The organism is Bacteroidota bacterium (assembly GCA_016713765.1).
In the GTDB taxonomy this organism is placed as follows: domain Bacteria; phylum Bacteroidota; class Bacteroidia; order AKYH767-A; family 2013-40CM-41-45; genus Pollutiaquabacter; species Pollutiaquabacter aromativorans.
This window is the reverse complement of the sequence record JADJON010000001.1, coordinates 2364526-2479868: the sequence shown is the minus strand read 5'-3', so window position 1 is coordinate 2479868 and position 115343 is coordinate 2364526. Positions and strand designations below refer to the sequence as shown.

Genomic DNA, 115343 nt, shown 5'->3' with positions numbered 1-115343 from the left:
GTAGAGTGCCTCGAAAAAGAGGCTGCTGCGATTGCGAAGCCCGTCTCCCGATGTGCTTTTAGCAGGTGCCTCTCTCAAGCCCAAGTGATTCAGCTTACCGCCCATACCGCGCAGTCCCTCACAAACTTCCCCCATAGAATCGCATCGGCTCAAGACCCCAAAGAGCATCGTCACCAGGTGAGTCCAACTATGAAACCGTTTGTAGTAACGATCCGAATCGAACTCATTTACCAGTTTGAAGAAAGCAGGTTTGTCTATTAGTCCCAGCAATTGAGACAAAATCGGCTGACCGACTAAATTTCTTTCCGTACTTTTGATCATGTCGTTATTTGTGGGCAAAACAAATGTACGACTTCAAAGTGGTGTGCCTTCGGGCACCCACTTTCACTGTTTTAGTCGGTTAGTAGTGATTTTTATTATACATTTCCTTTTACTTGGGCAACGGAGAATGGTTCACGCATTTTTCCGGTAGACACTGAAGACTTACTGTGTGATTCCGGTTGTTTCTTTAGGGATAGTTTGATTATTTACCCTCAGGCTGGCTATAACATCCAAACAAGTTCCGGATTTATCCTGTTGCGAATCGGCCCATGGACCAATGGTCTGCATCTCGGCGTGCCGGAGCTTGATGTTGATCTAAAGCAAAGCGTGATTGAAGATGAATTGTTCTTACAAGCCGGCAAGCCGATCCGCACGGTCAGTATTTACCAGGTAACCGGCGCGTTGGTGGTTAACCGAAGCAGGGTGGATGCGCCGGAATTCAGAACCAGCCTGCCTGCTGCAGGAGTCTGGTTTGTACAAGTTGCCGGAGATGATTGGGTGCGGACGCTCAAGGTGATACGGCAGTAAAGTTTACCCATACCACTTAACCGCCCTTTGCGATCCGCAGACGAGTGGGGGATTACTGGTGACGATCGAGCCGGGTTATGCGATTTCCGGCGACTTTGGCAGTGATTTATGGGAGATCGGCTTGGTCGTTGATCGCGCTGAAATGCTCGTCGAAATACATTGAAGTGGCGAGAAGTTTAGTACCTTCCATGGCGAATCCGGTACTCATACGATGGTAATGTTTTTCCGCACATTGTTATTGTTGGTTTTTGCTTCCGGGCTTGGGCAGCAGTGCAAGGCTCAGCCATATTCCATCCCCGGCGCTCAAATCCAACCCCAAATTGTTTTTCCAATATTTTTTGAAGACCGATTTGGTGGACGTGATACCATATATACAGGCTGGGATCCAACTGTGTTAAGTTCATTTGATTCGGCTACGACTTGGAAGTTTGGTGTTCAGCCTGTAATGCTCGATTCAAGCGGCTTATCTGGTTATTGGGAAGCGGGCGGAAAATACTTCAAGGTCAATGTTGGAAATATGGGATTCGGTAATCGTTTCCCTGCTGGGCCAGGAGTCATAGTATATAATTCTTTATTACCACTAACAATTAGTTGGGATACGCGGGTATTGCATGATCTGAACATGCCCTATCCGGATGTTTCACCTGCCCCACTTGCACAAATTCATTTTTCTTATTCCTATTCTTATTCATCTGCTACCGAGAATGGCACTTACTACCTGCAGTCGGGGTATGAAGAGTTATGTTGTGATTCCGGATGTATGTTTCGCGATAGCATTGTCATATCACCGGTTTTGGGTCATACCATACCCACTGAGAGCGGATACCTGATCATCACCATCGGCCCCTGGACCAACGGTGTACTTCCCGGCGTGCCGGAGCTTGATGTTGATCTAAAGCAAAGCGTGATTGAAGATGAATTGTTCTTACAAGCCGGCAAGCCGATCCGTACGGTCAGTATTTACCAGGTAACCGGCGCGTTGGTGGTTAACCGAAGCAGGGTGGATGCGCCGGAATTCAGAACCAGCCTGCCTGCTGCAGGAGTCTGGTTTGTACAAGTTGCCGGAGATGATTGGGTGCGGACGCTCAAGGTGATACGGCAGTAAACCTTGCCGATACCACTTTATCCGGTTGAAGGAGTAGCCGTTTCCGGCCGCCTGGTCGGCAAACAAGCGTACAGGCGAAAGATTTGAATTACTCCCGGATCCTCGCGAAACGACTCACCCGGTGTTCGTATGAGCTTTGCAAATGCAGGATGTACCAACCATCCGGCAAATCTCCCAGGTTGAGATGATACAATCCATCGCCTTTTCTTCGGATAGCGTTTGATAACAGCATTCGTCCGGAGAGATCGGTTACGGAAAGGATTCCGGTGAAAACTTGTTCGGGTAGTTGAACAAACAGCACATCCCGGGCAGGATTAGGAAATACTGTTAACAATTGTGCCGTGGCGGTCGGGTGAAGACGCGTCGGGTCTTCCAACGTCAGCGTGTAATCTTCGGTTTCACCACTGGCCATCTGCGTACAGGCGTCGATGGCGGAGTTCGGTGCGCTGGCCAGGCGGTTGCGCACCCGCATTTTGGTACGGCCGGGGATGATCCAGCCGGGCACGGTGATGGTCACCGAGTCGGCTACGTTGGGCGTGGCGCTGCGGCTGAGGTCGTACCATTCCGTTACATCGAACGTCCCGTTGCGGTCCCAGTCGATCCAAACCGATTCGTTCGCGTTGAAGCTGGATCGCACGGTCAGGGTGTAACTGGAGCCGGCCAGCAGGGTGGCCGTGTAGTTTCCGGTATCGGGATAATCGGTGTAGTACAAGCCGATGGTTCCCGTACAGCCGGAATTGTCGTTGATCAGCGGCGTTCCGGTGATCTTCACCAGGTCGATAAAGCCGTAGGAGCCAGGATCACAGTTGCCGCCCAGGTTGGTGGTACAATAGCAGAGCGTGGGTTCGTTCAGCTCGACCATCGCAGCCGTGGAGGCCGCGCTCTGTCCGTCGCAGGTGAGTACACAACGGAACCAGGTCGTCGCCAACAGGGTTTGGTTCCAGGCCGTGGAGATAGCGCCAACGATCGGACTCCAGTTGAGGTTGTCGGTGCTCGATTCCCATTGATAGGACTGACCGGGACCTGAACTGAAATTCTGCAGGGTCACTGTCACGAAATTGTTCGGGCAAACGGACACGGCGGAAGCGCTCGCGTTGCCGGCCACCGGCGGCGCGGTGCAGGGAGGCGGTGCGCCGAAACGGAACACCAGCCCGTCGGGGGGCAGTTCGCTCTGGTTGAGCGTCACGGTCGCGGAGTTCAGCACGCCGGAAACGGTGCCGGTCCAACCGCCCCCGCCCAGGCTCGCCCGGACGTTGAAGTCGTTGCTGTTCCCGCCGATCATGCCGACCTGCACGAAGGAGGAGTTGATGTTACAACTGTTCTGGCCGTATACGAACTCGATGTTGTTAGATCCTTCGTACAACCGGATCTGGAAGTTGAACACGTCGCCGACATTGCCGCGTTTGCGATAGTTGGTCCATTGCACAACCAGTACACGATCGGGCGCAGTTCCCAGCGTGGCGTATTCCAGTCGCGAGCCGTCCTGCGCCGCGAGGTTGCGCGCAAAGCCGGCGATGATGTTGCCGCCCGCGGTAGTCGAGAGAGGAAAGTAAGGGGCCGTATTGGACAAGTTCACCGAACCCGACCCGATGCCGATCCAGCCGTTCGCGCTGATCCCGAACACATCGCAATTACCTGCCGCGTAACCGAAGGTGAACCCGATCGGGATTCCCGGGCCACTGGTCAACGGACCACCCAGTGGTGAGGCGGTATCAACGAAGTATTGGTCATCGGTCAGTGAATCGCCGATCACCGTCCCGTTGATCGGGCTGTAGGTGGTGGAATCCTGAACGAACAGATAGGTCGAGACCTGAGCGCCGGCCTGCAGACCGGTCAGCAGCAACACGGCCAGTAACAGCCGCAAACGGGAAGTGATCATGTTGGGTGGGTGGTGGTTCCCACAAGTTGGCGAAAAGTTCCGGTCCCGGCAAGCCTTTTAGCGAGCTACGACCAGCTTTCCAGCTCCGCGCTTGGTGTTTCCATCGAGGATGCGGTAGAAATACATGCCTGCAGGTAAGGACTCCGTACGGACCAGCATGGGCCATTGGAGTATTGCGGTCGAAAGCACGATTCGGCCTTGCTGATCCAGCAATTCCAACCTGGAGGAAGGCGTTCTCTGATACGAACCGGAAAGGGTAACACATTCGGATGCCGGCTGGGGATATGCCGTCAGCTGTACGTGATCGAGTACGTCCGGAACGCCCACCGTGGAATCGGGCGTGTACACAAACCAACGCGGAAGGCTGCTGCCCGCGGAGTCGCGCCCGAGTCCCATATAAGCCTTGCGGTCGTCGGTGAAGACAACGGCATTGGAAACCGGTCCTCCGCCGAAGCTGGCTACAGCGGTCCAGTTATTCAGGTTGGGATCGTAGCGCCACATGTCGGACTGTGTGGTACCGTTCGTGCCGCCGACGAAGTAGCCTTTGTCATACAGGCTGAAGCCGCAGAGGTTCGATCGACCTCCGCCGCTGAAATCGGCAACCTGGGTCCAGGCATCGATCAGATAGTTGTACGACCATACATCCTGTCGGTAATCCTGAGAAAAGGAAAAGCCGCAACCATAATAGACTTTGTTGTCGATTGAGAACCCGGCGCCCCAGCGACGGCCGAAGAGGGTACTCTCGGTGACATTGGCCAGGTTGCGTTTCAGTGTCCAGATAGTATCCCGGCGCGGGTTGATCTGCCAGTTCTGTTTCAACCAGGAAGAGCCGCCATCGTAACCGCAAAGGATGAACGCCAGGCTGTCGGTTTCAATCGCCGTGGCATCGGCCCGGCCCACGGAGCTGCTGGTACTGAATTGCCCCAGGCTTTGTTCCGCTGACCAAGTGTTGGATGTGGGATCATAGCTCCAGCAGTCGTTCAACAAGCCGGAGGTATCCTGTCCGCTTACCACATAGCCCTTCCCGCTCAGTGCAAAAGCGACCGCCGACTTTCGTGCACTGCCGCTGAAATCGGCGACCTGGGTCCAACTGTCGGACGATGGGTCATACGCCCAGAAGTCGTTGTAATAATTCCCCAGGCTGTCGGTACCCAGTCCGCTGTAGCCCCTGCCATCGACATAGAAAGCGACAGCGAGCTGACGACCGCCGATGGGCTGATCGGCGATGGCCTGCCAGGTGTCGACCTGGGCGGACAGTGAGCAACTTAGCAGAAGCAGGAATAGGAGGGAACGCAGCAGCATGTTCAGTGAAGCAGGCCGTCACGCATGTGCAACTTCCGATCGGCCATGTTGGCCAGTTCTTCGTTGTGAGTGACGATGATAAAGGTTTGTTGAAGGTCCCGGCGCAACTGAAAGAAGAGTTCATGCAGCGAACGCGCGGATGCGGAATCGAGATTGCCCGAAGGCTCGTCGGCGAGGATGGCGTCGGGTCGGTTCATGAGGGCGCGGGCTACGGCGACGCGTTGCTGTTCACCACCGCTCATCTCCGACGGACGATGTTCCGCACGATCGGCCAGACCGAGTTGCGCGAGCAGTTCCTGCGCTCGTTTCTCTGCGGCAGTGCGGCTTTCACCGGCAATCAAGGCGGGGACGAGGATGTTTTCCAAAGCGGAAAATTCCCCGAGCAAGTGATGGGATTGAAACACGAACCCGAGATGCCGGTTACGGAAAGCGGACAATCGGGCGCTCTTCAGGCGACTGACTTCTTCTCCGGCAATCGTCAGGGTTCCGGCATCCGGAACATCCAACGTGCCAAGGATATGCAGGAGGGTGGATTTCCCCGCACCCGAAGCGCCGACAATACTCACCACCTCGCCCCGAGCCACCTCCAGGTCAATGCCCTTAAGGATCTCCAACTGCTCGAACCGTTTCGTGATACCCTTCGCGCTGATCATCGATTGCGAAGATAGCGAAAGGATGGGGTATCTTGTTCCGGGTTTCGAGTTCCGAGTTCGTTAAAACGTTCGAACGTTTAAACGTTTTAACGTTAACCAACCGGAAACCGGAAACCCGAAACCCTCTAACTCTTGTGCCTCTTCAAATACTCCCAATCCAAAAAGTAAAGCACCTTCACCGAGATCGAATTGGTTTGCGGTTCTTCGATGGTGTTGGAGAGGTTGCGGAAGTAGCCGGGTAGGATGGCCGAGTCTTCGTGAGCGATCTGATTCTTGTAGGTAATGATCAGCGAACTGCCGGGAGAGAACACCCAGTTATAGACCAGGTCCACGTTGAAGTAGTTGGCGCGGAAATCGGTCGAGAGCATTTCCACCGACGGGTTGAGGTACCCATCATTCTGGACAAGTTCTCCTGCGTTGCCGAGATCATAGTACCGGTCGTAGTCACCTTGCGAGAAGTAATGCCGCATGATGAGCGAGAGCGACATGTCGGTCTTGAACAGGTAACGAGTGGTAACCGAATTGGTGATCGTCAGTACGTCACGTCTGCCGAACACCGGATTGCCGACACTGTTGAAGGTCGAAAAGCCCCGGTCGTTCAGGGTATAATCCCAGTTGTGGTTCACTTTGAAGGACCAGCGATCGCTGAACCGGATCATCGGAACGATATAATAACCGTAGCTGGAAGCGCCAAAGGAAGGAGCCTGCCAGGTTCGGGTTCCGAAGTCGAACGCCAGCTTCTTGTTGTAATCGGTCGTGAAATTGATGCTGCCCCAATGGTTCATCGGGGTCACATAGTAACGTCCGTCGTAGGTGCGGGGCTCGAAATAGTCACGCCCCTCGGCGAAAGTGCTGCCACCATCGGCATAAACCGACCAGTTGTTATTGAAGAGTAGCCAGAAATTCAAGCCGCCCTGAAACTGCGTCATCAGGTTGTTCACGCTCCAGCGACCACCCCGGTAAATCCAGGCGTTCAGGTTGCCCTGACGGAAATGTTTCCAGAACGGGTTGAATTTGTTGTAACTGCCGTACAGGTTGATGTCGCTGTAATCGTTTACGAAGATGTACGACAGGTCGTTCTTGTCGAATTTCTTATCGCCGAATTCGAACACGCCGCCATACTGCCAGGTTCCGCTGATCTTGTCGGCAACGAAGCTGAACTGGCTGCCGTCCTTCTTATCCTTCGTTCGTCCGCCTTCCGGATTGTCCACCCACTGCCTGACTTCACTGCGCGAATAACGGCTCGAGATGCGTACGGTGTGCTTCTTGTTTTCGAAGGTGTAGGAACCGGTCGATACGTCGGCATCCCGGGAAGCGCCGTCGCGCATCACGCTGGTGTTGATGAAGTAGGAGCTCGAGTTGTTGGGCAGTTGCTGGTCGAAGACCAGGATGTTGTAATTGGTGAGGGGAGAGGTGAGGATCTTCCGTTTCCCGCCGTCAGCCGTCCGGATCGTAGCATAGGTATTGGCGGTAACCGCGTTGAACAACCCGATGCCGAGTCCTTTGTTCGTGCGACCGCTGACTTTTACGGCATTCACCAGGCGGGCTTTGTCCGGATTTTCTTCTATCGACTCACCCGGGTTCAGCAGGTAAGGTACATCGTAATAACCCGAGGGTGTACCACCGACCCGGCGAGAATAAAACAGTCGCCCGCGCGAGAACAGTTCGATCCCTTCCTTGAAGAACGGCCGTCGCTCATCGTAGATGACTTCGAAAGCGCCGATGTTCTTGATCTTGTTGTCGCTTTGTACCTGCGAAAAGTCGGGAAGCAGGGTCAGGTCGAGGGTGAAGCGCTCGTCGATCCCGTACTTGAGGTCCGCACCGCCGGAGTAACTGTAGCTGTTATCGTGGGTGCGTTGTCCGTTCTCGCCCAGGCTCGTCTGGTTCTCGCCGTAGATGGACAGATAGGGTGTAAGGGAAAGTCGCAGGGGAGGTTTGATATCGGTCAGTCCGATCAGGGTGCCCCAATACACCATACCGTTCCGCTGGTCTTTCTTGGTCAGCGACCATTGATCATATTCCCGGTTGCGCCGGATCAAACGGGCAAATTGCAATGCCCATTCCTGTTTGTCGGCCGCCGGGAAACGCAGCGCGGAATAAGGAATCCTGACTTCCACCGTCCAGCCTTTGTCATGCAGTTGAACCGCGCTCTGCCAGACCGCATCAAAGGTGAAATCATTCGCATACGATTCCGACTGTACACCGGAGGCCGTCACTTCAAACACGTAGCCTTCCTGCCGCTGGTTGTAGGGGTCCAGGCCGATCCTGAACGCATCGGTATTCAGGTTATACCCTTCATCGCGATTACCCAACTCATGCAGGATGCTGTCGGGTGAAGTATCGTAGAGGTGGGCAAGGATGTAAATCGAGGTGTTATCATACAGCAACTTGACCCGGGTCTCCTGGCTGATGACGGCGCCTTCCTGCGGTTCCAGTTGCGTGAATCCCTCGGCAATGGCAGCGGTCCTCCAGGTGTCTTCTTCTTTGCCATCGATTCGGATAGAACCTGTAAACCGGCGGGCTTCATACGTCTTGGTCGCGTCTGCAAAGAGCCTGGGGCCGGACGCGAAAAGAAGAAAGACAAAAAAAAGCTTGCGCAGCAGCATAGGGGGCGGGGATTTCCAAACGTACATCCGTTCCGCTCTTCCCGGGGTTAATGCAATGTTAAAGTTAGAATTGTCCGCAAAAAGCTTTGAAGGCAACGGTTCAGTGCTCGCAGCTATTGTGCGGAAGGATGGATTAGGAGTGGTGAGCTTATGTTAACTTTGAAGACCCAATCCCACGAACATGAAAAAGCTACTCTTTACCATCGGCTGCACCATCGTGTTGCTCGGCAAGCTCTACGGACAGGACTGCGAAGGCTTCTACCCGATGAATAAGGGCAATGTGATGGAGCTGACCTCCTACAACGAAAAGGACAAGCTGCAGTCGGTCTCCACCACCACCATCACCGACCGCGCTTCCGGTCCCGACGGAATCACCCTGCAGATGCACAGCAGTTCACGAGACGAGAAAGGTAAAAGCATGGCTGAAGTGGATTTTGATGCACGTTGCTCGGAGGGCGTTTTCTACATGAGCATGAAAAACATGGTTTCGTCCGAACAACTGGCTGCCTGGAAGGACATGGACATGAAAATGAGCGGAACCGATTTGCAGATCCCACTCAATGCGGCTCCCGGTCAGACATTACCGGATGGTTCCTTCATGATCGAGGTAAGCATGAACGGGATGAAGATGCCGGGTATGTCGATCGAAGTGACCGACCGCAAGGTGGTCGCCGAGGAAACCATAACCACCGCTGCCGGCACGTTCACCTGCCTGAAGATCACCTCGAAGGTGAAGTCCAAAACGATCTTCACCATGGAAATGAATAGCGTTGAGTGGTATTCCAAAGGGAATGGGATGGTGCGGTCGGAGTCTTATAAAGGCGACAAACTGAAGGGATATACCGTGCTGACAAAGCTGGTTAAGTGACTTCATTTTTTATTTGCACCAGACTCTTAACTTATTATTTTACAAATCTTTATGATAGATAAAGTAAAGCCCCCGGTCAAGGCGGACCTGTCCGAATACTACCAGAGTTATTGGGACTATCTCCAGTCGGATGACCTGCTATTGGAAATGAAGAATCAGTTTCGGGAAAGCCTGGAAGCGTTCGGAGCATTCCGGGCGACCGACGGTGGCCCTGCCTATGCTCCCGGTAAATGGTCGGTCAAACAACTGTTGGGTCACCTGATCGATTGCGAACGGATTTTCCAATTCAGGGCGCTGTCTTGTGCAAGAGGGGAGCGCGCGGCATTACCGGCCTTCGACGAGGATCTCTATGCTCAGACCAGTCGCTCGGATGATCGCAGCCTGGATGAAATGCTGGAAGAATGGTCGGTCGTTCGGAGAGCCTACGAATGCCTGATAGAGCCCTTTGATGAAGCAGAATGGGATCGGGCAGGGGTCGCAAACGGCAGGGAAGTCTCCAACCGCATTTTACTCTATTTCGTGATCGTCCATGCCCGGCACCACACCCGGATCCTGCACGAACGATACGGGAAATGATCGATTTTTTCGGTCGTAATTTCCCCGAATCTGCTACTTTTGCGCGGCTTCCGGGGTGGAACAGACCATTGCCGGAACAGCCAGCAACAGCATGAACATTCACGAATACCAGGGTAAAGAGATCCTCAAGACGTTTGGCGTCGGAATCCAGGAAGGCATCGTGGCCGATACGGCCGATGCAGCCGTAGCCGCCGCGAAAAAACTCAGCGAACAAACCGGTACCCAATGGTGGGTGGTGAAAGCCCAGATCCATGCCGGTGGTCGTGGAAAAGGTGGCGGCGTTAAGCTGGCCAAATCCCTGGACGAAGTGAAAGAGAAAGCCGGACAGATCATCGGTATGAACCTGGTGACTCCGCAAACCGGTGCTCAGGGAAAGAAGGTCCACCAGGTACTGATCGCGCAGGATGTTTACTATCCCGGCGCTTCGCCGACCAAGGAATTCTACATGAGCGTGCTGCTCGACCGTTCGAAAGGCCGGAACATCATCATGTATTCCACCGAAGGCGGCATGGACATCGAGGAAGTTGCCGCTACCAAACCCGAGAAGATTTTTAAAGAAGAAGTTGACCCCAAAACCGGTCTGCTGCCCTTCCAGGCACGCAAGGTGGCCTTCAACCTCGGGTTGAGTGGTGAAGCGTTCAAGCAGATGACGAAATTCGTCACCGCGCTTTATAAGGCGTACGATGCTATTGACGCCTCTTTGTTCGAGATCAACCCGGTCCTCAAGACCAGCGATGACAAGATCATCGCTGTGGACGCCAAGGTGAATTTCGACGAGAACGGCTTGTTCCGTCATCCCGACTACGAAAAGCTCCGCGACGTACGCGAAGAAGATCCCACCGAAGTGGAAGCGGGCGAGCACAGCCTCAACTATGTGAAACTCGATGGTAACGTCGGTTGCATGGTGAACGGCGCCGGCCTGGCCATGGCGACCATGGACATGATCAAATTGTCGGGTGGCGATCCGGCCAACTTCCTCGACGTAGGCGGCACCGCCAACGCGGCCCGGGTGGAACAGGCATTCCGGATCATCCTGAAAGACACCAACGTGAAGGCCATTCTGGTGAACATCTTCGGCGGCATCGTGCGTTGCGACCGCGTAGCCCAGGGGATCGTCGATGCCTACAACAACATCGGCTCAATACCAGTTCCGATCATCGTGCGCCTGCAGGGAACCAACGCCGCGGAAGCCAAGAAGATCATCGACGAGTCCGGACTCAAGGTGTTCTCCGCGATCGAGTTGAAGGAAGCCGCCGACCTGGTCAATCAGGTGTTGAGTAAAAACTGATCCCATCCATGAACGTACTCTCCAACGAGCACGCCTTTCTGGCCGTGCCCGAGCCCGAATTTTGCCAATACGAGAAAGCCCGCTTCGTCATCCAGCAGGTTCCGTATGAACATACTTCGTCCTACCTGGAAGGCTCGTCCAAAGGACCTGAAGCCATGGTGGCCGCTTCCCATTTCGTCGAGTTCTACGACGAGGAATTGGACCTGGAGACCTACAAGCAATGTGGTATCGCCACGCTCGCGCCCATGGATTTTACCGGCAAGTTCGATAAGGCTGCCGTTGATCACATCCAGTCGGAAACATCCAGGCACGTACGTAACGGCAAGTATGTCGTTAGCCTCGGAGCCGAGCATACCGTGACGCTTGGATTTGTGAAAGCCTACCTGGAGCAGTATCCGGATCTGGCCGTTCTACAGATTGATGCCCACTCCGACCTGCGTGCGGCTTACCACGATAATCCGTACTCGCATGCCAGTGTCATGGCCCGAATTCATGATCTGAACGTTCCGCTGGTGCAGATCGGAATCCGCGCCCAGTGCAAAGAGGAAGCCGATCTGATCAAAGCGAGCGCCAACATCCATACGTTCTACGCCCATACGATCCGGTCGCAAGCCGACTGGATGGACAAGGCCATCGCTGCCCTTCCGAAGAACGTGTACCTGACGATCGATGCGGATGGTTTCGATCCTGCTGTTATTCCGGCAGTCGGTACGGCTGAGCCCAATGGTCTTTTCTGGGTGGAAACGCTGCAGTTTCTTCGCCGTGTCTTCCGTGAACGGAATGTTGTCGGTTTCGATGTCGTCGAATGTGCTCCCATCGAAGGCAGTATCCTGTCTGAGTATACCCTGGCGAAGCTCGTGTACCGCCTGATCGGCTACCAGGTTACCCGTTGATATTTCGGTTTTTTAATCCTTAATTTTGTAATGCACCCAGCGTTACAATCATGAAGGATTTCAAGATTGACAACAAAGGATCGGGTCGCCTTTTTTCCAGTTCATTCCTCGAGCGACTCACCAGAACGCACTTTTTGTTTCCGGTCATCTTGTACTATCTGGCCGCGATCTCCTGTGTGGGTTATGCGATCTACGAAACATCCATCTCGTTTCTTCGATTTTGGTGGTTGTTTGTTCCCGGCATGTTGCTCTTCTCCCTGGTCGAGTACCTCATCCATCGCTTCCTTTTTCATTTTAACGCAAAGTCGCCGGCTGAACTTCAACTCCAGTATAACATTCACGGGATCCATCATGAATTCCCGCGCGACAAGGACCGACTCGTCATGCCGCCGGTTGTTTCTATAGTTGTAGCATCGCTCTTCGGCTACTGCTTTTACTTCCTGATGGGAGGAAACGGGTGGATACTCTTCGGAGGATTTCTGGCCGGTTATTCCACTTACCTGATCATCCATTATTCCGTGCATGCCCGGCGTCCTCCCGACAATTTCCTGCGGTACTGGTGGAAGCATCACAGCCGTCACCACTATGCCTCGGTGCATTCGGCCTTTGCGGTCTCGATGCCCTTGTGGGACTTCGTCTTCGGTACGATGCCACCGAAATCGGATACGGGAAGGTCCGGTGCGACCGATGATCAGCATTCCTGATTACTTCATTGTATTGAGGGAATCCCCTTTCAACGGATTCCGTACCTTTCGAAGGCCAATAACCTGTTATGAAGAAGATATTGATCGCCAACCGGGGCGAGATCGCGATCCGGGTCATGCGCTCTGCCCGTGAAATGGGTATCGCTACCGTTGCGGTGTTTTCTGAAGCCGATCGGAATGCCCTGCACGTGCGCTATGCCGACGAAGCAGTTTGCATTGGACCGGCTGCTTCCAGCCAGAGTTATCTGGTCATGGAGCGCATCATCGAGGCTGCCCGTCAAACCGGCGCCGATGCCATCCATCCGGGTTATGGGTTCCTGTCGGAGAACGCGGCGTTCGCGGACCTGGTGAAAGCTTCCGGTATCATCTTCATCGGACCGAGCGGCGATTCCATGCGTAAGATGGGCAGCAAACTGGCCGCGAAGGCGACCGCCGAAGCGCATAATATTCCCCTGGTACCCGGCACGGCCAAGGCACTTGAATCGGTAGAAGAGGGTATGCGGGTAGCCGAGAAGATCGGGTTTCCGGTGCTGATTAAGGCATCCGCGGGCGGTGGAGGAAAAGGCATGCGCATCGTACATGCAGCCGTTGAGTTCGAAGAGCAAATGCGCCTGGCGGTCAGCGAAGCGACTTCCTCCTTCGGTGACGGAGCTGTATTCATCGAACGATACGTCGGTTCCCCTCGTCACATTGAGATCCAGGTACTCGGCGATACGCACGGCAATGTGGTTCACCTGTTCGAACGGGAGTGCAGTGTCCAGCGCAGGCATCAGAAGGTCGTAGAGGAAGCGCCATCATCCGTGTTGACACCTCAACTACGGGCGGAAATGGGTCGTTGCGCGGTGGAAGTCGCGAAGGCTTGTAACTACGTAGGAGCAGGCACCGTGGAATTTCTACTCGACGAACGCCTTAACTTCTACTTTTTGGAAATGAATACGCGTCTCCAGGTAGAACACCCGGTAACAGAGTATATCACCGGCCTCGACCTAGTGAAAGAGCAAATAAAGGTCGCCCGAGGCGAACGTCTTTCATTCCGTCAGGAAGACCTGAAGATTCTCGGTCACGCCATCGAGATCCGGGTGTATGCGGAAGACCCGGCGGATAATTTCCTGCCGGACATCGGTCGACTCTCGACCTACCGGATCCCGCAGGGACCTGGCATACGGGTGGATGATGCCTATGAGGAGGGCATGGATATTCCGATCTATTACGATCCGATGATTGCCAAGCTGATCGCCTACGGAAGCGATCGTTCGGAAGCCATCGAACGCATGAAGCGGGCGATCGAGGACTACCACATCACCGGGGTAAAGACCACACTACCGTTCTGCCATTTCGTGATGCAGCATGAAGCATTCGTTTCGGGGAAGTTCGATACCCATTTCGTCAAGAACCACTATACTCCGGATATGTTGCACCGTGCGGAGCCTGATGAGGAGATGATCGCGGCCTTGCTGGCTGTTCGGAGTATTCGGAATAATTCCATACCCCGAAATTCCACTTCCGGAGAGCAGGGGCAGGTTTCACGCTGGAAATCAAACAGGTTAAGGTCTGCTGACTGACTTTAATTCGGCACGTGCTTTGTAATCAAGGACGGGATGAAAACGCTTTTGCTGTTGTGCTGTTGTCTGCTTTCCCTTGGCGCTGTCGCACAAAAAGGTGACCCGCAGGGTCCCTACAAACTCCCCTACATACTCGAAGGAGACGATACCATTCCGGTCGTCAACCTTCCGATTGTCGATATCGTCGAAAGCGGCGCGGACTACCAGAAGAACCTCAAAGAGTACTACCGGCTTCGATACAATGTGATCAAAGTCTATCCCTATGCGCGTCTTGCAGCCATGAAGGTTAGGGAGATGAATGCAAGAATGGAGCAGATGGACAGCGAGCGGGAAAAACGCCGGTACCGGAAGGCGGTAGAAGACCAAATTAGAAAGGACTTCGAGGAGCAGATCAAAAAGCTCAGCATCAACCAGGGCAATGTCCTGATCAAACTGATCGACCGGGAAACCGGACAATCTTCCTATAGCCTGATTAAAGAACTAAAGGGGTCCCTCAACGCCTTTTTTGCGCAAAGCCTGGCCAGGTTATTCGGCCACGACTTAAAGGACCGTTACGATCCCACCGGGGCCGACAAAACGATCGAGAGCATCGTGCGTCAGATCGAGACGGGGCAGATAGCGTTTTGAGAGTGGGAGGAAGGCGGGTAACTCGTAACTAGAAACTAGTAACTAGAAACTGATAACCAGATATTGGTAATGCTAAAATAATCAGCTCAAGCTACTAATCACTAATTACTAATTACCAGTTACTAGTTTCTAGTTACCATCTTCAAATCCCCAATCACTATTTCCCCTTTCACCGCCTGAACTCCGGTGCTACCACCAATTCCTTACTGCCCGCGGAGTAGCTGTAAAATCCCTTTCCGCTTTTGACGCCCAGGTTTCCGGCGGTAACCATGTTGACCAGCAGGGGACAGGGAGCGTATTTCGGATTACCGAAGCCGTTTTGTAACACACGCAGGATGCTCAGGCAGGTGTCCAGCCCGATGAAGTCGGCAAGTTGCAGCGGACCCATCGGATGAGCCATCCCGAGTTTCATGACCGTGTCGATTTCTTCTACGCCGGCTACACCCTGGAAAAGCGTTTCGATGGCTTCGTTGATCATGGGCATGAGGATGCGGTTGGAAACGAATCCGGGATAGTCGTTCACTTCTACCGGCACCTTGCCGAGTTTGCGTGAAAGTTCCAGAATGGTTCCGGTCACTTCATCCGACGTGGCGTAACCGCGTATGACTTCCACCAGTTTCATGATCGGAACCGGATTCATGAAGTGCATGCCGATCACTTTTTCGGGTCGCTTCGTCTGCGCCGCCATCAGCGTGATGGAAATCGACGAGGTGTTGGTGGCCAGGATCGCGCCGGCAGGAGCGTGCTGGTCCATGTCGCGGAAGATCCTGCATTTGAGGTCGACGTTCTCTGTCGCGGCTTCAACCACGAGGTCTGCACCGGCAACACCTTCCTGCAAAGACGTAAAGGTCCGGATATGCTTCAGGGTGCTTTCCTTGTCCTGCACACTGATCTTTTCCTTGGCGACCATCCGATCCAGGTTCTTGGAAATCGTATCCACTGCGCGCTTCAAAGCGTCTTCAGATACGTCGATCATCGCGACCTGATAACCCGACTGGGCAAACACATGCGCGATACCATTTCCCATGGTCCCCGCCCCGATAACACTGATGTTTTTCATAGAAAGAATGGATGATCAGATGATGGTGGTGACTTGAAATTACATGTACTAGTTAGTATTTAATCTGACAGATAAGGGTTATCTTTAGGATACGAAACATAACAATAACCCCTAAACTGTCAGACAATGAATACAGAAGCTAAGTTAATCAAAACCAAGTTAGGCTTGTTGAAGTTAGCCGAACAATTGGGTAATGTATCCCAGGCGTGCAAAGTGATGGGCTATTCACGGGATAGTTTCTATCGGATCAAAGAGTTGTACGATACCGGTGGGGAGACGGCTCTGCAGGAGATCAGTCGGAAGAAGCCGATACTGGCCAATCGGATGGATATAGCCTGGGAGAACGCCATCGTACAGATGGCCACCGACTATCCGGCCTACGGTCAGCTTCGTGCATCGAACGAGTTGCGTAAGAAGGGGATTTCTGTTTCACCGGCCGGGGTACGGTATATCTGGATGCGGCATGATCTGGAGACCTTTGCCAAGCGTCTGAGCGCTTTGGAGGCGAAAGTGGCTCAAGACGGACTGATTCTCACCGAAGCGCAACTGGTTGCCATGGAAAAGAAACGGGAACAGCAGGAAGCCATTGGCGAGATTGAAACCGAACACCCCGGTTACCTTGGAGCCCAGGACACGTATTATGTGGGCAATATCAAGGGTGTAGGCCGGATTTACCAGCAAACCTTCATCGACACCTACAGCAAAGTAGCCTTTGCCAAATTGTATGACCGTAAGAACGCCTTGACGGCAGCCGATATGCTCAACGACAAGGTGCTACCATTCTTTGAGGAGCATGGCTTGCCGCTGCTTCGGGTACTCACAGACCGGGGTACAGAGTACAACGGCAAGCGGGAGAGTCATGAGTACAGTCTTTATCTGACACTGGAGGATATCGATCATAGCCGTACCAAGGCCCGGCATCCTCAAACCAACGGCATCTGCGAACGCTTCCATCGGACAATCCAGAACGAGTTTTATGCGGTTGCCTTCCGAAACAAGGTCTTTGGATCGCTGGAGGAATTACAGAAGGATCTGGATCAGTGGATAGAAGAGTACAACTGTGAAAGGACACACACCGGAAAATACTGCTTTGGTAAAACACCAATGGAGACATTCCTGGACAGCATACCCTTGGCGCAAAGTAAAATGCTCGATAAATTAGCAACCGGTTAAAAGTTATTCCGGGCGACGGATCCTTAAAAATCCGTCAGACCGGAAATAACTTTTAACCAACCCTGTCTGTCAGGTGAAGTTCTAACTATTACAAATTACAATTAGTAACTAGTAATTAGTAACTAGTAATTAGTAACTAGTAATTAGTAATTGGGTATTAACTCCGAACGTACTATTCACTCCTGCCTACGCTAAAGCTTCGGCAGGTAAAATTCACTATTCACTATTCACTATTCGCTATTCGCTATTCGCTATTCGCTGTTTACTGTTCACTGTTCACTGTTCACTGTTCACTATTCACTGTTCACTCTCCACTACTTCCCCTTATGCTTCAAAATAATCAACACCGTATACGTCATAATCTTGAAGTCAAGAGCGAGCGACATGTTTTCGATATAGATCAGGTCGTACTTGAGTCGTTCGACCATCTGTTCGACGTTTTCCGCGTAGCCGAATTTCACCTGTCCCCAGGAGGTAATGCCGGGCCTTACTTTTTGGAGGTGCCGGTAGTGGGGTGCTACCTGCATGATCTGGTCGATGAAGAACTGCCGCTCCGGGCGTGGACCAACGATCGACATATCGCCTTTGAGGACATTCCAAAACTGGGGAATCTCATCCAGGCGGATCTTGCGCATCCAGCGTCCGAAGGGCGTCATGCGCGGATCGTTGTGACTCGAGAGCTGCGGCCGGCCAGTCTTTTCCGCATCGGTGTACATCGAGCGGAACTTATAGATGCGGAAAGGTTTCCCGTGAAGGCCGATACGCTCATGACTGTAAAAGATAGGTCCACGGGAAGAAAGCAACACGCCGATGGCTGTGAACAGGTAGAGCGGGAAGAAGAAGGTCAGGACAAAAACGGAAATGATGATATCAAAGATCCGCTTGACCGCCAGTTGCCAGGTGGGCATCAGGTCCGGCGAGATCTCGATCAGCGGCGCCCCGAAGATCGCGTTCATCTTTACAGAGCCCGAGAGAATATCGTACATGTCCGGAATGATCCGGACGATGACCGGCGTGTCTTCCAGTTCATTGATGACCTTGCCGATATTCTCGTGTTCTGAAGATTCCAGTGCAATGATCGCTTCTTCCACCTGGTGACGGGTAATGATCTCCCGCAAATCGAGGATACCCCCCAGGTTCTGCAGGTGTCTTCCCAATAAGTGGTCGTTGTTTCCATCGACATGAACGAACCCGACAAACGTATGGCCTTCGCTCCGGAATTCCGTTTCCATCTGCCGGAGGAGTTCCAGGGCCTTCTGGTTCGACCCGATCATGATCGTATTGAAACCGATCCGCTTATTGTATATATCCCGGATAATGCGGGTTGAAATGAAAAGACGAAGCGCCGCCGTGATAACAAAGTGCAAGAGGAAAAGCGTCAGAAAGGTCAGGTAATAGGTTTTGTATGAAATGACGGTATCGTCGAGCAGCAGGGAAAAAAAGATGACCAGTACGCCGATCAGGGAGATGCCCAGCGTCTGACCGAACTCTTTCAGGCGGCTTTTGCGCAGGACATTTCGGTAGGTTCCGGTCACCCAATATAATAGCAGCCAGAAGGAAGGGATGACCAGTATCCCGAGGTAGAATTTCTGATCGAGCATGAAGACGTCATATCCGAACTTCTCGGTTTCGATCACACTCTTGCGGTATACGAAAAATAACGCCCAGGCTGCAGCGGCGGCGATGGCGTCGAAGCAGATGGAGAGGATCGTATACCCGCGTCTACTCATCAGTAAAGAACCTTGATGTTGTCGAAGTACAAGGATGCCTGTGACACCGAACTTGGTTTTGTTCCGCTCAGCCACAATTTGTAACCGGTGGCATCTGTTTGGACGCCGCCCAGGTCGGCGACGTTCACGTAAACTTTTTTCCAGGTGGTCGTCGGTCGTAAGGTTACAAGGGAATTGAACGAAACGGTTCCGCCGGTTGAACTGACAATGACTCCGACGGTGAATTCCACATCACAACGGTAATTCATTTCGATGTACGAGGATACCGATGTCGGTAACAGGAATGTATCGCTCGTGGCAAGTTGGAAACTGGGTTGCGTAGCGTCAAGGTCCACCACGCCGGCGGCACCATCGAGGACATTGGGATCGCCGGCTATGCTGATCCGGATCGGCGCTCCATTCGTCTGGATGCTTTCCAGACTTACGGATCCTCCGTCGAAATTTTCCAATTGTACGAATTGCGCACTGTTCAGATAGCGGACCCTGGGTTGGAAGGCCGAGGTGCGATTTGGTAAAAGTGAAATAGTAGTGTCGAACGGGACAAGTTTGGGGTAAGCGGAGCGAAGGGCGTCAATACCGTTCTCGACGATGCCTGCCCGGATGCTGATCTTGTGCGTCGCGGCATCCAGCACCGGCACGGTGGCCGGTAGCGGGAAAACTCCCAGGGGTTCATTGTCCACGAATACCCAGGCATCGGTAAAAGCAGCGCGGTTGTTGCCCTGGCTGATCTCGTCGGTTGTCAGATGGATTGTGTCGATGTAGAGATAGCCGGGAACCGAAGACTCAAGGTCCTCCTTCGAACACCCCCAGAATGAAAATGCAACGGCTGCAAGCAGGATGCCGATCAGATGGCTTCGGTTGTTTTGCTCCGGGTACTTCATGCTACGACAGACAGGGATGCCTGTATCTTTTCGTTCACCTGATGAGCGACGGAGAGCGCGGCAAAGCCGTCTTCAACCGGAACCGGAGTGGGCAGGTCTTCGCGGATCGCTTTCGCGAACAGGTCGAGTTCCATGGCAATGGCATTCACCTCTTCCACTTTCGGTTGGTCGAAGTAAATCAGCTTGGATCCTTTTTCACCCAGATCGATCGTGATGTCGAGCGGTCCGGGTTCGCCAACAAGTCCCTTCAAGCGAACAACTTCGGTTTTCTTCTTGTAGAAGTCGACGGAGATGTAGGCATCGCGCTGAAAGAAGCGACTCTTCCGCATGTTCTTCAGGGATATCCTGCTGGAGGTAAGGTTGGCGACGCAACCGTTTTCAAACTCGATGCGCGCATTGGCGATATCCGGGGTATCACTGACCACGGCTACGCCGCTGGCGCTGATCTTCTTCACGTTGGAACGCACGACACTCAGGACGATGTCGATGTCGTGGATCATCAGATCGTGAACGACCGACACGTCCGTACCCCGCGGATTGAATTCGGCAAGGCGGTGCGTTTCGATGAACATCGGTTGCCCGAAGTACTCCCTGGCCGCCAGAAAAGCCGGGTTGAAACGTTCCACATGTCCAACCTGGGCCTTGACGCCGGCTTCCATCACCAGGTCAACGAGTTTTTTACCTTCCTTGACGGTATGGGTCAGCGGTTTCTCGATGAAGATGTGACGGGATGCCCGTATGGCTCTTGATGCATAGTCGAAGTGGGACAGGGTAGGCGTTACAATGTCCAGCGCTTCGGAATCCTGAATGAGTTGATCGGCATTTTCATAACGCCGGACGCCGAAATCAGCTTCGATCTTGCGCGCGAGCTCGTCGTTGTGGTCGTAGATCCCAACCAGGTGGAGGTAGGGATTTTCCAGGATCAGCCGGAGGTGGATCTTACCCAGGTGACCTACGCCAATTAGCCCGATGCCCAGCTTTTTATGCATAATTCAGGAGAGGCGCGAAGGTAGGAATTTCAGAGGGGTGGGGAAAGGGAGGATCAACGCCAGAGTGTTGAAATTCGTTCAAATGTGGGCAAAATGGGAGGTTCATTCATCGTTTCTTTGTCAGACTTTATGAAATCCTCCATTCAGCGCCCGGAAGACAGTTTTAAGCACCAGGGCATGCGTCGTAAGATGATTGCCGACCTGCAGGCCAAAGAGATCGGCAATACCCGTGTCTGGGAAGCCATGTTGAAAGTTCCCCGGCATTTCTTCCTCGATAAAGCCTTTTTGAATCAGGCATACTCCGATATGGCTTTCAGGATCGGAGCAGGCCAGACCATCTCTCAGCCTTCCACGGTTGCCTATCAATCAGCCATTCTGGACGTAGTGAAAGGGGAGAAAGTGCTGGAGATCGGAACCGGTTCGGGCTATCAGACCTGTGTTTTGCTGGAGTTGGGTGCCAAGGTATTTTCTATCGAGCGACAGAAAGAGTTGTTCGATAAAACAGGGCCATTCCTACAGTCGCTCGGTTATAGTCCGAAATTGTTCTACGGCGATGGCTACAAAGGCTTACCTGCTTACGGACCATTTGACAAGATCCTCGTTACGTGCGGAGCCCCGTTCGTTCCCCAGGAGTTGGTAGATCAACTGAAGCCCGGAGGACTACTGGTCATTCCGGTTGGTGCCGGCGAAGTACAGCAGATGCAACGGATCCGAAAGCTGCAGGATGGCTCGATCGAACAGCAGACGCTGCGGGATTTTCGCTTCGTTCCGATGTTGGAGAATAAAAACTGGGGCGATTAGTGCGAGCTTCCTTGGGCCATTATTTTACATAATAATGCGCCAACAAGAATATTCAATCAACAAAAAAGGCTTCCGGTAGGGAAGCCTTTTTTGTTGATAACCAGTAAGATCAATTGTCCCACCAAACACGGTCGGTCAGATCCGCACCACCTTGAGCCGAGATCGCGGCATTGAGGCTGGCGGAGTTGTTTTCCGCTTCTGACTGCGGGTACAGGAATCGACGTGGAATCTCGTTGATCGCTGCATCAGTAGGTACGGAAAGTGCCGGGATGCCTGTACGGCGCCAGTCGGTCCATGCTTCGGGCGACTGATAAAGCGCGATGTACTTCTGCGACATGATCGTATTCAGTTTGTCGGCGGACGTACCCGACAGGGTGCAATGATCCCGGAGGAAGGGATTGACAAGTCCGGTATCGGTTACACCCAGTTTAGACATGTTGGCCAGAACCGCTTCGGTGAGCGCGAGTTGCGCGTTCGCGTCATCGTTGAGGTAGAGGTAAGCCTCGGCTTCAATGAACTTCAATTCAGCGTAGGACATGAAAATGACCGGTGAATTGATGCTGTTATAGAAGGCCCCGGGACCGCCACTGCCATCGGAGTACAAAGACGAGCGGGGATCATTCAAAGCCGGCATCAGGGTGTCGATCAGATAACCCGCGTAGGAGATATCGCCACGCTGGCCGTCGAATTGATACCAGGGGTTTGCGGAAGTCTCCACATCGCCGAAGACAAGCTGTGCGTCATCGTCGTTGGAGGTGAATCCCTCGGCGGAATGGCTCAGCGCTTCCGTAGCGGCCGCAGCATTGCCGTTTCGCTTGGTCAGGTGGATCGCGTGACGGGCTTCGAGCGAATGTGCGAAACGCGTCCACAAGTCGTAATCGCCGCCAAACATGAGGTCTTCGCCATGGACTTCAACGCCACTGGCGTCGCTTGCCGAGATTTCCGCGATGCCTTCATTGATCAGTCGGCTGACCTCCGAATAGAGAGCTTCCTGACGATCATAAGCCGGCGAAATATTGGCGGTACCCTGGAAAGCCTGTGAATACGGAATGTCACCGAATACGTCGGTCGTGAGCATGAGGCTGTAAGCCATCATGATCTTCGCTACGGCGCCGTAATGGATGTAGTTGTTGTCCTTACACAGTTTGATGAGCGTGTAGTTGTCCATCAGCGGACCTGCATAAAGATTCAACCGCCACAGGTTGTCGAAATCGGATTCCGTGAAGTTGAGGTTATTGTAAACTGCGAACTGGCGGGCGTTACCGGTGATCTGCTGCGTAAACAGCGAGGTGTAACGGGCCATATCGCCACCTTGCGCGTAAGCAAGGGAAGCCTGGATGGTCGGCAACAATACCTTCGGTGGTACGGCTGTCGGGTTGTTCGGGTCGTTGTTGATGTCTTCGAAGTAAGTCTTCTCGCAACTGCTCATGGAGAAGACCGCCAGGAAGGCCACCAACAGTTTGGTATGTTGAAGGATGTTCTTTTTCATAGGTTGGTTTTTTCTCTGGTTCGATAGGTTAGAAAGTCACACGCAGACGAACGCCATAGCTCTTCGTGCCGGGGTTGTTGAAATAATCGAGGCCCTGTGAGTTGTTGGCGCCGGTGAGGCTGGTCTCCGGATCAACACCTTCATAGTCGGTGATGAGCAGCAGGTTGGTACCGATGACGGAGAGATCGATGCTGGAGAAGGGAGTACCCTTGATCAGCTTAGGATCCACGCTGTAGGTCAGGGATGCCTGACGGAGGCGGGTGTATGAGCCGTCTTCAATGAACTGTTCGGTAACTGCGCCGAAACCACCGCCGTTGTCCGTGTACCAGTCTTCACCCAGGGTTACCGAGATATCGTTCGGAGTACCGTCAGATGCTTTCACACCTTCGAAAACCTGGGTGGTACCGCGGTTTTCCGTGAGTTCGCTCATACCGAAGAAGGTAAGGGCGCCTTTCGTACCGTTCCAGATATCACCGCCCTGACGACGCTCAATCAGGACGTTGAGCGACCAACGCTTATAGCTGAAGGTGTTGGAAATAGAACCGATCCAATCCGGGTTCGGGTCGCCGATGACTTTCAGGTCAGCACTGGCGAGCGGGAAGCCATAATAGAAGGAGGTAGGATCATCTTCGATGATGATGTTGCCGCTGCCGTCACGCTCCCAAACGCCTCCGTAGAGTACGCCATAGGGCTGACCGACGAAAGCGCGGGCGTCCGAACCTTCAAAGCCGCCGATGTAAAGGCTTTCTACGCCTTCATACAGCGAGATGACCTTGCTCCGGTTGCGGCTCCAGTTCAGGGTGAGGTCCCAGGTGAAATTCTTGGATTTCACGGGGGTGGCATTCAACATGAGTTCGATACCCTTGTTTTCCAACTCACCGGAGTTCAGGATAGCACCTGCGAAACCGGACGAGCCCGGAATGGTGACCGGAATGATCTGGTCAACGGAGTTCGACTGATACACCGTGAAATCAACGCCGAGGCGATTGTCCAGGAAGCGCAGATCGACACCGAATTCTTTCGACGTGGTTTTTTCAGGCTTGATGGTCGGGTTGCCTGCGACATCGGCTACCGTGAAACCACCAACACCGTTGAAGGGGAAGGTGACACCGTTTGTCCAGCCATCGGCTGCGAATCCGCCGTTGAAGACGTTGTTGAGCGAATACTCGGAAGCGTCGTTACCGACCGTCGCGATGCTCGCGCGCAGCTTACCGAACGGAAGCACTTTGTTGTTGTTCATGCCGAGCGCCTCGGTGAAGACGAATCCGATACTGGCCGAGGGTAGAAGTAAACGTTCTCATCTTTCGGCAGAGTCGAGCTCTTTTCAAAGCGTCCGGTAGCATTCAGGAAGAGCATGTCTTTGAAATCAATCTTCCAGTCCGCGAATACAGACGCTGTACGGTAACGATAGGTGAATTCCTTGGTGAGTACCGACTGCGCATTCGACATGTTGTAGAAGTCGGGCAGGTTAAGTCCGTCACCCTGGGTATAAACACGTTGCGTCCTGCGGCTGAAGAGGTTGTTACCAACCAGGAAAGTTCCGTTCCAACTGTCGTTCAACTTGTACTTGAAGTTGAACATAAGGTCGGAGTACACGTGACGGTAGAAGTTCTGGTCTTCGAAGATCTGACCTGCAGGATTTTGACGGGAGTTGATATCGAAGGCCTGCTTGCGACGATCGGAATAGAAATCGGTACCGATGCGATGCGTAATGTCGAACCAGTCGGTCACATTGTAGACGTTGGTCAACGTACCGAATACACGGTTTACATCATCGTTGAACGGGTTCTTGTTGATGGTCCAGTACGGGTTGTCATAACCGGCACCGCCACGATAAGTACGCTGTGTTCCGTCCGGGAACATGTAAGCTTCCGGATTGCTCGGATCGGAAACGCCGTTCGAGTTGTCGAAGGTGGGAGGGGTGCGCAAAAGGCCCAGCATGATACCGGACAAGTTCGAACCCTGTTGCACGCGGCGACCACCGGAATTGCTATACGTGACGGTTCCGCTGGTCAACAATTTTTGAGACACTTTCGCTTCACCGGCGAATTTGACGGAAGTCCTCGCCCAGTCGCTCAGGGGGAACGATACCGGTCTGTTTCAGATGGCCGACCGAAGCACGGAAGGAGGCGAGATCGTTACCGCCTGAAATGGCGATCGAGTTGTCATAGGTGACACCGGTACGGAAGAAGTCATAGGGATCATACGGGGTTACCTTTTTCTTCGCGTTCGGGTCGGATGCTCCGACGATGCGTCCGTTTTTGTCCCACTTATAGTCGGAGCCATCCCAATACAGGGTATCGATCATGGCACCCCAGGAAACCTGACGCGGGTAACCGCCAAGGCCAGCCTGGCTAACATAATCGGGACCGTACCAGCTCGGAGTACCGGTTTCCCAGGAAGTCCCTTGTGAGAACTTATCCTGAAGCTCCGGTAGTTTGTTGACCTGATCCCACTGGATGGAAGAATTGAAGGTGACGCTTACGCCTTTCTTTCCGGCCGGCGCTTTTCCTTTTTTGGTGGTAATGATAATGGCGCCGTTGGCCGCGCTACCACCGTAGAGGGCGGATGCAGCCGGGCCTTTCAGTACAGTGACCGATTCAATGTCATCCGGGTTGATGTCGAGGGCACGGTTGGAGTTAGAGACGCTCTCCAGACCGTTGTTCGTACCATCGTCGGGGTTACCGGACAGGTTGTACGAGTTGTCCATGGGAACACCGTCAACGACGAAGAGGGGAGAATTGGAACCCAAAATGGAGTTCCATCCGCGCAAACGGATGAAGGACGAACCGCCCGGGGTACCGGTGGAGTTGATGACTGTCATACCCGAGACCTTGGCGGACATACCATTGATTACGTCACGCGAACCGGCCTTGGTGAGAGCATCGCCGCCGACATCCTGCACGGAATATCCGACTGCCTTCTTTTCTTGTTTGATGCCAAGCGCGGTTACAACAACCTCGTCCAGTTTCATCACATCGGCATCCAGCACCACGTCCAGGACATTCGAAGCTCCGAGAGCAACTTCCTTGGTTCGCATGCCAATGCCTGAGTACCGCAACGTCTTGGCGGTTTTCGGGACATTCAGCTTGTAATTCCCGTCGATGTCGGTCGACGTTCCGATGGTAGTGCCTACCACGACTACACTCACGCCGGGGATAGTCTGGTTATCCTGCGAAGAGGACACCTTCCCGGAAATGGTGCGGTCTTGCGCGCTGACCTGCAAAGAGCAGAATGCAAGCAGCAACGCCAGAAGCGTTAGCGTTTTTCTCATAGAAGTGGTTTTTGGTTAGTCTGTAGTTTCAGGGAAACAGCCGTCAAGCTAGCAAATAATGCTGCATCATTAACAAATATTAACTCAAAATTTAGCTAAAAACGGTACAATGGATTGAATTTTAACGTAATCGAATGTTAACAGGCTGTTGATATCCTGACCGCTCGGATGGGGCAGATGGAAAAGGACATAAAAGTTGATTTTCGTACAATTTTTCGGTGCACACATACGACATACAGAGTATTACCAGCCAATCGGATGGTTTTAATACGTTAAAGTTTCTAAATCTTCATTCGTAAAGCGCTTAAGTATCAAGCAAATGAACACTTGCTGGTGGATAACTCCAAGAAAACCTTGACTGATGTTTTCCGACCCGCTTAAATTTGCACGCAGGAAACCAATCTAACCTAAAACCCCAAAAAATGAAAAAACTGTTTCTTACAGTAGCGCTGGCTGCAGCTGTAGCCGGTGTCAATGCTCAGGACATGAATTCGAAGCGCGGCACCCCGATTCTTCCGGAATCTGGTGACTGGTCTATCGGCTTCGATGCTGCTCCGTGGCTGCAATATTTCGGCAACCTCATGAGCAACTCCGGTAACAACAGCGCGAACGCAGCTTACCAGCAGACCCAGACCATCGTGGGCAAAATGATGAAGGACGAGAACACCGCTTACCGTGTTAAAGTTCGCCTCGGTTTCGGTTCCAACACCTTCAACAACATCATCGACCAGGACGGCAGCACTTCCAATCCTCCTGCAACCGTAACGGACGAACTCAAGACCAGCGGTATGAACATCACCCTCGGCGGTGGTATTCAGAAATACCGTGGCAAAGGCCGTCTGCGTGGTTTCTATGGTGCTGAAGCTGGTATCATGCTCGGCTCTTCAAAAGAGACCTACTCTTATGGCAACGCTTTCTCCACCACGAACAACAGCCCGACCTCGACCGATTGGTCTTCCGGCCAGGCAGTTCCGGCTACCAGCCGTCCTACCGAGTGGAAAGCTGGTTCTACCTTCGGTTTCAACCTGCGTGGCTTCATCGGTGCTGAATACTTCTTCGCTCCGAAAATGTCCATCGGCGCTGAATACGGTTGGGGCCTCGGCCTTTCTTCGACCGGCGAAGGCGAATCTACCGTTGAGTTCTGGAATGGTACCGGTACCACCAGCCAGACTGGCAAGACCGGCAAATCCAGCTCTTTCGCAGTTGACGTAGACAACGCTAGCGGCGCTATCGTTCTCTCCCTCTACTTCTAAGAGAACCTGCCCATAAAAAAAACGCCCCGGATCCCGGGGCGTTTTTTTTTATTCCTAAAATCAATCACCAATCACCAATCACCAATCACCAATTACTAATTACCAGTTACTAGTTACCCTTTTTCCAATTACCCCTCTTTCCGCTCCCTATCCATATCCTTCTTCTTCAAATCCTCCCGTTTGTCGTACAGCTTTTTACCCTTGGCAAGCGCAATATCCATTTTCACGAGTCCTTTCTCTGAGAAGTAGACTTGCACGGGAATGATGGTAATGCCTTTCTCCTTCAGGCGGACCGTGATCTTTCGTATCTCCTGACGATTCAGGAGCAATTTTCGCAACCGCCTGGGGTCATGGTTATAATAGGAGCCCCGCTCAAATTCGGCGATGTGCATGTTCTTCACCCACACTTCGTCGTCCTGGACGATGCAAAACGCTTCTGCAATGCTGGCTTTGCCGGCACGCAGGGATTTGACTTCCGTTCCGGTCAATACCATCCCGGCCGTGAACTGCTGCAACAGGTGGTATTCGAATCCCGCTTTGCGGTTCTTGATGACGGAAGTGTAGTCGGTCATGGGTTGGCGAAGATACAGAGTCCGGCCGCAAGCTGCGGCCTTGATCATTCTTCCATCACATTCTTTGCCTTACCCAAGAGGGCGTAGGCACTCCGGATAACCAGCCATTTAACGGCCAGATCATCTTCCTCAGTAAGCAGTTCGATCCATCCATCCTCCCGAACTCCGGTCTTGACCGCATGCATCCGGAACGTGGAATCATTGATGGCTTCGAATACGAACTGTTCCGTCCCGTAGCGCACGACCGCTTCCTCGGGAACAACCGTTGCCGTTCTACCCGCAAGCCGGATACCGGCCCGCATGAACATACCGGGCAATAATCGGCCTTTGGTCTCCAGCAAATGGCAATGCACAAGCCCTTTGCGCTGCGCGTCCAGGTTGTGACTGACCAGGATCACTTCGGCTTGAAGTGTATCCGCCGGGGCGTCGTTTCGTACCGCCCAGACCCGCTGGCCGACTTCGATGCGGTCGATGTCCTTTTCGAAGACTGTCAGTGTCAGATGCAGGTCCTTGGGGTCCACAAGTTCAAAAAGTACGTCGGTAGGTTGTACGGCTTTACCGGTGTTGACGTTGACGGAAGCCACGTATCCGTCGATCGGCGAATGCAGACTGACCTGACGGGACACCTGGCTGGCATCGAAGGAGGCAGGATCCAATCCGAGCAGGCGCAGCTTTTCCGAAGCCGCAGCTACCTCGGCCTGCTGCATGTCAAATTCATTTCGGATCTGTTGGTACGTCTTCTCGCTCACGGCATCCTCGGTTCGCAATTTTTCCTGGCGTTCCTTGTCCAGGCGAAGGTATTCCAGCCGGGAGCGGGCAACGAGGAAATCACGCTGCAAGCCGACATAAGCGGCATCTTCCAGGACAGCGATCGACTCACCTTTCTGAACATGCATGCCAGGAAGGAGGGATAGTTTCCGCACAAAACCACCATATGGAAAGCTGAGTGAAACCAGGTTTTGAGGAGGCACGTCGATCATTCCGTTCAACGTGATCTCCTGGCTCATGGTGCGGCGGTCAGGTAGCGCGATCTGAATATTTGCCTGCCGTAATTGCGCGGCTGTCAGCGATACGATCTGATCGGCGGAGTACTCGGGGGCACTTTCTTTTCTTCCTTCAGTAGGTTGACCGCATGCGGAAAGGAATAGGGCGATGTATAAGAGGTGCAATTTGGTGCTCATGGTCTTGTTCAGTTTTGTTCAGATAACTCGTTCCAGTCGATGATTGCGTGCAGATAGGCGCGATAGGATTCTAATGCAGCGTGACGGGTCCGCAGGCATTGTTCCACAATACTCAGCCATTCAAAATACCGGATATCGCCACTGCTGAGCCGCAGCGCCGCTTTGCGCTCTAGTTCGGAGATCAACGGCAGTGTCTGATCGCGGTAGATCGAATATTGCTCGCCGGCAGCCTGTAGGCGTTCCTGCCGCTCGAGTCGTTCACGCCGGAGCCTGATCTGTTCTGCTTCCTGCAGGAATCCGGCTTGCGCCCAATTGGCTTTGGCACTTTTGACACGGGCACGTGCGCCCCAGTAAAACAAGGGTATACCTATGCCGATCTGAACCGATTGATAACGGTCGTTCTTTCCCAGCAGGACCTCTCCTTCGGGTAATCGTTGAAAGCCCGAGAAGGACTGGCTCACGACCCCCAGCGTGAAGTCGGGCCCCATGCTTGCCTGCTCGAGCTTCCAGCGGGCCCAGGCCGATCGTTCGCGCCAAGAGGCTAATTGGAGTAAACTGTGTGTACCGTGTGCTTGGGCGTCGGTGTCAGGTAGTCCAAGATCAGCTTCCCACCCGGCAGCATCGGAAGGCAACAAGTTGGTAGTCGTTCCCAATAATTCGCGGAACCTGGCTGCAAGGATGGTAAGGTCGCGTTCTGATTTCAGGACTTCACCGCGCAATTCTTCCCGGCGTGATCGAACACTCAACACCTGCAAGGGATCATTGTCACCGGAGCGGTGCCGCAATTCTTCCAGCGCCGCGGCTTTAGCGAACAGGCTGTCGGTTCTCTTTAGCAGCGCCAGGGTAGCTTCTGCCATTCGATAGTCTGTGAAAACCTGACGGACCTCTTTGCGTAACCGCAACGCGTACAGGTTGGTCTCCTGTTCCGCAACCGATACCTGGTACCGGAAGTAGCGACGTTTATTGGCATAATAGACCGGCGAAGAAAACCGCTGTTGAACGCCAAAGCGCCGGTCTTCGTAAGGACTATTGATCTTGCCACTTTCGTATCCGAATTCGGTTGGTGAAAACTCATACGCGTTGCCACTCAGTTCATCGGCTGCTTCCAGGTTCTTCCGCTGGGCTTGTATTCCACTGTTATTTTTCAACGCGGAATCGATGGCAGCCTTTAATCCTATGGGTGTAGCAGGTTCCGTCTGCTGAGCCGTCAGATTTGTTGCGCCCAGGCAGAACAGGAGCAGCAGAACCGTCGGTAGTGCTTTGCGCAAACGTCGGTTCTCGAGATGCTCTTCGGAGAATTGATAGAGAACGGGCAGCACCAGCAGCGTCAGTAAGGTTGCGCTGACCAGTCCGCCGATCACCACAGTGGCGAGCGGGCGTTGCACCTCGGCCCCGGCACCCTTACTGAGCGCCATCGGCAGAAAGCCCAGCGAAGCCACGGCAGCGGTCATCAACACAGGACGCAAACGGATCCGGGTACCTTTCACGATTCTCTCTTTAATGGAATTTACCCCGGACTTTTTCAGGAGGTTGAACTCGGTCACCAAAACGATTCCGTTCAGTACGGCTACACCGAAGAGGGCGATAAAGCCGATCCCGGCCGAAATGCTGAAAGGCATCCCGCGTAGCCAGAGGGCGACAATGCCGCCGATCGCTGATAAGGGGATGGCGCTAAAGACCAAAACACTTTGCCGGATCGATCCGAAGGCGAAGTAGAGGAGCAGCAGGATCAGGCCCAGTGCTATCGGAACCGCAATGGCGAGTCTGGCCTTGGCGGCGATCAGATTTTCGAACTGGCCGCCGTAAGTGATCGAATAGCCGGAAGGAAGATACAGTTTTGTTCGCACACGTTCTTTGAGTTCTTCCACGATGCTTTGTACATCCCGCCCGCGAACATTGAATCCTACCGTTATGCGTCGTCGGGCATTCTCCCGCTGGATCTGATTGGGACCGACCTCCAGGTTGACATCCGCCAATTGCGAGAGCGGGATCGGACTTCCGTCATGCAACAGGACCGGTAATTCCCGGAGGTCCTGAAGGTCGGTCCTGGCGTTATCGTTCAGTCGAACCACCAGGTCGAACCGGCGGTCATCTTCGAACAACATCCCGGCCGAGGCACCCGCAAATGCGGTCTGCACGGCCTGGTTCACTTCATCCACCCGAAGACCATACGAAAGCAAGGCTTCGCGCCGGTACCGGACAACCAGTTGCGGCAACCCGGTAACGGCTTCGACATACAGGTCCACTGCACCGGGAACTTGTCGTACTTCTTCTCCAAGTAGTGTTGCGTAACGGGCCAGCGAGTCCAGGTTGTCGCCGAAGATCTTACACACCACATCCTGCCTTCCACCGGTCATCAGTTCGTTGAATCGCATCTGTACCGGGAACTGAAAGCCGACCGAAATGCCTGGAATCTCTTGCAGGGTAGTACTCATCTTCTCTGCCAGTTCATCGAACGATTTTGCGCTTGTCCAGTGTTGCTTGTCTTTCAGGATTACCATCATGTCCGATGCCTCGATCGGCATCGGGTCGGTTGGAATTTCTCCGCTACCGGTTTTGGTCACGACTTTTTCCACTTCGGGATATCGCTGCTTCAAGAGTCCGGCGGCTTGTTGAACCGCGGCCACCGAGGTGGACAGGGAACTTCCGGTAAGGACGCGCGTGTCAACGGCAAAATCTCCCTCTTCCAGTTCCGGTATGAATTCACCTCCAAGACTTGCCAGCACGGAAATCGATCCGCCAAAGAGCAGAATGGCAAGCAGGAGGACGCTGATGGGTTTTTTCAGCACCCTGTTCATTGCGGTTTCGTGCCAATGTTCCAACCGGCGCAAAATCCGATCCGCCAAATTGGGTTTTGTCCTGATCTTCCTGCTCAGGATCAGCGAGCTCATCATCGGGATATAGGTCAATGACAGCAGGAATGCCCCAAGAATGGCAAACGCGACCGTTTGTGCCATCGGCTTGAACATCTTGCCTTCGATACTTTCAAGCGAAAGGATGGGTAGGTAAACTACGAGGATGATGATCTGCCCGAATACCGCGGCGTTCATCAATTTGCCGGCGGCGGTTCCGACTTCTTCGTTCATCTCAGAACGGGTGACCATTCCATGTCCCCGGAAATGTTTTCCATGATGCAGACGGTGCAAGACCGCTTCGACGATGATCACGGCTCCATCGACGATCAATCCGAAGTCCAACGCGCCAAGGCTCATCAAATTTCCACTGACACCGAAGGCATTCATCAGGATGATGGCGAACAAGAGTGAAAGCGGTATTACCGATGCCACGAGAAGCCCTGCCCGAAGATTGCCCAGGAAGATCACGAGGATAAAAAGGACAATGAGCGCGCCTTCGAGGAGGTTCCGTTCCACCGTGGAAATGGCGTTGTTGACCATTTTGGTCCGGTCGAGAAATGGCTCGATGGTGACGCCCTCCGGCAAGGTCGTTTCGATTTCGCGGATGCGGTCTTTCACAGCCTTGATGACGGCTGAGCTGTTTTCTCCTTTGAGCATCATGACGACCGCGCCGGCAACTTCACCTTCATCATTATAGGAAAGCGCGCCGAACCGGGTGGCATGACCCAGCCGAACTTCCCCAAGGTCTCCGATCTTTAGCGAACTCCCGTCCGACAGGCGCTTGACCGGAATCCCCGCGATCTGGGTTTTCGATTGGACGAGGCCTTCCGTACGGATGAAAAGCGCATTCGGTCCTTTCTCGATGTAGCTGCCTCCTGCGTTCTGGTTGTTGGCGTGGAGTGCTTCAAATACGGTTTCCAGCGACACGCCATAGGAGCGAAGTCGGTTGGGGTCAATCGCCACTTCGTATTGTTTCACTTTTCCGCCAAAGGAGGAAACATCCGCCACTCCGGGCGTACCCAGTAGTTGCCTCCGGATGATCCAATCCTGGATGGTCCTCAGGTCCAGTTCGGAATACCGGCCCTCATAGCCGGGCTTTGCCCTGACGACATATTGAAAGATCTCACCCAGTCCCGTGGTCACGGGGGCCAGTTCCGGATTGCCGCTGCCATCCGGTATTTCATTGCGAACGGTTTGCAGCCGCTCATTCACCTGTTGACGTGCCCAATAGACGTCGGTCGCGTCATCAAAGACGATCGTAACCAGTGAAAGCCCAAAGCGGGAGAAGGACCGTTGCTCGATGATCCCCGGGATGTTACGGGTAGCCTGTTCGATCGGAAACGTGATCAGTCGTTCAATATCACCGGCTCCAAGCGCGGGCGATACCGTGATGATCTGGACCTGGTTGTTGGTGATGTCGGGAACCGCGTCGATCGGTAATCGGCTGGCGGAGTAGGCTCCCCATACGACGAGACCGAGGACCAGGAGTCCAATAATGAGTTTGTTCTCGATGGAGAATCGAATGATGCGTTGTAGCATGATGTGAAAGCTTCCGGATCATGTGCAAAAGGTCCATTGACCTGATGCGGATCCGGTGGGTTGGAAATAAAATGAAAAGAAAAAAAGATCAGCCGAGACGAGGGGGCTGCCAAACGCCATTCCCGTCGGCATGACGGATCTTTACATCCAGTGGGATATGTATCCGGTTAATGACCGGAGAAAAAAGCCGGATGCTGAACTCCCGAACCTCGCCGGACGAAGCGACCAGTTGCGAGCAGGCCGTGGAATGTTCGTGGGATTTGAACGGAAGATTCTCATCATGCTCCGGTTGATCGGCGTGCCGGGTGTTATAATGCAATGCCAGATAATCGTCGACACCCATACCCGGTTGTTCCATCCGATGCTCCAGATAATGGGAGATCAGACCCGGAAGTTTGAACAATTCAATTCCGTCCGCCCCGGTGAGCAGAAAACTCAATGACAGAAAAAAGCTGGTGGCACGAAGCACGATGAACAAATATAACCGGACTTTTCGAATGCAAACTGAATTTCCGGGTTAATTTCCCTTAACGAAAGGTTCATGGGCGTACGACCAAAACCGGTATTTGGACGCGATGCCGGACTTTATCGACAGTGGTACCGAAAAGCAGATCCTTGAAGCCCATGTGGCCGTGAGCGCCCATGACCAGCAAATCAGGTTGAAAATCCTTGACCAGATCCGGGATAGCCTTACGCGTGGTGCCAAAACCGATACGGTACTCGACCTTGAACCCTTTGGCACTCAGGTCCTCCTGGTACTTTTCCAGGTTCTTGCGGTCACTCAGCATTTCCATATCCCGGATATCCTGTCGCATGACCATTGCACCGGCGGATTCTACAACATGGATCAGACAATACGTCGCGTCCTTTCCTCCTTGTCCTAAGGCGGAAGCAATGGAAGCTTCGTCGGACTGGGAGAAGTCGACGGTAATAGCGATTCGACTGTACCGGATGCTTTCTACTTGGCCAAGTGTTCTGGGTCCACCGTGCGGCGCGCGTGCACTGGGGCGAACAATGCGCGGAAACAGTGGTTTGATGGTTACGTAAAGCAACAGCGCACCCACAGACAAGGCCAATGGGATGACCGTCCAGGCCAGCAGCGTGGGATCCGCACTGGCAGACAACCAGGCGCTGATCTCATCGATGACCAGGCGCACATTCAAGCCTACGATGATCGTCGCGGACAGCCAGGCGAGTGACTTCACCCACCAGGAAATCCGGAAGTCCCCCATTTTTTCTTTATCCGAAGTGAAATGGATCAGGGGAATGATCGCGAATCCCAATTGCAGGCTGAGAATCACTTGTGACAATACCAGCAACTCGCCGGTCGCGGACTCGCCGAAATAGTGGATGGTAAGCAGTGCGGGAATGATCGCCACCAGGCGCGTGATGATTCTGCGGATCCAGGGCGATAATCGGAGATGGAGGTAACCTTCCATTACGATTTGTCCGGCCAGGGTTCCGGTGACGGTAGAACTTTGACCGGCGGCGATCAGGGCAACCGCGAACAGGACAGGCGCGAGTTTGCTGCCGAGCAGCGGCTCCAGGAAATGGTGCGCGTCCTGGATCTCACTGACCGTAAACATGCCGTTTCTAAAAAAGGTAGAGGCGGCCAGTACCAGGATGGCGGCATTGACAAAGAAGGCGAGATTGAGGGCGATGACGGAGTCGATAAAATTGAACCGGATCGCGCGTCGAATTCCGGAGTTGCTGCGGTCGATCCGCCGGGTCTGGACCAGTGATGAGTGCAGGTAGAGGTTGTGTGGCATCACGGTCGCCCCGATGATGCCGATCGCGATATACAAGGCGGCTTCGTTCGGCAGGGAGGGAACGAAGCCGGTAACGACCTCGCTCAGGTCCGGTTTTGCCAGGATCATCTCCGTCAGAAAACTGAGTCCGATGATGGAGATCAGCGACAGAATGAACGCCTCGATCTTCCGGATGCCGAAGTTCAACAGGAAAAGGAGCAGAAAAGTGTCCAGCACCGTGAGGAGAACGCCATAGATCAGCGGTAGACCGAACAGTAACTGAATGCCGATGGCCATTCCCAGCACTTCGGCGAGATCGGTGGCAGCGATGGCGATCTCGGCCAGGAACCAGAGAAACAGGTTCACGGGTCGGGAATAGGTTTCGCGCGACGCTTGAGCAAGATCCCGTCCCCGGACAATCCCTAATCGAGCCGAAAGACTCTGGAGGAGTACGGCCATCAGGTTCGACATCAGCAACACCCAGATCAACGCGTACCCGAAACGGCTGCCTCCGGCGATATCGGTTGCCCAGTTGCCGGGATCCATATACCCCACGGATACCAGGTAGGCGGGACCTAGAAAGGACAGCAGCTTTCGGAATCTTCCCTTATGTACAGTGGTATCGACGGATCCGTGAACCTCTGAAAGGGAGTCGTTGGAAGAAGTGGTCATCGTGAAAATTTATTTGCCGGTTCGCGTGAATTGCCGCTTCGTCGAAGCGCGTTTTCCTGCCTGTGCGGGTCGCTGGATGAATAGATGGCGCATCAGCGGTTCCGCAAGATAGAGTTGGCGCCTGCCGGGCCGGATCCGGATCCGCGCAGAGCCGTCGAAGGCATACCGGTCCTCCAACTGGATCCGGGTTCCCAGCCCGATACCCAGCTCGTCCAGTTGACGCAGGAATTCGGGATCGTCCGTTCCTACGCTGCACAGAATGCCCGATTCACCGGGTGAAAGTTCCACCAATCTGAGCTCGCGACGGTCCGGCATCCGTCCGCGGCTGTCCGGTATCGGGTCGCCATGCGGATCGAAAGCAGGATGCCCCAGGAACGCTTCCAACCGGTCGGTCAAGAGATCCGACTGGATATGTTCCAACTGTTCGGCGATGTCATGCACCTGGTCCCAACCAAAGCCCAGGGATTTTACGAGAAACATTTCCCACAGCCTGTGCTTGCGGATCGTTGCCAACGCGGCCTTCCTGCCGGCCAGGGTCAACGAAACGCCGTGGTACGGCCGGTAGTCGACGAGCCGCTTTCCCGAAAGCCGCTTCAGCATCTCGGTGACGGAAGCGGCGGTGGTGTTCAGATCCGCAGCCAGCACATTGGTGCCGATCGATCCGCCTTCCGACTTGGACAGGTGATAGATGGATTTCAGGTAGTTCTCCTCAGAGGTGGAATGCGCCATGGGATAAATTTAGGCAAATATATAAATTAAATTTAGGTTAGCCTAAAAAAGTTTAACCGCCCCGATTGCTCGGATTCATGGCCGGTCGGAGACCCCGGATGTTTGAGCTTTAGCCGGGCAACGCATTCCGATTATCTTTGCGGCCGATGTCGCTGTACCGTTCCTTCCTGAAACCACTCCTGTTCCTGTTCGACCCGGAGCAGGTGCATCATGCGGTCTTTGGTATCCTGCGAAACGGGATGCGTATCCCGATCGTGCGGCCGCTGGTACGGTCGATGTACCGGGTGGACGATCCCGGCCTGAAACGTACCGTAGCCGGATTGGAATTTCCCAACCCGGTTGGCCTGGCAGCCGGCTTCGATAAGGATGCCCGGCTGTACCGGGAACTGGGTGATCTCGGTTTCGGCTTTGTCGAGATCGGTACGGTGACCCCGCGACCACAAGCCGGAAATCCCCGGCCTCGGTTGTTTAGGCTGCCCCTAGATGAAGCCCTGATCAACCGCATGGGTTTCAACAATGCCGGCGCAACCGCCGCGGCGGAACGATTGCGAAAGCGACGCCCCGGATTGATCATCGGCGGGAACATCGGAAAGAACAAGGATACACCCAACGAACAGGCGGTGAATGACTACCTGCTGTGTCTGGAGGCTTTGTATCCGGTGGTCGATTACTTCGTCGTGAATGTCAGTTCCCCGAACACGCCCGGTCTCCGCGCGCTGCAGGAGAAAGAACCCTTGTTGGCGATTCTACGGCAACTGATGAAACGGTGCAGTGATTTGGCTAAGGGAGGGAAAGCCAGACCGGTTTTCCTGAAGATAGCGCCGGATCTCAGCACGGAACAACTGGACGATATTGTCGCGGTTGTCCTCGAGGCGGGCTTGGCCGGTGTGATCGCTTCGAATACGACGCTGGACCGGAGCGGATTGAAGACCGCTTCGGAACAGGTGGAGGCCATCGGAGCCGGTGGACTAAGCGGACGCCCCCTGACCCGTAAATCAACCGCAGTCATCCGCCACATCGCCGGGCGCGCGCAAAAGCGCTTCGCCATCATCGGCGTGGGTGGAATTCATTCACCGGAAGAAGCTCAGGAAAAGCTGGACGCAGGAGCCGATCTGGTGCAACTGTACACTGGCTTCATCTACGAAGGGCCCGGACTCGTGAAGCGGATTCTGCGCAGCCTCGTACGATGAGCAGGTTTGGGCCTCAGTCTTCGATTACCTTACCGCTGCCGTGTTTCAGCACCTTGGCTTCGAGGTAGAAGATGATCTCCTCAGCAATGTTCTTGACCTGGTCCCCCGTACGTTCGAGCTTGCGGATGGTGGAGATGATGTGAAGGGCGGGAGCAATGTGTTCCGCTTCCTTGCGGATCAGGGCTTCCACGACACGGTTGGCGCTCCCGTTGATATCGTCCAGCACATCGTCCTTTTTGAAAACACCTCGGGCCAGCCGGGTGTCTTCTTCATTGAAGCATTTCCGTACATCCTCCAGCATTTCAATGGCGAGGGTATACATCTCGTCCAGACGGGTCACTTTCAGTAAGTCGCCGTGAAACGGTGCATCGGCTTCGATCACATAGCGTGCGATGCCGTCGGCGATGTCTCCGATCCGTTCAAGATTGGAATTGATCTTCAACACCGCCAGCACAAAGCGCAGGTCGATCGCAACGGGGTTGAACAAGGCAAAGATGTTCTCGCAGTCCTTGTCGATTTTCAACTCCAGTGCATTGACGCGCTTTTCGTTGAAATTGACTTCGCGCGCCAGGTCCTTGTCGAAATCCAGCAGTGCGATCCTGCCTTTTCGGAGCTGGGAAATGACCAGTTCGAACAGTTCGACGGATTCGTCTTTGAGTCGTTTGAGTTCGACGTCCAGGTGCGTCATGATGAAGGAAGTTGATACAGTTTTTAATGATAATCGTACGGCAACTATGAGCCAACAGCGCTCAGCCGAATCGGCCGGTTACGTAATCCTGGGTGCGTTTGTCCCGGGGATTGGTAAAGATGGTCGGTGTGGTGTCGTATTCGATCAGTTCCCCAAGATAGAAGAAGGCCGTCTTATCCGAAACACGACCGGCCTGTTGCATGTTGTGGGTGACAATGATGATGGTGTACTTGCTCTTGAGTTCGTAGATGAGTTCCTCGATCTTGGCTGTGGAGATCGGATCGAGCGCGGATGCAGGTTCGTCCATCAATAAGACGGAAGGTTCGATCGCCAGCGCACGCGCGATACAGAGTCGCTGCTGTTGTCCGCCGGAGAGCTCGAAGGCGGATTTTTTCAACTTGTCCTTGACTTCCTCCCAGAGTGCCGCCTGGCGCAGAGAAGTTTCCACGCGTTCTTCGATGAATGATTCGTTTCCGATACCGTTGACACGCAAACCGTAGGCGACATTTTCAAAGATGGACTTCGGGAAGGGGTTCGGCTTTTGGAAAACCATACCGACCCGCTTACGCAGTTCATCCATCCGCATGCCGATGTCCTTCTTGTAAACATCGCGCCCATCGAGCAATACATCTCCTTCTATCCGGACATTATCGATGAGGTCATTCATTCGGTTGAAGAGTCGCAGATACGTGGACTTCCCGCAGCCGGAAGGACCGATGAGCGCCGTCACCGTATTGGCTTCTATGGCGATGTCAATACCCTTCAGGGCGTGGAAATCTCCGTAGTAGAGGTGGACGTTCCGGGTTTCGATCTTATTCATGGAGCATCAATTCATTTTGACTTTGTTGCCAAAGTAACGACGGAGCGCATTGGCGGCCAGGTTCAGCAGGAGAACGATCATGACCAGCACGAGAGCCGTGCCGTAAGCCATGTCGCGCGATGCCTGGATATCGGTTCCGCTGGTGGAAATAACGTACAAGTGATAGGGAAGCGCCATGACCTGGTCAAAGATGCTGGAAGGCAATTTAGGCAGGAAGTAGGCTGCTACGGTAAAAAGGATCGGAGCCGTTTCGCCCGAAACCCTGCCGACGGAAAGGATAAGACCGGTAATGATATTCGGTGTTGCGATCGGAAGTACCACCCGGCGGATGGTTTGCAGTTTGGTCGCGCCAAGTGCCAGGCTTCCCTGCCGGAACGATTGATCGACCGCCAGCAAGGCTTCCTCCGTTACCCGGATCACGACAGGCAATGCCAGCAGGCTGAGGGTAAGGGAGCCGGCCAGGATGGAATCGCCGAACTCCAGTGTATTCACGAAAAGCGACATGCCGAAGAGTCCGAAGACGATCGAAGGTACACCGGCCAGGTTGTTGGTCATCATCTTGACAAATCGCTTGAACCAGGAATCCTTCATGTATTCATTCAGATAGATGCCGGCCATGATACCGATGGGGAACGAAAAGAGCATGCTGCCGACCATGAGGCAAAGCGTTCCGATGATGGCCGGATAAATCCCACCGGCGGTCATGCCATCTTCCGGCATGCTGGTAAGGAACTCCCAGGATATCGTCTTCCAGCCTCTGATGAAGATGAAGTAGAGTATCCAGAAGAGCACCCCGACCACGAACAGGCTTAAGATCCTGAACGTCCAGAAGGCCAGTTTTTCTTTAAGTTGTTTGGTCATACTCAACGATGGCGTTTCTGTTTTCGGGAAATGGATTCTACCCACAGGTTGATCAGCATGGTGAGTAGAAAGAGTATGCAACCAAGTGCAAACAGCGCTTTATAGTGGACACCGCCTTGCGGCGCTTCTCCGAGTTCTGCTGCGATCGTTGCCGGTATGGTTCGTACCGGTTGGAGCAGGGAATGAGGCATGACGGCTGCGTTGCCGGTAACCATCAGCACGGCCATGGTCTCACCGATGGCACGCCCGATACCCAGAATGGCCGCGGCAGAGATGCCGGAAATGGAATAGGGGATCACGACCCGGTGAATGGTCTGCCAGCGGTTCGCGCCCAGTGCAAGCGAAGCTTCCTTCATGGCACGCGGCGTATTGCGGATCGCGTCTTCCGATACCGTAATGATGGTGGGAAGCGCCATGATGGCGAGTACGATCGATCCCGCCAGCGCGGTTTCGCCGACGGGTAACTGGAACACATCGTGAATCATGGGCACGATGACGATCAAGCCGAAGAACCCATATACGACAGACGGGATGCCTGCCAGCAGTTCGATGACCGGTTTCAGGACTTTGCGTACACGCTCGTCGGCGACTTCTGCCAGATAGATGGCCGTAGCCAGACCGATTGGAAGCGCGAAGAGGATGGCGAATATGGAGACCATCAGGGTGCCCAGAATGAGTGGGAGCACTCCAAGCTGTACGACCGGCTCGGCGGTAGGAAACCACTCTTTACCGCCAAGAAAATCGGGAAGATTGTTCTTGTCAATTTCAATTACCTTTCCGGGGAAGGAGGCGTTCCGGTACTTGGCATTGATTACCGCCAGGATGTCGGGAAAACTGTCGACCAATTGATTGATCCGGTCCGGCAGGAACTCGAATTCGGCCCCCAGTTCTTCTTCGGAAAAATAATTGGTCAGTTCATTGATCGTCACGATGCGGATCGAATCCGGCTTTCCACCGATTTCATTCCAATGGGTGATCTTCTGATCAAAAATGTCTTTACACTGCGTCGCGCTGAGGTGGCTGACGGGATTACCCGCATGCACGACCAGGAGGTTATTGTTCTCGACCGGTGAGGTGGAAAAGAGTGAAGCGCCTTCCCGGAACAGGAAAAGAACGATCAGCAGCACCGTAAACGTGGTTACGGTACCGCTGATCGTCAGGAGGCCTTCGACGAGGCTTTCCAGGAATCGTTTAAATCGTGTATTCACAACCTTTTTCTGAGGGTTGTCGCAGTTTTATTTAAGCCGGATGTAACCGACTTCGTCTACGATCTGCTGACCTTCGGAGGACAAGATGAAGTCCACAAACGGTTTCACCAGCTTTTCTTTGGAAGTCTGATAGTAATAATAGAGCGGACGAACGACCGGATAGGTCTTGTTGATGGCGTTCTCCTTGGTGGCCAGGACATAGTTCTTGCCCCCATCGTAGGAAACTGCAACGTCTTTCACTTCTTTCGTTACGTAAGCCAGGCCGACATACCCGATCGCACCCTTGGTCTGACTGACGGACTGGATGATGGCGCCGGTCGCCGGCATGTTCAGAACGGTGGAAGCATAGTTCTTCCGATTCAACACATGCTCTTTGAAGAACTCATACGTGCCCGAACTGGTTTCGCGGGAGTAAGCCACGATCGTGAGATCCGCTCCGCCGACTTCTTTCCAGTTCTTGATCTTACCGGTGAAGATCCCTTCGATCTGTTCGCGGGTAAGCTTTGTTACTTTATTGGCAGGATGTACGATAACGGAAAGCGCGTCATTGGCGACTACCACTTCCTTAAACGGCTTCCCGGCCTCCTGAAGTTTGAGACGCTCGTCCATCTTCAGTCGTCGGGATGACATGGCGATATCCGTAGTGCCATCCATGAGGGCGGCAATTCCTACGCCCGAACCGCCACCGACGACCGTGACTGAATTTCCGGACATCTTTTTCATGTACCGTTCCGCTTCTTTTTGTGTAAGCGGAAGCACAGTGTCGCTGCCTTTTACGACAATTTTCTGACCCAGGGCCTGAAAGGCGGTAGCCAGGATCGACAGGATAATCAGTGTCTTTTTCATTTTCTTATCTGCTGATAGTTGTATCTCGGTTATCGAATGTTAGAATCGTGTCTGTACACGAAGCGTGAACACGTTGTCGTGCTGATCGACCGTGTAGAGGTTAAGGTTCTTGCTGGTTTCATTTTTGACCAGGTCGAAATAGGCGCTGATGCGGGTGTTGGCATCCATACGCCAGGCTGCTCCGAATCCCCAGGTGTCGAACCGGAGGTCCGTTGCATTGGTGGTCTTCAAACCATTTGCCGTAGCTTTTCCGATTTCATCACCTTTCACGTCCGTATTCGGATCGTACCAGTCATATTTGATGACGGCGGAGAAGGGAGTATGGCCGATCCCCTGGCAGAGATAGAAGTAGGCGCCGTTAAATGCGCGGTTGTAGATCGGTTTGAGAACAGGGCTGTTGGTATTGGGACTCTTCGTATCGGAACCGAGTCCGGGTTGGTCGCCCTGAATGTATTCGCCACGAAGTACCGTGATGCCGGCTTTCCAGTCGAGGCTGAGTTGAAGATCGGCCCCGTAGTATTCGCGGTGGGTGAAGTCCCGGTTGACCAACGCGGTTGGGATGTCGGTCATGGCGTTGGACTGACGGAAACCTTTTACTCCGAGGCTGTCTGTTGACATGGCATACATCAGCGTATCGATCCGGTAACCGCCGTTGTAGTAGGAGATGCCACCGCTATACTTGAAGGTCTCTGCTGTATTGGTACGCGCGAAGGTGATGTGTCCGATAAAGTCCTTCTTTTTATCGAAGTCGGTTACATCGAGGTTCGGATTGGGGGCGCCTGTACCGTTGAAGAGTCCGGCTTCGAGTTTCAACCAGTTCCAGTTCGACAATTTCGGACCCTGGATCGTCAGCATGGCGCCGAGGTCCCGTTCGTTCGGGAAGATCAGTTGGGACATGCGGCCACGTTCGGGTGATTCGCGAAGCGAGGAAGAATAGATCACTTCGTAGCCGAATGGCCGGTTTTGCAATCCGGTGGTGAGTGAGAACCAACCGGTATAGGGATCCGTGATCTTGATATAACCATCCATGAGGCGCAGCCCGCGCTCGGAGAGATCGAATTGAATCACTACCTGCGTGGTTGACCAGCCCTTGTCGTTCAGAACGCCATCATATTGAGCTTTGATTCGCCCACGGCGGATCTGGAATCGTTTATCAACGCCGGAAGGGAAATTTCCGCCTTCAAAGGAACTCTCACCCGCGGAATCCGCTACCTGGAATTGAGCCTGAACATATCCGCTTAGCTTAAGCCGCTTCAGTACATCGAGTTCCTGACGTATTCCGGCTACGTGACTGGTCAGCGTATCCAAGGGGTTCAATTCCGTTTCTTGGGCCGAGAGGGAGCCGATTCCCAGCAGGAGTCCCAGTAACAAGGTGATGGATCGTTTCATTGCGTGTGGTGTGGTTTGAATGCAAAAGAATTCACACCATGTTAACGCAGTGGCCGGCCTATATTAAGTTAAGGTTAAATGTGAACGACAAGTGAACTAATTGTTATGTATGTCGCTGAAATTCAATCTCCTAGATTACAGCTTGTAACTCAGCGTAAGGTTGATGTTGGTGCCGAAACGGACCGATGAAATTCCGGTATCGATGTCGGCGGCGTAGCGTCCGTTCTTGTTCTGGTCCTGATAGAAGTGCCCTGCCTGGTTCAAGAGGTCACCGATCGTCAGGCGCACTTCACCTTTCGTGAAGACCCGCTTACTGATCTGGAGATCGATAAGGTCACGGGGCGTTTCTTCGATGCTCAGATAGCCCTGGTTGCCAACCTGGAAGATCCTTCTGCCGATACGGTTGTAGACCACATTCACCCCAAGTCCGCTACGCGGATTCTGGTATTGCAAGCCCCCGTTGAGCACATAGGGCGATTGCCCTTGCAGTGGTCTCGGACCAGTAGCCCTGGGATCGTTGGAGACATCCACCCGCGAACGAATCAGCGAAACGTTACCGTACAAGCTGAAGTTTTCCCACTGGTTCCACGACAGCAGTCCGTCGACGAATTCCAGTTTCTTTCTCCATTCCAGCTCCAGGCCATACGCGTAAGCGCTGCCCGCATTCCAGAAACTGACCCGACGGGAACCGGCACCTGAACTTTCTACAACGGGCTCGATCGGATTCGTGAAGTCCTTATAAAAGACCGATGCGCTGAGAATTTCACCCGGTGCAGGGTAGTACTCGTAGCGCAGGTCGAAATTCTTGATGCGGGTGCGCACCAGCGTGTCATTTCCCTGGATCGTACTGGCGGTGGAGAAATCATAGAAGCTAAAAGGCGCCAGCTCCCGGAATTCCGGACGTGCCACCGTTTGTGAAGCTGCAATTCGCAGATTGGTCTTCTCGGAAAGGGACCAGGATACGTTGATGGAAGGCAGCAGGTCGGTGTAATTTTCGCGTACCCGAATGGTATCATTACTGTATCCGAAGGAGTTCAGCTTCTGGATGAAGTTTTCGACCCGAACGCCCCACACGAGCCGGATGTTCTTGTGCACTAGATTGTCGAACTGGATGAATCCGGCATGCAGATTCGTGCTGGCGGTATACGCGTCGGAAGGATTGGTGATTTCATCGATCCGGAAACCCCGGGGACCCATATTCTCCGGATTGAACAGTGTTTCGATGGGTGACTGCAACAGGTTCCAGTTGAATTGACCGGCATTGGTGATGACATAACCGAGTACGCGGGCATCGAAGGAGCGGGATTTGTATTGTTCAAAGAAGCCGAACTTGACGGTCTGGTTTTCTCCGAGGAATTTGAGAGGTGTCTGCAGACTGAAGTCGCCGTTGTAAACCTTTTCGCCCAGATCCGAATAGAACTTTCCGGCATAGTTGGGGGATGCCGTTCCGAATGGGACATAGGCATAGAGGGTTGTATCCTCGAGTGACGGATCGAGATTCCGGTAGTAGTACATTCGACGCAGGTCGGGAACGTCCTGTCGTATCTCGGTATAGCTGCCGTTCCACTTCAGTCGGGTTCCACCTGCGGAGAGCGCATGTTCACCGGACAGGATCGAATTCAGGAAGCGTGTCGATGAATACCGAAGCGCGAACGCGTTGATGTATTGTTGGTTCTCGATATCGATTCCTTCACGCTGGATGGTCATGTCTTCCGCGTTGTCGGAGTAGAGATTCTTGAAGCTGATCTTATGACGATCGCCGATCTTATACGAGGCATTCAGCAAGGCGCCCCAGAAAACATTCTCCCGGTATTGCTGATCCTGGAAATCGAAATTCTGCGAACCATCGAAATCGTAGTCAGCACGCTCGAATTCCTGTGTTCTCCGGCCGTTGCTGTAGCTGATGGAAGCGATGAGACCAAAGTCGTTCCGAAGAAGTTTCCCGGTACGCCCGATGGATGCCTGATAGGTCTGGGTAAGCGGAGTGGAAGCTTTTTCCTCGGTCGCCCAATCGTTGGGCAGGAGTTTACTGTACTTGATTTTGTCGGCCTGGGAGGCGCGCTGTAGCGTTTCGGCCTGGGGAAATTCCGAAGGCAACGCGCGAGTGCCGTCATCAAAGCCCAACCAGTCGGTTTTGCCGCCTTGATACGAACGATACTTCTTGAACGTCGAGATCGTGTTCAGGCCGGTGCCCGCGGAGAAGCTGAAGAAATTCTGATCCGGAATATCGCGGGTATTGAGTTGTAAGAGACCGCCGGAGAATTCACCCGGAAGTTCCGGCGATGCTGTTTTGACGATAATGAGATTATCCAGCATGTTGGCCGGGAAAAGATCGAACGAGAATGCCTTCCGGTCAGGCTCGGAACTTGCCAGTGGCACAACGTTCAACAAGGCCCCATTGTAACGCTCATTCAATCCGCGGATGATCACGAAACGGCCTTCCTGGATGCTGGCGCCACTGATGCGACGAACGACTTCGCCGGTATTCTTATCCGGTGTTTTCCGGATGGTTTCTGCGGATATGCCGTCCTGCACCGTCGCGCTCTTCTTCTGCATCAGGATGATCGATCCCACGCTTTCCCGTTTCATATCAGCCGTGACGACCACTTCGTTGAGCTGTTGGCTGGAGTTCTCCAGGCTGACGTCAAGATTTACCGGAGATCCCTCCTGGACCGCTACGTTACGGATGATCTTCGTGGTATAGCCGATATAGCGAAACACGATGTTATAGGTGCCATTGGGAATGTTGGTGATCAGGTAACGTCCGTCCAGGTCCGTAACAGCGCCCAGCGTCGTGCCTTCGATCATGACCGGGACACCGATCAGCGTTTCTCCGTTCGCTTTGTCAATCACGACACCGGTCACACGTCCACTCAAACCATCGTCGTTGCCGAGTGCGAGCAGATTCAGGCCGAATGTCAATAGTAGGAGGCAATAGAGGTGTTTCATGTGCTTTGCTATCGGTTGTAAACGTACAATGGCAGTGTAACGGAAACCTTACGACCTGTTTAAGCCTATGTTAATGCAACATGAAGCATGCAAGGATTTGTGAACGTATCGTAAACACCATATAAACAGACAGGCCGGCTGATGGGCCGGCCTGTCTGTTTTGCCTTTATGTGCGGATCAATTGACCGCAAGGCGCAGCGTCGTGATCGCTGATTCGTTGCGCATGACGAGGGTGTAGATGCCCCGGGCAAGCGCTTCCACGTTCAATTCGATGCGATGTTCTCCTGCTAAATAGCGTTCCGGTTGCAGGGAAATTACCTCACGGCCTTCCAGATCGATAACGGATACCGAAAGATCGGAAGCCTGCTCGAGTGAAAAGGAAACGACTGCAAAGCGATGAGCCGGATTCGGGTAGGCGGAGATGGAGCGAATCGAGTTGATCTCGCTGATTCCAACCGTGTAGTTGGTATTCTCGCAGTCGTAGTTGGCCCAACCGTTTGTCCAATCGCTGTTTCCAAACGCGCCCCGGTAGCTGACACTCTCGAAGAACGGATCGTTCAGGTAGTTCGAGGAGAAGTCCGCTCCCGAAAGCAGGGGAGAGCCGGCAGAAGGCATGAAGTCGGGATTGGCATAGTTGTTCGGATCCATCAATTGCAGGTCGGAACTGTTGGTGAGTTGTTCATTACCATATGCGGGAGTAGTGAACCAGGCACTGATGTCCCAGGAAGAACCACTGGCGACGGCAAGCGGCGTTGCACAACCGGCCAGTACGTTATGTTGGTATTGGAGCTCATTATTGGTAGCGTTGGCTTCGCAGTTGGCACCGTCAACCAGGAGCCCCGTCGGGAAACCCGCGATGGCGCTGTTGAAGATGCTCGTCTTGCAGGAACGGCGAAGGTGGGAGCCGCGTTTGAAGTTGCTGTTGATTTGCGTGGAAGCCGTAGTCATCGGTCCGATGATCGTTACATTGGAATAGATGGGCTGCGTCAGCGGGTTGTTGGTGGACCCCGTCGCATCATTGTCGGACTCGAAGCCGTTCGAACCGGAAACGTCCGCTACATTGCTGTCACGCAAGGCTACCAGGAATTGCATCTTTCCACGGAAGCCGAAGTCCGTGTCGAAATCATCATCCAGTGTACGGTAGGAGATCAGGTGCTTCGCGTTCACCGTACCACCAAAGCATTCGAATGCATCGTCGCCGGAGAAGCTGACCATGACATAATCGATGGTAGTTCCGTTGCCAACGCCTCCGAGTGTAAGTCCGTTGATCTCGTTGTTCGGCTGAAAGGCGATTCCCGGAAATTCAATCCGGACATATCGCAGGGTTCCAGAATTATCGGCGTCATCTGTTCCGCCATAGAGTCCTTTGACGGGATCCACACCGCCTTCGATGACTTTCTCGCCGGCAGGATCATTGATAGACGCTTTCCCAAGGATGATCAGTCCGCCCCAATCACCATAGGTGCGGGTGCCGACCGGCTCGTTGGACGTGAAAACGATCGGTGCGGATGAGGTGCCGTCGGCCCAGATCTTCGAGCCGCGGGTAATGATGAGACTTCCTTTGGTGGCTTTATCGCCCTTGATGACGGTACCCGGTTCGATCGTCAGTTCCGCGTTGTTCGTTACATAGACGAATCCGCTGAGCAGGTAGATGTTGTTGCTCGTCCAGGTCGTGTTGGCGCTGATGTCGCCGCTCACGGTGATCACACTTTGTGCACGTACGCCCAGGTTGAGTCCCAGGAGAAGAGCCGCGAGAATGTAGAGTTGTTTCATGTCTTGGTTTTTGATTGGTTCTTGACTGCAAAAAAAGAACGACCGGTTTACCCGGTCGTTAATGCTGTCTGAATCCTTGTTTATGAAATCGTGAACGTCGTGTGAACAACGCCGATTCACCACCCTCAGGCTTGCATGAAACGGTAGCCGATTCCCTTCTGGGTGGTAATGAAATCAGATCCCAGTTTTCTGCGTAAACGGAGAATGTGGACATCAATGGTCCGGTCATTTTGGGAAGGCTTGCGCTTCCAGACCTTTTCGAAGATCTCTTCCCGGGTAAATACTTTACCCGGTTGTGCCGCCATCAGGTGCAACAGCTCGAATTCCTTACGCGAAACCGGTACAGGTTGCTGGTTGAGATACACGGCATACGCCTCACGGTCAATGATCAGATTGTCTTTGCTATTGGCAAACTGCGCCCGTCCGTTTGCCGGATAGTCAAGTCGGGCACGCAGCCGTTTGAATACGATCTCCGGCTCCAGCGGCCTGCGGATAAAGTCGTCGGCCCCTGCATCAAAGGCCGCGATCTCTTCCCGGCTTTCATTGGTATGACCCAGGATGATGACACGAAGATTGCGGTGATGATGAGCCGATTTGATGGAAAAGCATAGTTCCAGGCTTGCCAGAAGATTGTTTCCGGAGTCAAGGATGACAGCGCCGGTATCCAGGTTAGCCAGTACGGGAAGGGCATCGGAACTGCGATGCACCCAGGTGAGCGAACAACCGGCATCACTCAGGAATTCTGCAAGCTGGCGGTGTTCGGCGGTGGATTCGGCTACGAGAAGTAAAGGTGCTGCGGGTGCGTAGGACATGAACATCATGGTCATCGAATTAGTTCCGCGATCATGCCCATCAGTATCTGTGGACGAATCGGTTTGGTGATAAAGTGGTCACCACCGGCCTCGATGGCGTTCATGGTGGTGTATTCATCCGCATCGGCCGTGAGAAATAGTACGGGAATGGTCTTGGTTTCATCGTCCTGCTTCATCTGACGGCAGGCTTCAATGCCATTGATTCCCGGCATCCGGATATCCATGATCACGAGGTCGGGATGAACTTCGTGAGCGACACGAACCCCATCACTGCCATTGTAGGCCTTATAGACCAGGTAGTTCTCCCTGGAAAGATTGTAGCTCAGGATTTCGACTACATCCGGTTCATCATCTACCACCAGGACTTTTAAGGGCTTGTTCATTTGTTCGGTTTATCGATTCAAAGATGTCCACCCAACGTAAACCCGCGATTAATCCGGGGTGAATTAATTGTTAAGACCATTGGCTCAAAAACCGGATGCAAACGCATAATCGGCTTCTGTTAGCCGAAATTCGGGATGACGGATTACGGCGGGCTGGATGGCAAACAAAAAATGTTCGATGAATTCCGTTTCCCCATCCGGATCAAACCGGATGGTCCCGAATACATTCGATCGCTGTCCGCTGAGGACCAGCACTTGAATTCCATCCGGCTCTTTTTTTATCCGGATATCAAGCAGACTCGAACAGGCCCCTGCGGGCTCCTCACGCACGGCTCGCAGGATACAGTTGAGTGGATCCTCTTCGATTAGCTGGTAGCCGAGGGTGACAAAGACCGATTTGCAACGGGAATGCAGGGCTGCTCTTTCCAGGTGATAGATTCGGAGGTTCATGGTCATATGAATTTGATGGTGAAATAAGGCTGGTCGTGTTGAGAAAAAATTAACGGACTGTTACGCTTCCGATAAGCCTCCTGGCTACCTTAGCTAGAGCAAGATGAGTACTAAGAGAAGAAGGACCATACTCCGCTGGATGTGGGCAGGGGTATTCGTGTTATTGTTGGTGATCGGTGGAATCGGCTATGTGGCCTACGAAAGGATCTATCAGCCCAATGTTGAAGTGGCCGACCCCAACCGGAATTTCCTGTTGATCCCTACGGGAGCCGATTTCGATGATGTGATCAACCTACTGCACGAGAAAAAGGCGCTGAAAGACGAAGCTTCATTCCGGTGGACCGCCGGGAGGATGAAATACGGATCAGACGTAAAGCCCGGACGATATAAACTCCGGTCAGGGATGAGTAACCGGGAACTGGTTCAACTCCTTCGATCCGGACGGCAGACACCGGTCAAGTTGGTTTTCAACAACATCCGGACTACGCGCGAGTTGGCGGATCGGATCGGGCAGCAATTGGAACTGGAACCGGATGCGCTGCTGCATCTGCTGGAAGATAATGACTACCTCCAGCCACTGGGTTTCAATGCAGGGAATGTGCTGGCCATGTTCCTGCCGGATACCTACGAGTTTTATTGGAATACTTCGGCGGATCAGTTTCTCCAACGCATGAAAAAGGAGTATGCGAAGTTCTGGAACGCTTCGCGGCAGCAGAAGGCGAAGCGGATCGGACTACAACAAGTGGAAGTCTCCATCCTTGCCAGTATCGTTCAACAGGAAACGAATCGCAACGACGAGAAACCCATAATAGCCGGGGTCTATCTGAACCGCCTGAAAAAGGGGATGCGCCTGGATGCCGACCCCACGCTTGTTTACGCGCTTGGGGATTTTACCATTACCCGGGTGCTCAATATTCACAAGACCATCGACTCACCCTACAATACCTACCTGTATGCCGGTCTGCCTCCCGGACCGATCTGCCTTCCAACATCCGCCTCGATTGACGCGGTCCTCAATTATCAGGCGCATAACTACTATTATTTCTGCGCGCGCGATGACTTCTCGGGCTATCACGCGTTCGCGGCCACCTATGTACAACACCTTGTCAATGCGCGAAGATTTCAAAAGGCGCTGGATCGGCGAGGTATCCGTAACTGATCATGAGATACACCACTGTTTTTTTGGTCTTCCTGCTACTGGGTTGTTTTTCCAAGCTCGCCGCGCGGGAGACGCCGGTATTACTTTTTGTCAGCAAGGCGGATCAACCGGATAGCCTGGGTTTTAACCTCGTCGAGCAGTTGCCCGCATTGATTGAACCCTGGATCAGAGAGGGAAAGGTGACGTTGTGGGATGGTCCAAAGAAGAATTTTGCCATCACACCGGAAGCGCTCGCCCGGGTGGAGCGTAGTTCGGGTACCTTGATCCGTGACCTGCCCCAACTGTTTATCTACGAATACTGGAACCTTGACCAGAAAAAAGGGCGGCTCCGGACGTTGGGATATTTTCTCTCTTCCCGTACAACGTCCGGGGAAGAAGTTTCTTTTGGTTATGTCGATCATGCTCCCCTGGACAGTTTATTCCGCGCCTCGCTGCTCAAACTCAACGCCAATGGCGATTGCAAACTTGACTTTGGAACCGTCTTGCTGAACAAGTATTACCTGTACACCATCCTTCAATTTGGCAACAAGCAGGTGAAAGATGTTGTCGATGCCCTCCGGTTGCGCGAATCGGTCCGTCAGTTCGTTACCGGAAAGACCGGTGCTCCGGAGCATACCTGCAAGCGCATCACCTGGATGGTGGAAGATTCCATGACGGTACGGGATGAACCAACGGCCGCAGCGGCAAGGCTGCTGGGTTCTATACAACAATACCTGAATGAAAATCGGGAAGTGTATTTCAACCTGGGCGGTGATGCTTTAAGCGATTTTACTGTAGAGAAACCGCTCCGGCTCTCCGCGATAGAAGTCGAAGAGGAGTGGCACCGGAACGGCGAAATCATCGAATCCCGGCTTAAGGCCGTCCGCTTTTGGGTGGACGGAAAACCATTGAGATCCACCTCGCTGGAAGACCTTGCGAGGATGGAATTAGTAGTCGGTTTCAGGCAGTTTTTAGACCTTTTGAACGAAAAAGAGTTTTATTTTCGCATCCTGCAATTGAACGACGAAACCATTGCGCCGGATCGTTCGAGTGGGCTGAAAAAAGCCCTTCAGACCTGGGAATGGAACCGGCTTTCCGAGTTCGTTCCCTGAAGACTTAGGGCGTCACAGAAGATATCGAATGAGCAAGATCAAGTTTGGAACCGATGGCTGGCGTGCCATCATCGCGAAGGATTTCACCGTTGCCAATGTGGCACGCGTCGCAGAGGCTACGGCAGCCTGGTTGAAGAAGCAAAAGAAACAGCCTCATATTGTATTAGGTCACGACTGTCGCTTTGCCGGCGAGCTGTTTGCCGAGACAGTCGCCAAGGTGCTCTGTGAACGCGGCGTCAAGGTTTCCCTGGCCAGGGGATTCGTTTCGACTCCGATGATTTCCCTCGGCGCGGTGAAACTGAAGGCCGATCTGGGAGTCATCCTGACGGCTTCTCACAATCCGCCTTCCTACAATGGTTTCAAACTGAAGGGCTCGTTCGGCGGCCCGCTCAGTCCGTCGGATGTTCAACAGATTGAAGATATCATCCCGGACCACTGCTCGCTTGACCTTGACCGGATCGTTTTGGCAGGATTTGAAAAGACCGGGATGCTGGAATATGTCAACCTGGAAGATTTATACATACGACACGTCGAAGCGAATTTTGACCTGGAAGCTATCCGTCGTTCAGGAATGAAATTGGCGTATGACGCCATGTTTGGCGCAGGTCAGAATGTAATGCGCCGACTATTCCCCGACATCACCTTATTGCATTGCGACAATAACCCCGGATTCCACGGGCAGGCGCCGGAACCGATCCATAAGAACCTTCGCGATCTCCACCAACTACTGACCAGCACCAAAGGATATTCCTGTGCTGTCGTAACCGATGGCGACGCCGACCGGATCGGCATGTACGATGGCGAAGGAAACTTCATCGACTCGCACCACATCATCCTCTTGCTGATCCACTATCTGGTAAAATACAAGGGAATGACGGGTAAGGTCTGCACGGCTTTCAGTACCACACCCAAGGTGGAGAAACTATGCAAGCATTACGGTCTGACGCTTGAGACGGTCAAGATCGGATTCAAGTACATCTGTGAGATCATGGTGCGGGAAGATGTACTGATCGGAGGGGAAGAGAGCGGTGGAATCGCCATCAAAGGTCATATCCCGGAGCGCGATGGAATCTGGATGGGATTGGTGATCTGGGAATTCATGGCGAAGAGCGGAAAAACCCTGCCGGAACTTATCCGGGAAGTGTACGACATCGTCGGTCCGTTTTCTTTTGAGCGAAACGACCTGCACCTTGATCAGGCTGTGAAAGACCGGATCGTTGCCAATACCGCGGCTGGAGCCTATTCGGCATTCGGGGCCTACAAAGTCGCACGAACAGAAGACCTTGACGGTTACAAATACTTCTTCGACAACGAAAACCGGGAATGGCTGTTGATCCGCGCTTCCGGAACTGAGCCGGTGTTGCGGACGTATGCGGAATCATCAACCCGCGAAGGCGCCTTTGCTATTCTGAAAGCCGCGCAGGAAACCTTGTTGAAATCCTAAACTTGTTGTTGTTCTCCAAAAACCCGAACCATGGCACACGATATTGATTACCGCATCCTGGGCGACGACATTCAGGCGGTCGAAATCGAATTGGATCCGGGCGAGGCCGTTCGCGCAGAGGTCGGTGCCATGCTTTTCATGGAGGATGGAATCCAGATGCAAACCGGAACCGGCGGCGGTATCTTCTCGGGCTTGAAACGAATGATCTCCGGCGAGAGCTTTTTCATCACCTCTTTCCTGAATACCGCCAATAATAAAAGCAGGGTAACATTCGCGGCTCCTTATCCGGGAAAGATCATTCCCCTGGACCTGACCCAGTACGGTGGGACCTTTCTCTGCCAACGGGACGGATTCCTCTGTGCCGCGCAGGGCATCGACATCTCAGTGGAATTCACGAAAAGGCTCGGAGCAGGATTGTTCGGCGGAGAAGGATTCATTCTCCAACGACTTTCCGGTGACGGAAAAGCGTTCGTGCACGCCGGAGGTGCGATCATCCAGCGAACCTTGCAGCCCAATGAAACCCTACGGGTCGATACCGGTTGCCTGGTCGCCTTTCAACCAAGCGTCGACTACGACATCCAGTTCATCGGCGGATTTAAGAACGTACTCTTCGGCGGAGAAGGTTTGTTCTACGCCAAACTAACCGGACCCGGCATCGTATTCCTTCAGAGCCTGCCCTTCGTTCGTCTCGCTGACCGGATCATGGCCGCCGCCGCTTGGGGGCGGAACAAGGAACAATCTTCCGGAATCGGAGGATTGCTCGGAGGCATCATCAGCGGAAGAGACTGACCGGTAGCTTTCCGGTGATCAGCCTTTGGCCGACTCCTTCTTCCGAAGGTGGTTGATAACCATGTAGCCAAGCCCCAAGAGGTAAACGGCGGTGATTGCGTAAGCCATGTTGTTTAGTTTTTAATGAGGTATTGATTCGATTGTTGTTGAAGATTCGATTGCGAGCGGATGGATACGATATAAGCGCCTGCCGGCATTTCCTCGGATAGGGTTACGAGGCTTCCGGCAGCAGGTTCTGAATGTTGAATCTCAGTTATCAACATCGTTTTCCCGGTCATATCGGTAATGATCACCTGAGCATCACCGAAGCCTTCCGGCAGCAGGACGCGGAATTGTTCGTGAGCCGGGTTGGGGTAGATTTGCAGTTGTTCGTCGTTCAGGTTGAAGGTGCCCGTTGACTGAAAGAGGAACGGTTCGGAGATCGCTGAACATCCTGCAGCATCCGATACGATCACCTGATAGCTGCCTTCCTGAATCGCGAAGTGACTTTGCTGGGTAGCGCCATTGATGGAGGAGCCGTCCAGGAGCCACTGATAATTGTCGGAAAGGCTGGAGAAAAGCTGGTTGCCCACCGAGGTGATAACCGGACTGGCGGGCGTCGCATGTACCGTGATGTAGTTGATCTCCATCCTGCTGTTCGTGCCTGCCGCATTTTCAGCAAGCAGCATGACGCTGTAAACCCCCGGAACGGTATAGGTGATCACCGGGTTGATATCCGTGGATTGTGCAGGCTGACCACCCGGGAAATACCAGGTGTAGTTGGTAGCAAGCTGACTCTGATTCGAGAACTGAATGGCCGAACCCTGGCAAACGGACTGGCTGCTGACGGTGAAGGAGGCCACCGGCATGGCACAGGACCGCGTCTGAACGTCGATCTGGTCGGTGCCGGTGCAGTATCCATCGCTGATCGTCAGGGTGTAAGAGCCGGCCAGGTTCGTCGTGTAGCTGGCTGCAGTGCTGCCATCCTGCCACAAGTAGGAAAGCATCCCGGCCGGGCCATTAAGGGTGATGGAACTGGCATCACAGATCGTGGTATCGGAGCCCAGGCTGAAATGCGGAGCATTGCGTTCCGTGAGATTGAAAGCCGCAGTGGTTGCGGTACATCCGTGCCAGGAAATGGTAGCCTGATAGGTTCCGGCAGCTGCCTGCGGGAGGACCGAACCCGTTGCCCCGGTATTCCAGAGGATGGAGCCCGGAGAGAAGATGTAGAGGTCGACGGGTTGTCCGTCGCAGATGGCGTTGCCGGTCGGGGTGATCAGGGGCTGGTCAAGGCGGACGAACACCAGCGGGTCTTCCGCCGTATCGGTCAGGGCACAGGTCGCGGAAACTAAAGCAATGTTGAAACGTCCGGGATCAGTATTGGTGTACTGGGTGTTGGTATCATTGGAGAACAGGATCCCGTCGGCCATCCAAAGTGTAGCCGCCGCGTCCGTAGAGTTGTTCGTCAGGATGATCGGCATGCCGATGCAGGTGGTGTCGATGCTCAGGCCGATCGACGCGTTGGGTTGCCGGCATTCGAAGCGAGAAACCCAGATATCGGATGATCCCTGATTGCTTGAAAGCAGACCGTCGGTGCTGTAGGAGTAGGCGCCAAGCAGAAAAGCATCGTCTTGCGTCGGGGCGATGCTGCTGGCGCGCTCAACCGCCGAACCACCGGCTGCCATGCTCCAGCAAAGGTCAAGGTTACGGGAGGCGCGCAGGATCCAGGCGTCTTCCAGACCCATTCCCCGGCGGATGTCGCCGTCGGTGGAAAGGGTGCCACCTGCCGCCAGAAGTTGATTGTTGCTTGCCAGGGCGATGGCGTAGAGGGCATCCCCCTGGCTTCCACCATAACAACGGCTGTCGATCAAATTACCGTTAAGGTCACAGCGAACCAGCCAGCCGTCCGAAGAACCATGGTTTCCATGCACGTCTCCATCATTTGAACTGGTGTAACCAGCGAGAAGGAGTTCGTTCCCGTTGAGTGTCAGGGCACTGAAGCTTTCACTCATGGTTCCACCCATGCAGGCAGACCATTGCAAGTTGCCGTTACCGTCGAGGGAAACCACCCAGCCATCATAAGCGCCGCGCTTGCCGGTCACCTGCCCGTTGGTGGAGTTGGTGCCACCGCAAGCAAGAAGATAACCGCTGGTGGAGACGGCAAGTCCGTAGCATACTTCGTGGTTACTGCCGCCAAGGCTTCGCTGCCAGAGCAGGTTCCCGCTGGCATCCGTACGGAGCAGCCAGAAGTCCTGGTTGCCATGCTGACCATTCACATCCCCATCATTGGAATAGGTTCCGCCACCCAACAGGATGTCTCCATTGGGAGCCAGGGTAATGGTGTACAACAGATCGGAAGCGGAGCCGCCGTAGGTTTTTTGCCAGACCAGGTGGCCCGTTGCGTCAACCTCGAGCAGCCATGCATCGAATTGACCGTGGTTGGCGGTTACATCACCATTTTGTGAGGCGGTATAACCCGCGATCAGCAGGTGTCCATTCGGGAGTGCTACGAAACTTCCGGCAACGTCCATGGCGCTCCCACCGAAGCAGGATTGCCAGAGCATATTGCCGTTTGCATCCGTTCTGACCAGCCAGATGTCCGAGGATCCATGAGAACCGATCACAGCGCCATTGGTCGAGCCTACGGTCCCCAGGATCAGATTTCCACCTGCGGGCATTTCGATCACTTTTGACGGGTAATCCATTCCGCTTCCTCCAGAGCTCCAGTTAATTCCGCTAACCGGGGGAGCTAATGCCTGAATTTTCTCGTTTTTCGAAAAAACGGCCAGAAAAAGGAAGAAAATCGAAATATATCTCATGCGGTGACTTCAGGTCGGTGGAGTGATGTAAATATCCACCCCGACACCGCGGGCTTTCAATTTTATTCGGTAAAAGGCTGTGAATTATGGGCTAATGAGGCTTTAGGGTAAGCGATTGTTTGGGTTGAGCTGCCGATGAAAGGGTCGATTTTTAGTGAAAATATTGGCAAGACGCGAAATTCTTACAATTGGAAGGGATAGGTTCCCGATGACCAATCCTTTGGATTAGACGGGGCGTTAAACCCACTGTGTTCGATCAGGAACACCCCCTCTGAACCATCAGTAAAGCCTTTTTTCAATCCCGTAAGATTGAATGGTTCCAATCAGCCCCGTAAGGCTGAAATAAGAAAACCCAGCCCCGTAAGGCTGGGTTTCTTTTTTTAAATCAAGTTTTTAGGCCAGGGAAACCGACTTCCGGGTCACCCAGGAATGGATGCCGAACAAGGCGGCAGCATAAAGCAAGTCGGCAGCCAGTTGATTGGCGAAATAAGGTAGTCCGGCGGTATAACTTTGTCGAACCCCTTCCAGCGTCATCGGATAGAGTTGAATGTCAACATACCAGAATGGGAGGTTGGTCAGCAGGAAAAACAGGATCGATCCGGTAATGGCCGAGGCACCAATCTTCAGTACACTTTCCCGGTTACGCATTCGGCTACCCAACCAAACGTAAATTCCAAAACCCAGGTAGACGGGGAGAATGGAAGCATGAAATCCCAAAATCAGGTCAGTCATGAACAGGGCGGCAAACGGAAGCAAGTAGGCTTTCCGGCTGTCCTGAAGCCTGGATCCTGAAAACAGGGACATGGCACCAAGTGCCGTAAAGTTGAAGGGATGCGGAATAATGCGGGTCGCGGCGGCAACCAGAATCAACCCGAGTATCCAGAGGGTTTCTGTAGTGGAGGTCGGCTTACGGTTCATAGTAAGATGCTGTACAAAGATAGTTTTTTTGGTTTTGTAGGAGAGGTCTTGATTTCAAAGGGAATATTGAAGATTCAGGAAAGCCCCGCGTCCCCGGCTCGAAAAACCAAGAATCTCCTCGTATCGGGTATCCAGTAGGTTTTCGACCCTGCCGGTTAGCTGGAAAGTTGGAGAGAGTTTCCAATGGAAATATACGTCGAGCAGTGAATAGTCGTCAACGGTACGACGTCCTAAGGCACCGTAGGGACCATAGAGTGCTTCGTAGTAGTTGTCGTTGCGGGCGCTGACATACTGAACGCGTGCGCTCAACACAAGATTTTCCCGTACGCTCAATTCGATTCCGGCTGTCATCGTATTAGGGCGTCTGATCAAACCCCGCAACCGCTTGCCTTCCGATAGGAAGGCACCATTGCTGAAGGCCTGTAACGTATAGCCGTTGGTTTGCAGTTCGTCCGACGATTTGATGTCCAGGTAACCGTCGATCATGCTCATGGATGCAGTCGCTGTCGCCTTGTTGCTGAGTTTCGTTCGTACGGATAGTTCAGCACCATAGGCCGTTTGGTTGCCGATGTTGATGTATCGGTCACCCCGGTAATCGTCCCGTGACCAATCGGTCCCGAGCGAATCCACCGGAACTGCAGCGTTCCACAGGTAAACGTAATCGATGATATCTTCCGTTCGGTTCCGGAAAATGGAAAAGCTGAACTCCGAACTCGCCAATTGCTGACGGATCCCGAATTCGAGCGCTTGAGAATATTCGGGGGTAAGGTCCTTGTTCCCGCGTGTGGTCGGCGTGTAGCTGGTGCCGTCCCAGGCCTGATAGGTTTCCGGTGCGTACAGCTGGTAAAGGGAGGGGGGATTATATCCAGACGAAAAGGATGCAAACAACAAACTGTTCTCCTCCAATTGCCAGCTTGGATTGAGCTCAAAGGTCCGGATCGATCCGAAGCTGCTGTGGTGTACGGAGCGAATGCCGGCGACCAATGAAAATGGACGCAACCTGTGTGAAACCAAATCACCACCCAACCTGATTTTCAGATAAGGTGCGGTGAGTTGGGCATCGGGGTTCAGGGAATCCAGTGTGGAGCGGGATTCGAAAACCGAACCGAACGCCGTGCTGTAGTAAAAATGTTCCTGATTCATTTGCTCGCTGGAGGCGTTGATCCCCGCGAGCATGCTCCACGATTGACCGAGATAGTGGGCGAACAGATCTCCGTTCAGTTGTTGGCCGGTATAGCGGTCATCGGCAAAATTGCCATCATAGTTACCGGTTAGGTCGATCCGGGACGAGTCATTCAGCGAGAGACGCTCGCTGGACGTCCAGCCGCCATTCAGCCCCAGCTGCCAATTGCCTTTTTTCCACTTCAGCTCGCCGCTGATCAACTGACGGGTGAAATCAAGGTTGTAATTGTCGTCATCGGTATAGGCGCTTCGGTCAATGTCGGTTTGCATGCCGGTTCGCCGATACCTGATTTGTGACGACCAGTTTCCCGACGTCCAACCGCCGGCGATTGAAAAGTTCTGCTTCTTCCAGTCATCCTGGTCACGGGGAATGGCGGAAGTTCCATCGGTAGTGTCTACGGTGGCATCCAGGCCGTTTACCGACAACAGCTCTGTTGAAGCGGATACCCAGCAACCGTTCTTCCAGCGATGACCCAGATTGATGTCCGTATTCCATTGGCTTCCGGAGGTGCGAAAAATGCCCGCGCCGGTACCGAGGCGAAGGTTCCAGCCTTCTTTTTCCGGCTCGCGGCTTTGCAACAGGATTACGCCTCCGACGGCTGCACTTCCAAAAACCGTACTGTGCGAACCTCTCAATATTTCAATTCGATCAAGTGAACTCAAGGGCAATTCACTCAGATCAGCAACACCGTTCACACTGCTGACATCATTTATCCGGACTCCATCAAGGTAGATAGCCGTCTGATTGCTGTTGCTGCCACGCATGAAGATGGTCTGGTTGGAACCGGGTGTTTGACCGGCTCCGAGCAGATAAATGCCTGCCAGACGCGACAAGAGCTCTCCCAACGTTGTACAGGAAGTATTCTCAATCGCTTGTCTGTCCAGTACGGATACACTCCGCCCGATCGCGCCGATGGGTTCCGGCGTACGGCTCGCGGTGATCGTGACTTCTTTGAGTTCTCGCTGCAGGGTATCCGGCGCCTGCGCCGATACCGGGTCTGATGCGTGCAGCAGCCAAAGCAACAGACCTGTCCTTGTAAGTTTCCGGTGCATAGAGAAATGCTTTACTCAACACCGGGCAAATCGCGGAATGAAACGAAAGAAAAGAGACTCTCGCCATTCATGCTTTTTACCCGAAAGCTGATGGTTAACGAACACGGCAGGTCTTCTGACTCATCCCGGTTTCACCGCCTTCCCGTTCGTGGAACAGTGGCAATAAGGCAAAACCTCTATTGGGATTCACAGCAGCGGGAACTGTTCACGGTTTTCACGTGATTCCCTTTTCATCCGCCGAAGGCGGAACCGCATTCCGGTGCAAGGTAGACAATTCAGGAAACTAAAAAACGATAGTTATCCGAAGCTTATATCATCCTTTCGCCAAACGGATGTCGGATCTGCCACGATGCTCCTTCATCTTCGGTGAAACTTGCGGCCATCCGGTTCAAGAGCCGCTGGATCCCTGCGTTTCGGGTTTTGTATCGGTCCCGGAAGGGGTGCGGCCGACAGCCACAAACAGCCTTCGCTTCCCGGGCGGTTCGACCCAGTTCAAGCTTAGCATATCGGTCACGGATTGCATGCTCGATCCCGTCCAGCAGGATGTTGAAATAGAGTTGGTGGGTGGCATTTACTGTATAGTCCATACCGATATAATGAACTTCCAATTCGTCACCATGGCGGATATACGAGGCGAACCCCACGAGCCGGTCCTGGAGGAAATACCCAAGCATGCGAAAGCGATCGCCAAGCGCCGTAGATAACGCGAGGAAATAGCGTACATCCACTATTCCCATCCGTACCACCTGCTTTTCCTGGACCGACCGAAACAATCGATTGATCGCATTTGCGCCGGTTCGGACTTCCGCTGGTGTGAGCCATCTCCGTTCCAGGAGGGATCCGGATCGTCGGATCTTGACTGCGCGTTGGCGGTATTTCTTTGTAAGAGCGTGCAGATAATCGTCAAAGGAGTTCCAGGAAGCCGGCAGCGATAGTTGCATGGTCAGATCCGCCTCGAACGGATGATAGCCTGCGTTCTCAAAGACTGATTCGTGCCAATACTCCGGCAAGTCTTTCAACAAGAGTAGATCGTAGTTCAACCGTCGGGCTTCGATTTCGGTTGCCTGCAGTAGCGCGGGAAGATGATCTTCGTCGGGACAATCGATCATGGGCTTCCCGACGGAAAACAGGTTACCAGCCATGATTACCCGGAAGCGCCGAAAACGCAGCGCGATCATGGCCAGTAGTGTTTTCCAGGTCGTTTTTGGAAACTTAAAATTCCTGGAAGTGAAATTAAGTACCTGAAGGGCGATACGGGCTACAGGTTGACCATCATCCCGGTAGTAAAGCAGACCATACCGGAAACTCAGATCACCGGGTTGCGCTTGTTCCAGGGCTGCGAGATAACCGGCATCGAGGGTGTCTGTCGAGGACGATGGGAACGATGTCCATTCGGAAGCGATTCCCGCCTCCAGGATACTGTCAGCCCAATGAATTCGGTAGCCTTGAATTGGTTCGGAATGTACCGGCACAAGCATCAATCGCTTTCAACCTTGTTGGAGGAAAGCAACATTAGAAGTAAGACGTGCGAGGGCTGAAAAAATTGTATCCGGCGCTCTGGCAATTAAAAGGTTATTGCTGAACAGCGAATTTCCTGCTGAGGCTTCCTTTTTCACCGTTTAACCGGACAAAATAGATACCGCTGGCTAGCCGGTCGGTCGGTAATTCGATACGCTGGAAACCCGCAATGAGACTAAGTTCGGCGCTCCAAAGCAACTGACCGCCAGATCCAAGCAACTCCAACTGGTAGTTACCGGCATCCGGGCTTTCTACCAGCAGTTCTTTTTTGTAACCGATGGAACCGGTCACTACAGCGGTAAGGTCGTGCAGGGTTTCACAACTGCGGACTTTGATCGGGTCGAAGATCTCGAAGACACCGTCAAAATCCGTTTGCGTCAACCGGTAAAATCCGATACCCGGCAAAGGCTGGTTGTCGTTGAAACTGTAGTACCGTTCAACAGTACTGTTCCCGGCTCCGGGGAGCATCGCGAGGGTTTCCCAGCTGATTCCATCAGCGGAGCGTTCAAGCGTAAAGTGGTCGTTGTTCGTTTCGGAAGCAGTGACCCATCGCAACACCACGGCAGTGCCTTCGCATTTACCTTCGAATGCAAGCAATTCGATCGGCAGGAGGTTACTGGCTCCCGCCAACGTCCACCAGTTATTGTAAACTCCTACGCCTGTTGCAAGCGCGGAATTGGATGCCGGATTGCTCTGGGTGCCGGGAGGCGGATTGGTCCAGGAAACCATAGGTGCAACCCAGCGCTGAGCCCGTGGGCTGGCGATGGATCCGAGCTCGGAAGGTGTGCAGACAAACGTCAAGGCTGCGTTCGTAGTGGTACCACTGACCTGGAGATACCAGAACCGGTCAACCGTGTTGGCACTGTTATCCACATTACTGTTATTCCGAACATGTGTGACCGTCGGCGGATAGGGTAGGTTGGCTGCGTTCGTACGATAGGTTGCCGCGTAGAGGCTTCCCGTACTTCCCGAAGCCATATTATACGTGAACGGAATATAGTTGCTCGCGTCATAACCGAAAGGAACCACATGCGCGCCGGTACTTGCAGCGATATTCCACTTCAAACGCCCCGATCCATCTTCGGTTTCCGAACGGATATAGCCGTTGGTACGTTGTATTCCCGTTGCTGCACTGGTCTCGACATATACCATTCGACCGCCGCTATTCGAAGGGACGTGATCGTTGTCCAGGTTCAATTCGCCATTGGTCAATACCAGGTTTCCGCGCACCCACACTGCGGAATCATTGGGAGCATTGGTCGGATATACGAATTCCGTGTTGGCGGTACCGCCGAAATTGATATCCAGGTTGGCATAGCGATGCTGCACACTACGGGCACGTCCGAGTCCGACTCCGGAAACGATTTGGTTATCGACACCGTTATATTCAACCGTCGAGCCAGACGAAAGGTAGTAGTCCAGACTATCGTCCACTGTTGTAGAGAAGCTGGCATTCGTTGTAGCATCATAGATACCGTTCACGTTCTGGGTGCGAACACGACCCAGTACGGAAATGCCGGAATACATTTCGAGCGCGTTGGAGAACAACTTGTTGGTACGCATGTTCAGTACCCCGTTGTTGTTCACCATCAGGAAAAGAGGCAATCCGGCCAGGTTAGGATGGCTGGCCAATTGAATGTCTCCTATTGCAAGGTCCAGCGTATTGCCGGACTCCACGGTCATATAAACTTGCTGAATCAAGTGGTTGCCAGATCGATTAAAGGTGGACGTACCGGCACGGTTAAAAATGATATAGCCATTGGTTGTTCCTGTACCGGGATTACTCGTCGTAATCTGACCACTTCCTGACCAAGTGATACTCGGACTTTTTATAAAGAGCTTCAGATTGTTGCTGGACGGGTTTCCATTGTCAAAGTAGATGTTCCCGGCGGTATGGACAAAATCACCCACCAGATCATCATTCGAGTTAACCGTCATATTAATCGAACTGCTCACGGGAACAGACGCGTTGTTGTGGAAGTAGAAATTCCCGCCGGACATGAAGAAGCCGCCGAGTACGTTCACATTGGAAATGGTCGAGTTGGCGTCACCCTTGATCGAAAGGTCTCCACCGGTGATGGTGATGTCACCGTTGATAGTAGCAGTGATCGGGAAGGTGAATGCTGACAAGAAGGTGGTTCCACCGCTGATGTTGACAGCGCCATTGACTGTCAGGTTGACCAGGTGCCCATTACTGTAAGTTGAGCCCTGCTCACCATTGAAACTGTTTCGCCCGTTAGAGATGTTGATGTTGCCGATGGTGACCGTTTCAGTATTCCCGGCTTCGCTGGACACAAATTTGCCATTGGCACCGCTAATAGTCAGCGTTCCGGAGATGGTGAGGTTCAAAATGAGTGTGTTCACATCTGGAATGACCTGTGGAATCCCGATGAAATAGAACTCATCGCTGACCGCACCAAAATTCACTTTACAGTTTCCAAGAACTGACATGGTGCCTGCGGAGCCATTGTTGTTGGCGGCATGATAGACACTGAACAGTCCGCCGTCATAATCAATACTGCCTGCCAGGAAGGTCGCGTTAGCGGGAACGGAATAGGTAGTATTCAGGATGCCCCGGAAGGTACCGGCATTCATGTCCAGAATACCATTTACGGTGATATTGATGTTGCCGCTACCGCGCTCCGAGCCAATGAAACGTCCGCCATTCTGGACGAAGTTTCCGGTCACACTAAAAGTTAATGAAGATGCAGATCCATCTACTCCAATAACACCTTGCCCAGATGCAGATCCTGAACTAAGGACATTCCAGTTACCGCTACATTGTATTGTTGTGGTACCGTTCCCCCGATTTCCAATGAAAGCATCAGTGGAGACGATTGAACTAAAAGTGAAGTTAACGCCAACATTGATACTGGCAGCTCCTGAACAATTAGGATTGTTCTGCCCAATAAATTTACCAGACGAATGATTCCAATTCCTTAATACTCGAAAAATTAGTGCCGAATTAGTGGTGGATGCGATAAGTGTTCCACTCCCAGTTAAGTTTAGATCACGGGAAACTATAATCGTGGTTGTATTTATCATCGAATCAGCCCATGCAAAATGAATATTTGCAACTCCCGAGATGTTAAAATCATTATTTATTGTAACATTAACCGTTCCTTTTGCCTGCAATCCTGCTGCTGGATTACCTGCAAAATACCAATTCTGCCCACCACTCACCACAAGATTGTTGGTGATGAAATTGAGGTTGCCATTACCACCCTCGATGAAAGTACAATAGGTACCACCGCTCATGCCGGCCAGCGTCGTGGTGCCGCTTACGGTGACACGCAAAGGCGCATCCGCTTTGTTCACGAAGTGCGAAATACCGGCTCCGATCGTCAGGTTTCCATTCACCGTAACTCGGATATCGGCCCCCGTGCTGTAGTTATTGCCGAAGACAGCATTGAAGTTGCCGTTGATCGTCATGTTACCGTTGATGGTCCAGTTGAGAACACCGAACGACGTATCCATGACGGTTGTAGTCCTGGCGGCGATATTGTTGCTGAGGTTGAAATTGCCGGAAGTCATCGTCAGCGAACGGTTCTGGCCGCGTTGGAAGACGATGTTGCCGTTGTTGAGGATGTCCACATCACCCAATGCAAGGTTGCTGGTGTTGCCGGTCCCGTCGTCCATCACGATGGTGCCTTCGGTAACGGTCAGTTTACCCCTGATCCGGTTCGATACCGGTAGGGCAAAGCAACCATCCTGATCCCAGTTGCCAGGTCCTCCGATGGGCGCGCTGAGCGTAACGTTTCCGAAGATGGAAGACTGTACGCGGTCAGCGCTGCCGAGCGGTACGGATGGATCAAACCATTTTTGAATGATGAGATTACTGGTAGCGGAAAATACTTCGTTGCCTAATTCAAAGATGCTTTCATCGAGCAGGCCGCTGTTTCTCGGATTGTGCACATAGGTTGCATTACCATTCAGGGTGAAGTTCTTTCCGAGTGTTGTGAATTCGATGGCCCCGTTGTTCTCCAAACGTCCCCCGGCATTCACCGTGATATTACCGCCAATGGACATGATGCTGACCGCGGTATTTGAAATGATTACAACGCCATTAATTGTCAGATCATTGAGAAGCGGAGTGCTTTGATCGACCGTGAGGGTACAGCCGACATTGACCGTAACACTTTGGCCTGCAACCGGCGCCGCAGGACTCCAGGTCGCAGTGGACCAGGTGCCGCTGGCAGTAACTGTAGCTTGCGAAAAAGCGTAGTTGAAATTGCCAAGAAAGCAGAAGACGAGCACGATCCACCGCAATGGCATAATACGCCCATGGCAGATCGACTTGCGATTACTGTCGAAGTAGGTGTGTTTCACTGAGTACAATGGAAAAACGGGTTGATGGCCATTTTCCAAGTTGAGTAAAAATAGATTTTTCACGCTTGATTATCAATACTTGTTGATAAGAAATGTGTATCAAATCTTCCTAAAATATCGAGTTTTTTAGGGAAAATTCAATTTTTCGGGCAGAGGCAATGGTGCATTTGGCCAATGGATGGAATCCGGGGATGAATTATCGGTAACTGGCCCATTGACCAGTAGGACGAAGTCCGGTTCAAGACTTGACCCTATAAAAAAAGCCGGTCCCGAAAGGGACCGGCTTTTAAGTTAACCAGGTATTGGATTATTCTACCGTGACGCGAACAACTTCCTTACCGTTGTCGGTGAGGAGGCTGACCAGGTAGGTTCCTTTTGCCATACCGCTCAGGTCGAGGGTGTGCAGGTTGGAACCTTTGGAAGCCTTGTTGCGCTCGGAGAGAATAACGCGACCGCTCAGATCGGTGACGTTCACCACATACTGCATGTCGCTGTTCTCGCTGTTGAAGCGGATGTTCACCGTACCGGTGGTCGGGTTCGGGAATACTTCAGTGCGAAGAGCGGCAGCAACGTCAGCAGAACCAGCTACGCGGCAAGAAACCGGGGTGATGGCCAGGGTGGCCGTACCGGAATTGCCACAGCTGCTGTTGGCACGGATACCGATGGAACCATTGGAGAATCCGGCGTTCACGATCGCGAAGGTGTTGGAGGTCGGAGTACCCGTGAGCACGGTGTAACCAACCGGAACCAGTACTTCGTAGGTTGAAGCGCCGTTGGTAGCGTTCCAGGTCACCAGGATGTCGGTACCCATACACGGAGACGGAGTTGAAGTCGTCAGGCCGGTGACGTTGGACGGGTTACCGTTAACAGTCACGCAACGCTGGAATCCTGCACCGCAACCGTTGACACCATTAACGCAGATCTGACCGGTGGTGAAGCCGCCGGAGAAGGTCACCGTGATGGAGTTGGTCGAGGACGAACCCGTAGCACCGGAAGGCAGGCTCCAGGCATAGCTGGTGGCACCGCTCATGGCCGGGATGCTGTACGTATAGGTCTGACCGCAAACGCCGTTGATCGGATCGCCGGTGATGTTACCCGGGGTGCCGAGTTTACCGGTGCTGATGGTCTTACAACGCTGTGCAGAGTTGCCAATCGGGCTTCCGCAGGAGCTGACTGCAACTACGCAAACCGAACCCGCGGTGAAGCCGCTGGTGGTGGAAACCGTAGCGCTGGTACCGCTACCGACAACAGTTACACCCGAACCCGTCGCGCTCCAGATATAGGAGGCTGCACCAGGAACAGCTGCGATGGAGTAGGAAGCAGATCCACCAGGACAGATCGTTGACGGACCGGAGATGGTACCCGGAATAACCGGAGCAGCCGAAATGGTCATGCAGCGGGAAGCGCCAACATATCCGCAAGAGGTAACACCGGATACACAAAGCGTACCGCTGGTGAAGCCGGCTCCGAAGGTTACCGTAGCGGAAGTGCCGGTTCCGGAAACCGTCATGCCGGCACCGGTTGCGGTCCACTGGTAAGATGCAGCACCTGCGACACCGGAGATCGAGTAGGTACCCGAGCTGCTCGGACAAGCGATTGCGCTACCGGTGATGGCACCCGGCTGGGTGAGGGTAGCACGGATCCAGGTACACTTGGTGTTCGGCGAAGCGCCGCAGGCGTTGACAGCCTGCACGCAGATGTTCCAGCCGGACTGACCACCGGTCGGGAGAGCCGTGTACGATACCGTTACCGAGTTGGTAGCGGAGATGTACGGGCTGGGCTGACCGTTGAACAGGACTTGCGGCGGACCGCTCCAGTTGTAACCGGTAGCGTTCAGTACGGAGTTCGTGGTGATCACATCGGAACCACCGACGCAACCGGCAGCCGGTGCGCTGGTGATGGAGATGGTACCAGCCGGAGAACCGGAGGATACGATTACGTTGACCGAAGCGCATGCGGTTGTGTTACAAGCGCCTTCTGCACGTACGAAGTAGTTGAAGTTACCTGCAAATCCAGGCGTGTAATTGATTGAAGCTCCCGTGCCGATCGGAGCACCTGCACCGCAGGCGCCGGCGTACCATACCCAGTTAGCGCCGGTTCCCAGGGAACCGCCAGAAACCGAGAGGGTCACGTTGTTACCCAGACAGATGTTGGCTGAAGAAGCCGTAGCACCGGTCGGAGCCGAAGAGAGCGTAGAAGAGTTACCAATCGTTGCGCTGCAGGAAGCGGAACAACCATTGGCATCGGTAACCGTGTAGTTATACGTACCGGCAGCAAGACCGCCGAAAGTGCCGGTGCCGGTGTAAGCACCGGTACCGCCCGTAGCGGAAACCGTTACAGAACCGTCCGAGAAGCCCGGGCAGGTTGCGTCGGTCGGCGTGCAGGTAGCGACTACCTGTGTCGGTTCACCAACCGTTGCGGAACCGCTGGCAGAACAACCGTTCACATCCGTAACCGTGTAATTGTAAGTACCTGCGGAAAGACCCGTGAAGGTGCCTTCACCCGTGTAAGGAGCGACACCACCCGAAGCGGTTACAACTACCTGACCGTCACTGCCACCGAAGCAGGAAGCGTCGGTTGCAACAGCGGATACACTCATGGCAGGATTGTTGACTTCCGTAACCGTATAACCAAAGTTACCGGTGTTGGTGGAGTAACCCTCCATGACGATGTAGTACTGGGTATTTGGGCTGACTTGACGCTTGATGTAAGAAGTGGCAAGAGGACCATCGTCGTCATCGCTTTCAAGCACTGCACCGCCATTGTCCAGCAAATGCAAATAGGTGTCGAAATCGGAACCGCCCAGATCGATAATGATCGAATCCGTGCAATTACCGGTGGTGAAGGTGAAGAACACGTCCGGAGAAGACTGGTTGTCGATGCCGGTAAAGTTGTTCAGCCAGCAGTTGGAGCTCAGATTGTCGGAAGTGCCGGTAGCCGGCAAAGTCAGCGGAATTGCAGTACCAAGCACATCACCAGCCGGAGCCGGAGTTACCGTGAAGGTCCAGTCGCTGCAACCAATCGCGTCACCGAATACGTTCTTCGGAACGACTTTCCAGGCATAGGTTCCTGCTGCCAGTACACCGGCGCTATAGGAAGTACCTATTTGTGCAGGAGACACAAGGGAAGTAGCCGGGCCCGAACCTGCATCAAAGTAAACGTCGTAGCTGGTAGCACCGGGAGCGCTCGGCCAGCTCACTGAAGTAGCGCTGACGCTGACGCAGGAAATGCCGCCATTCGTCGGAGAGGTCGGATTAGCAAGACACGCCGGTGCATCTGCGGTAAAGGTGTATTCAGCACAACCCGTGGCATCGCCAATGCCGTTCTTAGGTATAACCAGCCAGTGGTAAGTGTTGCCTCCGCTGACGGTTGCTACATAAGTAGTGCCGACTTGGTTAGCCGATACGAGCGAAGTTGCGGGTGCATTGGCATCCAGGTACACGTCGTAACCGGTAGCACCGGAAACTGCGGACCAGCTCAGGGTCTGGCTGGTGGAAGTGGCTACTCCGCCATCTGAAGGGCTGATGCCGGAGGTGGCACAGTTCGGAACCGAAGCCGTTACGCACACGGTAAACACGCCTGTGGCAGGGCCCGTACCAGTGTTGTAAACCCGGATGAAGTAGGTGTTACCCGCCGTGAGACCGGAGCCGGTGAAAGTCTCGGCACCGCCCGTGGAGGTGTTGTTGATACAACCCAGCGAGGTCAAGGTGCCCGTACAGGTGTTGTCGCTCGAACTGTAAACCTGCAGGTGGGCATTGTAACCGGTGCCCGATTGGACCGTCACCACCGGATTGGAAGTCGGAGCCACGAAGGAGTACCATACATCGTCATCGGCAGTACCGCCGCAGACGGACTGCGGAGAAGCCGTAGCCGTCAGGGAAGTGCCGTTGGTAGCTACGCAGGAAGTGTTCACTGAAAGGCCCACAGCGCCGCAGATGTCATCGTTGGCAGGAGGAGGAACAACTTCGTTCACGCAGATGGAGAACGCGGAAATACCTGCGGTGGTATATCCAGAAGTCGGAACAGTGTTTGCACCCGTGCCGGAATGGTACACTCGGATATAATAAGGGTCGCCGGGATTCAATCCGGTGGCGTTAATGGTCTCTGTAAGACCCGTTCCGGTAGCATTCACGCAAGCGATCGCGTTGAGGCTGCCGTCCAACAACTGGACAACCGCGTCATAACCGCCGCCACCACGAACCGTAATGGTTTGAGAAGATGTGGTAGCGTTGAAGGAGAACCATACATCGTCATCCGGAGTACCGGGAGAACCCGCGGAACAGACCGGGATTCCGCTGGAAGCCGTAGCACCGCGACCTTCGTAGTAGGTGCCGCAATACTGGGTACAGGGTCCGGCATTCACCGACAAGGCAAAAGCAGAACCGGATTCGTCGTTGCCAGGAGCATAGGTCGGGGCTGAACCCGGACCCGCGTAGTTGGTCACTGGGTTGAACACATACTGGCTGTTACAAGCCGGCAGATAGTTCTTCGAGTTCAGGCCGGAGTTGGCCGTGGTCGAAGGGGTATAGTCGAAGTTCGTGGTGAAATCATCCCGTAGCGCCATGACATCGGTATAGCTGCCCGGCGTGGCAAAGCTCCATCCATTCATGCCGATGGTGTAAGCATAACCGAAGTTAGCGCTGCCGTTGAAGCCTTCCATCGTACCATAGTTGTAGGTGATGGTGTTGCCGTTCTCATCCAGTACGACCTGGAAGTTCAGGTTCGGACCTGCGTTACCGTAAGTTTCCATACCGATCCATTCGCAGATGATCTGCGCGGAACCGGAACCCAGGGTGCCCACGATCTGATATTTCATAGAAGCGTTAAGACCGGCCGTGGTTGCGGGGTTACCGGTACAAACGAGGTCTTCCCAGAAAGGAGCCAGGATTGCACGAAGGGTGGTGGAGGATGTTCCGATGTTGTTACTGTATTCCGTCGAGGTGGATGCCGTGTTGAACGTGATCCAGCCGTTGGTACAGGCCTTCAAGCCGGTGACAGTCTGTCCTTTGTACTGGAAGGTGGTTCCAGCCAGCGAAAGGGTGTTCGATGTCTGATCATCCGTGGTAGTGCCGGGGAAGCTATAGTTCGATCCGGTGCCGGCAATCGAAGAGTACGAAATACCCGTGTTGTAAGTCACATCGAACTGACAGTCCGAAGCACTCACGTAACAAGAATTCGAATAGGCATCATTTCCAGAACAACTCACTTTCAATCGGTAGTAGATTGGAGCGCCGGTGAGCGAAGGAGAAGTATAAGAGGCGGTGGTGGCTCCGGAGCCACCAATAGCGTTCACCCAAGGGTCGCCAGCACCATCGTCATCGGATTCTTCCCATTGGAAGCTGAGTCCACTAACTCCGGTTGTATAACCTGTTGATGCAATTGAGACGGTTCCAGGCACGCAGTAACCGGCGGTCGAAGGAACCGTTCCGGGATTCGGAGTGCCGGAACAAGGTGTTCCTGCCGTGTAATCAAAACGAATATTGGGTCGATTGGTGCCATTTGTTCCGGTAGCAGTGGCGCAGTTGCTGGATCCGTCGGTCCGGACATAACGAACCGCACCCGAGGTGGCTGTGGTATAACGCAAGCCACCATAAGGAGATGTGAACGGATTTGAACCAGTACAGGTATTGACAACAATGCTCGAGGTTCCATCCCAAACAAACGGAACATCCAAAGTTATCATATCGAAGTTTCCTGCGGTTTGAACAACGGGAGCATACGTAAACGAGTTCTTAACGACTGTCAAGCCAGAAGAGATATAAGGATTGGCAAGCGTTTGTGACGTCAGTCCCATCGAAATGGTATAGTTCGATAAGGAAACTGCTGACTCGGATACGGAGAACCCCATCGCCGTAATGGTTGAGCCGGAAGACATTCCGGCAGTCGTCAACTCTGCTGCCGTCCAAACCATTTGGAAATGGATGTAGTTGTAATACCGTTCAATAGGATCTGCTGTTGATCCATTAGTCGTTGATGTACCTGTTCCAATGATGGCAGTGGCCCCTTGTGAACGAGAGACACCAAAAGCCAGCAGCAGAATCAGACAATACAACCAGCGATTCCATCGCTGAATTGGAGTGTAAGTGTGCTTGTTCATGTTACTGTTGTTTTGAGTTATTGGTTGTTGTTTGTGTTTCAGGGGATGATATGAGGAAACCGACACCAACGACGGCACCGGTCGACGTATGATAAAACTAAAATTCCACCAGATTGAGCGTAGGCCTTTATCCATGGGCAGTTTGACGGGTCGAAAGATAATGTACAAATTGGAATTGGCAAATAATTGTTGACATTTTGTAAAGTTCTTTTGGGCGAACGGCGTGAAATGCGTGGCGAATGCCGCTGCGCGGGGCTGAAAGATGTTCCGGGTTCCGGGTTTAATGAACGTTTAAACGTTTAAACGTTTGAACGTTGTAACGATGTGAGCGACCTTCAACCTTCAACCTTCAACCTTCAACTAAACCCGGAACCCGAAACTCGAAACCCGGAACCATTAACAAGAAAAGCCGCCCCGAATGGAGCGGCTCTGTCTCTACCGTTGTTCGGCTTTTCTTAGTACTCGGTCTTCAACTCCACGCGACGGTTCTTCGCACGGCCTTCCGAAGTCTTATTGTCTGCAACCGGACGGGTATCGCCGTAACCGGTGGCTTTCATGCGCTCAGGGTCGACTCCTTTCGATGCGAGGTAGTTCTTTACAGACTCACAACGCTTCTGCGAAAGCACCATGTTCTTCTGCGCGTCACCGGTGTTGTCGGTGTGGCCTTCGATGGAAAGTTTCGCTTCCGGATACTTCTTGAGGATGTCGGAGAGGTCGTCAAGCTGGGTCTTAGAGGCGCTCTTCAGCTTATCGGAACCGGTCTCGAAGAAGATCTTGCTGGCGATCTTGGTGATCTGGGTGATGATCTCTTTCGGGATCTCCGGACAACCTTTGTTGCTGGCAACGCCGGCTACCGTAGGACACTTGTCGTCTTTGTCGGCAATGCCGTCGCTGTCACCATCCGGACAACCTTTCAGGAAAGCGGCACCTTTGATGGTCGGGCAATCGTCTTCTTCATTCACTACACCGTCTCCGTCACTGTCCATCGGGCAACCGGTTTCGTTTACTTTATATCCTGCCTTGGTATCCGGGCATTTGTCATCCAGATCGGCAACCCCGTCACCGTCCGCATCCGGACAACCTTGCAGGGTCATCAGGCCGGCAACATCCGGGCAACGGTCGTCACGATCAGCAACGCCGTCATTGTCCTTGTCCGGACAGCCTTTAAGGGCGGCAACACCAGGCACTGCCGGGCAATCATCAAGGTAATCGGCCACGCCGTCCTTATCGCCGTCGAGCGGACATCCGGCTTCATCAACTTTGACACCGGCAGGGGTATTCGGACACTTGTCGTTCTTATCGGAAACGCCATCGCCGTCGCTATCCTTAGCAACACCGAGGTTGACGATCACACCGAGCGAGTGCTCGAGGAACTGGTCCTTGTCGCCGTCTTCGTTAGCATCCCACTTGTTGTCCGAAGGCATGTGTAAACCGGTCTGCCAATCCAGGCTGACCTGATCGCTCAGGCGGAAACGGATTCCGGCTCCGGCATAGATGTCGAGGCCGGCAACCATATTATCGTCGATTTTCTCCTTAGGTCCATTTGCTTCCACATCACCGAAAGCACCGCCGATACCGGCTGTCAGATAAGGTCCGATGCAGGCATCTTCGTTGAAAATGTACCCGTTGTACAGTTTGTAACGAAGGCGAAGATCTGCCGTGTAAACCAGGTCATCCATGAAATAGGGATCCTTCTTTTGCGACATGGCTCCATGCAGCAGGAACAATCCCAGATCAAAAGACTTGTTCAGGTAACGATTGATAGAAATGCCCTGGCCAAAGGTTTTGTCATTCACCTTGAAACTGAAGAAATTATCACCAAGGCTGGTCTTAGATTCGACCAAGGCTCCGTGGAATCCCAGTCCCCATTTGAATTCAGCATTTTGGGCCATGCTTGTGCCGGTCACCAGCAACATGGCAAGGCCAAGCAACAAGTGACTAAATGTTCTGCAATTCATGAGTTCGCGGTTTTGGTTAAGGTAATGACCAAATTAATTGTTAATTTCATTAACAAACAAGGGCGTTTTTTCAACAAATTCCTAAAATGATCGCCTTCAGGCACCTAAGTGACCCGTAGGATCTTAGGGAAGATTCACATACCTGCGTATGGAATGAAGGCGGTGACTGAGTTGCCCGGTATCGGAATTCAAGATACCGGTAGCATCAAGTTCATCGATCCTGACACGGCCACTGGCATGCATGATCCGGCCACCGGGAAGTAAGATTCCGGTGTGAATGACTTTGCCCTCATCATTGGAAAAAAAAGCGAGGTCGCCTGCACGCGCTTCCTGGATATTTGGAACCGGTGTTCCTTGCTCGGATTGTTGCCATGCATCCCGCCGGATACGGATGCCGGAAAGTTTATAAACCATCTGGGTAAAGCCCGAGCAGTCGATTCCAAAGGGAGATTTTCCACCCCACAGATAAGGGGCGTGCAGGTACATATACGCATGTTCCAGCATGTGTACCGGGTCAGGCTTCGATAGCTGTGTTACGGAACCCTCATATAGGAAGGCAGTTCCGGATATCTTGAATTGCTTGTCATGATAGCCGGGCAGGCTGCTTCCGAGTACGACCGGAATCATCTGGTGCTGGTCCCAGACAACTAATTGAACGATGTCCAGTGTCACGGTTCGGGGGGCGCTCAAAATGGTGCGCACTTCCGATTCTTCCATGGCGCGCAATTGTTTCTTGTCAACCCATCCCGGATAATCGTCATCCAGCACTTTGATCTTTCGCCAATTGTCCTGTCGGTCTTGTATCTCCACCAGATCACCGAAGAGCAGCTGGGTAACGATTTCGCTTCGGTCGCTCGGTTCTTTTCTGACCGGCACTACACTTAAAGGGCAAATGGCAAACATGCGACTAAATTAATGCAAAACGGGAAAGGTTCCAGCGAGCCTTTCCCGTTTTACGAAAGCGAATGTCAACAGGTTCAAACCAATTCGATCACCATGGCGCTGGCTCCGCCGCCACCATTGCAGATACCGGCTGCACCGATCTTCGCACCGCGCTGCCTGAGCACGGAGATCAGGGTCACGACAATGCGCGCACCACTGGCTCCCAACGGATGTCCGAGTGAAACGGCACCACCGAACACGTTCACCCTGGCGGGATCGAGCTTCATCAGTTGATTGTTGGCGATCGCGACCACCGAGAACGCTTCGTTGATCTCGTAGTATTCGATCTGTTCGGGTTTGAGTCCGGCCTTTTCGATGGCGCGGGGGAGCGCTTTGGCAGGAGCCGTCGTAAACCATTCCGGTGCCTGCTGCGCATCCGCATACGAGCGGATCTTCGCGATCGGTCGAATACCGAGTTGATCGGCCTTTTCTTTACTCATGAGCACCAGTGCCGCTGCCCCGTCATTCAATTTGGATGCATTGGCTGCGGTTACCGTTCCGTCTTTCTGAAAGGCAGGTTTCAGGGAAGGCACTTTATCGGCCTTGAGATTCTTGTACTCCTCGTCTTCTGATACGACGATCGGATCTTTTCCGCGTACCGGCACGCTGATCGGCACGATCTCGTCTTTGAAGGCTCCGTTCTTGTAGGCTTCTACCGAACGACGGTAGGATTCCAGGGCATACGCATCCTGTTCCTCGCGGCTGATCTTGCACTCGGTGGCGCACAACTCGGCAGCGTTACCCATATGATAATCCTTGTACACATCCCATAGTCCGTCCTTCACCAGTCCGTCTGTAACCGACCCGTGTCCAAGTTTGTACCCGTTCCGTGCCTTGTCGAGGTAGTAGGGAACATTACTCATGCTCTCCATTCCTCCCGCGACCACGCAATCATTGTCGCCCAGCAGGATCGATTCTGCAGCAAGAGTTATCGCTTTCATGCCGGAGGCACATACTTTATTGATCGTCGTACCGGGTACGGTGTTCGGAAGCCCTGCGCCGATGGAGGCCTGGGTGACCGGTGCCTGACCGACTCCGGCAGAGAGTACATTGCCGAAATAAACTTCCTGAACTTCTTTCGGATCCAACTTGATGCGCTCCAGCGCCGCTTTGATGGCATGGGAGCCAAGCTGTGGGGCGGATAGGGCGGACAAGGTACCGCCGAAACTTCCGATCGGTGTACGAACTGCGGAGACGATATAGACTTCTTTCATGGTCTTGGTTTTGGGTGTGCAAAGGTAGCAAACTTAGTCCCACGGTGTTAGCCGGAGCCTGTTGAAATTTCCCTCCGACCATTCGCAGGAGCCTGGTTACTTTTATGCAGATTCGTCCTGTCGAGAACAAACCATGCGTCGTTTTTTTTCCCGGATCGCCAACCGACATGAACAGGTTTTCAAGTATTTCCTGTTCCTGCTGACAGTATTGCTGATTGTCGTCGCGCTTCCCAAGGAAACGCAATTCAACTATACCTATCAGAAGGGTAAACCCTGGCCATACGATAATCTGCTGGCTCCCTTTGATTATGCCATCACGAAGAACGAGGCGGAACTCAATGAAGAGCGGGCGGAAGTCCTGCGCACCATTCATCCCTTTTACCGGTTCAATACCGCGACGGAAGCGGAAAGGATCGACTTATTCAGGAAAAGCCTGAGTGAAACCTGGTCGGCGAAGTATGCGAACGGAAAGCGATCCCCCCGGGAACAGGAACAACTGGAACGTAATCGCGGCTTACAGGAAAGCATCGGAACCGAAGTGCTGCGGATGGTTTTCAGGAAGGGGGTTATCTTGTTGTCCGACCAGCCGGCAGGAAGAAATGATGACGGCATGCTCACCCTGGTCAATGGCAACGTGGCGGATGAACGGCCGGTCACCGACTTCTTTACGATCCAGACCGCGTACGAAGCGATCAATGATCAACTCAATTCACTGACTGCCGCTGATCAGGCGCTACTGGCGCCTTTGTTGGAGAATTCACTCGCGCACAACGTGCTCTTTGACGATCAGGCCACGCGTCAATGGACCCGACAGGTGCTCGATAAGATCTCCACCACCCGTGGCCTGGTCCAAAAGGATGAAGTCGTGATCCTGAAAGGGGAGGTGGTCGACGACAACCGTTTCCAGCGACTGGAATCGCTCAAGGCGGAGATGAAGAACCAGGAGATCACCGGCGCTTCCCGCTGGATGATGTTCCTCGGACACTTCCTACTCGTTTCGCTGGCGATTTCGATGCTGATATTGTTCCTGTACCAGTTCCGGAAGGAATTGTATGACGACCTGGCCAAAATCACCCTTTTGCTGTTGCTGTTGCTGCTCACGACCTATGTATTCCTGTGGGCCAGGAAGGTCAACCTCTTCGACATGTACATGGTGCCGGTCTGCATTCTGCCGATCGTCATTCGTGCTTTTTATGATACGCGGACGGCTCTGTTCACCCATATCGTCAGCCTGCTGATCATCGGGTTCGAAGCCCCGAGTGGTTTCGAATTCATGTTCATCCAAACCATTGCCGGCATGGTCGCGATCTTCACGATCGTCAGCATGAGTCGCCGGGTGCAGTTTTTCATCAGCGTTCTGATGATCTTCGCGGCTTATTCGATCGCCTTCGTCGGCGTGACCATCCTGCACGAAGCGAACTTCCGAAGCATCGACTGGATGAATCTCAAGTGGTTCGCAGCCAATTCGGTGCTGACACTGTTCGCTTTCCCGCTCATTTTCATTTTCGAGAAGACCTTTGGTTTCCTGTCCGATGTCTCCTTAATGGAACTGGCGGATTCCAATTCCCCCTGGCTGCGGGAATTGGCCTATAAGGCCCCCGGGACCTTCCAGCATTCGCTCCAGGTAGCCAACCTGGCCGAGGCGGTGACATTCAAGATCGGGGGTAATCCACTGCTCGTCCGCGCAGGCGCTTTGTATCACGATATCGGCAAGATGGAGCGCCCGCTTTATTTCATCGAAAACCAGAACTCCGAATTCAATCCGCACGATGAACTCTCGTTTGAAGAAAGCGCCCGTATCATCAAAGACCACGTCATTCGCGGAATCGAGATCGCCAAACAACGGAAACTTCCTGAGCCGATCATCGATTTTATCCGGACCCATCATGGAACAAGCGTACTGCAGTATTTCTATCACAGTTTTCTGAAGAACTTCCCTGAGAAAGTACCCAACGAGGAATTGTTTCATTACCCGGGTCCGTTGCCCTTTTCCCGGGAGACGGTCGTGCTCATGATGGCCGATTCCGTGGAAGCTGCATCCCGCAGTTTGAAGAACGCCACGGCGGAGAATATCTCCAACCTGGTCGACAATATTATCGATCATCAGATGAGCCAGGGTCAATTCATCAATGCTCCCATTACCCTCAAAGACATCAGCGACATCCGGAAAATTTTCAAAAAGATGTTGATGAGCATTTATCATGTGAGGATCGAGTATCCGCGGACTTAATCGGTCTTCGACGTACCTTTGTCGACCACAATGTCCCGGTACTTCTTAGAAATCGCGTACGATGGCTCGGCTTACCACGGCTGGCAGGTCCAATTGAATGCCCTGACCGTCCAGGAGGTCGTCGACAATCGTCTTTCAACACTTTTACAGGAAACGGTAACATCTGTAGGTTGTGGACGAACGGATACCGGAGTGCATGCGGAACAGTTTTATCTGCACTTCGATTTGCAGGAGCCACTTCCACAGGATCGGGACCTGGTGCATCAACTCAACCGGGTGCTCCCGGACGACATCGTGGCGCTTCGCTTGTTGCCGGTAGCGACAGACGCGCACGCCCGATTCGATGCGGTGGAACGTGTTTACCAGTATCGAATCATACACCGCAAGGATCCGTTCAAGCGTTTCCGGTACACTTATCTTCCTTACTTCCCGGATTATTCCATCATGAACCGCGTTGCCGGCTCACTGATCGGGAAACATGACTTCAGTTGTTTCAGTAAAGCCCATACGCAAACACTGACCAACGATTGCACGGTCAACCGGGCTGTTTGGAAAGAGGAACCCGGCGGAACGTACTGCTTCGAGATCAGCGCGGATCGTTTTTTACGCAATATGGTGCGCGCAGTCGTAGGTACCCTGCTGGAAGTAGGACAAGGAAGAATGAATGAACCGGAGTTTCAGGCTTTGTTGCAGGAAGGCAATCGTCAGGATGCCGGAAAGTCGATGCCTGCGCACGGTCTGAGTCTGGTGTCGGTCAGGTATCCGTATGTTCAGGATGGGAGGAAGGATGGCTGATCAACCCGTAGCCGGCAGGGCGTTTGACGTGAACATCCTGAAGCGGATCTTCCGGTTTACAAAGCCATATCGTAAAGGTTTCTACTTAAGTGTAGGCCTGACCTTGCTGCTCGCGGTGCTGGGTCCATTGCGCCCGATGCTGGTGCAGTACACAGTCGATACCTATATCAGTCGGTTTGACGGGCAGGGACTGTTGTACATGAGCCTGATCCTCGTGGGATTGCTGCTTGCACAGTCGGCCGTACAGTATTTCCATACTTATCTGACCAATTGGATCGGCCAGGCGGTCATACGGGACCTGCGCATCGAGTTGTTTCGGCATATACTCAGGCTCCGGCTGAAGTTTTTCGATCGTACACCGATCGGTACGTTGGTAACCCGCAGTATCAGCGATATGGAAACCATTGCCGATATCTTCTCGGAAGGCCTGATTGTCATCATCGGCGACCTGCTGCAACTGGTGGTGATTATTGTTTTCATGTTTGCGATTGACTGGAAACTCAGCCTGATCAGTTTGTCGACGATCCCGATCCTCTTGTTCGCAACCCGTTTTTTCCAGAAAGGGATACGAGACTCTTTCCGGGACGTACGGACGCAAGTGGCGGCGCTCAATAGTTTTGTCCAGGAGCATCTGACGGGCATGAGCATCGTTCAAGTCTTTAACCGGGAGGACGAAGAACTACGCCGCTTCAAGCAGATCAACCGGGAACACCGGTCGGCCAATATCCGATCGGTCTGGTACTACTCGATTTTTTTTCCGGTGGTCGAGATCCTGACCGCCGCATCGATCGGATTGTTGGTCTGGTGGGGGGCTCGCGGGGTCATACAGGAGACCGCATCGGTCGGTAATGTGATCGCCTTCATCATGTACATCAACATGATCTTCCGGCCCATCCGGGAATTGGCGGATAAGTTCAATACCCTCCAAATGGGAGTCGTAAGTTCCGAGCGCGTCTTCAGACTGCTGGATCAGCAGGAGTTCATTTCTGACAAGGGAACCGGTTCAGCCGATCATATCCGGGGAAGCATTGAATTCCGGAACGTCTGGTTTGCTTACAAAGATCCGGCGCCGGATGCAGACCCTGCCGAACCGGACTGGATCCTTCGTGACCTCGATCTGAACATCGAAGCCGGGAAAATGATCGCACTTGTAGGAGCCACGGGAGCGGGCAAGTCCTCGGTCATCAACCTGATCGGTCGCCAATACGAGTTCCAGCGCGGCGAGATCCGGATCGATGGGTCGGATGTCCGATCTTTTTCCCTCGACAGTCTGCGCCGTAACATCGCCATGGTCATGCAGGATGTTTTCCTGTTTTCGGACACGATCCACAACAACATTACCCTCTATGACCCATCCATCAGCAGGGAGCAGGTGGAAGAGGCTGCCAAAAGAGTGGGCGCACATCGTTTCATCGAACGGCTCCCGGGAGGATACGACTTCAACGTCATGGAGCGCGGAGCCATGCTATCGGTCGGCCAGCGACAGTTATTATCGTTCATCCGGGCGTATGTGTTCAATCCCAGGATCCTGATCCTCGACGAGGCGACCAGTTCCATCGATGCTGAGTCGGAGGCCCTGATCCAACAGGCTACTGAAGTGCTGACCAGCAATCGAACGTCGATCGTGGTGGCACATCGGTTGGCGACTATTCAGAAGGCTGATAAGATCGTGGTGCTGGATCATGGCCGCAAGATGGAGGAAGGGACGCATGCGGAACTGATGCGGCGCGATGGAATATACCGCAAGCTGTATGAAGTTCAGTTTTCCGATATTTTACAATAACCTTCCGGCTATTTGACTGTTATGGTTGGGATCGGTTTGCGGTTGGTCGCAACTTCTGTACCTTAACCTTTCATTAACCTCCGGCTGCCGGACAATTCACTTAGTTTGTAACCATCATCCATTCAACCCATGAAAACAAAAATCATTCTTCTCATCGCCCTCTGCCTCGGAGCATTCGTTCAAGTAAAGGCACAAACGGCCGATGAGATCGTTGACAAGTACGTAGCCGCCACCGGTGGCGCTGACCGTTGGTCCAAATTGAAAACCGTACGCATGAGCGGAAGCCTTGACCTGGCGCCCGGTATGAAAGCTCCCTTTACCATCGCCATGATGGACCGGACCAAAATGCGGTTCGAACTGGAAATCCAGGGAATGAAGATGATCCAGGCGCTGGATGGTGATTCCGGTTGGAAGGTCATGCCGTTCCAGGGTAAGACCGATCCCGAGCGCATGTCGGAGGAAGAAATTCGCTCTTCCAAAGAGCAGGCCGACTATACCGGTGACCTCTATGATTACAAGGCCAAAGGGAGTGTAGTGGAACTGCTCGGCAAGGAAGACATGGAAGGTACCGAGACCTTTAAACTCAAAGTCACCAAGAAGAATGGCGACGTAAAATACATGTACATCGATGCGACCTCTTTCCTCGCCTTGAAAGAGACCAGCAAACAGAAATTCAATGATAAAGAAGTGGAGATGTCCACCATCAACTCCAACTTCCAGACGGTCGATGGCATCACGCTTCCGTTCTCCATTGAAATGCGTGGCGGCGATGACCAGCAGGGTGGAGGTCAGGCGATGACGTTCGACAAGATTGAGATCAATCCGGTCATTGATGCCAAGCTGTTTGTCATGCCGGCCATGAGTTCGGCGACGGCACCGGCTGCCGGCGAAACGAAGTAATTCAACAACCACATTAGGGGAGGGCATTTTCAGGCTGCTTGTTTGCTGAAGATGCCCTTTCTGTTTACCTAAAATTTCTGCCATGAAACGAATCATTACCATGCTTGCTCTGGTAACTGGATACCTGAGCGCAGGTGCGCAAAACGCCCCGAAAGTAACCAGTAGTCTCTTCGGCATGATGGAGGCGCGGTCGATCGGTCCTGCCGTGATGGGCGGACGTATCACGTCCATCGATGCCAATGTCAAAGACCCGAGGATCGTGTACGTGGGTACGGCCGGTGGCGGAATCTGGAAGACGATCAATGGAGGGGCTTCATTCAAATCAGTGTTCGATAAATATTGTCAGAGCATTGGCGCGCTGACCATCGATCAGGGGCATCCGGAAACCATCTGGGCCGGCACCGGAGAGTCCAACATGCGTAACAGCGTATCGATCGGAAACGGAATTTATCTGACGACCGATGGAGGCGATAACTGGACCCGGATGGGGCTCGACTCGACCGAGCACATTGCCCGGATCCTGATCCATCCCCGCGATCCGAAAACCGTCTATGTGGCAGCTCCCGGTCCGCTCTGGAGCGACAGTCCGCATCGCGGTCTCTACAAGACATCGGATGGCGGAAAAACATGGGAAAAGATCCTCTACACGGATGTGAAAACCGGTTGTGCCGAGGTAGTCATGGATCCTTCGAATCCGGATGTGCTGTATGCCAGCATGTGGCAATTCCGTCGCAAACCATTCGCATTCGCTTCCGGCGGTCCCGGCAGTGCGCTCTATAAAAGTTCCGATGGCGGTAAGACCTGGAAAAAGCTGACCAAGGGTCTGCCGACCGGTGAGATCGGACGCGTAGCATTGGCACTGGCTCCCAGCGCGTCCTCGAATCTCTTTGCCATCGTAGAAGCGAAGAAGACGAGCTTGTACCTCTCTACAGATTCCGGTGAGTCGTGGCAGGAGCAAAGTTCGAACTTCAATGTGGAAGCCCGACCCTTCTATTTTTCGACCATTGCCGTCGATCCGGCTAATCCCAAGCGGGTTTATCGCCCGGCCTTCTCCATGAGTTTTTCCGACGATGGAGGACGTTCCTGGTCCGACCCTGCCAACACCAGCGGATGGGTGCACAGCGACCATCATGCGATCTGGATCAATCCTGCCAACCCTTCTCAGATATACCTCGGAACGGATGGTGGTGTTTACATGAGCCTGGACAGGGCTAACAACTTCATTTTCCTCAACAATATTCCGGTTGGTCAGTTTTACCATGTCGAGATTGACAATGGTCAGCCTTACAACGTCTTCGGTGGTCTGCAGGACAATGGTTCGTGGATGGGACCTTCGCAAAGTATCGGCGGGATCGAGAACGGCGATTGGATGAACGTCGGTGGTGGTGACGGATTTTGGGTTCAGCGCGACCGCCTGGATTCGAATTTCATCTATTCGGAATATCAGGGAGGACATGCCTTTCGCGTGGATCTTCGAACGAACGAATACGCCGACATCCAACCCAAGGAGCGGATGGGCGATCCGAAATTCCGTTTCAACTGGAACACCCCGCTGTACCTGAGTCCGAACGATCCGAGCAAGCTTTATATGGGCGCTCAGTTCCTTTTCCTTTCCCGTGATCGCGGCCGAACCTGGGAGCGTATCTCCTCCGACCTGACCACGAATGACCCGAACAAACAAAAGCAGGAGGAAAGCGGCGGCGTTACGACCGATAACTCGTCTGCCGAGAACCACTGTACCATCTTTACCATCGCTGAATCGCCGCTTGACGGCAATCAGATCTGGGTCGGAACCGATGACGGAAATCTCCAGGTGAGTACGGACGGTGGCAAGACCTGGACAAAAGTCAATGGTAACATCAACGGCATGCCGGCACAGACCTGGGTCAGCAGCATCGAGCCTTCGCGATTCGACAAGAACACGGTCTATGCAACCTTCGACAATCACATGTACGGCGACATGAATACGTATGCAGCCGTATCCAAGGACCTTGGCAAGACCTGGACTACGTTCAACCTGAGCGAACTCAAAGCCGGCTTTGCTCACAAGATCCGTGAGGACCTGATCAATCGGAATTTGCTTTGGTTGGGCACCGAGTGGGGATTGCATGTATCTCTGGATGGTGGCAGCTCCTGGACCACGTTTAATGCCAAAGTGCCTCCGACGCCAGTACGCGATATCCAGATCCACCCGAAGACCAATGACCTGGTTTTGGCCACGCACGGCAGAAGCATTCTGGTGGTCGATGACATCTCTCCCTTGCGTCAGTTGACTTCAGATGTAATGTCCAGCGATCTGGCCTTCCTGCCCACCCGCGATTTTGCAGTCTCCAACGGCCGCTATGGCGGGGCTTTCCCAAGTGCCGGGGGATACGTCGGGCAGAATTCTTCCGAAGACGCCCAGATCATCTATTACCTGAAGGATCGGGTAACCACCGGTGACTTGAAAATTGAAATCTTCGATGCCTCCGGTAAATCCTACGGAACTGTTCCCGCCACCAAACGGAAAGGGATTAACAAGATCAGTTGGGGGATGCGGCAGAAGCCGCCGCGCGTGGCACGTGGCGTCAGACTCGATGGGGCAGGTTTCTTCGGCCCTTTGTGCGAACCGGGCAGCTATACGGTAAAACTCACCAAGGGCGATAAAACGTACACGCACACCTTGCGCTTAGTAGAGGATATGACCTTGCCCCACAGCATGGAAGACCGTTCTTTGCAACGCAAGACGGTTCGGGAGATCATGCAGCTTTCGGAAGAACTGGCCTTGCTGACCGAGCAGGTATGGCGGTCGCGAGACGATGCGCGGGCAATGGCCGATTCGATCAAGAATGGTTCTTTGAAGAAGTCCTTGACGTCCTATGCAGACAAGATGGAGAAGATCCGCAAGGAACTGATCGCGACGAAAGAGGGGCAGTCGATCACCGGTGAGGAGCGGCTGCGGGAGAAGACCAGTGAATTGTACGGCAGCGTGGCCGGCTACCTGGGCAGACCCAACACAGCACAGATGGAAAAATTCGCTTACCTGCGTTCCCAGTTGAACGACCAACAAAAAGCAGCCAAACAGGTTTGGGATTCCGACCTTGCAAAGTTGAACACGCAATTGAAGGCGGCTGGTTTTAAGTCGATCGATCTGATCGATAAAGCCGCGTTTGATAAGATGGACAATACCTCAACAGCTTCCGGTGGTAAGCAGGGATTCACCTGGACGCCGGCTGGTGTGGAAGGTGTCTTTTTACTGAACGATTGATAATATCACCCAAGAAAAAAGCCGTGATGTACTAGTACATCACGGCTTTTTTTATTACGCCCAACTCAGGACTTAAGATCGGTCGCTTTCATCAACTGTTCCAACTCCTGGACTTTGTCCATGAAGCCAAGTTTATGATAGGAATTCATCAGATTGCGGATCAGCCGCTGGATCATATCCAGGTTCGTGCAAGGTTCATAGAAGGAACGGTCGGGCATGATCTTCAACTGCTGAAGAAACAAGTCGATCTCTTTGCGATGGAAAACATCCCCTTTGCTGAACGGGTTGACATAGAAGAGTACCTGACCTGCTGAACCTGATCCGGGATCGGCGTCTTCTTTGTAACAGAGGATGAAGTGCTCAGGCAGATTGACACCGTAAACCGGAATTCCGGCACCCTGAGCGACTTCCTGATACAGGATGCTCAACATAAGCGGATTTCCTTTACGGGATTCCAGTGCTATGTTGATAAAGGAATTTTGAGGAGCGTGGTAGTGCTGTGTGTTGCCGGAGAACCCGTGGATCTCGAAAAACACCCGATTCAGTACCCGGATCTGCTCCAGAGCCGTGAGTCCGTCGTTCACTTCCAGCCAGACATCTTTACGGATCTTTTCCAGTTGACTGCGAATATCCGCCTCTTTGAGCTCCGGGTATTGGTAACGTGCAACCATGACCGTTGCCTTGATGAGGTCCTGAGCGCCGGTTTCGACCCATACACGCAATTCACGCTGTAGGTCTTCGAACTGGATACGGTGGATGATATTTTCAATCCGTTGCTGCATCAACGCGTCCAGCGAGCCACCCCAGGCTTTTTCAAGAAAGGGGATGACGGGCTTGCCATAATGCAACAGACGTTGTTCGATCTGGGTGAAGATCTCCGAATCAGAATCATCCAGAAGTCGGATAAGGGCAGCGATTTCGTTATAGTCCATACGTCGGTTTTCCTGACCAGTTTAACCGAAGCGAGGCCCTGCAGGATACACCGGAAACAAAACCGTTTTCAACATAAACATGTTGGAACCCCGGAAAGCCTTGCCTGGAGCGGGAATCCGGGATTAAAATGCGGCCAAACCGGTTGAAAATCCGACATTCCCGTGATCGCCGGCGCGGCAGATTCCACTATTTTTGCAGTTCATTCGAATAAGAAAACCCTTCTACATGAAACAAATTTGTTCCATTGCCCTGGTATTGATCTCCTTAGTACTGAGCAACAGCCTGCTGGCACAAGGCAGCCTGATGTGGTCATCCGGTTATGCCGGCTCCGGGGACAATTCAGACCGCTTCAACAAGATCATTTCAGACGATAATTCCGGATCGTTGATCGCAGTTGGATACGAAATGCGCGAAGGCAATTACCGTGACTTTCTAACCGTGAAATTCAATGCAAGCGGGGATACGCTCTGGAAGCGGACCTACGACGGGTTTGCAAAAGGGGATGACGAAGCGACTGCGGTAGCGGTCGACGTACTTGGGAATATTTTTGTGACCGGATATGCCGACTGGGATACGCAACAGGATAACATCCTGCTGCTCAAGTATGACGCGAGTGGAAATCTGGTTTGGGCCACCAACTGGAATGGCAGTTCTTACTACGATGATATGCCAACGGTCATCGCCATCGATCCTTCGGGCGACGTGGTCGTGACCGGTTACACGGAACCGGATACGGTAACCGGCAGCCAGGATTACATTACACTCAAGTTCGCATCCGCGAATGGATCATTAACCTGGCAGGCGCAGTACAACCGTCCCGGTGTTACGAGTGGCAAAGACGAAGCCTATGGCCTTGCGGTCGATGGGCTGGGAGATGTTTACGTTACCGGCCGCAGCTCCAATGGTACGGATGATGACATTGTCACCATCAAATACGCTGGAAGTACGGGCATCCCGGCCTGGACGGTCATCTACAATTCCGGCAACGGTGACGACCGGGGGCTTGGTCTTGTGCTCGACAACGCGGGCAACGTACTGGTGACCGGTCGGAATGATAATGGCAACAATGACGACATCCGCACCATCAAGTATAATTCCAACGGCGTCCTGCAGTGGAGCAAGTTCTACAATGGCCCCGCCAACCAGAACGATCGTGGTCTCGCGATCGCGGTGGATGGTTCGAACAATGTGTATGTGACGGGTCAGTCGGATGTCGACAATTCCGCCGTTACCGATTATGACATTGTTACGGTAAAGTACAATGCTTCGGGCGTCGCGCAGTGGGCGAGGGTGGAAGCCGGGAACGCGCTGCAGGATGACATCCCTTCCGCCATCGCGGTGGATGGGGCTGGTAACGCGATTGTGACCGGAAAGAGCGACCAGGATCCCAACGCGCTCGTTACCGACAACTCCTACATAACTATTTTGTACAATACGGCCGGCGTGAAACAATGGACCATGTTGTATGCAGGTAGTCGTACCGGAGGAAGTGATATTTCTTCCTCGGTTTGTATTGGAGGCTCTTCCATTTACATCGCGGGCGGTTCCGAGAATACGGTCACCCAAAAGGATGCTACCGCGATCAAATATGATTATTCCGGCAATGAAGTATGGGTGAGATCCTATAATGGTAAGGGGGATTTTTCCGAAAGCGCTCGCGCCATTGTGGTGGATGCCAACAACCGGTCTTATGCAGCCGGTTATACGTTCCACGAAGATGACAGACGGGATATTTTGCTGGTCTCGTTCGATTTGAACGGCGACACCCTTTGCCGCTATCGGTACAACGGTTCCAATGACGATGACGATGAGCTGAGTGCCGTTGGTATCGATGCCAGCGGATATGTCTATGCCGCCGGTTATACCAAATCAATCGATCAGAAAAGTGATTTCTTCACGATGAAGTGGGATCCTGCAACCTGTGATACCGTCTGGACCCGGAAGTACAATGGGGCCGTAAGTCAGGCGGATAGGATAGAGGATATGGTGGTCGACCCTGCGGGGTTTGTGTATGTTACGGGTCGTTCGGATACCGATCTGAATGATACCCTTGACAACAACGATATCGTGACCATTAAGTACGATGCCAACGGTAACCAGCTCTGGTTAAGGTCCTACAACGGTACCGGCAACCTGCGCGACGAACCTTCCCGCATCATCTTCGATAATTCCGGCAACATCCTGGTCACAGGACGTGCGGAGAATATCCAGAATGACGACTTCATCGTGCTGAAGTACGACCCGTCGACTGGAAATCCGGTATGGGCTTCCCCCGCTCTCTACAACGGTCCCTTTGCAAACGATGATCGTGCACTTGATATCACGGTGAATTCAGCCAATGAGATCTTTGTCGCCGGTTACAGTCAGACCGGACAGGGAAGTTCTCCGGACGACGCAGCTATCGTCAAATTCGATGTGAACGGAAATTTTGCCGGCTTCTTCGGCTACGATGGTTTGGGAACAGGAAACGACCAGGCGATCAACCTGACCCACGACGCTTCCGATAACATCATTGCCACGTTCCAGACTGATGTTGATCCGGACCCGATCCTCGCGAACTACAATATTCTCACGATCAAATTCGACAGCAACCTCAACCAGGTGTGGACCAGCCCGCCGGAATACAATTCCCCGGTAAATGGCGACGATCTGCCGATCGACCTTGCGGTTAACTCCTCCGGTGATGTTTTTGTTGTCGGTGCAAGTGAAGCCGACACCATTGCAGCGCGTGTTAACCGGAATTGGGTCATTATCCGATACACACCAGCCGGTACGCAAAGTTGGGTGACAACCGTCGACGGTACCGGGGCCGATGATGATGAACCAAACGCAGTGGCGTTGCGTGGAACTTCGTTGTGGGTAACGGGTTATACCGTGGGTGCCGGAACACAAAAGGACCTGACCGTGAACCGCTATGATATTTCCACAAGCATCAGTTTCCCCGATCGTGTGGACATCATGCTGTCTGCTTTCCCCAACCCCATGACTGCATCGGCAACACTCGATTTCGCCAAGCCGCTGACCGCTGGTTCGGTGCTCGAAGTCTCGGATATCACCGGCAAACTGGTGCAACGCCGAAGCGTCAGCGGAAGCCGCGTCCTGATCGAACGCAATGAGTGGGATTCCGGGCTCTATCTGGTTTCCGTCAGCACACCGGATGGCGACCGCTATCTGGCTAAATTGATCGTACAATAACACCTGCCATGCGCGCAAGCTTGCTTTCCTTCATCCTCTTACTGACCTTGACAACAGCAGGCTTCGCACAAAGAAACCTGAGTATCCGGTCGACTTTGCAGATTCCCGGACAAACCCTGGCCGGTTGTTGGCACTACGAGGATGGTTCAGGAAAGATCTATGCATTGGTAGGCGCGGCACAGGGGATCATCATCATAGACATTACTGATCCGTCCAGCCCGCAGCAACTGTTTCAACTTCCGGGAGCAAGCAGCCTTTGGCACGAAGTCAAAGTGCAGGGAGATTATGCATACGCCGTCAGCGAAGGAGTCGATTCACTTGGCATCAAGAACGGTTTGCAGATCATCGATTTGCGCTTTCTGCCCGATAGTGCGCCCAACAAGTTCTGGCAAGGCGACGGAGCTTGGGCCGGACAATTGTTGACCGGTCATACGGTCACTACCGCAGGAAACTTTGTGTACGTGAACGGGCACAACCTTTCTTCGCTTGGGCGCGGTGTATTCATCGCCGACATCAGTGATCCCTGGAACCCAACGTATGTGGGGGCTGTGACCAGCCGGTACTGTCACGACAGTTATGTACGCGGCGATACGATCTGGACCAGTGACATTATCGATGGTCTGTTTTCTGTCTACGATATCACCAACCGGCAAAATCCCATCCTGCTCGCGACTCAGCAGACTCCCGGTCAATTCAACCACAACAGTTGGCTGAGTGATGACGGACGCACGCTTTTCACTACCGACGAACGTTCGAATGAACCCCTGGCCGCCTTTGATGTCAGCGACCTGAGCAACATTTCCCTGTTGGATGAGTTCTACAATGAAAAGATGTCCTCCGCGGAAGTTCATAATGTCAGGGTAATCAACGACTACCTGATCAATCCGAGCTACGGAAGTCAACTCACCATCGCCGATGCATCCGATCCGGAGAACCTCATTGAAGTTGCGAATTTCCCTACCGGTTCTTCCCTGTGTTGGGACGCGGATCCTTATCTAAGCAATGGATTGATCATTGCGACGGATATGTCGTCCGGTATCTTCTATGTCTTTGAACCGAACTATGTTCGTGCTGCCCGCCTGGAAGGAACCGTAACCGATAGTGTGTCCGGACTACCCTTGAGCGATGTGGCGGTGGAATTGCTTTCAACAACACGCCCGGTGCGAAATACCAATTTGCTTGGAAAGTATAAGACGGGCATTGTCGATGCAGGTGCTTATACGGTGCGGTTCAGTAGAGCGGGCTACCAGACAAAAGATGTCACCGGAGTCAATCTGGTGAACGGTTCCCTACTCACCCTGGATGTTCAATTGGTTTCCTCTTCCATCGGTATTGAAGAGCATGACCAATATGCGGCTTTGGTTGCATTCCCCAGTCCGGTAGATGAGTTCCTAAACATTCGACTTGCTTCCAACGCGCCCGTGGATTGGATGATCTCGGATAGCCAGGGGCGACTTGTTTCGCAAGGGGAAATGGTGCCTGCTGCTGGCTTCCTGGTCCTTCCGGTGAACGAACTCTCGCAGGGAGTCTATTCGATTCGCCTGTCGCAGTCGTCTCAGCTTCGTCAAGGACGGTTTATCGTAGCTCGTTGATCATAGTCCGGCAGCGATCCGGTCGAGCACCGTTTCTATCAGGCGGTTCATCGTCTCATCCCCTTTGTGGGTATGTTCATTGGTGATCCGGTTGGCCACAATGGCATTGATAGAGCAACAATGATGGCCCAGTATCCTGGCCAGTCCGTACATGGCCCCGGTTTCCATCTCGAAGTTGGTGATCCGGTGTTCGCCCAAGCGGAAGCTGTGCAGCGTTTCAATAAAATTCGGCCGGGCCAATTCATAACGCAGCACACGACCTTGAGGGGCGTAAAATCCAGAGCATGAAGCAGTTATCCCTTTAAACATCCCTTCTGAAAGCGCCATCTCCAATTTGTTGGAGCAGCGTGCCAGGTAGGATTGGGGAAGGATACCTTCATTGGGGTAATGATGCCTGAAAGCTTCCACGATTTGCTGTTCCTCCTGGTCGTTTTTCAATCGGTAGAAGTTGAGCAATCCGTCCAGTCCCAGACCAAACCTGGAAAAAACGAATCCGTCGACCGGGATCTCTTTTTGGAGGGAGCCTGAGGTCCCGATCCGGATGAGGTTGAGTGACTTAAGTTGTGGCTGGATCTCGCGCTTTCGTAGATCGATGTTGACCAGGGCGTCCAGTTCGTTGTAGACAATATCGATATTGTCTGTACCGATACCCGTAGATAAAACGGTGATTCGCTTGCTTTTATAGGTTCCGGTATGCGTAACGAATTCCCGTTTCTGTTTACGCACTTCGATCGAATCGAAGAACTTCGAAACCATACCGACCCGGTCAGGATCACCCACGTTGATGACTGTATCTGCAATTTCCTCCGGATGCAGGTTGAGATGATAGACACTGCCGTCTGAATTCAAAATGAGTTCGGATTCGGGTATTTTGCTCATCTGAGGGTTTCCGTTATTTTTGCTCACAAGATAAAAATTCGTATGGCCCAACCGAAGAACCACATTCTGGTTCCGATCGACTTTTCCGAACAATCCCTCATCGCTCTCGGTCAATCCTACAACCTGGCGCGGCTCAACCGCGCTGATTTGACGCTCATCCATATCATCGACGAATCCTTCCATCTTCCGTTCATGGGGAAGAAGGAAGATAAGTCCATGGAGAAGAAGATTCAGAAGGAATTAGATAAGCTCGCTTCGGAAACCACGAAAACCGCGGGTATCAAGGTGAATACCATGGTGACCCGCGGGAAGATCTACGAAGAGATCCAAAAAGCGGTCAAGAAACTCAAGGTTTCCCTGATCATCATGGGAACCAATGGCAGTGTAGGATTCAAGCGCTTCATCGGGTCGAACGCCCTGCGTGTTATTCGGGAAGCCAGTTGTCCGGTGATCACGATCAAAGGGAAGAAGCACCGGGCGGGTTGTAAGCATATTGTGCTGCCCCTGGATCTGCAAAAGGAGACCAAAGAGAAAGTCCACAATGCCATCGAATTCTCCAAGCTGTTCGGTTCGACCATTGATCTGGTTTCGGTACTGACGACCGACGACGAGTTCATCGTCAATAAGCTCAAACGCCAGATGCATCAGGTGCACGAGTATATCCTGGAGCAGAACATCCCCTGTACCGTTGAGTTCCTCCACGGCGACGATGTGGCGGAAGAGGTAGTGAAGTACGCCAAACGCATCAAGGCCGACATCATCATGGTCATGACGCAAAGTGAGATGGACTGGTCCGACATGTTCATCAGTTCCGCGACACAGGATATCATCAATTCATCGGATATTCCGGTGCTCAGCGTTCATCCGAAGGAAAAGAAAGACACCACGCTTACGCCTTTTGAATATTAACCTGTAGATCACTGCCATGCATTCAAAAAACTTCCAAATCAAACGGATCCTGATTCCGTACGATTTTTCCGAGACCGCTGACCTGGCGCTTGAACATGCTGTATTCATGGCAAAATTGCACAAAGCGGATATCGTGCTGCTCCACGTGATCGAAACCTATTCGTTCACGTCCGCCATCAGCCACGCGTTCAGCAAGTCGCAATCGGAGTTCGAATCCAAAATCGAGAGTTCGGCTTCGGAAAAGCTGCAGCAACTGGCCGATAAGCTACATCACGATAGTGGCATGGGTGTACAGTTCCGGACGGAAATGGGCAAGATCTACAAGACGATCATCTCCGTAGCGGAAGAAACGGATGCCGACCTGATCGTAATGGGAACCCATGGCGTAAGCGGATTCCAGGAATTCCTGGTAGGCACCAATACTTACCGGGTCGTGGTCGGTGCGCCATGTCCCGTCGTTTCCGTTCAGACACATGCCCGTAAGATCGGCTTCAAGAATATAGTACTGCCGATTGACAATTCCCCGGCTTCCCGGCAAAAGGTCAAACACGCCGTTGAGATCGCGCGTCATTACAATTCCATCGTCCACATTCTGGGCATTATGACCATGAGCGACACCGATATGCAACGTCGTTTCGAACTGAAGGTCCATCAGGTTGCAGATTACCTGGCCGAACATGAAATTCCTTATACGACGAAGGTTTTCAAGGGCGACAACACCGCTCAGATCACCATGGATTATGCCACCCAGTGTAGCGCTGACCTGATTGTGATCATGACCGAGCAGGAGGGAGGCGGATTGTTCATGGGAAATTTTGCCCAACAGATCGTCAACCATTCCAAGATTCCGGTCATGAGTATCCGGCCGGATGAAGGCGATCCGGATAAGATCTCCATCGGTTACTGATCGAAACATCCTAAAACGGAAAGGCCATCACGTCGTGATGGCCTTTCTGTTTATAGGTGCCGGATCAGTTTCCAAAAACCCGCTTCAAAAGCGCGGTCACTCGGGCCGCGGGGTCTCTCCGGATCTTGGTTTCTTCCTGTGCGACCAGCGTAAACAAACCGTTCAGAGCCCGCTGGGTGATGTATTCTTCGAGGTTAGGATTGACGGGATCTACGAACGGTATCTTGTTGTAGGTGGTCGCGAGCGGATTCCAGTAACGGGTAACACTGACCTTTTCAATCGCGCGCTGAATGATCGGTTTGAATTTGGTGTGAAGTGCACCTGAGGTTTTTTGTCTCAGGTAGCCCGTAGCGGCCGTATCAGCACCCCGCAGGATGTTGAAGCCGTCCGTAACGGTCATGCCCGTGATCGCGTCCAGAAAGACCGGTGCGGCCTCTTTGGCAGCCTCCTCAGCGGCCCGGTTGACGGTCAGGATGAAGTCATCGACTTGTTTGTTCATCCCAAGCGACCGGAGCTTGGTTTCCATGGATTTCGCTTCCGGAGGAAAAGGGATCTTGATCAGGTTATTGCCGAAGTAGCCATCGGTTTTGGCGGCACTACCCGCGGCATTGCGGCTTCCCACCTGTAGGGCTTCCTTCAATCCGGCTACGACTTCCGATTCCGACAGGGGTTTACTACCCTGAACGGTCTCGTTCACACTCTTTTCAAGTTTTTTAAGATCGATCTGGGAACAGCCGGCCAACGGAAGGGCCAGGAGGAGGAGGGAAAGGAGTCTTCGCATAAACCGGTTTATCCGGCGAAGAAACAAACTTAGTACCAAAGTCAGTCTGCTCTCCTCAAGATTCAGTTTCGGCTGGTGGTGCAGGGGGAGGTGTTGATTTGCGGCAGCGTTGTTTCCAGAGGCTTCGCACACGTTCACGTTCCTCCGGGCTCATGCCTTCCCAACGTTCTTTCCAACTGCCATCGCGACAATGACCACCACCGCTTTTCCAGCCTTTAGCGCTACCAAAGAGGATTTTACTCAGTACGAGGATCCCCAATGCCTGCCAGAATCCGATCACCGGCCCGGTGAAGAGGGCAGGTATCAGCCAATTCCAAAGGGTCATCACTACCCAACCGGCCAGTGCCCCGAATACCACAAGGCCGACCATTATTTTCATTATCCATTTCGCTTTCATTTCTGTAGTGATTTTTAGGGTGTGTTGAGTTCGTCGTAATATTCCTGTAGCCGCTCCCGTAGTTTCAGAATAGCGTAACGCTTGCGCGCGAGAAGGGTGTTGATGGAAAGGCCGGATTCATCCGACAACTGCTGAAAGCTCTTTCCTTCCAGTTCGTGCGCGATGAAAACCTCCCGCTGTTCCACAGGCAATTCGTCAAGCGCGCTTTCGATGGCTTGCAGCAATAAGTTTCTGTCGAATTCCGCGTCAGGTCCCGCCGTATCGCTCCTCAGCAACTCGTCGACCAACAGGGTCTCTTCCCCGGATGGGTCGGGAAACCGAAAGTAGTCCTCGAGGCGTACGCTTTTTTTCCTGCGGTAGCGGTCAGTGATCTTGTTGCGTGCAACCCGGAACAGCCAGGCGGCCATTTTTTCGATGGGTTGCATCAGCCGGTATGCGGACGTGAGTTCAAGCACCACATCCTGAAAAATGTCATCCGCATCTTCAGGTTCAGCGACACGGGAACGGATGAAGTCCCGCAGCCTTCGACCATTCTCGCGCAATGCTGTTCGTATGCTTTCGTCCTGGGACTGCGTCATCGCCGATCGGGATGTAGGGGCAAGTTCCATATAATCCCGCAGACGCCGAAGGATGCCGGATATTGCAAACTTCCATGACTTTTTTCTGTTCTTACCTTTGACAGCACCTATGCTAGCCGAAATCATCACCATCGGCGATGAGCTCCTGATCGGGCAAGTCGTCGACACTAACAGTGCCTGGATCGGTCAACGACTGAACGAGATCGGGGTCCGGATCAAACAGATCACTTCTGTAAGCGATAACGAGGAGCACATCCTCAAGGCGCTCGACGAGGCCGGGCAGCGGTCGGGCATCATCCTGATCACCGGTGGTCTAGGTCCGACCAAAGACGATATCACCAAAAAGACCCTTGCCAAATTCTTCAAGGCCGGTATGCGCTTGGATGGCCCTTCTCTTGCGAATGTCGAACGCATCTTTCGGGCCCGTGGAAGGGAAGTGACCGAATTGAACCGCCGGCAGGCGGAAGTACCGGAAAACGCTACCGCATTGCTCAATCCGCTGGGAACCGCCCCCGGGATGTGGTTCGAGGAACACGGCAGGATCTATGTCTCCCTGCCAGGAGTTCCGCATGAGATGAAAGGCCTGATGGAGCAGGCAGTGATCCCGCAACTGCGCCAACGGTTCATGCTTCCTCCCGTCATCCATCGGACCATCCTTACCCAGGGTATCGGCGAGTCCATGTTGTCTGATCTGCTGGAACCCTGGGAGGATGCATTGCCTCCACATATCCGTCTGGCTTACCTCCCGGCAGATGGTCGGGTACGACTCCGACTGACCGCTTCGGGAAAGTCGGAAGCGGAAATTAATGCTGAATTAGATATTCAGGTAGCAGGACTAAAAAGATTGGCAAACAGATATATATATGGCTATGAAGAAGAAACCATGGAAGGAGTTGTCGGCGCCTTATTCAGAGCCAAAGGATGGAAAGTCGCCACTGCAGAAAGCTGTACAGGCGGGTACCTGTCGCATCGCTTGACCCTGGTACCCGGTAGTTCGGATTATTACATGGGCTCTGTTATTGCCTACGATAACGCGGTAAAAACGAGCCTGCTTGGTGTCGATCCCAAGCTTTTCGATGAAGTAGGTGCAGTCAGCGAACCGGTTGTGCGGGTCATGGCGGAAAATGTGAGGAAGCTGATGGGAACGGAGTTGGGCATTGCCATTTCCGGAATAGCAGGCCCAAGCGGGGGAACGGAAGAGAAACCGGTCGGAACCGTCTGGATTGCCGTGAGCAGTCCGGCTGGGACTTTGTCGAAGATATTTCAATTAGGGCAATTCCGTGAACGGGTCATCCGGGAAGCAGCCCAACACGCGCTCGCCATGACTCGAAGGATCCTGTTAGCAGAACCTGAACCGGAAAATTGAATTTTATATAAATATATGTAAATCAAGCGTTTGTAAATACCGAGCAGTTGATTGAAGTCTCGGCGATTGTGAAAAAAACCTGTTGAAAACGCGCTGAAAATCCACCTTTCATTTTGCAATAATCCCAAAGAAGTGTATCTTTGCACTCCTTAAAAATTCAACTATCATGGCACGGATTTGTGATCTGACCGGAAAGCGCGCGATGGGCGGCCACCATGTTTCCTTCTCCAACAAGAAGTCGAAGCGTAAATTCAACCCGAACCTGCAAGTGAAGCGTTTCTACGTGCCGGAAATGGGTGAGTGGATCACCTTAAAAGTTTCTACTTCCGCATTGCGTACCATCGATAAGATGGGCATCGGTCCGGCAATCGAAAAAGCTATCAAGAAGGGTAAGATCTGATTCTTACTATCCTGTGAGGAAGTGCTAAATTCGGGAACGGGTTTAGCACTTTCGCTTTTATACCCAGTCCATCATGCGCGTTGTCAGTATCGTGTTATGGCTGCTAATCGGTTTGCCGGTAGCCAGTTTGTTGGCACAGGATTCGGACCGCTACCGGAATGAGCAGGACTTCCTCACGCCTGAATTTTACAAGGCTCGTCGGGAAGCCTTGCGTCAACTTATCCCGGAGGGCTCCTGTGCTGTCCTGCTGTCGGCTCCTGTGAGGAACCGATCGAACGATGTGGATTACCCGTATCATCAAAGTCCTGATTTCTATTACCTCAGCGGCTGGACAGAACCCAATTCAGTGCTGGTGGTCTTTAAGGAAGCCCAACGATTCAACAAAGGTGAGGTAAAGGATATCCTGTTGGTGCCGCCACGCGACCCGGCGAAAGAGCGATGGAACGGCAGGCGTGGTGGTAAGACTGCCGCGCGCAGGATCAGCGGTGCTGACTGGGTGTTGACGACCGAGAGTTGGGACACCTTGCAACTGCCGTTTGAATCGCTAACGAAGGTATTGCAGCTCCGGCTGGAAGATCCCCGCATCGCCGGGAATCAGGATCCCTTGGAGTACGATGGTCTGTTGCGGTCGTATCGGAAGAAGGTCGACAGCGCCTCCGTGTCTCCGGATGATTTCCTGTTGAAGCGGGCACTCACCACCATGCGAATGGTGAAGCATCCGGATGAGTTGGCCTTGTTGCAGCGGGCCGTGGATATCAGTGTCAGCGGACACTTGGAAATGATGAAAGCACTGGAACCAGGTATGACGGAGTATCAGGTCGAAGCTGTGGGCGAATATGTTTTTCATGCCTTGGGTGCAGAAGCAGTGGGATATCCAAGCATCTGCGGTGGGGGTGAAAACTCAACCGTTCTGCACTACACCGACAACCGACGCCCGCTCGGAGCCGGTGACCTGATCCTACTCGATATGGGTGCGGAATACCACGGCTATACAGCCGATATTACCCGAACCCTTCCGGTCACCGGGAAGTACACTTCCGAGCAATTGGCCATCTATAACCTCGTACTCGAAGCGCGTGATTCCGGGATAGCTGCTTGTCAGCCCGGAAATCCCTTTCAGGCACCCAACGCCGCTGCCCGCAGGGTGATCTCCCGGGGTTTGCAAGATTTGGGAATCATCCACTCCGCGGATGAGCTCAAGACCTATTTCATGCACGGAACTTCGCATTACCTGGGTCTGGACGTTCACGATGCAGGTAATTACGGGCCATTGGCACCGGGTAATGTCATTACCGTCGAACCGGGCATTTATATAGCTGCAGACAGTCCATGCGATCGCAAATGGTGGGGAATTGGCATCCGCATCGAGGACGATATCCTGATTACAACTACCGGACATCAGAATTTGAGCGAAAAACTGCCCGTAAAGCCCGAAGAGATCGAAAAAGCCATGAAACAGCCTGCCATTTTGAACAATTCAGCGCTCAAAAATGAATAGAAAGCCTTGATTAGATAGGGAATATTCGTATCTTTGCAGCCCTTCCGGGGAAATTCCCGGGATTTTCAATCAATCGTCGTCATGGCAAAAAAAGGCAATCGCGTTCAGGTGATCCTCGAGTGCACCGAGCACAAGACCAGTGGTCAGCCCGGCACTTCGCGCTATATCACCACCAAGAACAAGAAGAACACCACCGAGCGTCTGGAGTTGAAAAAATTCAACCCCATCCTGAAGAAGATGACGGTGCACAAAGAGATCAAGTAATCGTTAACTACGAATAACCCAGTACCATGGCAAAGAAAGTAGTGGCAACCCTGAAGACCGGTAAGGGAAAGGAATTCTCAAAGGTCATCAAGATGGTGAAGAACCCGGATACCGGTTCTTACCAATTCAAGGAAGAAGTCGTGCACAACGACCACATCAAGGATTTCCTGAAAGAGAAATAAGCCCTGTCAGACAACATCGACAAAGCTTCTTTCGCATGAAGGAAGCTTTTTTAATTTCCATACCCCAGCCCCTTCCACCTCATGGGTCTCTTCAGTTTCTTTTCCAAAGAGAAAAAGGAAAGTCTCGACAAAGGACTCGAGAAAACCAAAACCAGCCTCTTTTCCAGGATCGCCAAAGCCGTCGTTGGCAAATCGACGGTGGACGCGGAAGTGCTGGACAACCTGGAAGAAATCCTCGTTTCTTCCGACGTTGGTGTGAACACCACGCTACGCATCATCAAACGGCTTGAGGAGCGCGTCGCGCGCGATAAATACGTCGGTACGGAGGAACTCAACCGCCTGCTTAAAGAGGAGATCACCGGACTCATGGCGGAGAACAATACCGCCGATGCCACCGAATTCTTGCTGCCCGATACCGGCGGACAACCCTACGTCATCATGGTAGTCGGGGTAAACGGAGTGGGGAAAACCACGACCATCGGAAAACTGGCCTATCATTTCAAGAAAGCGGGTAAGAAAGTGTTGCTGGGCGCAGCAGATACCTTCCGTGCCGCTGCCGTCGATCAACTCGACATCTGGTCCAAGCGGGTGGATGTCCCGATCGTCAAACAGGGGATGGGCTCGGACCCGGCTTCCGTCGCGTATGATTCCGTTCAGTCCGGAGTGGCGCAGAAGGCGGATGTCGTGATCGTGGATACGGCCGGTCGTTTGCACAACAAGATCAACCTGATGAACGAGCTGTCCAAGATCAGCCGGGTCATGCAAAAAGTGATACCTGCTGCACCGCATGAAGTACTGTTGGTGCTGGATGCTTCGACGGGACAGAACGCGATCGAACAGGCACGTCAATTCACCAAAGCTACCCAGGTCACCGGCCTTGCTTTAACCAAGCTCGACGGTACGGCAAAGGGCGGTGTGGTGATCGGCATCAGCGATGAGTTCAAGATCCCGGTCCGCTATATCGGCATCGGGGAGAAAATGGAAGACCTGCAGGTTTTCAATAAAGCCGAGTTCGTCGATTCCTTGTTCGGACAGGACTAAGTGAGCAGCCATGCGTACCAAAAGTCTCAAGAAGAACAAGGTCAACGTCATCACACTCGGATGTTCCAAGAACATCTACGACAGTGAGGTGTTGATGGGGCAGCTCAGCGCGAACAAGTTCGACGTTGTACACGAATCCACCGAAGATGATGCCGCGATCGTGATCATCAATACCTGCGGTTTCATCGATAATGCCAAGCAGGAAAGCATCGATACGATTCTGGCCTATGCACAGGCACGAGAGGCCGGAAAGATCGAAAAGCTGATCGTGACCGGATGCCTGTCGGAACGGTACAAGCCGGAACTGGAGAAAGAGATCGGGAATGTCGACGGATTCTTAGGGACCCGGGACCTTCCACGCCTGCTCAAATCGCTGGGCGCCGACTACAAGCATGAACTCATCGGAGAACGTCTGCTGACAACACCGGCACATTACGCATACCTCAAGATTTCAGAAGGCTGTGACAGGCCTTGTTCCTTTTGCGCCATTCCGCTCATGCGCGGGAAACATGCTTCGGTACCGAAGGAACAACTGGTTGAACAGGCCAGGTTGCTGGCGTCCAAAGGAACCCGAGAACTGATCCTGATTGCGCAGGACCTCACGTATTACGGGTTGGATCTATATGGTAAGCGCGAACTCGCTGATCTTATTCGCCAACTGGCCGCGGTGGATGGTATTCGCTGGATACGGCTTCATTATGCGTTCCCGTCCGGATTTCCCATGGAAGTATTGGATATCATGCGGGAACTGCCCAACGTGTGCAATTACATCGATATTCCGCTCCAGCATATTGCTGACCCTATGCTTAAAAGCATGCGTCGAGGTATCACGCGGGAGAAGACGGTCGAGCTTGTAAAGGAAATGCGGGAACGCGTTCCCGGTATCGCGATCCGGACGACCCTGATTACCGGTTATCCTGGAGAGACGGAAAAAGATTTCGAGGCAATGCGGGAATGGGTCAGGGAAACCCGTTTCGACCGTTTAGGTGTATTCACCTATTCGCACGAAGAAAACACCCACGCTTTCCGACTGACGGATGATGTGCCGGAGGAAATAAAACGCGAACGGGCGGAAGCGATCATGGCTGTTCAACAGGAGATCAGCGCGCAAAAGAACCAGGAACTGGTCGGACGTATACTCCCGGTTTTGATCGATCGTAAAGAGGGCAATCATTTCATCGGCAGGACCGAATACGACTCTCCGGAAGTGGACAACGAAGTATTGATCGACGCACGGGAGCACTTCCTGCGCATCGGTGATTTTACCACCGTACGGATCATACGAGCCGAAGAATTCGATCTCTACGCGGAACCGGTTGGCTCCTGACCACCGGATCGATGTAACAGGGACTCTTGATGAGTTCTTCCACGGATCCGTCTTCGTATTCTACTTTTAGACGGATCTTCTGACCTTTTTCATAGTCCGGCAGAATGACCGATTTTCCATCCTCCGAAATTCGCCCACGAACCGGCAACATACTCCGGTCATCCAACAACAAACGGATCGATTTCGCAGGCTGCTGTAAGTGGATCTGATATTCCTGGTGTTTGGACGGAGGAATGGAATCCGGAGGTGCTACCGCATAAGCCATTCCGCCGCAGCACAGCAACATGAATGACAGGATCATCGTCCGGGTAGCCATCAACACAAGATAAGAAAAAAGGCTGCCGAACGGCAGCCTTTTCCACAGCGGATAGCTGGTCTCAATGCTGGATCAGGATCGGGATCCTGCTGCTTCCTGTTTCTCCCTGTACGATCAGGTAATACATGCCATTTGAAAGGGCATCTACGGGTATTGTTGCTCGTTCGGCAGATACCGCCAAACGTTCCAGGATGATTCGCCCCGACGCGTCGGTGATCGTAAGCGATGAACGTTGTTTCAAGCCTGCTCCCTGAATGGTCAGCAGATTATGCGCAGGATTGGGATACACCGAAAGTTCTTCGTCCTTGGTAAGCGTGGGTGTATTCAGGAGCACCCACTGTCCGCGATACTCCGAATTGACCGCATTGACACCAAGACTGTCTGCTTCGATCCCCAGGATATAACTACTCGGTGAGCCGGCTTCAAAATAACGGTAAAAGGTGGTTTGGGATGCTGATGAAGTGATTAAGGTCCACGTGCCGGGCAACAACTCAACCAAGAGGCTATCCGTAGTGAGCTCCGTATTCTTCATGCGCAGGATGTTATTGAATGACCCGTTCGGCAGGATCAACGTACCATAACCGTCTGCCAGAAAATCGCCTCGCTGGTTCTGGATAAACCGGACGTTACGAGGCGTACCGGTCGTATCGATAATTACCGTATCCTGTACGATGCGCGCTATGTTTGTTCTGGTTTGGTTATAAGTGAACGGAACCGGAGCGAAAAGGGAAGGAGGATTGTAACGTATGGTCAGCGTCGGGGTACCTACGCCATCAAGATAAAAACCTGTACTGTTGCTGGTGGTATAGGTCCAGTCGGTAAGGTTATCGGCTTGCGAGGCAAGGTTACTGGTTGGAAATGAACCTGCATAGGGCGTGCCGGCAGCAGTCCCGAAGCCGATCGTGTCGATCAACAGATTTTGCAAACCGGAATAATCCCAGGTTACGTTTGCTCCGCCCGAAGGGATGGGAGCATTGTAGGTGGAATCCTGCACCATCGTAAACGCTAGTCCGGCCACGGGCAAGTCTGCAGTAGTCAGGGTGGGTTGGGCCAGCAACGGAAGTGCGAGGATGGCCGAAAAGAATGTCAGGTAGAGCTTCCTTTTCATGCTTTGTTATTTTACATAAAAGTAGTTGTTCCGGATCGATGCTGTTCGTGAAAATGCAAAAAGGGGCTTAGGCCCCTTTTTGATTGAGAAAATACACCGTTATCGGAGATCGACTACCTCCGCACCCGGATATCGGGTCGCGTTATAGACGAATTGAGTGTCATCGGTTAAAATATCCGGCGATAGTTTGTCGACCTGGAAAGTCTGGAATCCACCATTCTTGTCGAACACTTTTGCCGAAACGATAAACTTGTCAGCCTTGCTAACGGCGATCTTTACTTTGAAGACGTTCTTTTTCTTGGGTTCGATCGGTACTAACTCGATCTGGTGGGCCGGCCCCGAAGGTTCTTTCGCTTCACCGATGTACTTGGAATTCCATCCCTTTTCGTACAAGGTGAAAATGTTGGTCGGCGTGATGGCGTTCTCGTCCTTACGTTGATTATCGATCTGGATCTCATTCGCATCTTTCACATAGGTCCAGCGGGTCTTGCCATCCGAGATAACATCCTGTCCCGCGAATTCCAGCCGGTACTTGTCCCCTTTGATATACAACGTTCCTTTTTGAACCTCTTTCACTTTTCCCGGGCTTTCAATCGTCACGGTGAAACTGGCCTTAAGGGATTTGAAGGACTTATATTTCGCGGAAACCGATTTGAGGACCTCCTGTGATTTCGCATCGCTGCCATTTTGAGCAAGGCTCAAAAAAGGTAAAAAAAGCAGAAGCGAGGCGAGTAGTGAAGTGGATAGCTTCATGGATTTCGTGCTGATTTTTGTGCGAATTTACGATTCCTGGGATTTGCAAAAAGCAGGCCAACGGGCGGGGAGGGATCAGGATTCCTTTCCCCTGATGTTACCTAAGACCTGCTCCAGGATCAGGGCGTCTTTAACCAGTACTTCCCGGGCTTTACTGCCTTCGAACGGGCCGATGATCTTGGCCGCTTCCAACTGGTCGATGATCCTGCCGGCGCGGTTATATCCGAGCTTCAGGCGGCGCTGCAGTAAGGAAGCAGAACCCTGCTGATGCTGGACGATAATGTGGGCTGCCTCTTCAAAGAGCGGATCCCGATCATTCGCGTCAAATTCCCTGGATCCCTCGGCGCTCTCATCCACATATTCCGGTAGGAGGTGGGCATCCGCGTAGCCGCGTTGTCCGCCGATGAAATCCGTGATCCGTTCGACTTCCGGAGTATCGACAAAGGCACACTGCAAGCGCACGAGATCCGCGCCCGTCGAGAAAAGCATATCGCCTCGCCCGATGAGCTGTTCGGCCCCACCGCTGTCGAGGATGGTCCTCGAATCGATTTTGGACGTTACACGGAATGCGATGCGTGCCGGGAAGTTCGCCTTGATGGTACCCGTGATGATGTTGACAGACGGGCGCTGCGTTGCGATGATCAGGTGGATTCCGACCGCACGAGCAAGTTGTGCGAGGCGGGCGATCGGTGTTTCGACTTCCTTCCCGGCAGTCATGATCAGGTCGGCGAATTCGTCGATCACGAGCACGATGTAAGGGAGGAATTTGTGTCCGTTATTCGGGTTCAGCTTACGCCCGATGAATTTGGCGTTGTATTCTTTGATGGTCCGTACCTGAGCATCCTTGAGCAATTCATAACGCTGGTCCATTTCAATACATAAGGAATTGAGTGTATTGATGACCTTTTTGGTATCGGTGATGATCGCTTCTTCCTCATTGGGAAGTTTGGCGAGAAAATGCCGCTCGATCGTTTTGAAGAGCGTCAGTTCGACCTTCTTGGGATCGACCAGTACGAACTTCACCTGGGCCGGGTGTTTCTTATAGAGAATGGATACGAGGATCGCGTTCAATCCAACCGACTTACCCTGACCCGTTGCACCTGCCATCAGCAAGTGGGGCATTTTAGTCAGGTCAGCCACGAATACTTCATTGGAGATGTTCTTTCCGAGAGCAACCGGAAGCTCCATTTCGGAGTTGGCGAATTTCTCGCTTGCCAAAACCGATTTCATGGGCACCACTTCGGCCTTTTGGTTGGGTACTTCAATACCGATGGTACCCTTGCCCGGAATGGGGGCGATGATCCGGATACCCAGTGCCGAAAGGCTCAACGCGATATCATCTTCCAGGTTCTTGATCTTTGAAATACGGATACCCGCTTGCGGGACAATCTCGAAAAGCGTGACCGTTGGACCGATCGTCGCCTTGATCTTTTCGATCGAGATATTGTAATGACTCAGTGTTTCGACGATGCGGTTCTTGTTCGCTTCGAGTTCATCCTTATTGACCTCGATTTTCTTGTCGCCGTAATTTTCCAGCAGTTCAAGGGTAGGGTACTGATAGGAAGAAAGGTCCAGGGTAGGGTCATAGTCACCCTGCGCATGCGGCAATTCACCTTCGGTCTCGAGTATTGTTTCCTCGATGGGTGGCGCAGCAACTTCGAGGGGGACTTCTCCCTCGATCGGTGGAGTCACCTGGGTTCCTGCGAGAACGGGTTCAAGCGATAACTCCAGTGAATCTTCCTCGACCACTTCTTCTTCAGCTTCTTCTTCCTGCTCATCGAGGTCGATGAATTCACCTTCTTCTTCCTCTTCTTCTTCAGCATCCTCCTCTTCATCCTCTGATCCCAACTCAAGTTCTACGGTCCGTGGCGCGTCCTCCTGACGGAGTGCGTTTTTCAGGGCAACGTTTTCTGTCAGGATATCCGCAGCATTATCGGCGGTTACAGGCTCGAGCTCTTCCTGTTCCTGACGAAGGCGTTTGAAGGGCAGGTTGAACGCGACAACACCGAAGCCGACCATCGAGAAGACCAAGAGTGCACCGGTTCCGATAAAGCCGAACAGGTTGTTCAGCGCATGGCTCATCTGGTAGCCGTATCCACCGGCTAAAAAGAGGAGGTCGGGCGATTTATGGAAGATGTACCCTAAAAAAGTCGAGGTCCAGACGAGTCCAAAGAATCCAAACCGGATGGATTTGCCGATGGGCAACAGGTTGACATCCCACAGGATTTTAACGCCGAATAGCGTAAGGTAGAAGGGGAGCAGGAACGCACAAATGCCAAACCAGGCGTTCTGGAATTGCAGGGCAGTGATCGCACCCAGTTTACCCATCCAGTTCTCCGCCTGGATGTCTTGTCTGGTCAGTAATTGCCAGACCGAATCGATCCCCGCGATTGCCTGGTCTTCCTTCCAGGTCACCAGGTTGCTGATGAATGCCAACAGCGTAAAAAACGCCCCTGCCAGCATGAGTAATCCGAAGACCTTATGGGTCCGTTCGTCCAGGAAGAAATTGCGCACGCTTTCCCAACGGCTCTTAGAGGAGCTCTTGGGTTTGCGGGTACGCTTCTCTTTTTCGCGGCTTTCTTTCGGTTCCGTCGTTTCCTCAGCCACTTCGCTTTTCAGCCGATTCGCCATGAATTCTGCGATTTTTATAGTTTTTAAAAGTAGAATTGGCGCCCGGATAAGGGGATCGATGTAGTTAAAAGATATGAACAGTGTTTTACCGGAAATTGAACGGTATCATGGCCTACGGTATTGAACGAGTGTAAGATATAGGAACGAACCATTCACAACCGATTGTTGGACGTCCGCCAAAAAGCCGTGGGGTGCACCCGTTTTCAATGCCGAAAGAAGGCTTATATTTGTAGTAAACCTCAACGCCAAACATCCATCACGATGAAAAAACTCCTCTCTTTCCTGTTCGTTTCCCTGGTCGCCTGCACCTCCGTTTTCGCCCAGTGGGAGAACAAGATCATGCAGGGCAAAGTCGTTTTTGACATTTCGTACCCGAACAGCAAAATGGATCAGCAGACTCTGGCCATGTTGCCCACCCAATCCATCATGTACTTCAAAGGCCAGATGTCGCGTGTGGAAGTTTCCATGCCGATGGGTACCAACGTGGTCATTTCCGACCATAAACTCGGCGAAGGAACCATGCTGATGGATATGATGGGAAATAAAATGGCCATCGCCATGAACAAGGCTGATATGGAGAATGAGCGTAGTTCCATGCCCAAGCCGGTTGTCAAGCAATCGAGCGACACCAAGGTTATCGCCGGCCACACCTGCAATAAGGCTACCGTGACGCAGGAAGGCAAAGACGGCAAGGTCTCGTATGATGTCTGGTACACCCAGGATCTGCTGGCCAATAACTCATTTGCCTCCACGGTAGATGGTATCGACGGATTCATGCTCGAGTTCGAGACCATCCAGAACGGAATGTCCATGAAAATGAGCGCACGCAGCATTGAAGAACTTCAGGTGGACGACAGCCAATTCATGATTCCGGACGGTTACCAGCGTACCACCTGGAAAGAAATGAAAGAAAACATGAAAGGCGTTAAGTGATTCTAAGGGGATCCGATATACAAAGCCGGCCAAGAGCCGGCTTTTTTTATGTTGTTGATTGAAATTCTACTATTTGCGGATCGATAACCGCATCGCCTTTTGTAATTTCACCCTGCCATGTTACACCGCCTGAATATCCGCAACTACGCGCTTATCGATGAACTGGAATTGCAGTTGGAAGAGGGGATGAATACGATCACGGGTGAAACCGGAGCAGGTAAGTCGATCCTCCTGGGAGCATTGTCAATGATACTGGGTCAACGGGCCGATACCACCGCATTGTCCGACAAGTCCCAAAAGTGTATTGTCGAAGGTGAATTCCGGCTACCCCGGAAAGGCGGCCTGGTGCGGCAGTTCTTATCCGAACATGAACTGGATGACGGATCGAGTGTGATCATTCGGCGGGAGATTTCGGCCGAAGGGAAGTCCAGAGCCTTTGTCAACGACACACCTGTCAACCTGCAACAATTAAGGGAATTAGGAGAATTGTTGGTCGATGTGCACTCACAACACGAGACCTTGTTGCTGAACAAGCGTGATTTTCAACGCTCCGTAGTAGATGCTTTTTCGGGGATGCAAACGGAAATACAGTCCTATCGGGAAGGATACAAGGCATGGAAACTTGCAACCGAAGAACTTTCTCGCCTGATCGAGGACGAGGAGCGGGCGTTGTCCGAAAAGGATTTTCTCGGGTTTCAGTTTAGGGAGTTGGAAGAAGCCGCGTTGAAAGCGGGAGAACAGCCGGCGCTTGAAGCGGAACTGCGTGCCCTGACCCATGCCGGCGAGATCAGTCAGACCCTGGACGCGGCCGCCACGACACTGGAATCCGGTGAAGACGCTATAATTGGACCGTTGAACAACCTGATCCAGGGGCTGAACTCGGTTTCCAAATACGATGTCCGCATACAGGAGCTCGCGCAACGAATCAAATCGAGTCTGATCGAACTAAAAGATATTGCCTCGGAAGCCGGAAGTTTGTCGGCTCATTTCCAATCCGACCCGGCTCGGCTGGAACAGATACAGGAACGGCTCGACATCCTGTACAAGCTTCAACACAAGCACCGTAAACAAACGGAAGACGAGTTGCTTTCGTTGCAGGATGAATTGCGTTTGAAACTTGACTCGATCGGAAGTATGGAGGAGCGCATCGCGGCGCTAAAGGTGTCGACGAAACAGCAACAAGATATTCTGATGCGACAGGCTGAAGCAATTTCAGAAAAGCGCAGGTCAGCCATTCCTACCATCGAGAAAAAGATCTCCAGCCTGTTGTCGGATGTTTCGATGCCGCATGCCAAATTGAAAATCGATGCGGGGGAACGTTTGGTCGAACCGGGTCCTTACGGGATCGACCAGATTCGATTCACCTTCAGCGCCAACAAGGGCGGGGCGTTTGCGGACCTCAACAAAGTGGCTTCGGGTGGTGAATTGAGCCGGCTCATGTTGTGTCTGAAGTCGGCGGTCGCCGGTGAGATGGAACTCCCCACCATGATCTTTGATGAGATCGATACGGGTGTATCCGGCGAAACCGCATACAGGATCGGGCATGTGATGCGGAACCTCTCGCGTAAACACCAGCTTATCTGCATTACGCACCTTCCCCAGATCGCCAGCCGAGGTGATGCCCATTGGTATGTGCACAAGGAAGTAAGCGGGAAGAAGACCAACACCCGTGTCAGAAGACTGGATGGGGACGACCGGGTAGTGGAGATCGCCCGGATGTTAAGCGGTGAGAAACCAGGTGCCAATGCTCTGGCCAACGCCCGCGAACTCCTGAACCAATAGATTTCGTATTCTTGCGAACGAATAAGTCAAGCCAACGGTATGTATAACCTCCTAAAAGGAAAGCGCGGAATCATTTCCGGCGCATTGGATTCCAATTCGATCGCCTGGAAAGTGGCACAACGTTGTCACCAGGAAGGCGCGCAAATCATTCTCACCAATGCTCCGATTGCCATGCGGATGGGTGAGATCAAGAAGCTGGCCGAAGAGACCGGAGCGGAGATTATTCCGGCTGACGCGACTTCGATGGAAGATCTGAACAACCTCTTTCAGGGGGCCATGGACAAAATGGGCGGGAAGATCGATTTTGTACTCCATTCGATCGGTATGTCGGTCAACATCCGTAAGAACATTCCCTATACCGAGAGCAATTACGACTACTACCTGAAAGGCGCCGATGTGTCCGCTTTGTCGTTACACAAGATGTTGCAGGCAGCCATGAAGCTGGACGCCATGAATGAATGGGGTAGCGTCGTGGCGCTGACCTACATTGCGGCACAGCGAACGTTTCCGTTCTATACCGATATGGCCGATATCAAAGCACTGCTGGAAAGTATCGCCCGCAGTTTCGGATACCACTACGGAAAAGCAAAGAAGGTCCGCGTCAACACGGTTTCTCAGTCGCCAACGAAGACGACGGCTGGTACCGGCATCAAGGGCTTTGACGATTTCTACAATTTCGCGGACGAACTCAGTCCGCTGGGTAACGCCAGTGCGGATGCCTGTGCGGAGTATTGCGTAGCGCTCTTCAGTGACCTGACCCGGATGGTAACGATGCAGAATCTCTACCACGACGGTGGATATTCGACCACCGGAATCAGTCAGTCGATCATGGACCGCTTTGGGAAATAAACAGCGATTCTGTTGTTGATCTAAATAAAAAGGCTGCCTTCGGGCAGCCTTTTTTATTTAATCGGTTCGGTTATTCCGAATCCTTCTTCTTGCGACCGGGGCCGGATTTAGCCGGAGGAGGAGGCGTGGAAGCTTTCACAACCGCGATCTTCAATTCGCTCTTCTCCTTGTCAAAGGTGACATCGATCGTATCACCTTCACTGATTTCTGACTTGATGATCTCTTCGGCCAGCGGATCTTCCAGGTATTTCTGGATGGCGCGCTTCAATGGGCGGGCACCATAGTTTTGGTCGAAGCCTTTGTCGGCGATGTAGTCTTTGGCATCGCCTGACAAAACGATCTTGAAGCCGAGTTCCTGTACACGTTTGTAGAGGTGGACGAGTTCGACATCAATGATCTTGTGGATATCCTCCTTGGACAAGGAGTTGAACATGACCACATCGTCGATACGGTTGAGGAATTCGGGAGCGAAAGCCTTTTTCAGCGCATTTTCGACTACGCCGCGAGCGTGTTCGTCGGCCTGACTGGATTTCGAGGTCGTCTGGAATCCAACACCCTGACCGAAGTCCTTCAACTGGCGGGAACCGATGTTGGAGGTCATGATCATGATGGTATTCTTGAAGTCGACTTTGCGACCGAGGCTGTCGGTCAACATACCTTCATCCAATACCTGCAGGAGCAGGTTAAAGATATCCGGATGGGCCTTTTCAATCTCATCGAGGAGTACAACCGAATAAGGCTTACGGCGGACCTTTTCGGTCAACTGACCGCCTTCTTCATAACCGACGTATCCAGGAGGCGCACCGATCAGGCGGGATACCGCGAACTTTTCCATGTATTCGCTCATGTCGATGCGGATCAACGCGTCTTCCGAGTCAAACAGGTATTTCGCGATGACTTTGGCCAATTGGGTCTTACCAACTCCGGTGGGGCCGAGGAAGACGAACGTTCCAATCGGTTTGTTCGGGTCTTTCAATCCGGCGCGGTTTCGCTGGATGGCCTTCACGATCTTGGCGATCGCTTCATCCTGGCCGATCACACTGCCTTTGAGCAGTTCACCCATCTTAATGAGGCGGTTCGACTCGGTCTGGGCCACACGGGTGACCGGAATGCCGGTCATCATGGCCACTACTTCAGCGACATCCTGTTCGGAAACGGTGTAGCGGTGACTCTTTGTTTCTTCTTCCCATTGACGTTTGGCCACCTCCAGTTGTTCCAGCAACTGCTTCTCGGTATCCCGGAGTTTGGCTGCTTCTTCGTATTTCTGGCTGCGGACGACACGGTTCTTCTCGTTCTTGATATCGGCGATCTTGCCTTCGAGTTCGAGAATGTTCTTGGGGACGTGGATGTTCGTGATGTGTACGCGTGATCCCGCTTCGTCGAGCGCGTCGATGGCCTTGTCCGGCAGGAAACGATCGGTGATGTAGCGGTTAGTCAGCGTTACGCAGGCCTTGAGGGCTTCCGGCGTGAAGTTCACGTTGTGGTGCTCCTCATAGCGCTCCTTGATGTTGTTCAGGATCTCCAGGGTTTCGTCGGCAGAAGCCGGCTCAACCAGGACACGCTGGAAGCGACGGTCAAGCGCACCGTCTTTTTCAATATACTGGCGGTATTCATCGAGGGTAGTAGCACCGATGCACTGGATCTCACCCCGGGCAAGCGCCGGCTTGAACATGTTGGAAGCATCGAGTGAACCGGAGGCGCCACCGGCACCGATGATCGTGTGGATCTCGTCGATGAACAGGATCACATCCGGAGATTTTTCCAGTTCGTTCATCACCGCTTTCATGCGTTCTTCGAACTGGCCACGGTACTTGGTACCGGCAACGAGCGAAGCCAGGTCGAGCGTCACGATCCGCTTGTTGAAGAGGACGCGTGAACATTTCCGTTGGACGATGCGGAGCGCGAGTCCTTCAGCGATGGCGGATTTACCTACGCCAGGTTCGCCGATCAGGATCGGGTTGTTCTTCTTACGACGGGAGAGGATCTGCGAGACGCGTTCGATTTCCTTTTCACGGCCGACGATCGGGTCGAGGCGACCTTCTTCGGCAGCTTTGGTGAGGTCCCGACCGAAGTTGTCAAGAACCGGTGTTTTGGATTTGCTGTCGGAGGGTTTCTTACCACCCATACCCGAACCGCTGCCACCGCCACCTTCATCGTCTTTGGAGTAGGGGTCATCTTCCGATGAGCTCTGGGGAGTCTCCGACTTGAAGTTGGATTTGATGATCTCCAATTCCTCTTTCACGATATCATAACTGATACCGTATTGATTGAGGATCTGGGTTGCGATGTTATCGTCGTCCTTCAGGATGGCCAGGAGCAGGTGCTCTGTTCCGATGACATCACTGCGGAAAACTTTGGCCTCGAGATAGGTGATCTTGAGTGCCTTCTCAGCCTGCTTGGTCAGGGGAATATTGCTGAGGTTGTTGATCGAGGCCGTGCTGCCGCGAACAGTGCTTTCAACGGATTTCCGCAATTCCTGCAGGTTGATGCCGAGGGATTTCAGGATTTTGATGGCCATGCCTTCACCCTCGCGGATGAGGCCCAGCAGGAGGTGTTCGGTACCAATGTAATCGTGTCCAAGGCGAAGGGCTTCCTCGCGACTGAAGGTGATTACATCTTTGACACGCGGTGAGAATTTGGCTTCCATGTTTGGGGTTGTGATTCTAATGTAAAACGAACCGGCTGTAGACAAGTTCGGTCGAATCATCGATTTCTTTCAACAAAACTACCGATTTTCTTGCGGATTTAGTTTGCAAGTAACGTGCTAGCTTTTGGGGACTGCCAATCGGGCAGTTGCTTTTATCAACAAATTTCTGTTTGCGAAAAACGCCCCCGGAACGGCATTTTTACGTACCTTCGGGCTTCTAGTAAAAGCGCCATTTTGGCCCTACCGATGGGTATCGGAAAGGCCCGGCGGACCGACTTTTCCGGAACCTTACACAAAGGAAGAGACGGTTATCCAGCCGAAAAATTTTGAATTGAAGTTTAGCCATCATGACTGACGGAGAAAAGATCATTCCGATCAACATCGAAGAGGAAATGAAGACCGCCTACATCGATTACTCGATGTCGGTGATCGTATCGCGTGCGTTGCCGGATGTCCGGGACGGCCTGAAACCCGTGCACCGTCGCGTGCTCTACGGCATGCTTGATCTGGGTGTACTGAGTAACAGGCCCTATAAGAAATCCGCCCGTATCGTAGGGGAAGTATTGGGTAAATACCATCCGCATGGCGATGGTTCCGTTTACGATGCGATGGTCCGGATGGCCCAGGTTTGGAGCTTGCGGTACCCGCTGGTGGATGGGCAGGGTAACTTCGGTTCGATGGACGGCGATTCTCCGGCGGCCATGCGTTATACCGAGGCCAGGCTGAAAAAGCTGGCTGAGGAGATGTTGTCGGACATCGACAAGGAGACCGTAGACTTCACGTTAAATTTCGATGATTCCTTACAGGAGCCGACCGTGCTGCCGGCCAAGATTCCGAACCTCCTGGTAAATGGAGCTTCCGGTATCGCGGTAGGTATGGCCACCAACATGGCGCCGCATAACCTGACGGAAGTGATCGACGGTGTAGTCGCCTATATCGACAATCGCGACATCACGCTGGATGAACTGGCTCGAATCATCAAGGCGCCCGATTTCCCGACAGGCGGTATCATTTACGGATACGCCGGCGTGAAAGAGGCCTATCATACCGGCCGTGGCAAAGTGGTGCTCAGGGCACGTGCCACGATCGAAACAACCGACAACGGCCGGGAAAGGATCGTTGTTACGGAAGTCCCCTTCCAGATCAACAAAGCGGAGATGATCAAGCGAACCGCTGATCTGATCAATGAAAAGAAACTGGAAGGTATCTCGGATATCCGCGACGAGAGCGATCGGGAAGGGATACGGATCGTGTACGAATTGCGTCGTGACGCTATCGGTAATGTGGTGTTGAACAACCTCTTCAAGTTCACATCGCTGCAATCTTCCTTCAGCGTGAACAACGTTGCGCTTGTCGGTGGGCGACCGATGACGCTCAACCTGAAAGACCTGATCGTCAACTACGTCAATCACCGCCATGAAGTGGTGATCCGCCGTACGCGGTACGAACTGGCGGAAGCGGAAAAGCGGGCGCACATACTCGAGGGACTCCTCATCGCACTGGATCACCTCGACGAAGTCATCGCCCTGATCCGGGCTTCTCAGACCCCGCAGATCGCCCAGGACGGCTTGATCAACTCCTTCCAGTTGTCCGAGATCCAGGCCAAAGCGATCCTGGAGATGCGCCTGCAGCGCCTGACCGGCCTCGAACGCGATAAGATCCGGGATGAGTATGCCGAACTGAAGAAGCTTATTGATTATTACCGGGATGTCCTGGCGGATGAGAAACTTCGGATGGACATCATCAAGGATGAACTCGGGGAGATGAAGGAAAAGTATGGGGATGAACGCCGGACCGAGATCGTCTATACCGGTGACGAGATCAGTCTGGAAGACATGATCGCGGATGAAGACGTGGTCATCACGATTTCCCACCAGGGATATATTAAGCGGACCGCGTTAACGGAATACCGGACGCAGGGTCGGGGCGGTCGCGGAGCTCGTGGCAGTTCGACCAAGCAGGAAGATTTCGTAGAACATATTTACGTAGCCTCCACACACAATTACATCCTGTTCTTCACGGAGAAGGGCCGGTGCCACTGGCTGAAGGTTTACGAGATTCCGGAAGGCAATAAGACCGGTCGTGGCCGAGCGATTCAGAACCTGATCAGCATTCAACCTGACGATAAAGTGAAAGCCTTCATCAATGTGAAGGATCTTTCGGACGAAACATATATCAACAACAACTTCATTGTGATGTGTACCCGTAACGGGACCATCAAGAAAACAGCGCTGGAGGCGTATTCCCGTCCGCGTCAGTCGGGCATCAACGCGATCCAGATCGAAGACGGCGACCAGTTGCTGGAAGCCCGCCTTACAAATGGCACCAACGAGATCATGCTCGCGACACGTAAGGGTAAGCTCGTCCGGTTCAACGAAGAGACTGTGCGTCCGATGGGTCG

At 53.0% G+C, this 115343-nt stretch carries 86 protein-coding genes and 1 riboswitch (2 of these 87 only partly in view); of the genes, 37 read left to right on the top strand and 49 right to left on the bottom strand.

The features are described from left to right. Positions 1-321: the start of an IS4 family transposase gene (locus IPJ96_09595; protein ID MBK7910601.1), read on the bottom strand. The gene continues 900 nt to the left of window position 1, outside the view; the window shows 321 of its 1221 coding nt (coding positions 1-321); its start codon is at positions 319-321; its stop codon lies off the left edge, out of view. Positions 322-519: 198 nt separating this feature from the next. Here IPJ96_09595 and IPJ96_09590 point away from each other — a divergent pair, with 198 nt between their 5' ends. Together IPJ96_09590 and IPJ96_09585 are read left to right on the top strand one after the other, a co-directional pair. Further along, positions 520-849: a hypothetical protein gene (locus IPJ96_09590; GenBank protein ID MBK7910600.1), complete on the top strand. Its 330-nt coding sequence runs from the start codon at positions 520-522 to the stop codon at positions 847-849. Positions 850-1066: 217 nt separating this feature from the next. Beyond that, a complete protein-coding gene (locus tag IPJ96_09585; protein ID MBK7910599.1) occupies positions 1067-1954 on the top strand; it encodes a hypothetical protein in 888 nt (295 codons plus the stop codon). 88 nt (positions 1955-2042) lie between these two features. On the opposite strand, the gene IPJ96_09580 is transcribed toward IPJ96_09585, so the two are convergent. From IPJ96_09580 to IPJ96_09565, 4 genes are all read right to left on the bottom strand, one after another. Continuing rightward, positions 2043-3833 carry a T9SS type A sorting domain-containing protein gene (locus IPJ96_09580; GenBank protein ID MBK7910598.1) on the bottom strand — a complete coding sequence of 597 codons (1791 nt, stop codon included), beginning with the start codon at positions 3831-3833 and terminating at the stop codon, positions 2043-2045. A 57-nt stretch (positions 3834-3890) separates the two neighbouring features. Further along, positions 3891-5135 (bottom strand): T9SS type A sorting domain-containing protein, encoded by a 1245-nt coding sequence (locus tag IPJ96_09575; GenBank protein ID MBK7910597.1) that lies wholly within the window; start codon positions 5133-5135, stop codon positions 3891-3893. Positions 5136-5137: 2 nt separating this feature from the next. After that, complete coding sequence (locus IPJ96_09570; GenBank protein MBK7910596.1) at positions 5138-5788, bottom strand: ABC transporter ATP-binding protein; 651 nt, start codon at positions 5786-5788, stop codon at positions 5138-5140. A 125-nt stretch (positions 5789-5913) separates the two neighbouring features. Beyond that, a complete protein-coding gene (locus tag IPJ96_09565) occupies positions 5914-8394 on the bottom strand; it encodes a carbohydrate binding family 9 domain-containing protein (protein ID MBK7910595.1) in 2481 nt (826 codons plus the stop codon). Between the two features lie 181 nt (positions 8395-8575). Between IPJ96_09565 and IPJ96_09560 the strand changes: the two genes are divergently transcribed. From IPJ96_09560 to IPJ96_09530, 7 genes are all read left to right on the top strand, one after another. Next, the gene (locus IPJ96_09560; protein ID MBK7910594.1) at positions 8576-9262 is read left to right on the top strand and encodes a hypothetical protein; all 687 of its coding nucleotides are present in this window, start codon (positions 8576-8578) and stop codon (positions 9260-9262) included. A gap of 51 nt (positions 9263-9313) precedes the next feature. Next, the gene (locus IPJ96_09555) at positions 9314-9838 is read left to right on the top strand and encodes a DinB family protein (GenBank protein MBK7910593.1); all 525 of its coding nucleotides are present in this window, start codon (positions 9314-9316) and stop codon (positions 9836-9838) included. A gap of 91 nt (positions 9839-9929) precedes the next feature. Beyond that, on the top strand, positions 9930-11126 hold the full coding sequence (sucC, locus tag IPJ96_09550; protein MBK7910592.1) for an ADP-forming succinate--CoA ligase subunit beta: 1197 nt from the start codon (positions 9930-9932) through the stop codon (positions 11124-11126). Between the two features lie 8 nt (positions 11127-11134). After that, entirely contained in the window at positions 11135-12019 is an 885-nt protein-coding gene (gene speB, locus IPJ96_09545; protein ID MBK7910591.1) for an agmatinase, read from the top strand. A gap of 50 nt (positions 12020-12069) precedes the next feature. After that, the gene (locus tag IPJ96_09540) at positions 12070-12723 is read left to right on the top strand and encodes a sterol desaturase family protein (protein ID MBK7910590.1); all 654 of its coding nucleotides are present in this window, start codon (positions 12070-12072) and stop codon (positions 12721-12723) included. Between the two features lie 68 nt (positions 12724-12791). Continuing rightward, entirely contained in the window at positions 12792-14285 is a 1494-nt protein-coding gene (gene accC / locus IPJ96_09535) for an acetyl-CoA carboxylase biotin carboxylase subunit (GenBank protein MBK7910589.1), read from the top strand. A 36-nt stretch (positions 14286-14321) separates the two neighbouring features. Further along, positions 14322-14912, top strand: coding sequence for a DUF4294 domain-containing protein (locus IPJ96_09530; protein MBK7910588.1), 591 nt, complete (start codon positions 14322-14324; stop codon positions 14910-14912). A 169-nt stretch (positions 14913-15081) separates the two neighbouring features. On the opposite strand, the gene IPJ96_09525 is transcribed toward IPJ96_09530, so the two are convergent. Further along, positions 15082-15972, bottom strand: a complete 891-nt coding sequence (locus IPJ96_09525) for a 3-hydroxybutyryl-CoA dehydrogenase (GenBank protein ID MBK7910587.1) — start codon at positions 15970-15972, stop codon at positions 15082-15084. 126 nt (positions 15973-16098) lie between these two features. On the opposite strand from IPJ96_09525, the gene IPJ96_09520 reads away from it, so the two are divergent. After that, positions 16099-17145: an IS481 family transposase gene (locus tag IPJ96_09520; GenBank protein MBK7910586.1), complete on the top strand. Its 1047-nt coding sequence runs from the start codon at positions 16099-16101 to the stop codon at positions 17143-17145. Between the two features lie 314 nt (positions 17146-17459). Here IPJ96_09520 and IPJ96_09515 read toward each other — a convergent pair whose 3' ends face one another. Genes IPJ96_09515 through IPJ96_09505 form a run of 3 tightly spaced genes read right to left on the bottom strand, consistent with a single transcriptional unit; the run spans position 17460 to position 20745 of the window. Further along, complete coding sequence (locus tag IPJ96_09515) at positions 17460-18875, bottom strand: sugar transferase (protein ID MBK7910585.1); 1416 nt, start codon at positions 18873-18875, stop codon at positions 17460-17462. Then, complete coding sequence (locus IPJ96_09510; GenBank protein MBK7910584.1) at positions 18875-19756, bottom strand: hypothetical protein; 882 nt, start codon at positions 19754-19756, stop codon at positions 18875-18877. The genes IPJ96_09515 and IPJ96_09510 overlap by 1 nt, the downstream gene beginning before the upstream one ends. Beyond that, a complete protein-coding gene (locus IPJ96_09505; protein MBK7910583.1) occupies positions 19753-20745 on the bottom strand; it encodes a Gfo/Idh/MocA family oxidoreductase in 993 nt (330 codons plus the stop codon). The genes IPJ96_09510 and IPJ96_09505 overlap by 4 nt, the downstream gene beginning before the upstream one ends. A 129-nt stretch (positions 20746-20874) precedes the next feature. On the opposite strand from IPJ96_09505, the gene IPJ96_09500 reads away from it, so the two are divergent. Then, entirely contained in the window at positions 20875-21546 is a 672-nt protein-coding gene (locus IPJ96_09500; GenBank protein ID MBK7910582.1) for a protein-L-isoaspartate(D-aspartate) O-methyltransferase, read from the top strand. 109 nt (positions 21547-21655) lie between these two features. Here the strand turns inward: IPJ96_09500 and IPJ96_09495 are convergent, their stop codons facing one another. From IPJ96_09495 to IPJ96_09480, 4 genes are read right to left on the bottom strand one after another with little or no spacing between them, the layout of a single operon-like run. Continuing rightward, positions 21656-23035 carry a SusD/RagB family nutrient-binding outer membrane lipoprotein gene (locus IPJ96_09495; GenBank protein MBK7910581.1) on the bottom strand — a complete coding sequence of 460 codons (1380 nt, stop codon included), beginning with the start codon at positions 23033-23035 and terminating at the stop codon, positions 21656-21658. 28 nt (positions 23036-23063) lie between these two features. Further along, complete coding sequence (locus IPJ96_09490; GenBank protein ID MBK7910580.1) at positions 23064-24275, bottom strand: TonB-dependent receptor; 1212 nt, start codon at positions 24273-24275, stop codon at positions 23064-23066. Then, positions 24272-25066, bottom strand: coding sequence for a TonB-dependent receptor (locus IPJ96_09485; GenBank protein ID MBK7910579.1), 795 nt, complete (start codon positions 25064-25066; stop codon positions 24272-24274). Before IPJ96_09485 ends, IPJ96_09490 begins: the two co-directional genes overlap by 4 nt. Before the next feature lie 7 nt (positions 25067-25073). Beyond that, positions 25074-26309: a TonB-dependent receptor plug domain-containing protein gene (locus IPJ96_09480; GenBank protein MBK7910578.1), complete on the bottom strand. Its 1236-nt coding sequence runs from the start codon at positions 26307-26309 to the stop codon at positions 25074-25076. A gap of 422 nt (positions 26310-26731) precedes the next feature. Between IPJ96_09480 and IPJ96_09475 the strand changes: the two genes are divergently transcribed. Further along, positions 26732-27562: a hypothetical protein gene (locus tag IPJ96_09475; protein MBK7910577.1), complete on the top strand. Its 831-nt coding sequence runs from the start codon at positions 26732-26734 to the stop codon at positions 27560-27562. A gap of 128 nt (positions 27563-27690) precedes the next feature. Here IPJ96_09475 and smpB read toward each other — a convergent pair whose 3' ends face one another. From smpB to IPJ96_09445, 6 genes are all read right to left on the bottom strand, one after another. Continuing rightward, entirely contained in the window at positions 27691-28134 is a 444-nt protein-coding gene (gene smpB / locus IPJ96_09470) for an SsrA-binding protein SmpB (protein MBK7910576.1), read from the bottom strand. Between the two features lie 44 nt (positions 28135-28178). Then, positions 28179-29315, bottom strand: a complete 1137-nt coding sequence (locus IPJ96_09465) for an efflux RND transporter periplasmic adaptor subunit (protein MBK7910575.1) — start codon at positions 29313-29315, stop codon at positions 28179-28181. A gap of 8 nt (positions 29316-29323) precedes the next feature. Further along, complete coding sequence (locus IPJ96_09460) at positions 29324-33709, bottom strand: CusA/CzcA family heavy metal efflux RND transporter (GenBank protein ID MBK7910574.1); 4386 nt, start codon at positions 33707-33709, stop codon at positions 29324-29326. Positions 33710-33797: 88 nt separating this feature from the next. Further along, complete coding sequence (locus tag IPJ96_09455) at positions 33798-34178, bottom strand: hypothetical protein (protein ID MBK7910573.1); 381 nt, start codon at positions 34176-34178, stop codon at positions 33798-33800. A 70-nt stretch (positions 34179-34248) separates the two neighbouring features. Beyond that, positions 34249-36129, bottom strand: a complete 1881-nt coding sequence (locus IPJ96_09450) for an Nramp family divalent metal transporter (protein MBK7910572.1) — start codon at positions 36127-36129, stop codon at positions 34249-34251. 9 nt (positions 36130-36138) lie between these two features. Further along, a complete protein-coding gene (locus IPJ96_09445; protein ID MBK7910571.1) occupies positions 36139-36858 on the bottom strand; it encodes a metal-dependent transcriptional regulator in 720 nt (239 codons plus the stop codon). Between the two features lie 152 nt (positions 36859-37010). Between IPJ96_09445 and IPJ96_09440 the strand changes: the two genes are divergently transcribed. Then, the gene (locus tag IPJ96_09440) at positions 37011-38048 is read left to right on the top strand and encodes a quinone-dependent dihydroorotate dehydrogenase (GenBank protein ID MBK7910570.1); all 1038 of its coding nucleotides are present in this window, start codon (positions 37011-37013) and stop codon (positions 38046-38048) included. A 13-nt stretch (positions 38049-38061) separates the two neighbouring features. On the opposite strand, the gene phoU is transcribed toward IPJ96_09440, so the two are convergent. The 11 genes from phoU to IPJ96_09385 all read right to left on the bottom strand — a co-directional run bounded on the left by phoU (position 38062) and on the right by IPJ96_09385 (position 50227). After that, complete coding sequence (gene phoU, locus IPJ96_09435; protein MBK7910569.1) at positions 38062-38739, bottom strand: phosphate signaling complex protein PhoU; 678 nt, start codon at positions 38737-38739, stop codon at positions 38062-38064. A gap of 58 nt (positions 38740-38797) precedes the next feature. After that, complete coding sequence (locus tag IPJ96_09430) at positions 38798-39556, bottom strand: phosphate ABC transporter ATP-binding protein (protein ID MBK7910568.1); 759 nt, start codon at positions 39554-39556, stop codon at positions 38798-38800. Between the two features lie 6 nt (positions 39557-39562). After that, positions 39563-40417, bottom strand: a complete 855-nt coding sequence (gene pstA / locus IPJ96_09425; GenBank protein MBK7910567.1) for a phosphate ABC transporter permease PstA — start codon at positions 40415-40417, stop codon at positions 39563-39565. Positions 40418-40419: 2 nt separating this feature from the next. Further along, positions 40420-41625, bottom strand: a complete 1206-nt coding sequence (gene pstC / locus IPJ96_09420) for a phosphate ABC transporter permease subunit PstC (GenBank protein ID MBK7910566.1) — start codon at positions 41623-41625, stop codon at positions 40420-40422. Between the two features lie 27 nt (positions 41626-41652). Continuing rightward, positions 41653-42471: a PstS family phosphate ABC transporter substrate-binding protein gene (locus IPJ96_09415; protein ID MBK7910565.1), complete on the bottom strand. Its 819-nt coding sequence runs from the start codon at positions 42469-42471 to the stop codon at positions 41653-41655. Positions 42472-42510: 39 nt separating this feature from the next. After that, complete coding sequence (locus tag IPJ96_09410; protein MBK7910564.1) at positions 42511-43860, bottom strand: hypothetical protein; 1350 nt, start codon at positions 43858-43860, stop codon at positions 42511-42513. Between the two features lie 135 nt (positions 43861-43995). Then, positions 43996-46809, bottom strand: coding sequence for a TonB-dependent receptor (locus IPJ96_09405; protein MBK7910563.1), 2814 nt, complete (start codon positions 46807-46809; stop codon positions 43996-43998). Positions 46810-46986: 177 nt separating this feature from the next. Continuing rightward, positions 46987-48582: a T9SS type A sorting domain-containing protein gene (locus IPJ96_09400; GenBank protein MBK7910562.1), complete on the bottom strand. Its 1596-nt coding sequence runs from the start codon at positions 48580-48582 to the stop codon at positions 46987-46989. Positions 48583-48707: 125 nt separating this feature from the next. After that, positions 48708-49394, bottom strand: a complete 687-nt coding sequence (locus tag IPJ96_09395) for a response regulator transcription factor (GenBank protein ID MBK7910561.1) — start codon at positions 49392-49394, stop codon at positions 48708-48710. Between the two features lie 11 nt (positions 49395-49405). Next, positions 49406-49777, bottom strand: coding sequence for a response regulator (locus tag IPJ96_09390; GenBank protein ID MBK7910560.1), 372 nt, complete (start codon positions 49775-49777; stop codon positions 49406-49408). A gap of 84 nt (positions 49778-49861) precedes the next feature. After that, complete coding sequence (locus IPJ96_09385; GenBank protein MBK7910559.1) at positions 49862-50227, bottom strand: hypothetical protein; 366 nt, start codon at positions 50225-50227, stop codon at positions 49862-49864. 139 nt (positions 50228-50366) lie between these two features. On the opposite strand from IPJ96_09385, the gene mltG reads away from it, so the two are divergent. Genes mltG through IPJ96_09365 form a run of 4 tightly spaced genes read left to right on the top strand, consistent with a single transcriptional unit; the run spans position 50367 to position 54710 of the window. Beyond that, on the top strand, positions 50367-51386 hold the full coding sequence (gene mltG, locus IPJ96_09380) for an endolytic transglycosylase MltG (protein MBK7910558.1): 1020 nt from the start codon (positions 50367-50369) through the stop codon (positions 51384-51386). A gap of 2 nt (positions 51387-51388) precedes the next feature. Then, the gene (locus tag IPJ96_09375) at positions 51389-52477 is read left to right on the top strand and encodes a hypothetical protein (GenBank protein MBK7910557.1); all 1089 of its coding nucleotides are present in this window, start codon (positions 51389-51391) and stop codon (positions 52475-52477) included. A gap of 28 nt (positions 52478-52505) precedes the next feature. Further along, positions 52506-53921, top strand: coding sequence for a phosphoglucomutase/phosphomannomutase family protein (locus IPJ96_09370; GenBank protein MBK7910556.1), 1416 nt, complete (start codon positions 52506-52508; stop codon positions 53919-53921). A gap of 30 nt (positions 53922-53951) precedes the next feature. Beyond that, positions 53952-54710, top strand: a complete 759-nt coding sequence (locus IPJ96_09365) for a TIGR00266 family protein (GenBank protein MBK7910555.1) — start codon at positions 53952-53954, stop codon at positions 54708-54710. A 113-nt stretch (positions 54711-54823) separates the two neighbouring features. Here the strand turns inward: IPJ96_09365 and IPJ96_09360 are convergent, their stop codons facing one another. The 9 genes from IPJ96_09360 to IPJ96_09320 all read right to left on the bottom strand — a co-directional run bounded on the left by IPJ96_09360 (position 54824) and on the right by IPJ96_09320 (position 76719). Further along, entirely contained in the window at positions 54824-57394 is a 2571-nt protein-coding gene (locus IPJ96_09360; protein ID MBK7910554.1) for a PKD domain-containing protein, read from the bottom strand. A gap of 507 nt (positions 57395-57901) precedes the next feature. Then, complete coding sequence (locus tag IPJ96_09355; protein MBK7910553.1) at positions 57902-58426, bottom strand: hypothetical protein; 525 nt, start codon at positions 58424-58426, stop codon at positions 57902-57904. A gap of 54 nt (positions 58427-58480) precedes the next feature. Next, a complete protein-coding gene (locus IPJ96_09350; GenBank protein ID MBK7910552.1) occupies positions 58481-60661 on the bottom strand; it encodes a TonB-dependent receptor in 2181 nt (726 codons plus the stop codon). Between the two features lie 87 nt (positions 60662-60748). Further along, positions 60749-60930: riboswitch (cobalamin riboswitch) on the bottom strand. 39 nt (positions 60931-60969) lie between these two features. Beyond that, a complete protein-coding gene (locus IPJ96_09345) occupies positions 60970-62133 on the bottom strand; it encodes a GNAT family N-acetyltransferase (protein MBK7910551.1) in 1164 nt (387 codons plus the stop codon). A 100-nt stretch (positions 62134-62233) separates the two neighbouring features. Then, the gene (locus IPJ96_09340; protein MBK7910550.1) at positions 62234-66508 is read right to left on the bottom strand and encodes a hypothetical protein; all 4275 of its coding nucleotides are present in this window, start codon (positions 66506-66508) and stop codon (positions 62234-62236) included. Positions 66509-66815: 307 nt separating this feature from the next. After that, positions 66816-72605: a T9SS type A sorting domain-containing protein gene (locus IPJ96_09335; GenBank protein ID MBK7910549.1), complete on the bottom strand. Its 5790-nt coding sequence runs from the start codon at positions 72603-72605 to the stop codon at positions 66816-66818. A gap of 455 nt (positions 72606-73060) precedes the next feature. Beyond that, complete coding sequence (locus IPJ96_09330; GenBank protein MBK7910548.1) at positions 73061-74563, bottom strand: OmpA family protein; 1503 nt, start codon at positions 74561-74563, stop codon at positions 73061-73063. Between the two features lie 123 nt (positions 74564-74686). Further along, a complete protein-coding gene (locus IPJ96_09325) occupies positions 74687-75466 on the bottom strand; it encodes a C40 family peptidase (protein ID MBK7910547.1) in 780 nt (259 codons plus the stop codon). 74 nt (positions 75467-75540) lie between these two features. Further along, positions 75541-76719, bottom strand: a complete 1179-nt coding sequence (locus IPJ96_09320) for an acetyl-CoA C-acyltransferase (GenBank protein MBK7910546.1) — start codon at positions 76717-76719, stop codon at positions 75541-75543. Positions 76720-76852: 133 nt separating this feature from the next. Between IPJ96_09320 and IPJ96_09315 the strand changes: the two genes are divergently transcribed. The 5 genes from IPJ96_09315 (at position 76853) to IPJ96_09295 (ending at position 85674) form a co-directional block, all read left to right on the top strand. Continuing rightward, positions 76853-78949, top strand: coding sequence for an HDIG domain-containing protein (locus IPJ96_09315; protein ID MBK7910545.1), 2097 nt, complete (start codon positions 76853-76855; stop codon positions 78947-78949). 30 nt (positions 78950-78979) lie between these two features. Next, entirely contained in the window at positions 78980-79744 is a 765-nt protein-coding gene (truA, locus tag IPJ96_09310; protein ID MBK7910544.1) for a tRNA pseudouridine(38-40) synthase TruA, read from the top strand. After that, entirely contained in the window at positions 79737-81527 is a 1791-nt protein-coding gene (locus IPJ96_09305) for an ABC transporter ATP-binding protein (GenBank protein MBK7910543.1), read from the top strand. Before truA ends, IPJ96_09305 begins: the two co-directional genes overlap by 8 nt. Positions 81528-81656: 129 nt before the next feature. Next, positions 81657-82427, top strand: a complete 771-nt coding sequence (locus IPJ96_09300; GenBank protein ID MBK7910542.1) for an outer membrane lipoprotein-sorting protein — start codon at positions 81657-81659, stop codon at positions 82425-82427. 82 nt (positions 82428-82509) lie between these two features. Further along, positions 82510-85674: a glycosyl hydrolase gene (locus tag IPJ96_09295; protein MBK7910541.1), complete on the top strand. Its 3165-nt coding sequence runs from the start codon at positions 82510-82512 to the stop codon at positions 85672-85674. 65 nt (positions 85675-85739) lie between these two features. On the opposite strand, the gene IPJ96_09290 is transcribed toward IPJ96_09295, so the two are convergent. Next, positions 85740-86606: a transglutaminase family protein gene (locus IPJ96_09290; GenBank protein MBK7910540.1), complete on the bottom strand. Its 867-nt coding sequence runs from the start codon at positions 86604-86606 to the stop codon at positions 85740-85742. Positions 86607-86832: 226 nt separating this feature from the next. Here IPJ96_09290 and IPJ96_09285 point away from each other — a divergent pair, with 226 nt between their 5' ends. Continuing rightward, a complete protein-coding gene (locus IPJ96_09285) occupies positions 86833-89802 on the top strand; it encodes an SBBP repeat-containing protein (GenBank protein MBK7910539.1) in 2970 nt (989 codons plus the stop codon). Positions 89803-89810: 8 nt separating this feature from the next. Next, the gene (locus tag IPJ96_09280; protein ID MBK7910538.1) at positions 89811-91394 is read left to right on the top strand and encodes a choice-of-anchor B family protein; all 1584 of its coding nucleotides are present in this window, start codon (positions 89811-89813) and stop codon (positions 91392-91394) included. On the opposite strand, the gene IPJ96_09275 is transcribed toward IPJ96_09280, so the two are convergent. Beyond that, entirely contained in the window at positions 91395-92273 is an 879-nt protein-coding gene (locus IPJ96_09275; protein ID MBK7910537.1) for a nucleoside phosphorylase, read from the bottom strand. Between the two features lie 42 nt (positions 92274-92315). Here IPJ96_09275 and IPJ96_09270 point away from each other — a divergent pair, with 42 nt between their 5' ends. Further along, positions 92316-93182 (top strand): universal stress protein, encoded by an 867-nt coding sequence (locus IPJ96_09270; protein MBK7910536.1) that lies wholly within the window; start codon positions 92316-92318, stop codon positions 93180-93182. 16 nt (positions 93183-93198) lie between these two features. Next, a complete protein-coding gene (locus tag IPJ96_09265; GenBank protein MBK7910535.1) occupies positions 93199-94089 on the top strand; it encodes a universal stress protein in 891 nt (296 codons plus the stop codon). 64 nt (positions 94090-94153) lie between these two features. On the opposite strand, the gene IPJ96_09260 is transcribed toward IPJ96_09265, so the two are convergent. From IPJ96_09260 to IPJ96_09250, 3 genes are read right to left on the bottom strand one after another with little or no spacing between them, the layout of a single operon-like run. Further along, a complete protein-coding gene (locus IPJ96_09260) occupies positions 94154-94870 on the bottom strand; it encodes a DUF4197 domain-containing protein (GenBank protein ID MBK7910534.1) in 717 nt (238 codons plus the stop codon). Positions 94871-94925: 55 nt separating this feature from the next. Next, the gene (locus tag IPJ96_09255; GenBank protein ID MBK7910533.1) at positions 94926-95267 is read right to left on the bottom strand and encodes a hypothetical protein; all 342 of its coding nucleotides are present in this window, start codon (positions 95265-95267) and stop codon (positions 94926-94928) included. 14 nt (positions 95268-95281) lie between these two features. Beyond that, positions 95282-95875: a sigma-70 family RNA polymerase sigma factor gene (locus IPJ96_09250; GenBank protein MBK7910532.1), complete on the bottom strand. Its 594-nt coding sequence runs from the start codon at positions 95873-95875 to the stop codon at positions 95282-95284. A gap of 67 nt (positions 95876-95942) precedes the next feature. On the opposite strand from IPJ96_09250, the gene IPJ96_09245 reads away from it, so the two are divergent. The 7 genes from IPJ96_09245 to rimO all read left to right on the top strand — a co-directional run bounded on the left by IPJ96_09245 (position 95943) and on the right by rimO (position 101923). After that, on the top strand, positions 95943-97211 hold the full coding sequence (locus tag IPJ96_09245; protein ID MBK7910531.1) for a competence/damage-inducible protein A: 1269 nt from the start codon (positions 95943-95945) through the stop codon (positions 97209-97211). Positions 97212-97377: 166 nt separating this feature from the next. Further along, entirely contained in the window at positions 97378-97611 is a 234-nt protein-coding gene (gene rpmB / locus IPJ96_09240; GenBank protein ID MBK7910530.1) for a 50S ribosomal protein L28, read from the top strand. A gap of 73 nt (positions 97612-97684) precedes the next feature. After that, positions 97685-99109, top strand: coding sequence for an aminopeptidase P N-terminal domain-containing protein (locus tag IPJ96_09235; GenBank protein ID MBK7910529.1), 1425 nt, complete (start codon positions 97685-97687; stop codon positions 99107-99109). A gap of 81 nt (positions 99110-99190) precedes the next feature. Beyond that, positions 99191-99373: a 50S ribosomal protein L33 gene (gene rpmG, locus IPJ96_09230; GenBank protein ID MBK7910528.1), complete on the top strand. Its 183-nt coding sequence runs from the start codon at positions 99191-99193 to the stop codon at positions 99371-99373. 26 nt (positions 99374-99399) lie between these two features. After that, a complete protein-coding gene (locus IPJ96_09225) occupies positions 99400-99555 on the top strand; it encodes a DUF4295 domain-containing protein (protein ID MBK7910527.1) in 156 nt (51 codons plus the stop codon). 81 nt (positions 99556-99636) lie between these two features. Next, positions 99637-100596 (top strand): signal recognition particle-docking protein FtsY, encoded by a 960-nt coding sequence (gene ftsY, locus IPJ96_09220; protein ID MBK7910526.1) that lies wholly within the window; start codon positions 99637-99639, stop codon positions 100594-100596. A 10-nt stretch (positions 100597-100606) separates the two neighbouring features. Beyond that, positions 100607-101923 (top strand): 30S ribosomal protein S12 methylthiotransferase RimO, encoded by a 1317-nt coding sequence (rimO, locus tag IPJ96_09215; protein MBK7910525.1) that lies wholly within the window; start codon positions 100607-100609, stop codon positions 101921-101923. Here the strand turns inward: rimO and IPJ96_09210 are convergent. The 4 genes from IPJ96_09210 to IPJ96_09195 form a co-directional block, all read right to left on the bottom strand. Further along, complete coding sequence (locus tag IPJ96_09210) at positions 101874-102239, bottom strand: hypothetical protein (GenBank protein ID MBK7910524.1); 366 nt, start codon at positions 102237-102239, stop codon at positions 101874-101876. The two genes, rimO and IPJ96_09210, sit on opposite strands and share 50 nt — an antisense overlap. A 61-nt stretch (positions 102240-102300) precedes the next feature. Beyond that, positions 102301-103347 carry a T9SS type A sorting domain-containing protein gene (locus IPJ96_09205; protein ID MBK7910523.1) on the bottom strand — a complete coding sequence of 349 codons (1047 nt, stop codon included), beginning with the start codon at positions 103345-103347 and terminating at the stop codon, positions 102301-102303. A gap of 99 nt (positions 103348-103446) precedes the next feature. Further along, a complete protein-coding gene (locus IPJ96_09200; protein ID MBK7910522.1) occupies positions 103447-104100 on the bottom strand; it encodes an outer membrane lipoprotein carrier protein LolA in 654 nt (217 codons plus the stop codon). A 75-nt stretch (positions 104101-104175) separates the two neighbouring features. Then, complete coding sequence (locus IPJ96_09195; protein ID MBK7910521.1) at positions 104176-106731, bottom strand: DNA translocase FtsK; 2556 nt, start codon at positions 106729-106731, stop codon at positions 104176-104178. Between the two features lie 261 nt (positions 106732-106992). On the opposite strand from IPJ96_09195, the gene IPJ96_09190 reads away from it, so the two are divergent. From IPJ96_09190 to IPJ96_09180, 3 genes are all read left to right on the top strand, one after another. Next, positions 106993-107664 carry a DUF4412 domain-containing protein gene (locus IPJ96_09190; GenBank protein MBK7910520.1) on the top strand — a complete coding sequence of 224 codons (672 nt, stop codon included), beginning with the start codon at positions 106993-106995 and terminating at the stop codon, positions 107662-107664. A gap of 117 nt (positions 107665-107781) precedes the next feature. Continuing rightward, positions 107782-109446 carry a DNA repair protein RecN gene (gene recN, locus IPJ96_09185; GenBank protein MBK7910519.1) on the top strand — a complete coding sequence of 555 codons (1665 nt, stop codon included), beginning with the start codon at positions 107782-107784 and terminating at the stop codon, positions 109444-109446. Between the two features lie 39 nt (positions 109447-109485). Next, positions 109486-110295 (top strand): SDR family oxidoreductase, encoded by an 810-nt coding sequence (locus tag IPJ96_09180; protein ID MBK7910518.1) that lies wholly within the window; start codon positions 109486-109488, stop codon positions 110293-110295. Between the two features lie 70 nt (positions 110296-110365). Here the strand turns inward: IPJ96_09180 and IPJ96_09175 are convergent, their stop codons facing one another. After that, positions 110366-112942: an ATP-dependent Clp protease ATP-binding subunit gene (locus tag IPJ96_09175; protein ID MBK7910517.1), complete on the bottom strand. Its 2577-nt coding sequence runs from the start codon at positions 112940-112942 to the stop codon at positions 110366-110368. 347 nt (positions 112943-113289) lie between these two features. Between IPJ96_09175 and gyrA the strand changes: the two genes are divergently transcribed. Further along, positions 113290-115343: the 5' portion of a DNA gyrase subunit A gene (gyrA, locus tag IPJ96_09170; GenBank protein MBK7910516.1), read on the top strand. It continues 511 nt past the right edge of the window; 2054 of the gene's 2565 nt are visible here — the first part of the coding sequence; it begins with the start codon at positions 113290-113292; its stop codon lies off the right edge, out of view.

Excerpts from the sequence above, each read along its gene's own strand:
- IPJ96_09315 (MBK7910545.1), top strand. The coding sequence starts at position 76,853 with ATGCGTCGTTTTTTTTCCCGGATCGCCAACCGACATGAACAGGTTTTC.
- recN (MBK7910519.1), top strand. The coding sequence starts at position 107,782 with ATGTTACACCGCCTGAATATCCGCAACTACGCGCTTATCGATGAACTG.
- IPJ96_09300 (MBK7910542.1), top strand. The coding sequence starts at position 81,657 with ATGAAAACAAAAATCATTCTTCTCATCGCCCTCTGCCTCGGAGCATTC.
- IPJ96_09360 (MBK7910554.1), bottom strand. The coding sequence starts at position 57,394 with ATGGATTACCCGTCAAAAGTGATCGAAATGCCCGCAGGTGGAAATCTG.
- pstA (MBK7910567.1), bottom strand. The coding sequence starts at position 40,417 with ATGACCAAACAACTTAAAGAAAAACTGGCCTTCTGGACGTTCAGGATC.
- IPJ96_09275 (MBK7910537.1), bottom strand. The coding sequence starts at position 92,273 with ATGAGCAAAATACCCGAATCCGAACTCATTTTGAATTCAGACGGCAGT.
- IPJ96_09370 (MBK7910556.1), top strand. The coding sequence starts at position 52,506 with ATGAGCAAGATCAAGTTTGGAACCGATGGCTGGCGTGCCATCATCGCG.
- IPJ96_09335 (MBK7910549.1), bottom strand. The coding sequence starts at position 72,605 with ATGAACAAGCACACTTACACTCCAATTCAGCGATGGAATCGCTGGTTG.
- IPJ96_09405 (MBK7910563.1), bottom strand. The coding sequence starts at position 46,809 with ATGAAACACCTCTATTGCCTCCTACTATTGACATTCGGCCTGAATCTG.
- IPJ96_09540 (MBK7910590.1), top strand. The coding sequence starts at position 12,070 with ATGAAGGATTTCAAGATTGACAACAAAGGATCGGGTCGCCTTTTTTCC.
- IPJ96_09490 (MBK7910580.1), bottom strand. The coding sequence starts at position 24,275 with ATGAACAACAACAAAGTGCTTCCGTTCGGTAAGCTGCGCGCGAGCATC.
- IPJ96_09515 (MBK7910585.1), bottom strand. The coding sequence starts at position 18,875 with ATGAGTAGACGCGGGTATACGATCCTCTCCATCTGCTTCGACGCCATC.
- IPJ96_09225 (MBK7910527.1), top strand. The coding sequence starts at position 99,400 with ATGGCAAAGAAAGTAGTGGCAACCCTGAAGACCGGTAAGGGAAAGGAA.
- IPJ96_09305 (MBK7910543.1), top strand. The coding sequence starts at position 79,737 with ATGGCTGATCAACCCGTAGCCGGCAGGGCGTTTGACGTGAACATCCTG.
- IPJ96_09285 (MBK7910539.1), top strand. The coding sequence starts at position 86,833 with ATGAAACAAATTTGTTCCATTGCCCTGGTATTGATCTCCTTAGTACTG.
- IPJ96_09250 (MBK7910532.1), bottom strand. The coding sequence starts at position 95,875 with ATGGAACTTGCCCCTACATCCCGATCGGCGATGACGCAGTCCCAGGAC.
- IPJ96_09320 (MBK7910546.1), bottom strand. The coding sequence starts at position 76,719 with ATGAAAGAAGTCTATATCGTCTCCGCAGTTCGTACACCGATCGGAAGT.
- IPJ96_09200 (MBK7910522.1), bottom strand. The coding sequence starts at position 104,100 with ATGAAGCTATCCACTTCACTACTCGCCTCGCTTCTGCTTTTTTTACCT.
- IPJ96_09560 (MBK7910594.1), top strand. The coding sequence starts at position 8,576 with ATGAAAAAGCTACTCTTTACCATCGGCTGCACCATCGTGTTGCTCGGC.
- sucC (MBK7910592.1), top strand. The coding sequence starts at position 9,930 with ATGAACATTCACGAATACCAGGGTAAAGAGATCCTCAAGACGTTTGGC.
- IPJ96_09255 (MBK7910533.1), bottom strand. The coding sequence starts at position 95,267 with ATGAAAGCGAAATGGATAATGAAAATAATGGTCGGCCTTGTGGTATTC.
- IPJ96_09445 (MBK7910571.1), bottom strand. The coding sequence starts at position 36,858 with ATGGCGCATTCCACCTCTGAGGAGAACTACCTGAAATCCATCTATCAC.
- IPJ96_09355 (MBK7910553.1), bottom strand. The coding sequence starts at position 58,426 with ATGAACCGTAAGCCGACCTCCACTACAGAAACCCTCTGGATACTCGGG.
- IPJ96_09175 (MBK7910517.1), bottom strand. The coding sequence starts at position 112,942 with ATGGAAGCCAAATTCTCACCGCGTGTCAAAGATGTAATCACCTTCAGT.
- rpmG (MBK7910528.1), top strand. The coding sequence starts at position 99,191 with ATGGCAAAAAAAGGCAATCGCGTTCAGGTGATCCTCGAGTGCACCGAG.
- IPJ96_09575 (MBK7910597.1), bottom strand. The coding sequence starts at position 5,135 with ATGCTGCTGCGTTCCCTCCTATTCCTGCTTCTGCTAAGTTGCTCACTG.
- IPJ96_09180 (MBK7910518.1), top strand. The coding sequence starts at position 109,486 with ATGTATAACCTCCTAAAAGGAAAGCGCGGAATCATTTCCGGCGCATTG.
- IPJ96_09375 (MBK7910557.1), top strand. The coding sequence starts at position 51,389 with ATGAGATACACCACTGTTTTTTTGGTCTTCCTGCTACTGGGTTGTTTT.
- IPJ96_09525 (MBK7910587.1), bottom strand. The coding sequence starts at position 15,972 with ATGAAAAACATCAGTGTTATCGGGGCGGGGACCATGGGAAATGGTATC.
- IPJ96_09260 (MBK7910534.1), bottom strand. The coding sequence starts at position 94,870 with ATGCGAAGACTCCTTTCCCTCCTCCTCCTGGCCCTTCCGTTGGCCGGC.
- IPJ96_09415 (MBK7910565.1), bottom strand. The coding sequence starts at position 42,471 with ATGAAAAAGACACTGATTATCCTGTCGATCCTGGCTACCGCCTTTCAG.
- IPJ96_09570 (MBK7910596.1), bottom strand. The coding sequence starts at position 5,788 with ATGATCAGCGCGAAGGGTATCACGAAACGGTTCGAGCAGTTGGAGATC.
- IPJ96_09365 (MBK7910555.1), top strand. The coding sequence starts at position 53,952 with ATGGCACACGATATTGATTACCGCATCCTGGGCGACGACATTCAGGCG.
- accC (MBK7910589.1), top strand. The coding sequence starts at position 12,792 with ATGAAGAAGATATTGATCGCCAACCGGGGCGAGATCGCGATCCGGGTC.
- IPJ96_09480 (MBK7910578.1), bottom strand. The coding sequence starts at position 26,309 with ATGAGAAAAACGCTAACGCTTCTGGCGTTGCTGCTTGCATTCTGCTCT.
- IPJ96_09400 (MBK7910562.1), bottom strand. The coding sequence starts at position 48,582 with ATGAAACAACTCTACATTCTCGCGGCTCTTCTCCTGGGACTCAACCTG.
- IPJ96_09270 (MBK7910536.1), top strand. The coding sequence starts at position 92,316 with ATGGCCCAACCGAAGAACCACATTCTGGTTCCGATCGACTTTTCCGAA.
- truA (MBK7910544.1), top strand. The coding sequence starts at position 78,980 with ATGTCCCGGTACTTCTTAGAAATCGCGTACGATGGCTCGGCTTACCAC.
- IPJ96_09385 (MBK7910559.1), bottom strand. The coding sequence starts at position 50,227 with ATGAACCTCCGAATCTATCACCTGGAAAGAGCAGCCCTGCATTCCCGT.
- IPJ96_09520 (MBK7910586.1), top strand. The coding sequence starts at position 16,099 with ATGAATACAGAAGCTAAGTTAATCAAAACCAAGTTAGGCTTGTTGAAG.
- IPJ96_09450 (MBK7910572.1), bottom strand. The coding sequence starts at position 36,129 with ATGACCACTTCTTCCAACGACTCCCTTTCAGAGGTTCACGGATCCGTC.
- IPJ96_09195 (MBK7910521.1), bottom strand. The coding sequence starts at position 106,731 with ATGGCGAATCGGCTGAAAAGCGAAGTGGCTGAGGAAACGACGGAACCG.
- IPJ96_09500 (MBK7910582.1), top strand. The coding sequence starts at position 20,875 with ATGAAATCCTCCATTCAGCGCCCGGAAGACAGTTTTAAGCACCAGGGC.
- IPJ96_09210 (MBK7910524.1), bottom strand. The coding sequence starts at position 102,239 with ATGGCTACCCGGACGATGATCCTGTCATTCATGTTGCTGTGCTGCGGC.
- IPJ96_09295 (MBK7910541.1), top strand. The coding sequence starts at position 82,510 with ATGAAACGAATCATTACCATGCTTGCTCTGGTAACTGGATACCTGAGC.
- rpmB (MBK7910530.1), top strand. The coding sequence starts at position 97,378 with ATGGCACGGATTTGTGATCTGACCGGAAAGCGCGCGATGGGCGGCCAC.
- IPJ96_09465 (MBK7910575.1), bottom strand. The coding sequence starts at position 29,315 with ATGAGCACCAAATTGCACCTCTTATACATCGCCCTATTCCTTTCCGCA.
- IPJ96_09555 (MBK7910593.1), top strand. The coding sequence starts at position 9,314 with ATGATAGATAAAGTAAAGCCCCCGGTCAAGGCGGACCTGTCCGAATAC.
- IPJ96_09325 (MBK7910547.1), bottom strand. The coding sequence starts at position 75,466 with ATGTTTGCCATTTGCCCTTTAAGTGTAGTGCCGGTCAGAAAAGAACCG.
- IPJ96_09580 (MBK7910598.1), bottom strand. The coding sequence starts at position 3,833 with ATGATCACTTCCCGTTTGCGGCTGTTACTGGCCGTGTTGCTGCTGACC.
- IPJ96_09430 (MBK7910568.1), bottom strand. The coding sequence starts at position 39,556 with ATGAATAAGATCGAAACCCGGAACGTCCACCTCTACTACGGAGATTTC.
- rimO (MBK7910525.1), top strand. The coding sequence starts at position 100,607 with ATGCGTACCAAAAGTCTCAAGAAGAACAAGGTCAACGTCATCACACTC.
- mltG (MBK7910558.1), top strand. The coding sequence starts at position 50,367 with ATGTGGGCAGGGGTATTCGTGTTATTGTTGGTGATCGGTGGAATCGGC.
- IPJ96_09585 (MBK7910599.1), top strand. The coding sequence starts at position 1,067 with ATGTTTTTCCGCACATTGTTATTGTTGGTTTTTGCTTCCGGGCTTGGG.
- IPJ96_09390 (MBK7910560.1), bottom strand. The coding sequence starts at position 49,777 with ATGAACAAGCCCTTAAAAGTCCTGGTGGTAGATGATGAACCGGATGTA.
- IPJ96_09565 (MBK7910595.1), bottom strand. The coding sequence starts at position 8,394 with ATGCTGCTGCGCAAGCTTTTTTTTGTCTTTCTTCTTTTCGCGTCCGGC.
- IPJ96_09395 (MBK7910561.1), bottom strand. The coding sequence starts at position 49,394 with ATGTCCTACGCACCCGCAGCACCTTTACTTCTCGTAGCCGAATCCACC.
- IPJ96_09265 (MBK7910535.1), top strand. The coding sequence starts at position 93,199 with ATGCATTCAAAAAACTTCCAAATCAAACGGATCCTGATTCCGTACGAT.
- IPJ96_09505 (MBK7910583.1), bottom strand. The coding sequence starts at position 20,745 with ATGCATAAAAAGCTGGGCATCGGGCTAATTGGCGTAGGTCACCTGGGT.
- IPJ96_09290 (MBK7910540.1), bottom strand. The coding sequence starts at position 86,606 with ATGGACTATAACGAAATCGCTGCCCTTATCCGACTTCTGGATGATTCT.
- IPJ96_09530 (MBK7910588.1), top strand. The coding sequence starts at position 14,322 with ATGAAAACGCTTTTGCTGTTGTGCTGTTGTCTGCTTTCCCTTGGCGCT.
- IPJ96_09410 (MBK7910564.1), bottom strand. The coding sequence starts at position 43,860 with ATGAAACGATCCATCACCTTGTTACTGGGACTCCTGCTGGGAATCGGC.
- IPJ96_09205 (MBK7910523.1), bottom strand. The coding sequence starts at position 103,347 with ATGAAAAGGAAGCTCTACCTGACATTCTTTTCGGCCATCCTCGCACTT.
- IPJ96_09280 (MBK7910538.1), top strand. The coding sequence starts at position 89,811 with ATGCGCGCAAGCTTGCTTTCCTTCATCCTCTTACTGACCTTGACAACA.
- IPJ96_09350 (MBK7910552.1), bottom strand. The coding sequence starts at position 60,661 with ATGCACCGGAAACTTACAAGGACAGGTCTGTTGCTTTGGCTGCTGCAC.
- IPJ96_09510 (MBK7910584.1), bottom strand. The coding sequence starts at position 19,756 with ATGAAGTACCCGGAGCAAAACAACCGAAGCCATCTGATCGGCATCCTG.
- IPJ96_09190 (MBK7910520.1), top strand. The coding sequence starts at position 106,993 with ATGAAAAAACTCCTCTCTTTCCTGTTCGTTTCCCTGGTCGCCTGCACC.
- IPJ96_09460 (MBK7910574.1), bottom strand. The coding sequence starts at position 33,709 with ATGCTACAACGCATCATTCGATTCTCCATCGAGAACAAACTCATTATT.
- ftsY (MBK7910526.1), top strand. The coding sequence starts at position 99,637 with ATGGGTCTCTTCAGTTTCTTTTCCAAAGAGAAAAAGGAAAGTCTCGAC.
- speB (MBK7910591.1), top strand. The coding sequence starts at position 11,135 with ATGAACGTACTCTCCAACGAGCACGCCTTTCTGGCCGTGCCCGAGCCC.
- smpB (MBK7910576.1), bottom strand. The coding sequence starts at position 28,134 with ATGACCGACTACACTTCCGTCATCAAGAACCGCAAAGCGGGATTCGAA.
- IPJ96_09330 (MBK7910548.1), bottom strand. The coding sequence starts at position 74,563 with ATGAATTGCAGAACATTTAGTCACTTGTTGCTTGGCCTTGCCATGTTG.
- IPJ96_09495 (MBK7910581.1), bottom strand. The coding sequence starts at position 23,035 with ATGAAAAAGAACATCCTTCAACATACCAAACTGTTGGTGGCCTTCCTG.
- IPJ96_09235 (MBK7910529.1), top strand. The coding sequence starts at position 97,685 with ATGCGCGTTGTCAGTATCGTGTTATGGCTGCTAATCGGTTTGCCGGTA.
- IPJ96_09475 (MBK7910577.1), top strand. The coding sequence starts at position 26,732 with ATGAAAAAACTGTTTCTTACAGTAGCGCTGGCTGCAGCTGTAGCCGGT.